Here is a 111,112-nt window from a genome sequence, read left to right on the forward strand (position 1 = left end):
GACCATGGCCATCTGCAGCGGCGTCGCGGCCGTCTCGAACTGGCCGATGGAGGAGAGCGCGGTCTGCGGCTTGTCCATGTCCTCGGGGAAGTTGGACGCGTTGGAGCGGACCGGCACGAACTGCTGCTCGTTGAAGCCGAACTTCTTCGCCGTCTCCAGCATCTTGTCCTTGCCGAGATCGGAGCCGATCTTGCCGAAGACGGTGTTGCAGGACCAGCGCAGCGCCTCACGCAGCGTGGCGTTCTTGCAGGGGATGTTCCCCTCGTTCGGCAGCGGCTGCGTCGTGTTCGGCATCGTCCAGGGGTCCGGCGAGTCCGTCTTGCTGTCGATGCCGTCGTACAGGCCGTGCTCAAGGGCGGCCGCCGCCGTGACCACCTTGAAGGTGGAGCCGGGGGGGTAGGTCTCGCGCAGGGCGCGGTTGACCATCGGCTTGTCCTTGTCCTTGTCCAGTTTGAGGTACTTCTCGGCTTCCTCGTTCGTGTTGCCGGCGAAGTCACCGGGGTCGTACGACGGGGTGGAGGCGAGAGCGAGGATGGCGCCGGTGGACGGATCGATGGCGGCGACGGCACCCTTGCCGCGGCCCTTCAGGCCTTCGTACGCGGCCTTCTGCGCGGCGGAGTTGAGGGTCGTGACGACATTGCCGCCCTCCTTCTTCTCGCCGGTCAGCATGTCCAGGGTGCGGCGGAAGAAGAGCCGGTCGTCGTTGCCGGTGAGGATGCCGTCCTCGATGTTCTCCAGCTGGGTGGCGCCCATGCGCTGCGAGGAGTAACCGGTGACGGGCGCCCACATGGGCCCGTCCTTCCAGGTGCGCTTGTACTTCAGGTCGTTGCCCGGAGTGGCCTTCGAGCCGGTGATGGGCTTGCCGTCGACGATGATGTCGCCGCGTGGCTGGGAGTAGCGCTCGATGGTGACGCGGCGGTTCTTCTCGTGCTTCGCGAGGGTGTCGGCCTGGACGTACTGGAGCCAGTTGTCCCGGGCGAGCAGGGCGAGGATGAGCAGCCCGCAGAAGATCGCGATCCGGCGCAGGGGCTTGTTCACGGTCGGACCACCTGGGTCATCTCGGCGTCGGGGTTCGGGGCGGGGGACGGGGCAGGTCGGCGCGCGGTGTCGCTGATCCGGATCAGGATGCCGATCAGGGCCCAGTTGGCGATGACGGAGGAACCTCCGTACGCCAGGAAGGGCATGGTCATACCGGTCAGCGGGATCAGGCCCATGACACCGCCGGCGACGACGAAGACCTGGATGGCGAAGGCTCCGGAGAGGCCGATCGCGAGGAGCTTGCCGAACGGGTCGCGGGCGGCGAGCGCCGTACGGACGCCGCGCTCGACGATCAGGCCGTAGATGAGCAGGATCGCCATGATGCCGGCGAGCCCGAGCTCCTCGCCGAAGGTGGCGAGGATGAAGTCGGAGTTGGCGGCGAACTTGATCAGGTCCGAGTGGCCCTGGCCGAGCCCGGTGCCGAGGGTGCCGCCCGAGCCGAAGGCCCACAGGGCCTGCATGGCCTGCTCGGAGTGGCCGGCAATGCCCTTCTGGCTGAGCGCGTACTCACGCATGGGGTCGAGCCAGGCCTGGACGCGCTGCTCGACGTGCGGCTCGAAGGAGGCCACACCGACGGCGCCGACGGCGGACATCAGGAGACCGAAGACGATCCAGCTGGTGCGCTCCGTGGCGACGTACAGCATCACGACGAACATGCCGAAGAACAGCAGCGACGTACCGAGGTCGGTCTCGAAGACGAGGATCAGGATCGACATCGCCCACACGACGACGATCGGCCCGAGGTCACGGCCGCGCGGCAGGTAGAGCCCCATGAAGCGGCGGCTGGCCAGGGCCAGGGCGTCGCGCTTCACCATCAGATAGCCGGCGAAGAAGATCGCGATGACGATCTTCGCGAACTCACCGGGCTGGATCGAGAAACCGCCGATGTGGATCCAGATCTTCGCGCCGAACACGTTCATGCCGAGGCCCGGCACGAGCGGCAGGAGCAGCAGGATCAGGGAGCCGACCATGGAGATGTACGTGTAGCGCTGCAGGACGCGGTGGTCCTTGAGCAGCAGCAGTACACCGACGAACAGGGCGATGCCGATCGCGGAGTACATGAGCTGGTTCGGCGCCGCGACGCTGAAGTTCGGCAGCTGCTGGAGCCGCTCGGACTGGTCAAGCCGCCAGATCACCACCAGACCCAGACCGTTCAGCAGGGTGGCCAGCGGCAGCAGCAGGGGGTCCGCGTATGCCGCGAACTTCCGTACGACCAGGTGGCCGACGGCCGCGAGCAGCCCGAGGCCTGCCCCGTAACCGAGCATGCCGGACGGCACCTTGCCGTCGAGCGCCAGGCCCACGTTCATGTAGGCGAAGAGCGGGATGACGACTGCGAACGCGAGCAGCGCGAGCTCGGTGTTGCGCCGGCTCGGCGCTCCGATCGCGCCGATCGTCGACGTGTGTGTAGTACTGCTCATGGCGTGCAAGGGCCCCCAACGGCTGCTTACTGCTTACCGCACAGCGGGACCAGCTTCTGCTCATCCTCGGAGAGGCTGGGGCCTGGTGTGGGAGTCGGTGCGGTCTCGGACTTGTTCTTGTCGTTCTTGTCGCGCTTGTCGTTCGCGTCGTTCTTGTCGTTCGGCGAGGTGGTCGGGTCCGGCGTCACCTTGCGCAGGCCGGTGCTGCCGCCCGCTTCACCCTCGCCGGTCTTCGCGTTGTTCTCGCGCTCGACCTTGCGACGCTCGGCTTCCTTCTTGCACGCGGAGGCCTGCAGCCCCAGCTCCTCGATCTTGCCGGCGGCCTCGTCGCGGTTGCCCTCGGGAATGGTGGCCTCGACCTGCTTGCGCTGGTACGGCGGCAGGTACTTGAGTTCGATCTCGGGGTGGTCCTTCTCGACCTTCGACAGGCTGACCCACGCCAGGTCCTGGTCGATGCCGCGGTACAGAGCGACGTGGCTGTCGTTCGTACCCACGTAGTACTGGGTCTGCGTCCAGCGGTACCCGCCGTAGAGGCCGCCGGCGATGACGGCGAGCGCGAGCGCCCCGTAGAGGGATCTCTTGACCCACTTGCGGCCGCCGCCGGCCTTGACGAAGTCATCGTCGTCATAGGCCCCGAAGCCGCCCTCGGGGACGTACCCCGTGGTGTCACCGCTGCCGGGCGGGCCGAAGCCGCCGGCCTGCCCCTGGGGGGACTGCGGCGGCACCGGACGGCCGAGGCCCGACGCGCGGCCCGCGGGCGTCTGCATGGCGCCGTCGTCCTGCGCCTGGAGCTGGTTCTCGGCGACCGCGCCGACCACCACGGGGGTGTCGGAGAGCTGACCGGCGAGGGTGTCGCCGCCGTCGATGTCCAGGACATCGGCGACGATCACGGTGATGTTGTCGGGGCCGCCGCCGCGCAGCGCGAGCTGGATCAGCTCCTGCACGGTCTCCTGCGGGCCCTGGTAGCTGGCGAGGGTCTCTTCCATCGTCTGGTGCGAGACGACGCCGGAGAGCCCGTCGGAGCAGATCAAGTACCGGTCGCCGGCGCGCACTTCGCGGATCGACAGATCCGGCTCGACGTGGTCGCCGCTGCCCAGCGCGCGCATCAGGAGGGAGCGCTGCGGGTGGGTGGTGGCCTCTTCCTCGGTGATGCGGCCCTCGTCGACGAGGCGCTGCACCCAGGTGTGGTCCTGCGTGATCTGCGTGAGGACGCCGTCCCGCAGGAGGTACGCGCGCGAGTCGCCGACGTGCACGAGACCGAGGCGCTGGCCCGTCCACAGCAGGGCGGTCAGGGTCGTCCCCATGCCCTCGAGCTGGGGGTCCTCCTCGACCATCAGGCGCAGCTGGTCGTTGGCCCGCTGCACTGCGGTGCCCAGTGACGTGAGGATGTCCGAGCCGGGGACGTCGTCGTCGAGCGTGACGAGCGTCGAGATGACCTCGGAGCTCGCCACCTCACCCGCGGCCTGGCCCCCCATGCCGTCGGCGATGGCGAGGAGACGCGGGCCGGCGTAACCGGAGTCCTCGTTCCCCTCCCGGATCATGCCTTTGTGCGATCCGGCGGCGAAGCGCAAAGACAGACTCATGCGCACCTCGCCCGTCGGCTCCGGGTACATCCGCACGGTGCCCACCCTCCGGTCGGGAGCGCGCCGGCGTCCAGTGGCCGGACAGCCGTTTCGGCTCGCTCGCTCCGCTCGCGCTCTGTCATGACGTAGTACTACTTCCGCAGCTCGATGACGGTCTTGCCGATGCGGATCGGCGCGCCCAGCGGAACGGGCGTCGGGGTGGTGAGTCGGGTCCGGTCGAGATACGTGCCGTTGGTGGACCCGAGATCCTCGACGATCCACTGGCCGTCACGGTCCGGGTAGATCCTGGCATGCCTGCTGGAGGCGTAGTCGTCGTCCAGCACGATCGTCGAATCGTGCGCACGGCCCAGCGTGATGGTCTGGCCCTGCAGCGCGACGGTCGTCCCGGCGAGGATGCCCTCGGAGACGACCAGCTTGCTGGGGGCGCCGCGGCGCTGTCGGCCGCCGCCGCTCTGCTGCTGCCGCTGCTGCGGCGGTGCGGCCTGCTGCTGCCGGGCGGCCTGTTGCGGCCGCTCTCGGCGCGAACCGCGCTGTGTGACGCGCGTTCCGAACAGGTCGCTGCGGATGACCTGGACGGCCACGATCACGAACAGCCACAGAACGGCCAGAAAACCTAGCCGCATGACCGTCAGGGTCAGCTCTGACATTGCCCCCGCTTCACCCTTCGGCTTGCCGGTAAACGATGGTGGTTTGACCCACGACGATCCGCGAGCCGTCGCGGAGCGTAGCGCGGGTGGTGTGCTGCCCGTCTACCACGATGCCGTTGGTAGACCCGAGATCCTGGATCGTCGAGGGCGTTCCGGTCCGGATCTCACAGTGCCGGCGGGATACACCGGGGTCGTCGATCCGCACATCGGCGTCGGTGCTGCGACCCAGCACCAGCGTCGGGCGGGAGATCTGATGGCGATTGCCGTTGATCTCGATCCAGCGCCGCACCTGGGCACCCGGAAGTGGTCCGGCCCCCGGGCCCGCCGGCCTGCTCGCTGCCGGGGAGGGCCCGCCGGGACGGCCCGCGCCGGGCGGCGGCGCGGCGGGCATGGGAGGTGCGCCTCCGGGAGACCCGGAGGGGGGCTGCGGGTAGCCGTAGCCGCCGGCGGCGCCGCCCGCGCCGCGGCCGGGAGCGGCCGGAGCGGCGCCCGCGGGGCCCGCCGGGCCGCGCTCGGGTGCCTGGGAGGTGCTGGAGGCGAGCGTGCGGCTGCGCACGCGGTACAGGCCGGTGTCGAGGTCCTCGGCCTTCTCGAGGTGGACCTTGATGGGGCCCATGAAGCTGTAGCGCTGCTGCTTCGCGTAGTCACGGACCATGCCGGAGAGCTCGTCGCCCAGCTGGCCCGAGTACGGACTCAGCCGATCGAAGTCGGGGGCGCTGAGCTCCACGATGAAGTCATTCGGGACGACGGTCCGCTCGCGGTTCCAGATCGTCGCGTTGTTGTCGCACTCGCGCTGGAGGGCGCCTGCGATCTCGACGGGCTGGACCTCGGACTTGAAAACCTTGGCGAAGGTGCCGTTGACCAGACCTTCGAGACGCTGCTCGAACTTCTTCAGGACTCCCATGGGGCACCTCCTCCGTCGTAGTCATCCTGGTACTGCTTACTGATCGTATCCACGCGCCGGGAAATCGGCTGGTTCCCCCTGTTCGCCCAGTCGACGAGTGTCGCCTCTCACAAGACATGCCCGCACCAGGGTCCAGAGGATCCTGCCAGGACCCCTGACCCGGCCCTGATCCATCGCCCCGGAACCCCGTACGGGCAGTTGCTCGGGACGTCTGCTCGGGCCTCCGTTTACAAGGGATCGTAGAGGGGGCCCAAAGCCAGTGTCCCGCACCTGGCTGTGGACCTCGCCGAGCCCGACCGGGTCGGGGCGGATGGAGGCGGGTCCAGGCGGGTCGTGGACGGAACGTGGTCGGTTCGGGGTCGGGCCGGGAGTCGCTCGGGAGTCGGGTGGGTCGGGGTGGCCCGGGGTGACGGGATCGGGTCGGGTCGGGCGGGGTGGTGTGGGGTGGTGCGGGGCCCGGGGCCTGGGCAGGCACCGGGTCCTCTGGCCAGATGCCCGACCAAACGGATGTGAATCCACCCTCTGCAGCGTGCTAATCTTCTGGATGTCGGCAGGCGCTCGCACCACACAGTGAGAGACCCAAAGACACACACCCATGCGCGGGTGGCGGAATAGGCAGACGCGCTGGATTCAGGTTCCAGTGCCCGCAAGGGCGTGGGGGTTCAACTCCCCCCTCGCGCACCATGAAGAACCGATGAACGGGTCTTCACCAGAGACGAAAGTCCTGGTGAGGCCCGTTTTTCGCGTCCCGGGTCCGGAGTCCGCTCCGGGCCGCGGATCCCAGGGTCAGGGCCCCGACGGTGAGCTATCTCACTGTCGGGGCCCTGCTTCTGTGAGGAAGGCGTACGGAGCCCCGTGGCGACGGTCCCGGAGGACTGCTTCGCCGGGGTTATCCACAGGCTCTGACGGGGTTCGGCGTGCGGCGGTACCGTCGAAGTCGGATGCGGGGCCGGGCCGGTGACCGGCTCGGATACGGGTGGGGGGCGATGGGCGTGGCGGAGCTCGGCGGGAAGATTCCCGGGCAGCGAGGGCGACAGACGGAGCGGGCGGCGCAGGACGGGCCGGGGCGGACCGGGGAGCGGGTGCCGCGGGTGGCGGGGTTCGCCGCGCGGACCGCGCAGGGCTCGCCGAAGAAGGAGGGCAAGGCGCTGCGGCAGGAGGTGCCGCGCACCGCGCACGCGGAGTTCGTGGTGGACGCCGGGCGCCCCGACCCCGTGGCCGCCGTCAAGGAGTCCAACCGCAGCCGCCTCCCCGAGCTCGCGCCGATCAGGGTCGGCAGGATGGCCGCCTCCCCCTTCGCCTTCCTGCGGGGCTCCGCGGGACTCATGGCGTACGACTTGGCGCGCACCCCGCTGACCGGCGTGGGCACCCAGATATGCGGAGACGCGCACGCGGCGAACTTCGGGCTGTACGCGGACGCGCGCGGCGGTCTCGTCATCGACCTGAACGACTTCGACGAGACGGTGCACGGCCCCTGGGAGTGGGACCTCAAGCGCCTTGTCACGTCCCTGGTGCTCGCGGGGCGCGAAGCGGGCGTCGGCGAAGGAGACTGCCGGCAGGCCGCGCGGGACACGGTCGGGTCCTACCGCCGCACCATGCGGCTGCTCGCGAAGCTCCCGGCCCTGGAGGCGTGGAACGCCATCGCGGACGAGGAGTTGGTCTCCCACGCGGACGCTCGTGACCTGCTCGGCACCTTGGAGCGGGTCTCCGAAAAGGCGCGGAAGAACACGAGCGCCCGCTTCGCGGCGAAGGCCACCGAGCACGTCGAGCCCGACGAGGTCGACGAGGCCGGAGGGGGCGGCCGGGGCGGCCGGGGTGGCCGGGGTGGCGGCGGGCGGCGGTTCGTCGACGCCCCGCCCGTGCTGCGACGCGTGCCGGACGCGGAGGCGGCCTCGGTGGCAGGCGCGCTGGAGGAGTATCTGGGCACGCTCACCGAGGACTGCCTGCCGCTGCTCGCGCGGTACGCGATCCAGGACGTGGCGTTCCGCGTCGTCGGCACGGGCAGCGTGGGCCTGCGGTCGTACGTGGTGCTGCTGCTGGACCACCGCGGCGAGCCACTCGTGCTCCAGGTCAAGGAGGCCCGGCCCTCCGCCCTGCTGCCGCACCTGCCGGTGGCGGGCTTCAAGGCACCGGAGGTCGCGCACGAAGGGCACAGAGTGGTGCTCGGGCAGAGGCGGATGCAGGTCGTCAGTGACTTCCTGCTCGGGTGGACGACGGTGGACGGACGGCCTTTCCAGGTACGGCAGTTCAGGAACCGCAAGGGCAGCGTGGACCCGGCGGCGCTGGCCGACGATCAGCTGGACGACTACGGCCGCATGACCGGCGCCCTGCTGGCCCGCGCCCACGCCCACAGCGCGGACCCGCGCCTCATAGCGGGGTACTGCGGCAAGAACGAGGAGCTGGACGAGGCGATGGCGCGGTTCGCCACGGCCTACGCGGACCGCACCGAGGCCGACCACGCGCTGCTGGTGCGTGCCGTCAAGGAGGGGCGGGTGGCGGCGGAGGCGGGGGTGTGAGTTGTTGAGGGGGGTGTGAAGCGGGGGCCGTGCGGGGTTCCTGGGGCGGCGGTTGTGCGGGCTTCCTGGGCGGGGGGCCTCGTGGCCTACGCTGGGCGGGTGACGATTCCGGAAGCCGAGCCGACGCGACCCGAGACTCCTGAGACCCCCCATGAAGGGGCGCAGCAGCCGGGTGCCGGAGGGCGGCTCAAGGACCAGCTGAAGGCCCGGCTCAAGGAGCGGGCCGCACAACGGTCCGATGAGCACTCGGAAGGGCGTTCCGAAGACAGCTCCGGGAATCGTTCCGGGGACGGTTCCGGGGAGGGCCCTGGTGAGCCTGTCGAGGGGCGTCCCGAGGAGCGTCCTGAAGAACGCCCCGAGGAGCGGCTTGAGCGGGCGGTACGCGCCGCCGAGCAGGCCCTGATCGAGTACGAGATCGCGCTGGAGACCTTCCGTGTGGAGGTCGAGAACTTCTCCCGCCTGCACCACCAGAAGCTCGGCCCGATGTACGCCCGCCTCGACGAGCTCGACGCCTGCATCGCCGAGGCCACCGCGGCCCGTACCGGCGACGCGGAGGACCGGCGCAAGGCCGAGGAGGCGCGGGCACGGGTGATGCCGATGCCGGGCGTCGAGGAACTGTTCCACGGCTGGATGGACGGCGAAGGCCTCTACCCCGAGGCCGCCGCCATGCTCACCGACCAGTCGGTGCGGCCGCCGCAGCGGGTGCGCCCCGGCGAGGAGGCCCGCAAGCTCTACCGTGAGCTGGCCCGCAAGGCCCATCCGGACCTGGCCCAGGAGGAGGGTGAGCGGCAGCGCCGCGAGGAGTTCATCACCCGCGTCAACGCCGCTTACGCCCGCGGTGACGAGGCACTGCTGCGGGAGCTGTCCGAGGAGTGGGCGGCGGGCCCGGTCCCCGAGGAACTGCGGCTCACCCGCAGCGAGGAGCTGTACGCCAGGCTCGAATGGCTCTCGCAGCGCAAGGAGCTGCTCTCCGTCCTCGCCAAGGAGCTGGAGGAGAGCGCGATCGGCGGGATGCTGCGGCTCGCTCCCGACGACCCGGACGCGCTCCTCGACGAGATCGCCGAGCAGCTGCTGGCCCAGGTCGCCGAGCGTGAGGCGGAGCTGGAGCGACTGACGGCGTAGTCCCGGGCCCCGGTCGGGGCACGGTGGTCCGGGGTAGTCGGGTAGCGTCGGGGCATGGCTTTCGGATCTCAGGTGCCCACGGTCGGCATCGACGACCTCACTGACGGCGACTTTCTGCTGGACGTCCGCGAGGACGACGAATGGCAGGCGGGGCACGCCGCGGGCGCGCTGCACATCCCGATGAGCGAGTTCGTGTCCCGGTACGGCGAGTTGACCGAGGCCGCCCCGCAGGACGGCAGGGTCAACGTGATCTGCCGTTCCGGCGGCCGCTCCGCGCAGGTCACCATGTACCTCACGCAGCAGGGCATCGACGCGGTCAACGTCGCCGGTGGCATGGAGGCCTGGGAGGCCGCCGGACGCCCCGTCGTCGACGGCGCCGGCCGCCCGGGCGCCGTGGTCTAGCCGACGCCACGGCTCGGCGCTGCCGGGCTCTTGGGCTCGGCGGGTCAGCGGTCAGCCGAGTGCGTGGGCGGCCAGGAGGTCGCCGAGTGCTTCCTCGTGGGCCGCCGCGGGGCCGAGGGAGAGCTCCAGCTGCTTGGCCCGGGCGTGGTAGCGGTGCAGGGGGTAGTCGGTGTCGGCGCCGAAGCCTCCGTGCAGGTGCTGGGCCGTCTGTACGACCCTGCGTACGCCGTCCGACGCCCAGATCTTCGCGACGGCCACGTCCCCGGCCGTGGGCAGGGCGCTGTCCGCCCCCGTGCTGATGCGCCATGCGGCCTGCCAGAGCGTGACCTCCATGGCGCGCAGGTCGATGTAGCGGTCGGCGGCCTGCACGGCCACGGCCTGGAACGTGGCGATGGGGTGGCCGAACTGCTCGCGTTTGCCGGTGTATTCGCTCGTCATCCGCAACACGCCCTCGCCGAGACCGAGTGCGAACGCGCAGGTCCCGGTGGTGAGCAGGTCGCGCAGCCGGTCCCAGGCCCCGTCGGCCTCGATGACGTCGGAGGCGGGGATGCGCACGGTGTCCAGGCGGAGTTCGCCCAGGCGCTCGCCACTGGTCGAGAACTGCTCGGCGAGGGTGAGGCCCTCGTGGTCGCGGGGGACGAGTGCGAGAACGGTGCGGCCCTCGGGGGTGTGGGCGGGCACGACGATCAGGTCGGTGTTGTGCGCCCAGGGCACGGCCGTCTGTAGGCCGTCCAGGGTCCAGTGGTCGCCGTCGAGCTGTGCGGTAACGGCCAGTTCGGCCGGGTCGTGACCGGTGCGACCGGCGGAGGCGACCGTCAGGACCAGCTCGCCCCGGGCGGCCGCGGGGAGCACCCTCCGCTTCAACTCGTCCGCGCCGTACGCCTCCACGGCGTGGGCGGCCGCGCTGCTCTCCAGGAGCGGAACCCGCGCCAGCACCTTCGCGGATTCGCGCAGCACCAGGCAGAGCGCGACCGGGTCCAGGCCCACCCCGCCGTGTTCGGCGGTGATGAGCACGCCCAGCAGATCGGCGTCGGCGAGCCGGGACCACAGGGCGCGGTCGAAGTCATCGGCGACGGCACCTGGCGTGAGGGCGGGGCTCGGCACTCCGTCCGGTGTGACGTCGGCGAAGAGTGTCTTGGCCGCCTCGACCACGGCCTGCTGTTCCTCGGTGAAGGTGAAGTCCACTGCCTGTCCCTTCCGCGCACCGGCCGACCGACGCAACCGTCGGCGTCGCTTCCGTCAGTCCCGTTCCGTCCCACCACAGCTGACGGGGCGTCAAGATAGAACAGGTTCTATGCGAAGGGAACAGAGAGGGGTCAGCGGTCGAAGTCCAACTCCACTGTGGCGGTGGCCGGATGGGACTGGCACGCCAGCACGTACCCGGCTTCGGTCTCCTCCGGTTCCAGCGCGAAGTTGCGGTCCATCCGCACCTCGCCCGAGACGCGGAAGGCACGGCAGGTGCCGCACACTCCGCCCTTGCAGGCGTACGGCGCGTCGGCGCGGTTGCGCAGGACCGTCTCCAGGAGCGTCTCGCCCTCCTGGACGGGCCAGGTGCCGGAGCGGCCGTCGAGGGTCACGGTCACCGTGCTGTGTGCGGGCGCGGTGGTCGCGGCCGTCGCCGCGGCCGGGGAGACGTCGGAGACCCCGCCGTCCACGTGGAAGATCTCCTCGTGGATGCGGCGGCGGGGCACGCCGAGGGCGCGCAACGTCCGCTCCGCCCCCTGCACAAGACCGAACGGGCCGCACAGGAACCAGCCCTCGATGTCCGCCACGGGCAGCAGCGCGGGCAGCAGCCGGGTGAGCCGCTCCTCGTCGAGCCGACCGGAGTCGAGACCGGACTGCTGCTCTTCGCGGGAGAGCACGGTCACCAGCTGGAACCGGTCGGGCCAGCGGTCCTTCAGGTCGGCGACCTCCTCCAGGAACATCGTCGAGGCGGCGGTGCGGTCGCTGCGTATCAGACAGAAGTCCGCTTTCGGCTCGCGCTCCAGGAGCGTCGTGACGATGGAGAGCACCGGTGTGATGCCGCTGCCGCCGACGATCGCCGCGTAACGACCGGGGGCCGGATCCAGCGTGAAGCGCCCGGCCGGCGTCATCACTTCCAGCTCGTCGCCGACGGCGATTTCCTTGAAGGCGTACGTGGAGAAGGCGCCGTCCGCCACGAGGCGCACCCCGACGCGCAGGGAACGGGGCTCGTCCGGGGCGTCGAGGGGCGGGGCGGGGGCGCAGATCGAGTACGTGCGCCGGATCTCGGTGCCGTCGGCGAAGCGGCGGAGGGCCAGGTGCTGGCCGGGTGTGAAGCGGAACTCCTCGCGCAGCGCGGGCGGCACGTCGAACGTCAGCGTCACGGAGTCGTCGGTGAGTCGGTCGACCGCCGCGACCCGGAGCGGGTGGAAGCGGGCCATCACAACTCCTTGAAGTGGTCGAAGGGCTCCCGGCAGGAGGCGCAGCGGCGCAACGCCTTGCAGGCGGTGGAGGAGAAACGGCTGAGCAGCTCGGTGTCGGTCGAGCCACAGTGCGGGCAGCGGATCGACAGGCTGAGCGGCACGGGGCCGTCCGACGTGTGGGAGCGCGGGGGCGCTATGCCGAACTCGGCCAGCTTGCGGCGGCCTTCGGCGCTGATGTCATCCGTCGACCAGGCGGGGGAGAGGACGGTGCGCACCGAGACCTCGGCCATGCCGTGGTCGTGGAGCACCTGCTCGATGTCGGCGGTCATGGCCTCTATCGCGGGGCAGCCGGTGTACGTGGGGGTCAGCTCGACGTCGACCTTGCCGGGGGCCAGGACCCGCACTCCGCGCACCACACCCAGCTCGGCCAGGGTGAGCACGGGCAGCTCGGGGTCGGGCACCGAGCCTGCGAGGGCCAGGAGCTCCGTCTCCAGCGCGGTGGGCGCGGTGGTCACCATGACGCCCCCGGGTGGCTGCGGTGCAGGTGCTGCATCTCGGCGAGCATGCGTCCGAACGGTTCCGTGTGCAGGCCCTGACGGCCGGCGCCGGCCGTCCACGCACCGGTCTGCGGGGCTTCGGGCACGGTCAGGGTGGCCCGCTCGACGACCGCCGTCACCGCCGCCGTCCAGCTCTCCCGCAGGCGCTGCCAGTCGACGTCCAGGCCCGCCACGGGCTGGAACATCTCGCCGGTGAACCGCCACAGGGCGTCGAGGGCGCGCTGCATACGGCGGTGGCTCTCGTCCGTGCCGTCACCCAGTCGCAGCGTCCACTGCTCGGCGTGGTCCTGGTGGTAGGCGACCTCCTTGACGGCCTTCGCCGCCAAGGGCGCGAACTCGCCGTCTCCGGCGGCCAACTCGCCGTACAGCAACGTCTGGTAGGTGGAGAAATAGAGCTGGCGGGCGATGGTGTGCGCGAAGTCGCCGTTCGGCTGCTCGACCAGTTGGAGGTTGCGGAAGGCGCGCTCCTCGCGGAGGTAGGCCAGCTCGTCCTCGTCGCCGACCAGGGAGAGCAGGATGCGGGCCTGGCCGAGCAGGTCGAGTGCGATGTTCGCCAGCGCGACCTCCTCTTCGAGGACGGGGGCGTGCCCGGCCCACTCCCCCAGGCGGTGGGAGAGCACCAGTGCGTCGTCGCCGAGCGCCAGGGCGGGGAGGGCCGCGGCGGTGGGTGTGCCGGGGGCGGGGGTCGCGGTGGTCACAGGTGCTTCACCCCTTCCGGGATCTCGTAGAACGTCGGGTGGCGATACGGCTTGTCGCCGGCCGGCTCGAAGAAGGAGTCCTTCTCGTCCGGGGAGGAGGCGGTGATCTCGGCGGACGGGACGACCCAGATGGAGACGCCTTCGCTCCTGCGCGTGTACAGATCGCGGGCGTTGCGCAGGGCCATCTCGGCGTCCGGGGCGTGCAGGCTGCCCGCGTGGGTGTGGGAGAGCCCGCGGCGGGAGCGGACGAAGACCTCCCACAGCGGCCAGTCGGTCGAGCTGCTCATGCTGTCGCCTCTCCGTGCTGTGCGGCGCCGCTGTGCGTGCCGGTCATATCCGTCTGCCTGCCGGCCGTGTGCTTGCTTGCCGCCTGCTTCCCGGCATAGGCGGCCGCGGCCTCCCTGACCCAGGCGCCCTCTTCATGGGCGCGGCGGCGCTGGGTGATGCGCTGGTCGTTGCAGGGGCCGTTGCCCTTGAGGACGTCCCAGAACTCGGTCCAGTCGATCGCGCCGAAGTCGTAATGGCCACGGGACTCGTTCCACACCAGGTCCGGGTCGGGGAGTGTCAGGCCGAGCGACTCGGCCTGGGGGACGCAGATGTCCACGAAGCGCTGTCGCAGCTCGTCGTTCGAATGGCGCTTGATCTTCCACGTCATCGACTGCTCGGAGTGCGAGGACTCGTCGTCCGGCGGGCCGAACATCATCAGGGACGGCCACCACCAGCGGTTCACCGCGTCCTGCGCCATGTCGTGCTGGGCCTGGGTGCCGCGGCTGAGGGCGAGCAGCGACTCGTACCCCTGGCGCTGGTGGAAGGACTCCTCCTTGCAGACGCGGACCATCGCGCGGGCATACGGGCCGTACGAACAGCGGCAGAGGGGGACCTGGTTGGTGATCGCCGCGCCGTCCACGAGCCAGCCGATCGCGCCGACGTCGGCCCAGGTCAGCGTGGGGTAGTTGAAGATCGATGAGTACTTCTGGCGGCCGGAGTGCAGCTTGTCGAGCAGCTCGTCCCGGCTGGTGCCGAGGGTCTCGGCCGCGCTGTACAGATACAGGCCGTGGCCGGCCTCGTCCTGCACCTTGGCCATGAGGATCGCCTTGCGCCGCAGGGAAGGGGCGCGAGTGATCCAGTTTGCCTCGGGCTGCATGCCGATGATCTCGCTGTGCGCGTGCTGCGCGATCTGGCGGACCAGGGACGCGCGATAGGCGTCCGGCATCCAGTCGCGCGGCTCGATGCGCTCGTCGGCGGCGACCGCCGCGTCGAAGGCGGCCTGGTGCTCGGCCGTGCGCGCGGCGGAGGCCGCGGCCTCCGCCGTCTCCGTCCCTGCCGCCTGGTGTGCGGCTGCTGTCGCCATCTCGGTCCCCCTAGACCCTGATGCGAACCGCCCGACCGATCGTTCGGTTCGTTGGATTCAATGGTGCGGTCCTCCGCCATAAGGTGTCAACCCTGTGGATAACTTCACGGACGCTGTGCGTGACGGGCAGGTCTGAGTACCGTTCCGGCGGCAGGGTTCGGCGTGTGATCGGGGAACGGGGCGGAATGGACGGGTACGACACGGGCTCGGGCGGCGGGGCCGCCGCGCCTGAGGGGCCCGGGCCGGCGGCCGGGGAGAGACCGGCGACCGAGCGGACCCCCTCGGCCGAACGGGTGACGTCGGCCGACAGCTCCGAGGCGGCCCCCGATCCCGAAGCCACATCCGGCCCCGATCCCGAAGCCACATCCGGCCCTGAAGCCGCCCCCGACCCTGTAACCGCACCCCACCCCCACCCCGACTCCGAAGTCGCTCCCCCCGACTCCCCGCCCCGCGTGGGCATCGCCGGGCTCCGGCTCGGCTACCAGATCGCCGCCGCCTGCGCCCTCGTGATCGTCGCCGTGGCCGCCTGCGTCCACATAGGCATGCTCTTTCTCCATGTCGCGCCCTCGAACACGCTGACGAAGCAGCACGGTGACGTGGTCGACGACTGGATCTACCCCGAGTTCGAGCAGAACTGGAAGCTCTTCGCGCCCAACCCGCTCCAGCAGAACGTCGCGGTGCAGGCCAGGGCGGAGCTCCGTACGGCCGACGGGCGGATGCGCACCACGGACTGGTACGACCTGTCCGCGCAGGACGGCGCCGGAATCGACGGCAATCTGCTGCCCAGCCACACACAGCAGAACGAGCTGCGCAGGGCCTGGGACTTCTACGTCGGCTCGCACGACGCGAAGAATCGTCCCGTCGGGCTGCGCGGCCAGCTCTCCGAGCGCTACGTCCGCCGCATCGCGTACATGCGGCTCGGCCGGGAGGCGCCGGGCGGCAAGGGCGACGAGATCGCGAGTGTGCAGCTGCGTTCGAAGACCACGAACGTGCGGTCGCCGGAGTGGAGCGAGGAGAAGGTCGCCACCAAGCCGACGTACCGGCTGCTCCCCTGGTGGCCGGTGAAGCCGGAGGACCTGCCGCTCAGCGACCCGCCTTCCGACGATTCGTCGCTTCGCGACCGGGCTCTCGGTGGTGAGCCGGCTGGCCGGGGCCGGGCCGCCGCCCCCGGGACGGTCGCGCACCTGAAGGGGGCTGTCCGGTGAAGCGCCTCGATCGCCTCGAACGCTCGCCCGTGCAGGGCATCAACAAGGTCACCGGCTACGCCCTAGGCCCGTACCAGAGCGCCGTGATCCGCATCGGGTTCGCCGGTACCTGGCTCTTCTTCCTGCTCCGCGAATACCCCCACCGTCTGGAGATGTACGGGCCCGACGGGCCGTGGAACTGGGACATGGCGCAGCAGCTCATCGCGAGCAACGGCGCCTTCACCGCGCTCATGTGGTCGGACGGGCAGGTCTGGTTCGAGATCGTCTACGCGCTGGCCATGCTCAGCAGTGTCCTGTTGCTGCTCGGCTGGCACACGCGCGCGATGTCCGTGCTCTTCATGGTCGGCGTGTTGTCGCTGCAGAACCGCAGCATCTTCATGGGGGACGGCGGCGACAACGTCATCCACTTGATGGCGACCTATCTGGTCTTCACGCGGTGCGGCCAGGTCTGGTCGCTGGACGCCCGGCGAGCGGCACGCGCGCGCGTGGAGGGTGTGGAGCCCGTCGACGGGGCGGGGCCCGCGCTGTGGTGGGTGTGCGGGCTCGGGCTGTCCGTGGTGACGTTCATGGGGGAGATCGGCGGCGGGTGGCCGTGGTTCTTCTGGGGGCTGCTGCTGGCGCACGGTCTGTGGTGGGCGGTGGGGCGGCGCGCGCCAGGGAGCGAGCTGCGCAAACTGCTCGACGTGGTGGCCAACCTCGCCCACAACGCGGGCCTGTTGGTGATCATGGTCGAGGCCTGTCTGATCTATGCGACGGCCGGCTGGTACAAGATCCAGGGAAGTCGCTGGCAGGACGGCACGGCCGTCTACTACCCGCTGAACCTCGACTACTTCTCGCCGTGGCCCGCCCTCTCCGAACTGCTCTCGTCCCACGGCATCATGGTGCTCCTTGTGACATACGGGACGGTCGTCGTGCAGGTGGCCTTCCCTTTCACGCTCTTCAACCGCCGGGTCAAGAACGTGCTGCTCGCGGCCATGATCGTCGAACACGCGGTGATCGCGGTCGTCCTGGGGCTGCCGTTCTTCTCGCTCGCGATGATCGCGGCCGACGCGGTGTTCCTCCCGACGTCGTTCCTGCGCCGCATGGGCGGCTGGGTGACACGCGCGCGTGCAGGCGTGGTGGCCCGGCTACGCGTCTCAGGGGCGCCCTTCGGCCGGCTTCCTCTCGCGCGTCTGCGCCGCGGCGCAGATGAGGGCGGAGTGCCGGAGCAGCGCGCCGTGGACGGGAAGCCGGGCGAGGACCCCAGCGAGGCGGCGCCCGTAGGCTTCACCCCATGAACAGCGCGGACGGGGCCGTGGAGCCCGAGTGGGCCGGGGGCGCCGGTGGGGCGGGTCCCGAGGAGGCCGTACGTGTCTGGCGCGGCCTCGCCGATGTCTCCGTGCTGCTCGACGGTTTCCACGCGATCAAGCACGCGCTGCGCTTCGGTGCGCGGGTCCCGGTCGCGCTGACCAGTGACCGGTCCGGCGTCCTGGGTCTCGCCGACGACCTCGCGCCGGACGTGCGGGAGCGCCTCGGCGGGCTGCTGGTGGAGGTTCCGGACGAGCGGCTGCGTGCGCTGGTGCCGCGGCTGCACCCCACGGCGGTGGCCGCGCTCGCCGTACGTCCCTCCCGCGCGGCCAACCTCGACGCCCTGAGGCGTACGCCCAGGTCGGCCCCTGTGGTCGTGCTCGACGACCCCCGCAATCTGGGCAACGCCGGGGCGGTGATCCGGCTTGCCGCGGGGTTCGGGGCGACCGGGGTCGTCACGACCGGCACGCTCGACCCCTGGCATCCCACCGTCGTGCGCGGGGGTGCCGGGCTGCACTTCGCGACGGCCGTGGAACGCATGGACGTGGCGGAGCTGCCGCCGGGCCCGGTCTTCGCGCTCGACGCGGAGGGCGAGGACATCAGGGGGCTGAAGCTCCCGGACGACGCCGTGCTGGCGTTCGGCTCCGAGCGCAGTGGTCTCTCCGCCGGACTGCGCGGCCGGGCGGACCATTTGGTGTCCCTGCCGATGCGGCCGCAGGTCTCCAGCTACAACCTGGCGACCAGTGTCGGCATGACGCTCTTCCACTGGTCGGCGTCGTCGGGACGGCCGCCGGAGATGCCGCACTGACATCCCCGGCGGGCCGCCGAGCCGGTCGGTGGGACCGCCGCCGTCAGGCGTCCTTGCGGATCTCCACCACGCGGAAGCGGTTGGCCACGAAGGCACCGTCGCACAGGGCGGCGTTCGCCGAGGGGTTGCCGCCCGAGCCGTGGAAGTCCGAGAACGCCGCGGTCTGGTTCACATAGACGCCGCCCGTGAGGTTCAGGGACAGCTGGGCGCACTCTTCGAGGCAGGTCTCCTCGACGGCGGCGGAGATCTCCTCCGAGGTGGTGTACGCCCCGACGGTCATGGCTCCCTTGTCGCGCACCGTACGGCGCAGCAGCTCCACGGCGTCCGTCGCCGAGTCGACCGCGACCGCGAAGGAGACCGGGCCGAAGCACTCGCTGAGGTAGGCCGCCTCGGCGTCCGGCTTGGCGCCGTCCAGCTTGACGATCACCGGGGTGCGGACCACGGCGTCCGGGAACTCGGGGTTGGTGACCTCCCGGGAGGGGAGGGCGACCTCGCCGAGGCCGGCGGCGGCTTCGAGCCTGGCCTTCACGTCGGGGTTGACCAGGGCGCCGAGGATGCCGTTGGCGCGGGCGTCGTCGCCGAGCAGGCCGCTCACCGAGGCCGCGAGGTCGGACACCACGTCGTCGTACGACTTCGTGCCCGCGTCCGTACGGATGCCGTCGCGCGGGATGAGGAGGTTCTGCGGGGTGGTGCACATCTGGCCGCTGTAGAGGGACAGGGAGAAGGCGAGGTTGGCCAGCATGCCCTTGTAGTTGTCTGTCGACTCGACGACGACGGTGTTGACCCCGGCCTTTTCCGTGTAGACCTGCGCCTGGCGGGCGTTGGCCTCCAGCCAGTCGCCGAAGGACGTCGAGCCCGTGTAGTCGATGATCTTGATCTCGGAACGGACGGCGAGGGTCTTGGCGATGCCCTCGTCGGGGCGCTCGGCGGCCAGGCAGACGAGGTTCGGGTCGAAGCCGGCCTCGGCGAGGACCTCGCGGGCGATCCGCACCGTCAGGGCGAGCGGCAGCACCGCGCGTGGGTGGGGCTTGACCAGGACGGGGTTGCCGGTGGCGAGCGAGGCGAACAGGCCGGGGTAGCCGTTCCACGTCGGGAAGGTGTTGCAGCCGATCAGGAGCGAGATGCCGCGTGCCACGGGAGTGAAGCGCTTGTTCAGTGCGAGCGGGTCGCGCTTGCCCTGGGGCTTGGTCCACTCGGCGGCGTCGGGGGTGCGGGCCTGCTCGGCATACGCATACGCGACCGCTTCCAGGCCGCGGTCCTGGGCGTGCGGGCCACCGGCCTGGAAGGCCATCATGAAGGCCTGGCCGCTGGTGTGCATGACCGCGTGCGCGAACTCGTGCGTACGGGCGCTGATCCGCGCCAGGATCTCCAGACAGACCACGGCACGCGTCTCCGCGCCCGCCTCGCGCCAGGCGCGCATTCCGGCGCGCATCGCGGGGAGCAGGGTGTCGATGTCCGGGTGGGGGTAGGTGATCCCCAATTCGGGGCCGTACGGAGAGACTTCGCCGCCGACCCAGTCGTCCGTGCCGGGCTGGTCGAGGTCGAAGCGGGCGCCCTGGAGGGCGTCGAAGGCGGCCTTGCCCTCGGGCAGGCTCAGACTGCCGCCCTCCCCGTACGCCTTGGGGTGCTCGGGGTGGGGGGACCAGTACGCGCGCGAGCGGATGGTCTCCAGCGCCTGGTCGAGCGTGGGCCGGTGCTTGGCGATCAGCTGGTGCGCGGTGAGTTCGGCGGCCATGACGGGACCAACTCCTCCTCGGGCAGCTCTGCGTCGAGCTGGCGAGCTGGGCAGGGACGGTGGGCAGGAACGCTCTGACAGAGCTAGAGTAACCGAACGATCGGTCGGGACAAGGGGCTCCGCGAAACCTGTGGACAACTTCTTCACGGCCACCCCCGAACCCTGTGGCCGGTGAGCCGTGCGGGAGGATCGCGAGCATGACAGCACTCGAGCTCAGCAGCGCCGTTGCCGTGGTCGGTACCGGAACCATGGGGCAGGGCATCGCCCAGGTCGCCCTGGTCGCGGGCCACCCCGTGCGGCTGTACGACGCCGTGCCGGACCGCGCGAAAGCGGCGGCCGAGGCGATCGGGGCCCGCATGGACCGGCTCGTCGAAAAAGGCCGGATCACGGCCGACGACCGTGCCGCCGCAGGCGCCCGGCTCACCCCGGCCGAGAGCCTCGCGGAGCTCGCCGACTGCGGTCTGGTCGTCGAGGCGGTCCTGGAGCAACTGGACGTCAAGCAGCGGCTCTTCCAGGAGCTCGAAGAGGTCGTCGCCGAGGACTGTCTGCTCGCCACCAACACCTCCTCCCTCTCCGTGACCGCCGTCGCGGGCCCGCTGCGCAGGCCCGGCCGCTTCGTCGGCCTGCACTTCTTCAACCCCGCGCCCCTGCTCCCGCTCGTCGAGGTCGTCAGCGGCTTCGCGACCGACGGGACGGCGGCCACGCGCGCGTACGAGACCGCGAAGGCCTGGGGCAAGACCCCGGTGCGCTGCGCGGACACCCCCGGCTTCATCGTCAACCGCGTCGCGCGGCCCTTCTACGCCGAGGCGCTGCGCCTGTACGAGGAGCGCGTCGCCGACCCCGCGACGATCGACGCCGTCCTGCGCGAGTGCGGCGGCTTCAAGATGGGGCCCTTCGAGCTCACGGACCTCATCGGCCAGGACGTCAACGAAGCCGTCACGCGCTCCGTGTGGGAGTCCTTCTTCCAGGACCCCAAGTTCACGCCCTCGCTCGCCCAGCGCCGCCTCGTCGAATCACGCCGCCTCGGGCGCAAGTCCGGCCAGGGCTGGTACGCGTACGGGGACGACGCCCCGCGCGCGGAGCCGCACACCGCGCCGGCCGAGAAGGCCCCGGCCTCCGTCACCGTCCACGGTGACCTCTTCCCGGCGGAGGCGCTGACCGAGCTGATCGACGGCGCCGGCATCCGGGTCGACCGCGGCGAGGGCGCCCCGGGCCACCCCGGCTTCCTGGAGCTTCCCGGTGGGACCCGGCTCGCCCCGGCCGACGGCACGGCCGCGGACGCCGCGGCGGAGCCCGCGATCCACTTCGACCTGGCGCTGGACTACCGCGCCGCGACCCGGATCGCGCTCGCCCCCTCGGGCAGGGTGGACGAACAGGGCCTCAAGGAGGCGATCGGCCTCTTCCAGGCGCTCGGCAAGAAGGTCAGCGTCATCGGGCACGCCCCGGGGATGATCGTGGCCCGCACGGTGTGGATGCTCGTCGACCTCGCCCTCGACGCCGTGGGCCGCGGGGTGGCGGACGCGGAGGACGTCGACACCGCCATGCGGCTGGGCGTCAACTACCCGCTGGGCCCGCTCGAATGGGGCCGCCGCCTCACCGCGTACCGCGTGGCCGAGGCGCTCGACGCCCTGCACGGCGAGTACCCCACCGGGCGTTACGCGCCCTCCCAGGCACTGCGGCGCCAGGCCGTGCGAGAGGAGTACTCATGACCACCGCCCGGCGGGACACGTACACCCCCGAGACGCTGCTGAACGTGGCCGTCCGGGTCTTCAACGAGCGCGGGTACGACGGCACGTCCATGGAGCACCTCTCCAAGGCCGCCGGCATCTCCAAGTCCTCGATCTACCACCACGTGACGGGCAAGGAGGAGCTGCTGCGCCGCGCGGTGAGCCGGGCGCTCGACGGGCTCTTCGGGATCCTCGCCGAGGAGCACGCGCGCGTGGGCAGCGCGGTGCGGCGCCTGGAGTACGTCACGCGGCGCACGGTGGAGGTCCTCGTCGCCGAACTGCCCTATGTGACGCTGCTGCTGAGGGTGCGCGGCAACACCGACACCGAGCGCTGGGCCATGGCGCGGCGCAGGGAGTTCGACCAGCAGGTGGCCGAGTTGTTCAAGGAGGCCGTCGCCGACGGCGATCTGCGCTCCGACGTCGAGCTGCGGCTTGCCACCCGGCTGCTCTTCGGGATGATCAACTCCATCGTGGAGTGGTACCGGCCGGAGAGCCGGGGGGCGGCCAACGGCGAGCAGATCGCCGACGCCGTCGTGCAGCTGGCCTTCGCGGGCCTGCGCGCCGACCGCTGAGAGCCGGGCCCGGGGCCGGGGTCAGCTCTCGGGCTCCATGTCGTCCTCCTCGAAGACCAGCAGCGTCCGTGTGCTGAGCACTTCGGGGATGGACTGGAGCCGCGTGAGCACCAGCTCCCGCAGGGCGCGGTTGTCCGGCGTGTGCACCAGGAGAAGTACGTCGAAGTCGCCGCTGACCAATGCGATGTGGGACGCACCCGGAAGTGCGCGCAGATGCTCGCGCACCGTACGCCAGGTGTTCTGGACGATCTTGAGCGTGATGTACGCGGATGCGCCCTGCCCGGCGCGCTCGTGGTTGATCCGCGCCCCGAAGCCCCGGATGACGCCGTCGTCGATGAGGCGGTTGATGCGCGCGTACGCGTTGGCCCGCGAGACATGCACCCGTTCGGCCACGGAACGTATCGACGCGCGGCCGTCCGTGTGCAGGATCTGCAGGATGTCGCGGTCGATGGCGTCCAGCGGCCGTGGATCCGCGGGCCGGGGGTCAGCGGGACGCGGATCCGGAAGGCGTGGCTCCGGGATCCGGGCCTCCGGCGGCCCGGGCTCGACGGCCCGGTACTCGGTGATCCGGGGCTCCGAGCGGTCGGCGTCCTGCCCGTCGGCCATTCGTTCAGATGCCATGTCCCCCCGCCTCCCTACCATGGACGTACTGCATCCATCCCAGGCTGTGCAGAACCGTTTGTCCACAGCCTGGAGGTGCCTGTAGCCAAAATGTGCCGGCGACCGAACAATCGGTAGGTGAGGCGCATCACGTTCGGCGCGCCTCTTTTCCGCTCCCACGAGGAGTCCGCTTCCCCCAGGAGGTGCCGTCATGACGGTCATGGAGCAGCGGGGCGCCTACCGGCCCAGCCCGCCTCCCGCTTGGCAGCCCAGGACCGACCCCGCGCCGCTGCTGCCGGACGCGGAGCCCTACCGCGTCCTCGGCACCGCGGCCGCCGAGAAGGCCGACCCGGGGCTGCTCCGCCGTCTGTACGCGGAGCTGGTGCGCGGACGCCGTTACAACACCCAGGCGACCGCCCTGACGAAGCAGGGCAGGCTCGCGGTCTACCCCTCGAGCACCGGGCAGGAGGCCTGCGAGATCGCGGCCGCGCTCGCCCTGGAGGAGCGGGACTGGCTCTTTCCCAGTTACCGGGACACCCTCGCCGTGGTCGCCCGCGGCCTCGACCCGGCGAGCGCCCTGACGCTGCTGCGCGGCGACTGGCACACCGGGTACGACCCGCACGAGTACCGCATAGCGCCGCTGAGCACCCCCCTCGCCACCCAGCTGCCGCACGCCGTGGGCCTCGCGCACGCCGCCCGGCTCAAGGGCGACGACGTGGTCGCGCTCGCCATGGTCGGCGACGGCGGCACCAGCGAGGGCGACTTCCACGAGGCACTGAACTTCGCCGCGGTGTGGCAGGCCCCCGTGGTCTTCCTCGTGCAGAACAACGGCTTCGCCATCTCGGTGCCGCTCGCCAAGCAGACCGCGGCGCCCTCCCTGGCCCACAAGGGCGTGGGGTACGGCATGCCGGGCCGCCTGGTGGACGGCAACGACGCGGTGGCCATGCATGAGGTGCTGAGCGAAGCGGTCTCCCGCGCGCGGGCGGGCGGCGGCCCGACCCTCGTCGAGGCCGTCACGTACCGCATGGAGGCCCACACGAACGCCGACGACGCCACGCGGTACCGCAGGGACACCGACGTGGACGCCTGGCGCGACCACGACCCGATCCTGCTCCTGGAGCGGGAGCTGACGGAGCGCGGACTCCTGGACGACGACATGAAGCGGCAGGCGGGCGACGCGGAGGCCATGGCCGCCGACCTCCGCGCCCGCATGAACCAGGACGCCGTCCTCGACCCCATGGACCTCTTCGCGCACGTGTACGCCGAGCAGACCTCCCAACTGCGGGAGCAGGCGGCGCAGTTGCGTGCCGAGCTTGAAGTGGCCGCCGAAGAGGCCGAGGAGGAAGCGCGATGACCACGGTCGCGGCGAAGCCGGCCACCAAACCGGCCACCATGGCGCAGGCGCTCGGACGCGCGCTGCGGGACTCCATGGCCGAGGACCCCTCCGTGCACGTCCTCGGAGAGGACGTCGGGGCGCTCGGCGGTGTCTTCCGGGTCACCGACGGGCTCGCCCAGGAGTTCGGCGAGGACCGCTGCACGGACACGCCGCTGGCCGAGGCGGGCATCCTCGGGACGGCCGTCGGCATGGCGATGTACGGGCTGCGGCCGGTCGTCGAGATGCAGTTCGACGCCTTCGCCTACCCCGCCTTCGAGCAGCTGATCTCCCACGTGGCGCGGATGCGGAACCGCACCCGGGGCGCGATGCCGCTGCCCATCACCGTGCGCGTGCCCTACGGCGGCGGCATCGGCGGCGTCGAGCACCACAGCGACTCCTCCGAGGCGTACTACATGGCGACGCCCGGCCTCCACGTCGTCACGCCGGCCACGGTCGCCGACGCCTACGGCCTGCTGCGCGCCTCCATCGCCTCCGACGACCCCGTCGTCTTCCTCGAGCCCAAGCGCCTGTACTGGTCGAAGGCCGACTGGAATCCGGACGCCCCGCAGGTCGTGGACCCGATAGGCAGCGCCGTGGTGCGGCGCACCGGCCGCAGCGCCACTCTCATCACGTACGGCCCGTCCGTGCCCGTCTGCCTGGAGGCGGCCGAGGCCGCCCGCGCCGAGGGCTGGGACCTGGAGGTCGTCGACCTGCGCTCGCTGGTGCCCTTCGACGACGAGACCGTCGCCGCGTCCGTACGGCGGACGGGACGGGCGGTCGTCGTGCACGAGTCGGGCGGCTTCGGCGGACCCGGCGGAGAGATCGCCGCTCGGGTCACGGAGCGGTGCTTCCACCACCTGGAGGCGCCGGTGCTGCGGGTCGCGGGATTCGACATCCCGTATCCGCCGCCGATGCTGGAGAAGCACCACCTGCCGGGCGTCGACCGGATCCTGGACGCCGTCGCGCGGCTCCAGTGGGAGGCGGAGAACTGATGGCCGAGGTCCTGGAATTCAAACTCCCCGACCTCGGAGAGGGGCTGACGGAGGCCGAGGTCGTCCGCTGGCTCGTCGAGGTCGGTGACGTCGTGGCCGTCGACCAGCCGGTCGTCGAGGTCGAGACGGCCAAGGCGATGGTCGAGGTGCCGTGCCCCTACGGGGGCGTGGTGACGGCCCGGTTCGGCGAGGAGGGCACCGAACTGCCGGTCGGCGCACCGCTGTTGACGGTCGCGGTGGGCTCCCGCGCCGATACCGGTCCCGAGGCTGTCCCCGAGACCGGCTCGGCGCAGGGGCCGATCGGGTCCCGGGCGCCCGAGGAGCCCGCCGAGCGGGCCCTGCAGACCGCCGCCGAGGAGTCCTCGGGGAACGTCCTCGTCGGGTACGGCACCGCGGCCGCCCCCGCGCGCCGCCGCAGGGTCAGGCCCGTGCGCCCCGCGCCGCAGGAGCCGGCCGCGCCGCCCGCGTCCCATGGCGCGCAGCAGGCTGCCGCGGCACCCGCGCGCGGGGACGGTCCCGTCCCGGTGATCTCCCCCCTCGTACGCAAACTGGCCCGGGAGAACGGCGTGGATCTGCGCGCTCTCGCGGGCTCCGGCCCGGAGGGGCTGATCACGCGGGCCGATGTCGAGTCCGCCATCGGGGCGGCCCCGACGGACGCCACCGCCCGGAGCGGGGCACCCGACCGGGCGGATGCCACCGACGCGCGGACGCGTGCGGTCGAGTACGTGGCGCGTGAGGACGACGAGCTGGTCCGGGCCGGACGGACCGACGCGCGCCACCAGGCGGACGCCGGCCGGGAACCGCGGAACGCCGGCCTCGTCACCCGCCACCCGCTGACCGGGATCCGGGGCCTGGTCGCGGACAAGATGTCCCGCAGCCGGCGCGAGATACCGGAGGCCACCTGCTGGGTCGACGCCGACGCGACCGAACTGCTCGCGGCCCGCAAGGCCATGAACGCCGCGACGACGGAGCGGGACGGCGCCCAGAAGGTGTCGCTGCTCGCCCTGCTCGCCCGCATCACCGTCGCGGCCCTGACCCGGTATCCGCTGCTCAACTCCTCCGTGGACATGGCGGCGCGTGAGGTGCGGCAGTACGCCGACATCCACCTCGGATTCGCCGCGCAGACCGACCGCGGCCTGGTCGTCCCCGTGGTGCGGCACACCCAGGCCCGTACGACCGAGTCGATCAACGCCGAGCTGATCCGGCTCACGGAGTCCGCGCGGGCGGGCTCGCTCACGCCGGGGGAGCTCACGGGCGGCACCTTCACCCTCAACAACTACGGGGTGTTCGGGGTCGACGGCTCCACGCCGATCATCAACCACCCCGAGGCGGCCATGCTCGGAGTGGGCCGGATCGTACCCAAGCCATGGGTGCACCAGGGCGAGTTGGCGGTGCGGCACGTGGTGCAGCTGTCGCTCACGTTCGACCACCGGGTGTGCGACGGCGGCACCGCCGGAGGCTTCCTGCGGTATGTGGCGGACTGCGTCGAGCAGCCTTCGGTGCTGCTCCGGACGGTGTGAGGGAACGAGCGGGCGGGGCTGTCCCCCCTCGGGGCTACCGGGTGACGTAAGTCCCTTGTCCATAGGGCCCTTCGCGGGGGTGGCAATGATCCTCCGTACACCCATACTCAGTGGGTGACCACGAACGAGGACGTGCCGCCCGGGCCCGTCGTGCCGTACGACGCCGTCGTGCTCGCCGGAGGCGGCGCCGCGCGGCTCGGCGGCGCGGACAAGCCGGGGGTGCGGGTCGGCGGCCGGGCCCTGATCGACCGGGTCCTCGCGGGCTGTTCCGGCGCGGGGACCACCGTCGTGGTGGCCGCGCCGAGGCCGACCGCGCGGCCCGTCGTGTGGGCGCGCGAGGAGCCCGCGGGCGGCGGGCCGTTGGCCGCGCTCGACGCCGGGCTGCGCCACACCGCGGCGGAACACGTCGTGGTGCTCTCGGCCGACCTGCCATTCCTGGGCGAGCGGACCGTACGCCGGCTCCTCGCCGCCCTGCGGGAGAGCGGCGGCGACGGGGCGGTGCTCACCGACCCCGACGGCCGTGACCAGCCACTTGTCGCCGCCTATCGACGGGCCTCGCTGCGCCGGGAGATCGACGCGCTCGGCACGACCGGCGGCCCCGGCGGGCCCGGGACGCTCACCGGGCTGCCGCTGCGGCGGCTCACCGCCCGTCTCGACCTCACCAGGATCGCCGACCCGGTCGCGGCTTTCGACTGCGACACCTGGGACGACATCGCCACTGCCAGGGCGCGGATCAGGGAGCATGGGAACGTGTTGGACGAATGGATTTCCGCAGTCAAGGACGAGCTGGGCATCGAACTCGATGTCGACACCGCCGGCCTCCTCGACCTCGCCCGCGATGCCGCGCACGGTGTGGCCAGGCCGGCGGCACCGCTGACCACGTTCCTCGTCGGGTACGCGGCGGCGCAGGCCGCCGCGCGGGGCGGAACGGCCGACGGCGCGGAGGCGGTGGCCGAGGCCACCCGCAAGGCCGCGGCGCTCGCCGCCCGCTGGGCGGACGAGGACCAGCCGGACGCGAAACCGGCCACCAGCCCCGGCGCCCGACCGGACGCCCCGTGACCGGGCAACCCGTGCCGGACGCCGAACTCGACGAGGCACTCGCTCTGGTGAACGGTGACCGGGACGGGCGGGGCAGCCGGGACAGCCGGGGCAGCCGGGACGGGCGAGACGGGCAGGTCAGCCGGGACAGCCCAGGTGGGCGGGACGGATGTGACGCCCGAGAAGGCCGCCCCGGAGGCGACCACTACGCCGCCGCCCCAAGCTCAGGCCCCAGCCCCAACCCCAGCCCCAACCCCAGCCCCGGCCCCAGCCCCGGTCCCGGCACCCCCTCCGCCCCCGTACCACCGCCCACGCCGCCTACTCCGCCCGCCCGGCCAGGCACGGCGGCCGGCACCGGGAACGCGGCGGCTCCCGAGGACGACACCCACCCCGACATCACCCCCTGGCCCACCGCCCGCGCCCGCGCCGAGCGGGCCGCCCCCGGTCCTGCGGCCGAGCCCGTCCCGACCCCCCTGGGCCAGACCCTCGGCATGATCCTGGCCGCGCCCCTGGCGGCCCTCACGGATCTGCCGTCCTTCGACACCTCCGCGATGGACGGCTGGGCCGTGGCGGGCCCCGGCCCCTGGGACGTACGGGCCGACGGGATCCTCGCCGGGGACGGCTCCCCGGAGGCGCTCAGTGACGGGGAGGCGGTGCGCATCGCGACGGGCGCCCGTATCCCGCCGGACGCCACCGCCGTGCTGCGCAGCGAGCACGGCACCCTCGACGACAAGGGCAGGCTGCACGCTCGGCGCGAAGTGATCACCGGACAGGACATCCGGCCGCGCGGCCAGGAGTGCCGCTCCGGCGACCACCTCCTGCCCGCCGGGTCCCTGGTGACCCCCGCCGTGCTGGGGCTGGCCGCGGCCGCCGGGTACGACACGCTGGCCGTGATCCGCAGGCCCCGCGCCGAAGTCCTCGTCCTCGGCGACGAGTTGCTGACGGAGGGGCTGCCCCGCGAGGGCCTCATCCGGGACGCGCTCGGCCCGATGCTGCCGCCCTGGCTGCACGCGCTGGGCGCCGACGTGACGGCGGTCCGGCGCCTCGGTGACGACGCCGAAGCACTCCACCGGGCGATCAGCGGTTCGGACGCCGACCTGATCGTCACGACGGGCGGCACCGCGTCCGGCCCCGTCGACCACGTCCATCCGACCCTGGCCAGGGTGGGTGCCGAACTGCTCGTGGACGGTGTCGCCGTACGGCCCGGGCACCCCATGCTGCTGGCCCGCATCCGGCCCGGACAGCACCTCGTCGGACTGCCGGGCAACCCGCTCGCCGCCGTCTCCGGGCTGCTGACACTGGCCGAGCCGCTGCTGCGCAGGGTCTCCGGGCGCCCGTCCGGATGCGGCGGCCCTTCGACGTACACCGCTCCGCTGCGTGACGCGGTCCACGGGCACCCGCACGACACCCGGCTCGTTCCGGTGACCCTGCGCGCCGACCGGGCCGTGCCGTTGCGCTTCAATGGCCCGGCGATGCTGCGCGGTGTCGCGGCGGCCGACGGGCTCGCGGTCGTGCCGCCCGGTGGGGCGAGGGAGGGGCAGGAAGTGGAGGTCCTCGACCTGCCGTGGGCGGTCCCGGACGTGGGCACCGGCACGGGGCTGGGGTCGTACGGCGAGGAGTGTTTCACGTGAAACTTCCCGGGCACGACGCGATGGCGCGCCACCCCGAAGAACAGCACGCGACCCACCGGATCGAACTGCCCCGACGCAAGGTCGAACGGCCGCTGCGGCAGGTCACCCGCCGTCTCGCGATGGCCCTGCTGGTCCTCGCCCTGACGACGTTCATAGTCTGGCTCGACCGCGACGGGTACCACGACAACTCGGACACCCGCGTCGACTTCCTCGACGCCGCGTACTACGCGACGGTCACGCTCTCCACCACGGGTTACGGCGACATCGTCCCGTACAGCGACAGCGCCAGGCTCACCAACATCCTCCTGATCACGCCGCTGCGCGTGCTCTTCCTGATCATCCTGGTCGGCACGACCCTCGAAGTGCTCACGGAACGGACGCGCGAGGAATGGCGTCTGTCCCGCTGGAGGTCCAACTTGCGTGAACACACTGTTGTCGTCGGATTCGGCACCAAGGGCCGTTCGGCGATCCAGACCGTCTGCGCGACCGGCCTGAAGCCGGAGCAGATCGTCGTGGTCGATCCCAGCGCCAAGGTCATCGACGCGGCGACCGCGGAGGGGTTCGCGGGCGTCATCGGCGACGCGACGCGCAGCGATGTGCTGCTCCGGGCCGAGGTGCAGCGGGCCCGGCAGATCATCATCGCGACGCAGCGCGACGACACGGCGGTCCTGGTGACCCTGACCGCACGGCAGTTGAACCGCGGGGCGAAGATCGTCGCCGCGGTGCGCGAGGAGGAGAACGCGCCGCTGCTCCGGCAGTCCGGCGCCGACGCCGTCATCACCAGCGCCAGCGCGGCGGGCCGGCTGCTCGGTCTCTCCGTGCTCAGCCCGAGCGCGGGCATGGTCATGGAGGACCTGATCCAGCAGGGCAGCGGCCTCGACATCGTCGAACGGCCGGTGATAAAGGCCGAGGTGGGGCTGGGTGCGCGCGAGACGGAGGACCTGGTCGTGAGTGTCGTACGCGGGCATCGGGTGCTCGGCTACGACGACCCGGCCGTGGGGAAGCTCCAGCTGACGGACCGGCTGATCACGATCATCCGGGCGTCACCGGGGACGTCCGTGGCACCGGACCTGAGGCCGTTGCCGCCCAACTGAGACAGGGTCCGCAGGGGGCTGTCGGGGGCCGGCCCAGGCGGGGCGACGCCCACGGGCTGCCCGCCCCAAGACCCCGTACCGGGCAGCCGTACCGCGCGGCCGTGCCCGGCCCGGTGCCAAGCCCGGTGCCCGGCCGTGTCCCGTGGGGACAGGTGCGGGCCGGATGACGCGAGTAGCCTCGCGAGCATGTATGCGATCACGATCCCCGAACCCGGCGGCCCCGAAGCGCTCGTATGGGCCGAGGTCCCCGATCCCGTGCCCGGCGAGGGCGAGGTGCTCGTCGAGGTGGTGGCAAGCGCCGTGAACCGCGCCGATCTGCTGCAGCGCCAGGGCTTCTACAACCCGCCGCCCGGCGCATCCCCCTACCCCGGCCTCGAGTGCTCGGGCAGGATCACCGCGCTCGGCCCCGGCGTCTCCGGCTGGGCGGTCGGGGACGAGGTCTGCGCGCTGCTCTCCGGCGGCGGCTACGCGGAGCAGGTCGTCGTGCCGGCGGGCCAGCTGCTGCCCGTGCCCGAGGGCGTCGACCTCGTCACGGCGGCCGCGCTGCCCGAGGTGACCTCGACCGTGTGGTCGAACGTGTTCATGATTTCTCACCTCCGTCCCGGCGAGACACTGCTCGCGCACGGCGGTTCGAGCGGCATCGGCACCATGGCGATCCAGCTCGCCAAGGCGGTCGGCGCGAAGGTCGCCGTCACGGCGGGCAGCAAGGAGAAGCTGGCGTTCTGCGGGGAGCTGGGGGCGGACGTCCTCATCAACTACCGCGAGCAGGACTTCGTCGAGGAGATCGGGCGCGCCACGGACGGGGCGGGCGCGGACGTCATCCTCGACAACATGGGCGCGAAGTACCTGGACCGGAACATCAAGGCCCTCGCGGTCAACGGCCGCCTCGCCATCATCGGCATGCAGGGCGGCGCCAAGGGCGAGCTGAACATCGGCGCGCTGCTCACCAAGCGGGCGGCCGTCACCGCCACCTCGCTGCGCGGCCGCCCCGCCGCCGAGAAGGCCTCGATCGTCGCGGCCGTACGGGAGCACGTATGGCCGCTGATCGGCGGGGGACACGTACGGCCCATCGTGGACCGGACGGTGCCGATGCGCGACGCCGCGACGGCCCACCGCGTCCTGGAGGAGAGCAGCCACATCGGGAAGGTGCTCCTGACGCGGGACGACGCCCCGGCGTAACCCGCACGCCCCCGCGCCCCGGGCCCCGCACCCCGTTCCCGACCCTCGCCCGACCCCCCTCCCCCCACCGCCACCAAGATGCCGGATACCTCCCGTCATGTGAGGCTGGTCACCGGCGTGGCGAGCCTTCTTGGTCTTGGTGTCCGGTAGCGGGAGGGGGTCGGCGCGGTGGACGTTTCCCGGGTGGCGGGACGGCGCCTGCTCCTCGTGGCGGGTGTGCTGCTCGCGGTCCTCGCGGCGGTGGCGCCCGGCCTCGTCTCGTACGCGGCGGCCGGTCCCCCGCCGGGCCGCGCGGTCACCACCGTCGACGAGACCTCCCGCGCGGGCAGCCGTGCGGGTGAAGGCCGAGAGCGGCCCGGCCGGGCCCAGCCGCCCCTCCCCGAGCCGCCCGAGCTGCCCGTACTCCCGGCGCTGCCCGCCCGGCCCGCCCTGCCCGAGGCCCCGGAGCCGACGACGCCCCACCGGCCCCCGGACCCGCCCGAGCGGGCCCCCGCCGCGCACCGGGACACCGCGCACCGGGACACCGCGTTCCGGCCCACGGACGGGACCCCGGCCGGGCGTGTCCTGCCCACCCCGCGCGTCCTGCCCCTCGGTGCCGGCCTGGTCCTCATCGGCCTCGGTCTGGGTTTTCTCGGGCTGCGGTTGCGCCGCGCCTGAGGGTGGATCAGTCGCGTACGGGGGCACCACCGATGTGTGATGGACGCGTGCGAGAGAATGGCGGCATGGAGATGCCGAGGAACGAACGGTCGCCGGAGAGCCCCCATGTCCTGGTCGTGGGCCAGGACGGAATGGCTCTCGGTGGCGGCGGAGACGACGAATCCCGCGAGGTTCCGGTGACGGAGATGGTCGAACAGCCGGCCAAGGTCATGCGCATCGGCAGCATGATCAAGCAGCTCCTGGAGGAGGTGCGGGCGGCTCCTCTCGACGAGGCGAGCCGGGTGCGCCTGAAGGAGATCCACGCGAGCTCCGTCAAGGAGCTCGAGGACGGGCTCGCTCCCGAGCTCGTCGAGGAGCTGGAGCGGCTCTCCCTCCCCTTCACGGAGGAGGCGACGCCCAGCGACGCGGAACTGCGCATCGCGCAGGCCCAGTTGGTCGGCTGGCTCGAAGGTCTCTTCCACGGGATCCAGACGACTCTGTTCGCGCAGCAGATGGCGGCGCGGGCCCAGCTGGAGCAGATGCGGCGGGCGCTGCCGCCCGGCGCGGCGGGCGGCGAGGAGGAAGACGGCGGCGGCCTGGCCGGCCGCACGGGAGGCCCTTACCTCTAGTCCTCACCCCTGGACGCCGAGAGGCGCGGTACGCACACCGCGTACCGCGCCTCTCGCGTAAGCCCGCGGCCCCGCGCCGCCGGGGCCAGCGCCGTCAGGCCGGGTTGCCCGTGGAGATGTCGAACTGGATCTCCAGGTGCTTCGGGTCGACCTCCGTGCCCTCCTTGGGGGACTGCCGCATGACGGTGTCCTCCCCGTAGGCGTTCTCGTCGACCTTGCGCTTGTCGTAGCCCCAGCCGGCTGCCTGGAGGCAGGACAGGACCGACTTCCAGTCGCGGAAGGTGAAGTCCGGGACCTTGATCTTGTTCTCGTCGTTGTAACCCTCTTCGGGTTCCGTGCACTTCTCGGTCTCGATCGTCATGTTGTGATTCGGACCCTTGTGCCCGGCGACCGGCTGCTTCGACTTGTCGCCGCCCGCCTCCTTGCCGTCGTCGCCGCTGAGGGAGACCGCGGCGACCAGGCCGCCGATGGCGAGCAGCGCGACGACGATCGAGCCGACGATCATCGGCATGTTCCGCCGCTTGCCCCCGCCCGGGCCGCCCGGGGAGGCCGTCGTGGCGGGCTGCGGCGAGAGGTTGTACGGCGGCGGGGTGTGCGCCCCTTGCTGCGGCGCGTACGCGTTGGTGGGCGCCGGGGTCTGGTATCCGGCCTGCGGGTAGCCGTAGCCCGGGGTGGGCGCGGGCGTGGGGGCCGGGGTGCCGGGGCCGTACGGACCCGGCTGGTACGGGGTCTGGACGTGCCCGCTCTGCGGCATCGACGTGTCGACCGGCGGGAAGACCGCGGAGCCGACGCCGGCGCCGCTGGGGGCCTGCGTGCCCGGCACGATGCTGGGGGCCGCCGCCTGGAGGGACTGGGCGACGCGCAGGCACTCGTCGCGCATGGCCTCGGCGGTCGGGAAACGCTCGTTCGGGTTCTTCTTGAGCGCGCGGGCGACGATCGCGTCGACGGCCGGCGGCAGCGAACGGTTGATCGAGGAGGGGGCGACCGGCTCCTCCTGGACGTGCGCGTACGCGATGGCGAGCGGCGAGTCCGCCTCGAACGGCAGCCGGCCGGTGACCAGCTGGAAGAGCATGATGCCGACGGAGTAGAGGTCCGAGCGCGCGTCGACGCCGCGGCCGAGGGCCTGCTCCGGGGAGAGGTACTGCGGGGTGCCGACCACCATGCCGGTCTGGGTCATGGAGGTGACGCCGGACTGCATGGCGCGGGCGATGCCGAAGTCCATGACCTTGACGACGTTGCGCTTGGTCATCATGACGTTGCCGGGCTTGATGTCGCGGTGGACAAGGCCCATCTCGTGGCTGATCTCCAGGGCCGCGAGGACATCGGCGGTGATCTTCAGCGCCTGGTCGGTCGGCATCGCGCCGAACTGCGTGACGGAGACGTCGAGCACGGAGCCGAGCGGCTTGCCCTCGACGTACTCCATGACGATGTACGGCATCGTCGTGCCGTCCAGCTCGTCCTCGCCGGTGTCGAAGACCGACACGATGTTCGTGTGCGTGAGCTTCGCCACCGACTGGGCCTCGCGGCGGAAGCGCTCGCGGAAGGACTGTTCGCGGCCGAGTTCGGTGTGGAGCGTCTTGATGGCGACCTGGCGGTCGAGCACGGTGTCGTAGGCGAGGTGCACCGACGCCATGCCGCCCTCGCCGAGCAGATCACGCAGTTGGTAGCGGCCACCGGCCAGCGAACGCCCCGCGTACCGCCCCTGTGCGCCGTCCTGGCTGCTCATCTCGTGCGTCCCCCATCGGCGCGGCTGCCGGACGGCTCCGCGGCTGGTGATCGATGTACCGCTTATTCCAGGCCAAGTCTGCCCGAGGACGATGACGCGTCAAGCTCGGTGCCCGTTCCGTGACCGTACGCGCAAGAAGCGTCTCGGAAGCGTTACAAGTTTGCGCACGGGACCCCGTGGCGGCTTTGATGACCGGTCCACCTCGAACCGGCGGGTGGCGTGAAGGCTGTAGCGTGGCCCGACGGAGTACCCCGTACCGCGACGTACTCAGTACCAAGTACCACGACCAGAAACGACGGCGAGGACTGATGGCACAGACGCAGCGCGCTCAGGGCCCGTCCGACCCCGAGGCGTCTGGCGGCGGAATGTCGGACGCGCCTGAATTGTGGGGGAACGGCGGGCTCGTCGGCGACGGCCGGTACCGGCTGACCCACAGACTCGGCAGGGGCGGCATGGCCGAGGTGTTCGCCGCCGAGGACGTACGTCTCGGCCGCACCGTCGCGGTCAAGCTGCTCCGCTCCGACCTCGCCGAGGACCCGGTCTCCAAGGCCCGTTTCACGCGCGAGGCACAGTCCGTGGCGGGGCTGAACCACCACGCCGTGGTCGCGGTGTACGACTCCGGTGAAGACGTCGTCGGGCCGAACGTCGTCCCCTACATCGTCATGGAGATCGTCGAGGGCCGGACCATCCGCGATCTGCTGCTCAACGCGGAGGCGCCCGGTCCCGAGCAGGCCCTGATCATCGTCTCCGGTGTGCTGGAGGCCCTGGCCTATTCGCACCAGCACGGCATCGTGCACCGGGACATCAAGCCCGCGAACGTGATCATCACCAACACCGGCGCGGTGAAGGTGATGGACTTCGGCATCGCGCGCGCCCTGCACGGCGCGCAGTCGACGATGACCCAGACCGGCATGGTCATGGGCACGCCCCAGTACCTCTCGCCGGAGCAGGCGCTCGGCAAGGCCGTCGACCACCGCTCCGACCTGTACGCGACCGGCTGTCTCCTCTACGAACTGCTCGCGCTGCGGCCCCCGTTCACCGGTGAGACGCCGCTCTCGGTGGTCTACCAGCACGTCCAGGACCAGGCCGTGCCGCCCTCCGAGGTCTCGGACGCGGCCCCGCCGGAGCTGGACGGCCTCGTCATGCGCTCCCTCGCCAAGGACCCGGACGACCGGTTCCAGACGGCCGAGGAGATGCGCGGCCTCGTCCAGTACGGGCTGCAGATGCTGCACGAGCAGGGCAGCCACACGGGGACCTGGAACACCGGACCCGTGGAGGCGCACGAGGGCGGCAGCACCCCGGCCATGGGCGTCGCCGGCACCGCCGCGATGGCGCACCCGGACTCCGGGACCGCGCAGATCCCGAGCCCCATGCTGCGTCCGCCGGGCGACGACGGCGGCTTCGAGGGCGGTCACCAGGGCGGCAAGTCCGGCCGTGGCCGGATGTGGATCTTCGCCGTGCTCGCGATCATCGCGATCGCGGTGGGCGTCGCCTTCGCGCTGACCGCGAGCGACAAGAAGGACCACAAGGACCCGCCGAAGACTCCCGCGACGAAGCACTCGCAGCCCAAGGAGCCGAGCAAGAGCGCGGACGACGAGACGACGGACGAGGAGACGGACCCCGGCACGGACCCCGGCGGCCAGACGGACTACGACCCGCCGACCAACCAGCCGACGGGACCGACCGGGCCGACGAACAACCCGACCCAGCCGACGAAGGACCCGACGCAGCCCACCCAGGACCCGACGACTCCCACCGGGGACCCGACGGAGCCGACCAACGAGCCGACGGCGCCCACGGGCGACCCGACGGATCCGGGCGAGGACGACGGCGGCGGCGGCAACGGCGGCGGCGAGGGCGGCGAGGGGCTCTGACCCCGCCGTCCCGGGGGCACGGCACCCCGCCGTCCGGGGCACCTGGCGGAGCTACCGCACCTGCTGGAGCAGGCGGTCGTGGCCCCCTCGCAGGGTGTGGACCGTGCTGAACTGCGGCTCTATGCGCAGGTAGACCGGGTCGAAGAGGTCGCCGTCCGCGAAGTGCGGGCCGGGACCGAAGAGTTCGAGCTGCGCGTTGGTCGGTTCGATCCGGTCGCAGAGACCGACGAACTGGACGGTCCACTGGACGTCGCGCGCGCCGGTGACGTCGAGGTTGTCGGCGCCGTACGCGACGACGCCGCCGACACAGGCCCGGTGGTAGCCGTAGCCCTTGTGCATGCGCAGCAGGATCTTTCCGTCCACCACGATGTGACGGGCGGCCGCGAGGAAGGGCAGCGCGCGCATGCTGGTCGCCACCCGGCCGTAGTCGGTGCGGCTGAGCAGTTCGAAGGCGAGCTGTTCGTCGGTGGGCATGGGACCACCATGGTTCACGGACAGGGTGTCGGAAAAGGGGATCACGCCCCCACCAAGTGAGGACGTAAGTCCCTGAACCGCGTGCTGCCCCGCCTCGTCAGCGACCCGCCGGGCCCGTGAGGCCCGTCAGTGCCCGGTCGGCCTCGTCAGTGCTTCTCGGCCTGCATGCGCGCCACGTACGCGGCCGCCTGCGAGCGCCGCTCCATGCCGAGCTTGGAGAGCAGGCTGGAGACGTAGTTCTTGATCGTCTTCTCGGCCAGGTGCAGCCGCTCGCCGATCACGCGGTTGGTGAGACCCTCGCCGATCAGGTCGAGGATCTTCCGCTCCTGCTCGGTGAGGTTGGCGAGACGGTCGTCGCCCTTGGCGTTGTTGCCGTCCCGCAGCCGCTCCAGGACCCGGGCCGTGGCCACGGGGTCGAGCAGGGACTTGCCGGCCGCCACGTCCCGTACGGCGGTCAGGAGCTCATTGCCCCGGATGGCCTTCAGGACGTAACCGGAGGCGCCGGCCATGATCGCGTCGAAGAGGGCCTCGTCGTCGGCGAACGAGGTGAGCATCAGGCACTTGATGTCCTCGTTCTGCGAACGGATCTCGCGGCACACCTCGACCCCGCTGCCGTCCGGCAGGCGCACGTCGAGCACGGCCACGTCCGGCCGGGTCGCGGGGATCCTGACCAGGGCGTCCGCCGCGGTTCCCGCCTCGCCGACGACCTCGATGTCGGCTTCCACGGACAGCAGCTCATGGACTCCCCGCCGGACCACTTCATGATCGTCCAGGAGAAATACCGTAATTTTTCCGTCTTCGCGCACGGAGCCAGTCTCACACATGATCTCTTTCCGTGCCCGGGCGGAACCCTTCCCGTCGCCGGGGTGGCCGGGATAACGTGCCGGTGTTCCGGCCCCCTGCCAGGCTGTGATCAGTGCTGTGACCAGCAAGTGTTCCCGACTTTCTCGATTTACTCGGATTTCCGAGCAGTCCCGCGAGGGGCCGTTTACTTGGAAATCCAAGCAAATTCGCAGGTCAGATGGGGTTTCACAGAATTGGGAAGCACTGGGTAACGTGCTTTGTGCAGGGCGCTCGCCGGGGCACCTGTCACGCCTGTTCCCGGCCGAGCCGCACCCACCCCGTGCGCGGGCACGGACCAGGCGAGCCGCTCCCCCGAGCTCTCAAAGAGCAGGGGGGAACCCCAGCCATCCCGGTAACCCCGGGGGGCCGGACCGACGGAGGAGCACACGTGACCGTGGAGAGCACCGCCGCGCGCAAACCGCGCCGCAGCAGTACGGGCGGCGGCAAGCGCACGAGCGCCAAAAAGGCCGCCCCGCAGAAAAGCACGGAGCCCGAACTCGTACAGCTCCTGACCCCCGAGGGCAAGCGGGTCAGGAACGCGGAGAACGCGGTGTACGAGGGGTACGTCGCCGACATCACCGCCGAGGAGCTGCGCGGGCTCTACCGCGACATGGTCCTCACCCGCCGCTTCGACGCCGAAGCCACCTCCCTGCAGCGCCAGGGCGAACTGGGCCTGTGGGCGTCGCTGCTCGGCCAGGAGGCGGCCCAGATCGGCTCCGGGCGGGCCACCCGCGACGACGACTACGTGTTCCCCACGTACCGCGAGCACGGCGTCGCCTGGTGCCGCGGCGTCGACCCGACGAACCTGCTCGGCATGTTCCGCGGCGTGAACAACGGCGGCTGGGACCCGAACAGCAACAACTTCCACCTGTACACGATCGTCATCGGCTCGCAGACGCTGCACGCCACCGGTTACGCCATGGGCGTCGCCAAGGACGGTGCCGACTCGGCCGTGATCGCGTACTTCGGGGACGGCGCGTCCAGCCAGGGCGACGTGGCCGAGGCGTTCACGTTCTCCGCGGTCTACAACTCCCCGGTCGTGTTCTTCTGCCAGAACAACCAGTGGGCGATCTCCGAGCCCACCGAGAAGCAGACCCGCGTGCCGCTCTACCAGCGCGCGCAGGGCTTCGGCTTCCCCGGTGTCCGCGTCGACGGCAACGACGTGCTCGCCGTCCTCGCCGTCACCAAGTGGGCGCTCGAGCGGGCCCGCGCGGGTGAAGGCCCGGCGCTGATCGAGGCGTTCACGTACCGCATGGGCGCGCACACCACCTCCGACGACCCCACCAAGTACCGCAGGGACGAGGAGCGGGAGGCCTGGGAGGCCAAGGACCCGATCCTGCGCCTGCGGGCGTACCTGGAGTCCGAGGGTCACGCGGATGAGGGATTTTTCGCGGAACTCGACGACGAGAGCGAAGCGTTGGGCAAGCGAGTGCGAGAGGTGGTGCGGGCGATGCCGGATCCGGACCTGATGGCGATCTTCGAGAATGTCTACGCGGACGGGCACGCGCTCGTCGACGAGGAGCGCGCCCAGTTCGCCGCCTACCAGGCGTCGTTCGCGGACGCCCCCGCGAGCGGGGAGGGCAAGTGACCATGGCCGTCCAGAAGCTTCCCATCGCCAAGGCGATCAACGAATCGCTGCGCACCGCGCTGGAGAACGACCCCAAGGTCCTCGTCATGGGTGAGGACGTCGGCAAGCTCGGCGGCGTCTTCCGCGTGACGGACGGACTGCAGAAGGACTTCGGCGAAGAGCGGATCATCGACACCCCGCTCGCCGAGTCCGGCATCGTCGGCACCGCCATCGGCCTCGCCCTGCGGGGGTACCGCCCGGTGGTGGAGATCCAGTTCGACGGTTTCGTCTTCCCCGCGTACGACCAGATCGTCACGCAGCTCGCCAAGATGCACGCCCGCGCGCTCGGCAAGGTCAAGATGCCGGTCGTCATCCGCATTCCGTACGGCGGCGGCATCGGCGCCGTCGAGCACCACAGCGAGTCGCCCGAGACGCTCTTCGCGCACGTGGCGGGCCTGAAGGTGGTCTCCCCCTCGAACTCGTCCGACGCCTACTGGATGATGCAGCAGGCCATCCAGAGCGACGACCCGGTGATCTTCTTCGAGCCGAAGCGGCGCTACTGGGACAAGGGCGAGGTCGACAAGGACGCCATCCCCGGCCCCCTGCACAAGGCCGTCGTGGCCCGCGAGGGCGACGACCTCACCCTCGTCGCGTACGGCCCGATGGTGAAGGTCTGCCTGGAGGCGGCCGCGGCCGCCGAGGAGGAGCGCAAGTCCCTGGAGGTCCTGGACCTGCGCTCGATGTCGCCGATCGACTTCGACTCGGTGCAGTCCTCGGTCGAGAAGACGGGCCGGCTCGTCGTGGTCCACGAGGCCCCGGTCTTCCTGGGCACGGGCGCGGAGATCGCGGCGCGCATCACCGAGCGCTGCTTCTACCACCTGGAGGCGCCCGTGCTGCGGGTCGGCGGCTATCACGCGCCGTACCCGCCGGCGCGCCTGGAGGAGGAGTACCTGCCGGGCCTTGACCGGGTGCTCGACACCGTCGACCGCTCGCTTGCGTACTGAGGAGAAGGGCGTGACGACGATGACTGACACTGCTCTCGCCGAGTTCAAGATGCCCGACGTGGGCGAGGGACTCACCGAGGCGGAGATCCTCAAGTGGTACGTACAGCCCGGTGACGAGGTCACCGACGGCCAGGTGGTGTGCGAGGTCGAGACGGCCAAGGCCGCCGTCGAGCTGCCCATCCCGTTCAACGGCGTGGTGCGCGAGCTGCGCTTCCCCGAGGGCACCACGGTCGACGTCGGCCAGGTGATCATCGCGGTCGACGTGTCGGGCGGGGCGGGTGTCCCGACGGCGCCCGAGCAGGTGACCGCGCCCGAGCCGCCGCCGGCCCAGGAGACGGTGCCGGGCCCCGAGGCCGAGGCCGCTCCGGAGGGCCGCACGCCCGTGCTCGTCGGGTACGGGGTCGCCGAGGCCTCCACCAAGCGACGGGCCCGCAAGACCGCCGCGCCCCAGGCCCCCGCCGCCGAACCGGCACCGGCCGTCCCGGCACCGCAGCCCCCGTCCCTGAACGGGCACAACGGCGCCCGGCCGCTCGCCAAGCCGCCGGTCCGCAAGCTCGCCAAGGACCTCGGCGTGGACCTCGCGACCATCACGCCGTCCGGCCCCGACGGGATCATCACCCGCGAGGACGTGCACGCGGCGGTGGCCCCGCCCGCCGTGCCCGCGACCGCCCCGCAGCCGGTGGAGGAGCCCGTCCGGGCCCCCGCCGCCCCCGTGGCCGGCACGGACGCCCGCGAGACCCGCATCCCGGTCAAGGGCGTCCGCAAGGCCACCGCGCAGGCGATGGTCGACTCGGCGTTCACGGCGCCGCACGTCACGGAGTTCGTGACGATCGACGTCACGCGGACGATGAAGCTGGTCGAGGAGCTCAAGCAGGACAAGGCGTTCGAGGGGCTGCGGGTCAACCCGCTGCTGCTCATCTCCAAGGCCCTGCTCGTGGCGATCAAGCGGAATCCGGCCGTCAACGCCACCTGGGACGAGGCGAACCAGGAGATCGTCCAGAAGCACTACGTGAACCTGGGCATCGCCGCGGCCACCCCGCGCGGCCTGATCGTGCCGAACATCAAGGACGCCCACGCCAAGACCCTGCCCGAACTGGCCGAGTCGCTCGGCGAGTTGGTCTCCACGGCCCGCTCGGGCAAGACCTCGCCCGGCGCCATGCAGGGCGGCACGGTCACGATCACGAACGTCGGCGTCTTCGGCGTCGACACGGGCACGCCGATCATCAATCCCGGCGAGTCCGCGATCCTCGCGGTCGGCGCGATCAAGCTCCAGCCGTGGGTCCACAAGGGCAAGGTGAAGCCCCGTCAGGTGACGACCCTCGCGCTCTCCTTCGACCACCGTCTGGTGGACGGGGAGCTCGGCTCGAAGGTGCTCGCCGACGTGGCGGCCATCCTGGAGCAGCCGAAGCGGCTCATGACCTGGGCGTAGGCACCAGGACGAAAAGAGGGGCCCCGCCGGCGACATCGCGGCGGGGCCCTTCTCGTACTGCTCGTACCGACCGGGTCGTCACGCCACCTTGAAGCCGTAGTCAAGGACCTTCTTGGCGTCCTTGGTGCGGTTGTTCAGGGAGGACGAGGTCAGGACCGTCCCGATGACCGTCTTGCCGTTGCGCGTGGCAGCGAAGACGAGGCAGTACTTCGCCTCGGGGCCGGAGCCCGTCTTCACGCCGATGGCGCCGCGGTAGGAGCCGAGGAGGCCGTTCGTGTTCGTCCACGCCATGGTGCGGTAGCCACCGGACCTGGTGGTGACCTTCTGCTTCGTCGACTTCGTCTTCACGACCGTGCGGAACGTGGAGTACTTCATCGCGCTGCTTGCGAGCTTGGTCAGGTCGCGCGGCGTCGAGTAGTTGGCGCCGTGGCCGATGCCGTCGAACGAGTCGAAGTGCGTGTTCCGCAGACCGAGGGTCCTGGCGGTCGAGTTCATCTGGCCGATGAAGTTCTTCACGCGCTTGGCGCGGGTCGAGCCCTTGCCGAACTTGTCCGCGAGCGCGTACGCCGCGTCGCAGCCGGACGGCAGCATCAGCCCGTACAGGAGCTGGCGGACGGTGACCTTGTCGCTGACGATGAGCCGGGCCGACGAGGCGTAGTTGTTCCTGACGATGTAGTCGCTGTAGGCCTTGTCGATCTTGACCTTGGAATTGAGGTTGAGGTTCCGCTGGCCGAGCACCACGCGTGCGGTCATGATCTTCGTGGTGGAGCCGGTGGAACGGCGGGTGTCGGCGGACTTGGTGTAAAGGGTCTTCCCCGTCGCGTTGTTCATCGCAAAGCCGCCCTTGGCGACGATGGACGGCTTGGGGGGTGCGGCCGCGTGGGCCGGGGTGGTGAGGGCGCCGCCGGCCAGCATCGCGCTCGCGGTGACGAGAACGGCCGATACGCGACGTACGCCCTGAATGCCGGTATTCAAGTTCAATGCTCCAAATGCCCCTGGGCTGCGGCTGCATGAGGGTGCCGCTCACTCAGTAGACGAGTGAGAGGGGCCGATGGATGTGCCGCAACCGGCATGAGATTTCACCGATCTGCCCACCGATTCACCCACCGGCCCGTCCGCGGCCCGTCCGCGGATCCGGCCCGGGTGCCCGCGATGTGGACGGCAATTCCGTCGTATACGTGTTGTATCTATGCTGTGCGCATGCCAGCCACCACCCTTCCGGCCACCGCCCTCACCACCGACCGGCCCCCCACCACGAAGCGGCTCCCCGCCGCCGAGCGCGTCTACGCCCACGTCAAGCAGGCCGTCCTGGAGCGCCGCTACGAGGGCGGCACCCTCCTCACCGAGGGCGAGCTCGCCGAGGCCGTGGGGGTCTCCCGCACCCCGGTGCGCGAGGCGCTGCTCAAGCTGGAGGTGGAAGGGCTGCTGCGGCTCTACCCGAAGAAGGGCGCGCTCGTCCTGCCCGTCTCGGCGCAGGAGATCGCGGACGTCGTCGAGACGCGGCTGCTCGTCGAGACGCACTCGGTGCGCAAGGCGGTGCCCGCGCCGGCCGGGCTGATCGGCCGCCTGGAGGAGCTCCTGGCGCGCCAGCGGGAGCAGGCGGCGGCCGCGGACTTCACGGCGGCCGCGGTCACCGACCGCTGCTTCCACGCGGAGATCGTGCGCAGCGGCGGCAACGAGATCCTCTCCCGCCTCTACGACCAGCTGAGGGACCGCCAGCTGCGGATGGGCGTCGCCGTCATGCACTCCCACCCCGACCGCATCGCCAAGACGCTCGCCGAGCACGAGGAGATCCTCGACGCGCTGCGCCGCGGCGACGCCGAGGCGGCCACCGCCGTCGTCACCCGGCACGTCGGCTGGTTCCAGAACCTGGCGCGGGGTGACGTCCGATGAGTTCCGCGGGCTCCGCCCCCGCCGCGCTGCCCGGCGATCCCCCCGGCGGCCGGAAGGCCGTTCTCGTCTGGTCCATCGGCGTCGCCGTCTACTTCGTCGCCGTCATCTTCCGGACCTCCCTCGGCGTCGCCGGGCTCGACGCGGCGGACCGCTTCCACGTCAACGCCTCGGCGCTGTCGACCTTCTCCATACTCCAGCTGCTCGTCTACGCGGGCATGCAGATACCCGTCGGCCTGATGGTCGACCGGCTCGGCACCAAGAAGGTCCTCACGATCGGGGTCCTCCTCTTCACCGCCGGCCAGCTCGGCTTCGCCTTCTCGCCCACGTACGCGATGGCGCTCGTCTCCCGCGCCCTGCTCGGCTGTGGCGACGCGCTGACCTTCATCAGCGTGCTGCGGCTCGGCACCCGCTGGTTCCCGGCCCGGCGCGGCCCGATGGTCGCCCAGCTCGCGGGGCTCGTCGGGATGGCGGGCAACCTCGTCTCGACCCTCGTCCTGGCCCGGCTGCTGCACTCCGTCGGCTGGACGGCGGCGTTCGCGGGCAGCGCCCTGTGCGGTGTCGTCGTCCTCGTCCTGCTGACGCTCTTCCTGAAGGACCACCCCGAGGGGTACGAACCGGAGCCGGTGACGCACAGCGGCGCGGCCTACGTGCGCCGGCAGATCGCGCTGTCCTGGCGGGAGCCCGGCACCCGGCTCGGCCTGTGGGTGCACTTCACGACGCAGTTCCCCGCGATGGTCTTCCTGCTCCTGTGGGGGCTGCCGTTCCTCGTCGAGGCGCAGGGCCTGTCCCGGGCGACCGCCGGTGAACTGCTCACCCTCGTCGTCCTGTCCAACATGGTCATCGGCCTCGTCTACGGCCAGATCGTGGCCCGGCACCACGCCGCGCGCCTCCCCCTGGCGCTCGGCACCATCGGCGCCACGGCGACCGCGTGGGCGGCCACCCTCGCCCACCCCGGCGGCCACGCCCCGATGTGGCTGCTGATCGTCCTCTGCACGGTGCTCGGCGCCTGCGGGCCCGCCTCCATGATCGGCTTCGACTTCGCGCGGCCCGCCAACCCTCCGGAGCGGCAGGGCACGGCGTCGGGCATCACCAACATGGGCGGCTTCGTCGCCTCCATGACGACGCTGCTCGCGATCGGCGTGCTGCTCGACGCGACCGGCGACAACTACCGCGTGGCGTTCTCCGCGGTGTTCGTCCTGGAGGCGCTCGGGGTCTGCCAGATCCTGCGGCTGCGGTCGCGGGTGGTGCGCAGGGAGCGGGAGCAACTGGTGGCCAGCCGGGTGGAGGCCGTGCACGTCCCGGCCTGAGCCGGCCCGCGCCGCGGACCCCGGCTCACGGGGTGACCGCGAACTCCCGCAGGATCGCCTCGGCCAGGTCGTGGTCGCCCTCGATCTTGATCCGGTCGGCGACGGCCGCGTGCGTCACGCGGCCGCTCGCCAGCCTGGCGTACGTCTCCCAGTCGAGGCCGATGGTGGCGAGCGGGCCGAGCGAGGGCGCGCTGTCGACGGTGCCCTTGCCCTCGGCGTCGACGCGGACCGTGCGCAGGAACTCCACGGGGCCGCTCACGTCGAGGACGATCGCCGAATTGGCGGGCGCGCCCGCCTTCTTGGCGACGACCTTGGGGAGTCCGAGCAGGAACATGTCCCGGGCGACGTGGGCCCCGGGGGAGTCGAGGTTGCCGGGCTTGCGCAGCGCCGTGCGGAGGTCCTGCTCGTGCACCCAGACGTCGAACGCCCGCAGCCGGGTGGCCATTTCGAGGGTCAGCTCGGAGCCCAGCGGGCCGCGGATCTTCGTCTGGGGGTCCCGCGACTCGTTCCGCAGCTGCCGGCTCCTGCGGATGATCGTGTACTCGAGCTCGGAGGTCATCTCCGGCGCGGTGTGGTGGCGCCGCACGTCGACCTGGACCTCCATGTACCGCTGGCCGTCGGTCTGTACGTGGTACAGGTCGCGGGGGAGCGTGTGGATCGGTCGGGGGTCGCCCAGCATCTCGCATTCGAGGCCTATGACATGGGAGACGATGTCCCGCACCGACCAGCCCGGGCAGGGGGTGGCCCGGTTCCACTCTCCCTCGGCGAGCGGCGACACCAGCTCGGATATCGCTTCCACGGAATGCGTCCAGGCATCGGCGTAGGTGTGCAGGCTGGGATGGAGACTCACGGGACCCCTTGCGGTTGTACGCGGGCGGTGGGTGTCTGAGACGCTAAGTTACGCTGCCCGCAGGCACCCCGGCAGTGCTTTCGTGTGACGATCGTAGGCCGTGTCGACGGCTCGAATGCCAGGACGGTGGTAGTGTGCGCGCCTCCCTCATCCAGATCGCCGTAGACGAGGACGAACCGGTCAATTCCCGTCGGTCGCGGGTCGCTTCGCTGGTACGCGAGGTGAGCGCGCGGGAGGGGTCGGATCTGGTCGTTCTCCCCGAACTGTGGACCACGGGCGCCTTCGCATACGAGTCGTTCGCGGCGGAGGCGGAGCCGCTGGAGGGCCCCACGCACGACGCGATGGCCAAGGCCGCGAGCGACGCGGGCGTGTGGCTGCACGCCGGCTCGGTCCCCGAGCGGGACGCGGACGGCGCGCTCTACAACACCTCTCTCGTCTTCTCGCCCGCGGGCGAACTCGCCGTCGCCTACCGGAAGATCCACCGGTTCGGTTTCGACAAGGGCGAGGCGGTCCTGATGGCGGCCGGGTCGAAGCTGGCGACGGTGCGGACGCCACAGGCCACGCTCGGCCTCGCGACCTGTTACGACCTGCGCTTCCCCGAGCTCTTCAGGGGGCTCGTCGACGCGGGCGCCGAGATGTTCGTGGTGCCCGCGGGGTGGCCGGCGCGGCGCCGCGAGCACTGGCTGCTGTTCGCGCGGGCGCGGGCGGTCGAGGACCAGGTGTACGTCCTCGCCTGCGGCACCGGCGGTACGCACGCGGGCGTCCCCCAGGCCGGGCACAGCGTCGTCGTGGACCCGTGGGGCGAGGTGCTCGCGGAGGCGGGCGACGGCGAGGAGGTCCTCACCGTCGACCTGGACCCGGGGCGGGTCGCCGAGACCCGTGAGCAGTTTCCGGCGCTCAAGGACCGCCTGCTGGGGCAGCCGGTGCCACCCCGCCCGTCTCGCCCCTGAGCCCCGGTCGCGCCGGGCGCGCCGGGCGCCCGACGGGGTGCCTCTCCTGGCGGGCTCGCGGGTGCGGCCACGTCGTGGCTGTTCGCGCAGTTCCCCGCGCCCCTTGAGCGCGCTGCGCCACGGCTCTCAGTCGTCCCCGTCGCCCTCGTGCTCCTTCTCCGCGAGGCGGATCACGCAGACCGCGACGGCGAGCAGCAGCGCGGGGTCGGCGTCCTCGCGGACGATCTGCAGGCCGTACGTCTCGCGCACGCGGAACCAGCGGCGCGAGATGTCGGCGAGGAGTTCGCCGTCGTACTCGATGGCGAACTCGCGGTCGAGGATCTTGCCGCTGACGTCCAGTTCGGTGCCGTCGACCATTTCCACGCGGTAGTGGTTGCGCAGCAGCGACAGGCGCTTGCGCTTCACGTGGGCGAGCGCCTCGCCGGCCCGCTCGATGACCATCGTGTCGCGCAGGGCGAACATCTTGGCGTGGATCTCGACCAGCACCCGGCCCTGCATGTCCTTCAGTTCGAAGGTGTCGCGCAGGCGCATGGCCTTGCCGTCGACGAGGAAGACCTTGCGGCCCTGGTCGTCCTCGATCCAGTAGTCGTCGCCGATGCCGAGCACGCGGTCGCGTACGAGAAGTCTCATGGCGCCATGACTACCCCGCCGCGCCGCCGAAGTGCCGTACATCGGACATGACACAGCCGGCCCGTGCCGTACAGGGGACGGCGGCACGGACCGGCCGTGAGTGTGTCAGTAGCCGCGGGGCTGCTGTTCGGGGTCGACCACGGTGGTCTGCGCGACCGGCGGGACCACCGCCCGCCGGCGCTTCGCGATGCTGGTGAAGACGGCGACGCCGATCAGGCCCACGGCCATCATGATGACTCCGGCGACGGTGAGGTTGACCCCCTCCATCTCCCAGTCGGTCGCGAACGTGAGGATGGCACCCGCGGCGATCAGGATGATGCATCCGCCCAGGCCCATGTGGACCGCCTCCCTGCTGTAGTGGCTACGAACTCTCCGGGTACCCACGAGCGTTGAGGCCACACAGTCATTCGGACGTCAGCCCTCCAGGAACGCCACCAGCGCGTTGGCCAGCATGTGCGGGTCGTCCGCGCCGCACAGCTCGCGCGCGCTGTGCATGGAGAGGATCGCGACGCCGATGTCGACGGTCTTGATGCCGTGCCGTGCCGCGGTGATCGGGCCGATCGTCGTGCCGCACGGCATCGCGTTGTTGGAGACGAACGACTGGAAGGGCACGCCCGCCCGCTCGCAGGCGGCGGCGAACACCGCGCGCCCCGAACCGTCCGTGGCATAGCGGTTGTTGACGTTGACCTTGAGGATGGGTCCGCCGTTGGCGCGCGGGTGGTGCGTCGGGTCGTGCCGCTCGGCGTAGTTGGGGTGCACGGCGTGGCCGGTGTCGGAGGAGAGGCAGACGGTGCCGGCGAAGGCGCGCGCCCGGTCCTCGTACGTGCCGCCGCGGGCGAACACCGAGCGCTCCAGGACCGATCCGAGCAGCGGGCCGTCGGCACCGGTGTCGGACTGCGAGCCGTTCTCCTCGTGGTCGAAGGCGGCGAGCACCGGGATGTACGGGAGGTCGTCGCGGGCGGCGACGGAGGCGAGGGCGGCCGTGGCGGAGTGCACGGACAGGAGGTTGTCCATGCGGGGGCCCGCGACCAGTTCGCGGTCGCGGCCGAGGAAGGCGGGCGGCTCCACGGAGTACGTCATGAGGTCCCAGCCGGTGACGTCGCCCTCGCCGATGCCGCTCTCCTCCTCCAGGAAGCGGATCAGGTCGCCCTCGTGGACGTCGTCGCCGAGCCCCCAGATGGGCTGCATGTGCTTCTGCTTGTCGAGCTTGAGCCCGTCGGTGTGCACCGAACGGTCCATGTGGATGGCGAGTTGGGGCACGCGAAGCAGCGGCCGGTCGATGTTCACGAGCCGCGTGGTGCCGTCGCGCAGCGAGAGCCGTCCGGCGAGGCCGAGGTCCCGGTCGAGCCAGGAGTTGAGCAGCGGGCCGCCGTAGATCTCCACGGCCACCTGGCGCCAGCCGTGGGCGCCGGCGTCGGGCTGCGGCTTCACGCGCAGGTTGGGGGAGTCGGTGTGGGCGCCGACGATGCGGAAGGGGGTGTGCGCGGTGGCGTTCTCCGGCACGTACCAGGCGACGATGGCGCCGCCCCGCAGCACGTACTTCCCGCCGGACGTACCGTCCCAGGCCTCGGTCTCCTCGACCTGCCGGAAACCGGCCTTCTCGAGACGCTCGGCGGCGCTCGCCACGGCGTGGTACGGCGTGGGACTGGCCGCGAGGAAGGTCATGAGGTCTTCGGTGTGGCCACGATCGAAGGGCCCGGAGGGTGTGCGCATGCCGGCCAGCCTAATGGGGGCGCCGGGCGGCCGGCCCGGCGATCAGAGGCGGTCGATCTCGGTGAGGTCGATGTCGACGGTGAACGGCACGGCGAGCTTCAGCCGGTCGTGGTGGATGCCGGTGGGCGCGTACGCCCCGGTGTGCGGGTCGAGTTCGTAGGTGTGGACGGCGGGGCGGTTGTTCTCGTCCATGGTGACCAGCCAGTAGTGCCGGATGCCGGCGGCCGCGTACTTGCGGGGCTTGGTGTCCTGGTCGCGCTCCTCGGAGTCGGGGGAGACGACCTCGACGGCGAGCAGGACGTCGCGGACGGCGTAGGACATCTGGCCGGGGCCGCCGTCGGCCGCTGTGCTCACGACCACGAGGTCCGGCTCGGGGACGTCCAGGGCCCCGATGACGACGCACATCTGGCGCCGTACGCGCAGCCACCCCGGCGCGGTGCGGCGAAGGCCCTCTTCGAGCACGTACAGCGACACCGAGTGGAAGCTGCTCTGCGGTGCGGGCACGACCAGTGCCCCGTCGATCAGCTGTGCGTGCCGTGGCAGGTCGAGGGCGAAGAAGTCGTCCGCTGTGAGGCCGTCCATGCCAGGGATCGTCGTCCGCCGATGTGGCGTACCCAGCCCCTACGACAATGCCGCCGCCCGAAAGGATCAGGTGGCGGCATCGCGCTGACGTGCGAATGGAACCCCTACGGGCAGCGGACTAGAACGCCGCCTCGTCCAGCTCCATCAGGTCCAGCTCCACGCCCTCGGCGAGCTTGCGCTCGGTGGCGACGCCCGGCAGGACGTTCGTGGCGAAGAACTTGGCCGCGGCGATCTTGCCCTCGTAGAAGGCCTTGTCCTTCGCGGAGGCCGTCGCCAGCTTCTCGGCGGCGACCGCGGCACCGCGGAGCAGCAGGTAGCCGACGACGACGTCGCCCGAGACCATCAGGAGGCGGGTCGTGTTCAGGCCCACCTTGTAGATGGACTTCACGTCCTTCTCCGTGGCCGCGAGGTCGGTCAGCATGACGCCGACGATGGCCTCGAGCTCGACCGCGGCCTTGGCCAGCTCCTCGCGGGCGGCGGCCAGCGTCTCGCCGCCCGTGCCGACGGCGAGGAACTTCTTGATCTCCTCGGCGAGGGAGTTCAGCGCGGCGCCCTGGTTGCGGACGATCTTCCGGAAGAAGTAGTCCTGGCCCTGGATCGCCGTGGTGCCCTCGTAGAGGGTGTCGATCTTGGCGTCGCGGATGTACTGCTCGATCGGGTACTCCTGGAGGTACCCCGAGCCGCCGAACGTCTGGAGCGACTGCGCCAGCTGCTCGTACGACTTCTCCGAGCCGTAGCCCTTGACGATGGGCAGGAGCAGGTCGTTCAGGGCGTTGAGCGCCGACGCGTCCTCGCCCGCGGCCTCCTTGACCTGGATCTCGTCCTGGACGGCCGCGGTGTGCAGCACGAGCGCGCGCATGCCCTCCGCGTACGCCTTCTGCGTCATCAGGGAGCGGCGCACGTCCGGGTGGTGGGTGATCGTCACCTTGGGCGCGGTCTTGTCCATGAACTGCGCGAGGTCGGGGCCCTGCACGCGCTCCTTGGCGTACTCCAGGGCGTTCAGGTACCCCGTGGAGAGCGTCGCGATGGCCTTCGTGCCGACCATCATGCGGGCGAACTCGATGATGCGGAACATCTGGCGGATGCCGTCGTGCTTGTCGCCGATCAGCCAGCCCTTGGCGGGGTGCTGGTCGCCGAAGGTCATCTCGCACGTGTTGGAGGCCTTCAGGCCCATCTTGTGCTCGACGTTCGTCGCGTACACGCCGTTGCGCTCGCCCAGCTCGCCGGTCTCCCAGTCGAACTCGTACTTCGGCACGAGGAAGAGGGAGAGGCCCTTGGTGCCGGGGCCGTGGCCCTCGGGGCGGGCGAGGACGTAGTGGAGGATGTTCTCCGACATGTCGTGCTCGCCGGACGTGATGAAGCGCTTCACGCCCTCGATGTGCCAGGAGCCGTCCTCCTGCTGCACGGCCTTGGTGCGGCCGGCGCCCACGTCCGAGCCGGCGTCCGGCTCGGTCAGGACCATCGTCGAGCCCCACTGCTTCTCGACGGCGATCTGGGCGACCTTCTTCTGCGCCTCGTTGCCCTCCTCGAAGAGGATGCCGGCGAAGGCGGGGCCCGAGGAGTACATCCACACGGCCGGGTTCGAGCCGAGCAGCAGCTCCGCGTAGCCCCAGATGAGGGAGCGCGGCGCGGTGGTGCCGCCGATCTCCTCGGGCAGGCCGAGGCGCCAGTACTCGGAGTCCATGAAGGCCTGGTAGCTCTTCTTGAAGGACGCCGGGACGGGCGCGGTGTTGGTCGCCGGGTCGAAGACCGGGGGGTTGCGGTCGGCGTCCGTGAAGGACTCGGCCAGCTCGTTCTCGGCGAGGCGGCGGAGTTCGTCGAGGATGCTCTTGGCGGTGTCGACGTCCATCTCCGCGAACGGGCCGGTGCCGTACAGCTTGTCGCGGCCGAGCACCTCGAAGAGGTTGAACTCGATGTCGCGGAGATTCGACTTGTAGTGGCCCATGGCGAAGGCTCCGTAAGCAGGAAAAGGGGTGGATACCAGCAAGTAGCTACGATGATGCTACCCGTCGGTAATAAGAAGCAACCCCTAACCGCCCATCTGTGACTCAGTACGCTTACGCGCATGTACGGCTACGACCAGAATCCCGGCGCCCAGCAGCAGTACGCCCCGCCGGGCGCGCAGCCGCCGCCGCAGCAGATGCAGGGCATGCCCGGCGGTGGCTACGGCCAGCAGCCTCCGCTCTACCCCGAGCCCTCGCCGCCCTCCCTCGCGGACGCGGTGCGCGCCTTCACCACGGGGTCGATGTCCGCCGAGGACTTCCAGCAGATCTTCGCCACGTCGAAGGTCTACTGCCCGCGCGGCGACAACCCCGGCTTCCTCGCCCTGCACAACACCCAGCAGCCCGTGATCCCGATGTTCACCTCCCTCAAGGAGCTGCGCCGGTACGCGGGCAAGGACTCCAAGTACTTCGTGATCACCGGCGCGGAGGTCATCGACCTGCTCCCGACCGGATACGGCTTCGTCCTGGACATGGAGGGCGAGCACCGCATGGTCTTCGACGCGAAGGCCGTGGAGCAGATGGTCGACTTCGCCATGCGCCGCATGTACGGGTGACGGGGTACGGGCGGTGTCCGGCGGCCGCACGGGGCCGCAGGTGTCGTCGCGTCAGGTGAACGGGTGACAGGGCGCGTTGGGGTCGTGGACGGACGGGGGGCCGCCACCGATGCTCTGACCTATGCCCCCGTCCAAGATCCCGTGCCGTGCCGCCGCCGTCCAGCGATCATCCACCGCCCCCGGCCGGCGTCACCGGCTCGCCGTACTCGTGGCCGTCGCCGTGTGCGCGACGGCGCCGGGCGCCCTCGCTCCGGGGGCTTCCGCGGCTCCCGGGGCTCCCGCGCCGCCCGCCGAGAGCGCCGCCGAGCGCGTACGCCGCGACTTCCTCGACCACGGCCCCAAGGCCGGCGTCATGATCGCAGCGCACCGGGGACAGTGGCGCAAGGCCCCCGAGAACAGCCTCGCCGCGCTCCGGGCCGGCTTCGCGGACGGTGCCGGGATCGTCGAGGTCGACGTGCGGCTGACCAAGGACAAGATCCCCGTCCTGATGCACGACGACACCGTGGACCGCACCACCGACGGCAAGGGCCGGGTCGCCGACCTCACCCTCGCCCAGCTGGGCCGGCTCAGGCTCCGCGCGGGTCTGGGCGGGCGCCAGGCCCCGCTGACCGGCGAGCGGGTGCCGACGCTCGCCGACGCGATGCGGGCGGCCCGACCGCTCGGCCTGGTCAACCTCGACCAGGCCTGGAAGGACCGCGAGGCCGTCTGGCGCGTGCTGGAGCAGACCGGCACGGTCCGCTACGGCCTCTTCAAGTCAAAGGCCCCGGTGCCCGAGGTGCGGGCTTTCCTCGACCGCCACCGGGGCGCCCTCTACATGCATCTGGTGGACGACACCAACGCCGGATCGGCCGCCGAGTTCGGGAAGGGCCGGCCGCCCGCCTTCGAGGTCGTCTTCGACGACGTGCGCGACAAGGTGGCCGCCCCCGCCTACGTCAAAGGGCTGCGGTCGACCGGTCGCGTCTGGTTCAACACCATGCGGGACGGGTTTTCGGCCCGCTTCACCGACGAGGCCTCGCTGATCGACCCCCGGCGCGGCTGGGGCCGGCTCATCGCCGATTACGGGGCGACCATCCTGCAGACCGACGACGTCGAGGCGCTCCGGTCCTACCTGAGGACGGGCGCGGCGGGCACGATGCCGCGCGGCGCGGTCCGCGTCCAGGCGGAGAACTACGCCCCCGGCGGCGAGGGCAAGGCCTACCACGACACCGACGCGGGGAACCGGGGCGACGGGCCGGGGCGGCGCGGCGACGGCGTCGACGTGTGCGACCACGACGGGGCGGTGGTGGTGTGCTGGATGCGCGGCGGGGAGTGGCTGACCTACGGCGTGGACGTGCCGAAGGCCGGGCGCTACACCCTCAAGGCGCGCGTCTCCTCGCCGTACTCGCCGGCGGGGACGTACCGGATCGCCTACGACGGCGGCAGGCCCGGCAAGGCCGTGCGGGTCGCCGACACGACGGCCCACCACGCCTTCGCGCTGCAGGACAGCCGTGACCCGCGCCCGCTGGCCCGCGGCCGCCACACCGTACGGCTCTCCCTGGACGCGGGAGCCTTCCAGAACTGGAACCTCGACTACATCCAGCTGGAGCCGGTGGCCCCGTAGCGGAGACCGATTCAGCCACCCCTGGAGCCCGGAGGGAATGCCCTCCGGGCTCCGTTCGTTCAAGTGGCAGGAAGTTCTACGTTCAACTAAAGTGATCGCACAAGGAGGTACCGACCATGCCTGCAGTGACTGTCGAGAACCCGCTGACCCTGCCCCGAGTGGCGGCGCCGGCCGACGCGACGGCGCGCCCCGTCCTCGCCGTGACCACCGCGCCGAGCGGCTTCGAGGGCGAGGGGTTCCCGGTGCGCCGGGCCTTCGCGGGGATCAATTACAAGTACCTCGACCCGTTCATCATGATGGACCAGATGGGTGAGGTGGAGTACGAGGCGGGCGAGCCCAAGGGCACCCCCTGGCACCCGCACCGCGGCTTCGAGACGGTCACGTACCTGATCGACGGCACCTTCGTCCACCAGGACTCCAACGGTGGCGGCGGCACCATCCGCAACGGCGACACCCAGTGGATGACGGCCGGCAGCGGCCTGCTCCACATCGAGGCGCCGCCGGAGTCCCTCGTCATGTCCGGCGGCCTCTTCCACGGCCTCCAGCTGTGGGTGAACCTGCCCGCCAAGGACAAGATGATGGACCCCCGCTACCAGGACATCCGCGGCGGCCAGGTCCAGCTGCTCTCCACCCCCGACGGCGGCGCGCTGCTCCGCGTCATCGCCGGTGAGCTCGACGGGCACGAGGGCCCCGGCATCACGCACACGCCGATCACGATGATCCACGCGACCGTGCGGCCCGGCGCCGAGGTGACGCTGCCCTGGCGCGAGGAGTTCAACGGCCTCGCGTACGTCCTCGCGGGACGCGGCACGGTGGGCGCCGAGCGCCGCCCGGTCCACATGGGCCAGACCGCGGTCTTCGGCACCGGCTCCTCGCTGACCGTCCGTGCCGACGAACGGCAGGACGCCCACGCCCCCGACCTGGAGGTCGTGCTCCTCGGCGGCCGGCCCATCCGGGAGCCGATGGCCCACTACGGCCCGTTCGTCATGAACAGCCGCGCCGAACTGCAGCAGGCCTTCGAGGACTTCCAGAAGGGGCTGCTCGGCACCGTGCCCGCCGTGCACGGCATGTAGCGGTACCTGACGTGCGCCGCGGGTGAGCCCGTGTTCGGGTAGGAGGGTGAGCACCCTCCTGCCCGAGCCGGCCCGCCGCCTCGCCGCCTGGTGCGTCGTCGTCCTCCTCGTCACCGGGGTGGCCGCCGTCGGCATCTGGCTCTGCGTCACCTTCAAGACCGCGGTGACCCCGGTCCTGCTCGCGCTCCTCGGGACCGCGCTGCTCGGACCGCTCTACCGGCGGCTGCTCAGGATGAGGGTGCAGCGCTCGCTGGCCGCCGGGCTGACCTGCGCGGCCGTCGTCGCCGTCGTCGGCGGGGCCACGTACATCGTGGTCAAGGCGCTGATCGACAGCGGCGACCAGATCATCTCCTCCCTCAAGCAGGCCGCCACGGACCTGTCGAAGTACTTCGGCGCCGCGGGCTCCTCGCTCGACGACATGGCGTCCAACGCCAAGGAACTCTTCGGGAAGTTCGGCGGGACCGCGGCGTCCGGGGTGATCAGCGGGCTCAGCACCGTCGGCGAGATGATGGCGATGGCCGTCCTCGCCCTGCTGCTCGTCTTCTTCTTCCTGCGCGACTCCGGGCGCGCGACGGCCGCCCTGCGCTCGCTCTCCCCCGGCGACAGCGCCGACACCATCGAGGCCATGGCGCGCCGCGCCTTCGAGGCCATCGAGGGCTTCATGCGCGGGACCACGATCATCGCGTTCATCGACGCCCTGTGCATCACCGTCGGGCTGCTCATCCTCGGCGTGCCCGGGGCGTGGGGGCTGGGCGCGCTGGTCTTCGTCGGCGCGTACATCCCCTACCTGGGCGCGTTCCTGTCCGGCGCCGTCGCCGTCCTGGTCTCCCTCGCCGACCGCGGTTTCGCCATCGCGCTGTGGACGCTGGGGGTGGTGCTGGCCGTGCAGGTCCTGGAGGGCCACATCCTCCAGCCGGTGATCCAGAGCCGGACGGTGCAGATGCATCCGGCGGTGGTGATGCTGGCGATCACGGCGGGGGCGTCGGTGGCGGGGATCCTCGGCATGCTTCTCGCGGTGCCGCTGACGGCGGCGGCGTTCGGCATCGCCTCAGAACTCCGCACCCACTACGGCGGACCTCCACTTGCCGGGTGACGCCGGGATGTCGCCTGCGGGTGGTTCTTGGCTGGTCGCGCAGTTCCCCGCGCCCCTGGGACGACCTTCGGGCCGGCCCGCACCCGACAGCGCTGATCAGCCCCCTCAGGGGCGCGGGGAACTGCGCGAGCGGTCATTCGGACCACGTCGGCCGGATCGTGCGGGCGAGGTCTAGTCCGTACCCCCGCCGGAGGCGCCCTCGTACAGTTCGAACCAGATGCTCTTCCCGTCCCCCCGAGGATCCACCCCCCACGCGTGGGCCAGCAGCTCCATCAGGACGAGGCCGCGTCCGGACGACGCCAGCTCGCCGGGATGGCGCTTGTGGGGAAGGTCGTCGCTGCCGTCCGCGACCTCCGCCCGCAGCCGCCGCAGCCCCGGCTCACCCGTGACCTCGGCGACCAGCATCGCGTCGCCGTCCGTGTGGACGAGGACGTTGGTGAGCATCTCGGAGACCATCAGGACCGCCGAGTCGACCTGGTCGTCGTCGGCCCAGTCGTGCAGCAGGTCCCGCAGATGGCGGCGGGCCCCCGCGACGCGCTCCGGTTCGGCCTGGGCGACGGTCAGGACGGTGCGGCGGGCGTCCGCGCGCTGTTCGGGCCGGCTCGTGCGGCTGAGCAGCAGGACGGCTATGTCGTCCTCGCGGCGGTCGGCGAGCGGGCCCGTCATGTGGTGCGAGGAGGGCCCGTGCACGGCCTGTACGAGGGAGTCGGCCAGGAGTTCGAGCGCGTCGGGCTCGTCCTGGCCGGGGAACTCCTCCAGGACCGTCCTGATCCGCGACCAGCCGCTGTCCAGGTCGTGGCCGCCCGTCTCGATGAGCCCGTCGGTGCAGACCAGCATGGTCTCGCCGGCCTCCAGGACGAGGCGGGTGGTGGGGTAGTCCGCGTCCGGGTCGATGCCAAGGGGCAGGCCACCCGCGGTGGGGCGCAGCAGAACCGTTCCGTCACTCATGCGTATCGCGGGCTCCGGGTGTCCGGCGCGGGCGATCTCCAGGACGCCGGTCGCCGGGTCGGCCTCCACGTACAGGCAGGTCGCGAAGCGCGGGTCGTACTCGGTGGCCTCCTGGGCGCCCGAGCCGCTCGACCCGCTCGACCCGTAGGTGATGGACTCGGTGATCCCGGAGAGGAAGCGGGTGGCGCGGGAGAGGACCGCGTCGGGCCTGTGCCCCTCGGAGGCGTACGCGCGCAGGGCGATCCGCAGCTGCCCCATCAGCCCCGCCGCCCGCACGTCGTGCCCCTGCACGTCGCCGATGACGAAGGCGATGCGGCCGCTGGGCAGCGGGATCATGTCGTACCAGTCGCCGCCGACCTGGAGCCCGCCGCCGGTCGGCACATAGCGGGCGGCGACGCACATCCCCGGGATCTGCGGGCCGAGCATCGGCAGCATCGAGCGCTGCAGCCCCTCCGTCAGCTCCCGCTCGGACTCCGCGACCCCGGCCCGCGAGAGGGCCTGCGCCAGCATCCGCGCGACGGTCGTCAGGACGGAGCGCTCGTCGGGCGTGAACGAGACGGGATACGTGAAGGCCGCCATCCACGCGCCCATCGTGCGGCCCGCGACGGTCAGCGGCAGGAACGCCCACGACTGCCGTTCGAAGCGGCTGGCCAGCGGCCAGGCGGCCGGGTAGCGCCTGCGGTAGTCCTCCGGGGTGGAGAGGTAGACCGCACGCCCGGTGCGCACCACCTCGGCGGCCGGATAGTCGGTGTCCACCGGCATCGCGGAGAAGGGCCCGTCGTCGCCGGGCTGGTGGCCGTGGTGCCCGATGATCGTCAGCCGTTCGCCCTCGACCCCGAAGACGGCGAGCCCGTCCGGCGAGAAACCCGGCATGGAGAGCCCGGAGGCGACCCTGAGGACCTCCTCCGTGGAGCGCGCCTCGGCGAGCGCCCGCCCGGCGTCGAGCAGGAACGCCTCGCGGGAGCGGCGCCAGTCGCCGGTGACGGGGGTGCGGGCGGCGGTGCCCGGCGCGGGCTCGGTGACCTCCTGGAGGGTGCCGATCAGCTCGTACGCCTCGGTGGCGCCGTGCAGCACGGGCTTGGACCGGCTCCGCACGGTGCGCAGGACGTGCCGGCCCGTCTCGTCCATGATCCGCAGCCGGGCCTCGGCGAGGGTGCCCTCGGCGACGGCGAGCTGGACGGTCCCGTAGATCTCGTTCCAGTCGACGGGGTGGAAGCGGGAGCGCACGGCCGCCTCGGTGAGGGTCTGGGCGCGCGGGGGCAGCCCGAGCAGGCGGGCCGCCTCGGCGTCGAGCGTGACGGTCCCCGTGGCGTTGTCCCAGCGCCACAGCCCCGTCGCGATGGCCGTCAGGACGTCCCGTACGGGTGGCAGGGAGTCGTCCCCCACCCGCGGCAGGGGATCGTCGGTGCGCATTGACCCACTTTAGGAAGATGTGCGGGGCACCGCCACCGAGCGCCGTCCCGCCGGGGCCGCCGCGGGGGTCGCCGCGGATATCCGGAAACCGATCTTCGCCCGGACGGTAGCCTTGGGGGGTCTGCTCTCTCCCCTATTCGCGAAGACTGGATGAACGACGATGCATCGGTACAGGTCCCACACCTGCGGCGAGCTCCGCGCCTCTGACGTCGGCACCGACGTCCGGCTGAGCGGCTGGCTGCACAATCGCCGAGACCTGGGCGGCATTCTCTTCATCGATCTCCGTGATCACTACGGCATCACGCAGCTGGTGGCCCGCCCGGGCACCAAGGCCGCCGAGGTCCTGGACAAGCTGTCCAAGGAGACCGTCGTCCGCGTCGACGGCAAGGTCGTCTCGCGCGGCGCGGAGAACGTGAACGCGGAGCTGCCCACCGGCGAGGTCGAGATCGAGGCCTCGGACGTCGAGGTGCTCGGCGCGGCCGGCCCGCTGCCCTTCACGATCAACGCCGAGGACGGCGTGAACGAGGAGCGCCGCCTGGAGTACCGCTTCCTCGACCTGCGCCGCGAGCGCATGCACCGCAACATCATGCTGCGCAGCGCCGTGATCGCCTCGATCCGCTCGAAGATGGTGGCCCTCGGCTTCAACGAGATGGCGACGCCGATCCTCACCGCGACCTCCCCCGAGGGCGCCCGCGACTTCGTCGTCCCGTCCCGCCTGAACCCCGGCAAGTTCTACGCGCTGCCGCAGGCCCCCCAGCAGTTCAAGCAGCTGCTGATGATCTCGGGCTTCGACCGGTACTTCCAGATCGCGCCGTGCTTCCGCGACGAGGACGCCCGCGCGGACCGCTCGCCGGGCGAGTTCTACCAGCTCGACGTCGAGATGAGCTTCGTGGAGCAGGAGGACGTCTTCCAGCCCATCGAGAAGCTGATGACGGAGCTCTTCACGGAGTTCGGCGGCGGCCGCGAGGTCACCTCGCCCTTCCCGCGCATCCCGTTCCGCGAGTCGATGCTGAAGTACGGCAACGACAAGCCGGACCTGCGCGCCAAGCTCGAACTGCACGACATCACGGACATCTTCGCGGGCTCCGACTTCAAGGCCTTCGCCGGCAAGCACGTGCGCGCGCTGCCGGTGCCGGACACCGCCTCGCAGTCCCGCAAGTTCTTCGACGGCCTCGGGGATTACGCGGTCGAGCAGGGCGCGAAGGGCCTGGCCTGGGTGCGCGTCGCCGAGGACGGTTCGCTGACGGGCCCGATCGCGAAGTTCCTCACCGAGGAGAACGTGGCGGAGCTGACCAAGCGCCTCGGCCTGGAGGCCGGTCACGCCGTCTTCTTCGGCGCGGGTGAGTTCGACGAGGTCTCGAAGATCATGTCGGCCGTCCGCGTCGAGGCCGCCAAGCGCGCCGGCCACTTCGAGGAGGGCGTCTTCCGCTTCTGCTGGATCGTCGACTTCCCGATGTACGAGAAGGACGAGGAGACCGGCAAGATCGACTTCTCCCACAACCCGTTCTCGATGCCGCAGGGCGGCATGAAGGACCTGGAGGAGAAGGACCCGCTCGACATCCTGGCGTGGCAGTACGACATCGTCTGCAACGGCATCGAGCTCTCCTCCGGCGCCATCCGGAACCACGAGCCCGAGGTCATGCTCAAGGCCTTCGAGATCGCGGGGTACGACGCGGAGACCGTCGAGCACGAGTTCGCGGGCATGCTGCGCGCGTTCCGCCTCGGCGCCCCGCCGCACGGTGGCATCGCCCCGGGCGTCGACCGCATCGTGATGCTCCTCGCCGACGAGCCGAACATCCGCGAGACGATCGCGTTCCCGCTCAACGGCAACGCGCAGGACCTGATGATGGGCGCCCCGACGGAGCTGGACGAGAGCCGGCTGCGCGAGCTGAACATCTCGCTGCGGAAGCCCGCGGCGCAGTAGCGGTATCCCCCGCGGCGGGGTGACGTCGCGCGAATGGCCCCGGAACCCAAGGGTTCCGGGGCCATTCGCTTGCTTCGTCGTCGTATACCCGTGCGTCCGGGCCGGGCGCGCTACACCGCCTGCGTGCGGGTGGAGTTGGCCTCTGCCTCGGCCCACTCCGTGACCAACTCCTCGTAGACGAGGCGCTCGTCGGGACGGAGGCGTCCGCCCGCGCGCAGCCATAGCGCACGGATGTCCTCATTGACCTCGTCGGCAGTGCGTCGCCGGTCGGGGGAGGGAGTCGTGGCCATGTCGTGAAGCTTACGTAGGCAGGTGTGAAGGCGGCGTCAATTCAAGCCGTCTCACCGCATGACATAGCTCACCGTGACGTGTGACACCCGCCTCAGTGGGCAGTCGAACCGAGCCGGGACCTCAGCCCGTCGAGCATCCGCTGGAGCCCGTAGTCGAAGGCCGCCTCGCGCTCCTGCGCCGGGTCACCGCCCCCCGCGCCCCGCTCGTCCGCCGCCCCCGCGCCCCGCAGGCTCTCCGCGAACTCCCGCTCGGACCTGCCGCTTCGGGCGATCAGCGAGAGGTACGCGGCCTCGCTGATCGCCATGCCGATGACGTACGAGATGACGGTGTTCAGGGCCAACTCGGTCTCGTCCGCGGGGAATCCGGCCGTACGGTACACCGCCGCCATGCGCTCCGACATCTTCGTCACGTTCGGTCCGAGGTGGATGAGGCCGACCTGGCCCAGCACGGAGGCGACCCAGGGGTGGCGGAGAATCATCGCTCGCAGGCTGTACGCGCTGTCGGCGGCGGCCTCGCGCCACTGCCCCGGGGTGTCGGCGGCGGGCACCACGAGCTCCCCGTAGACCTCGTCGACGACCAGCTCGATCAGCTCGTCCTTGTTGGCGACGTGCCGGTAGAGGGAGGTGGCGCCGGCGTCGAGGCGGTTGCCGAGCTTGCGCATGCTGAGGGCCTCGAGACCGTCCGCGTCGAGCAGCCGCACGGCCTCGGCCACGATCTGCTCCCGGCTGAGCTGCTCCCGCTGCCGGCGCGGACGGGTCCACACCGAGGCGATCTCGGACTTCGGGTCGGCGGGCATGGAAACCTCCAGAGGCATACGGCGTACCGGCTCCCCCCACGGTAGCGCACGCTGTACGCACCCAGCGCACAGCGCTCCCGCGACCACCTGAGCCTCCCGCTCCCGGGGCCTCACTCCCCCTTGAGGAGATCCACGGCCCGGGAGAAGCTGTCCGCCCCGTGCCCCGCCGCGACGAGCCGCCGGAAGATGTCGTGCACGGCCGCCGGGAAGGCCGTGTCCACGCCCGCGTCGGCGACGGTGTGGACGACGTGCTCCATGCTGGCCAGGCCCATCGCGGTGCGGTCGACGTCGCCGGCGTGGTCGCCGGCGTCGACGCGGGGCGAGTAGAAGTCGATGAAGTGCCCCATGCCCGCGAAGTTCTCGGCGGCGTACGGGGCGAGCTCCGTGGCCTTGATGCCGTGGGCGGCGGCCACGGCGACGGCCTGCCAGTAGGCCATCATCGACGGCCAGAAGATGGCCATGTTCAGCTGGTACATGAGCGCGGCGAGCCCCGGGTCCTCGCCCCGGTGGTCGGTCCTGCCGGTGATGACCTCGAGGTCGGTGCGGTACCGCTCGTACGTGGCGAGGGGCCCGCTGTAGAACGTCGAGGCGTCCGGGGTGCCGATGAGCGGCGGCGGACACAGCACGCCGCCGGTCAGCTGCGTCCCGCCGAGCCCGGCCACCCAGCGGGCGCCATCCCGCGCCTTCTGCGGGGTGTCGGAGCTGAGGTTCACGAGCGTGCGGCCGGCGAGGGCGTGCCGGGCCGGTTCGAGGATCGCGTACATGGCGTCGAAGTCGGTCAGGCTGAGGATCACCAACTCGTTGGCCGCGAGGGCCTGTTCGACGGTGGGGGCGAGTATCGCGCCGCGCTCCACGAGGGCGTCGGCGCGGGACGGGGTGCGGTTCCAGAGGGTGACGCGGTAGCCGCGGTCGAGGTAGGCGGCGGCCATGGCCTGCCCCATGGGGCCGAGTCCGATGACGGTGACGGAAGGCGACGCGGAAGACATGCGCAACTCCATAAGGTGACTAGAACGATCGCTCTATCCAGCGCTCGGAGAAAACGTAGCACGCCTCTAGAACGAACGCTCTACTCACTGGGTCGATAAGATGGGGGGATGGTCCAGAAGAGCGCCCCGCCCGACGCGAGTCCCGAGCCACCCGAGCCACCCGAGTCGATCGCCGAGACACCCGGAGCGGCCGTGAAGCCCGAAAGCGCCGCGCCGCCCGAAGCGGCCCTGGGCACCCGCGACCGGATCGTCGTCGTCGCCGCGCGCCTCATCCAGCGCCAGGGGTACGTGGGCACCGGCATCAAGCAGATCGCCAAGGAGGCGGGGGCCACGCTCGGCTCCGTCTACCACTTCTTCCCCGGCGGGAAGGAGGCCGTCGCGGTCGCGGCGATCACGTACAGCGCCGAGGAGTTCGCGCGGATGCTGCGGGAGGGGCTGGCCGGTGACGGGCCGCCCGGCGCGGCCGTCGAGCGCGTCGCGGGCGAACTCGCCGTCGCCCTGCGGGAGTCCGGCTGGACGGATGGCTGCCCGGTCACGGCGGCGGCGCTGGAGACCCTCGGCACGGACTCCGGGATCCAGGAGGTGTGCGGGCGCGCGCTGCGCGGCTGGGAGCGGATCGTCGAGGAGAGGCTGCTCGCGTCGGGCTTCGGGCCGGACGACGCGCGCGAGGTGGCCACGACCGTGATCAGCACCCTGGAGGGCGCCGAGGTGACGGCACAGGTCTTGCGCAGCGAGGCCCCGTTGCGGACGGCGGGCCGCCAACTGGCCCGCCTGCTGGGCACGTACGCGAAGGGCTGAGCGCTCCCGCGTGAGGATGCAGAAAAGTCCCGCCGCCACCCCCTGATTCAGGGGCCCGCGCCGGGACTTTCCCGCACTCCTCGGGTCGTTACGCCGTCGGCTTCTCCTCCAGGCGCGGGAACAGGACCGCGCCCTTCGTCACCGTCGCGCCGGGCGCGAGGCGCCCCCACGTGGCCGCGTCCTGGACCTTCTGGTCCGCGAGCGCGCCCAGCGAAGGCTCGGCGCCGAGGGACTCCCAGAGCTTCTGCGAGGTGTCCGGCATGACGGGGTTGAGCAGGACCGCGGCGGCGCGCAGCGACTCCGCCGCCGTGTAGAGGATCGTCGCCAGGCGGGCCTTGCCCTCCGGGCTGTCGTCCTTGGCCACCTTCCACGGCTCCTGCTCCGTGATGTAGCCGTTGACCTGCTTCACGAAGTCGAAGATCGCCAGGATGCCGCCCTGGAAGTCCAGCTCGTCGCCGATCTTCCGGTCCGCCTCGGCGACCGCCTTCGCCAGTCCGTCCTGGACCGCCTTCTCGGCGCCGCCGGACGCGGTGGCCTCGGGCAGCTCGCCGCCGAAGTACTTGCCGACCATGGCGGCGACGCGCGAGGCGAGGTTGCCGTAGTCGTTGGCGAGCTCGGAGGTGTAGCGGGCCGTGAAGTCCTCCCACGAGAACGAGCCGTCGCTGCCGAAGGCGATCGCCCGCAGGAAGTACCAGCGGTAGGCGTCCACGCCGAAGTGCGAGGTCAGGTCCTGGGGCTTGATGCCCGTCAGGTTCGACTTCGACATCTTCTCGCCGCCGACCATCAGCCAGCCGTTGGCCGCGACCTTGCCGGGGACCGGCAGGCCCTGCGCGAGCAGCATCGCCGGCCAGATCACGGCGTGGAAGCGGAGGATGTCCTTGCCGACGAGGTGCACGTCGGCGGGGAAGGTCGACCTGAACTTCTCCTCGTCCGCGCCGTAGCCGACGGCGGTGGCGTAGTTCAGGAGGGCGTCGATCCAGACGTAGATGACGTGCTTGTCGTCCCAGGGGACCTTGACGCCCCAGTCGAACGTCGACCGGGAGATCGAGAGGTCCTGGAGGCCCTGCCGGACGAAGTTCACGACCTCGTTGCGGGCCGACTCGGGCTGGATGAAGTCGGGGTTCGCCTCGTACAGGGCGAGGAGCTTGTCGCCGTACTCGCTGAGCTTGAAGAAGTAGTTCTCCTCCTTGAGGAGCTCCACCGGCTTCTTGTGGATGGGGCAGAGCTTCTGCCCGGAGAACTCGCCCTCGCCGTCGATCAGGTCGCCGGGGAGCTTGTACTCCTCACAGCCCACGCAGTACGGGCCCTCGTAACCGCCCTTGTAGATCTCGCCCTTCTCGTAGAGATCCTGGACGAACTCCTGGACGCGGTCGGTGTGACGCTTCTCCGTCGTACGGATGAAATCGTCGTTCGCGATGTTCAGGTGCTCCCAGAGGGGCTTCCAGGCTTCGGTGACGAGCTTGTCGCACCACTCCTGGGGGGTGACGTCGTTCGCCTCGGCCGTGCGCATGATCTTCTGACCGTGCTCGTCCGTGCCGGTGAGGTACCACACCTTCTCGCCGCGCTGACGGTGCCAGCGCGTGAGCACGTCCCCTGCAACGGTCGTGTAGGCGTGGCCCAGGTGAGGAGCGTCGTTTACGTAGTAGATGGGGGTCGAGACGTAGAACGCCTTCGCGTTCTCGTCCGCTCCCTGCTTCTCGGATCCAGTGGCCGCCATGGTCGAAATCCTAACGGCCGGATGGAGATCGACTCACCTCGATATCAGGGTGTGGACCCGGCGACTCCGGTTGCCGGGTCCACGTCCGGGTCAGGGGCGCCAGGAGGCCAGCAGGCCCTCGTACAGCTCCTTGTCGGTGAGCTCGCGCGGGGCCGGGCCCGCGTGGAAGAAGGCCGCGTTCTCCGCCTTCAGCCTGCGGAGGTAGTCGAAGGCCTTCGCGTCGTGCTCGCCGAACGCGACGAACTGGAAGAAGAGGGGGTGCCGGGCCGCGTCCGCCAGGGCCTGGGTCGCCGGGCCCTTCGTGTCCGGGGCGCCGTCCGTCTGGAAGACCACCAGCGCGGGCCGGCCCGCGTGGTCGGACTTCTCGTAGTGCGAGACGACCTCTTCGATCGCGCGGTGGTAGCTGGTGCGGCCGAGGTGTCCGGCGGCCGCGTGCAGCTCGTCGACGCGGTTCTCGTACTCGGGGAGGGTGAGGGTGCCGGTGCCGTCGATGTCGGTGGAGAAGAAGACGACGTGCACGGTGGCCTCGGGGTCCGTGTGCGCGGCGAGCGCGAGGACCTGCTCGCCCAGGCTCTGGGCGGAGCCGTCCTTGTAGTACGGGCGCATGGAGCCGGAGCGGTCGAGGACGAGGTAGACGGGGGCGCGGGTTCCGGTGAGCCCGTTCTTCTTGAGGGCGGCACCGGCCGCCTTGTAGGCGTTGAGCAGGCCCGGGGCCTTGGAGCGGAGGCGGGGGGCGGGGGTGGCGGGCCCGGCCTTGGCCTCCGGCCGGGGGCTGGGCTCGGGGGTGGCCTGAGCCTCCGGCTCGGGGTCGGGCTCGGGGGTGACCTCAGCCTTCGGCTCGGACTCAGGGGCGCCCCCTTCATCGCTGCCCGGCACCGGGGGCTGTGCCCACCCGTCCCGCCCTGCGGGACGCTTGCCCACAGCGGTACCGGGCTCCGGCTCGGGGGTGTCCTCTGCATCCTGGCCCGATGCCGTGGGCGCGGCGGTGCCGGACTCCGGGGTGTCCGCTGCATCGCTGCCCGGCGCCGTGGATGTGGCGGTGCCGGTCTCCGCCTCGGGCTCGGGGGTGTCCTCTGCATCCTGGCCCGATGCCGTGGGCGCGGCGGTACCGGTCTCCGGCTCGGGCTTCGGGGCGCCTGCTGCATCGCTGGCCGGTGCCGTGGGTGCGGCGGTACCGGTCTCCGGCTCGGGCTTCGGGGTGGCCTCCGCCTTCGGTTCCGGGGCCGGCTCCGCCTTCGGTTCCGCCTTCGGTTCAGCCACCGGGGTCGGCTCCGCCTTCCGTTCCGGCTCCGCCTCCGCCTCCGGGGTCGTCTTCGGTTCACGTTCCGGAGAAGGGGTGGGGACCGTGATGTTGTCGAAGGCTGCTGCTACCAGGTCGTCCACCGTTGACGGTGACGGTTCCTGACTGGGGGACGGGACCGATGCCTTGGGGGGCGGGGTCGGCTCGGGGGACGGGGACGGGAGCGTCACCGTCACCGGGGGTGTCTCCTGCTCCGGCGCACTCGCACGCTCGGGCTCCCGAGCCTCCGGAACGCTCTCCTTGCGTGATCGTCCGAACGCGTTCCGCAGGCGGTTCAGAATGCCCATGTGCGCAACCCTTCGCGTGAGTTGATTCCGAAAATCCCTGGCCAGGGCGGACACGTAAGGTTAGCCGCCGCCGTACGTGATCTTGGGCAGGGTCGCCCTCCGTCACCCGCCCGAACCACCCCGGGACACACCCCCGGTCTCGTCCCCGGTCCCGTCCCCGGACACCTTCGCGGCAACTCCCCGCCGGGCGCCACGGATTCACGTTCCGTTCACCCGCAGGCCGCCGCCCTGCCGGACCCCGCGCCTAGCCTCACGGCGGAATCAAGCCACGCACCGAGGCATGTCACAACGACGGAGGAACCGTGCGCACACAGCTGCCGATCATCACCTCGCATCAGGGGAGCGGCGGCCGGTCCGCCCTGACCTGCCGGTTCCGCTGCGGGGACGCGTGCTTCGGCGAGGTGCCCAACACCAGTGAGAACGCCTACGTCGGTGACGTCATCGCCGGTGCCCTCAGCCGCCGTTCGATGATGCGCGCCGCCGCCGTCGTGACGGTCGCCGCCGCCGCGGGGGGCGCGCTCGTGGCGGGTCCGGGCGCCCCGGAAGCCGCCGCCGCCACCGGTACCGGCGGTACCGCCGACGCCGCCCGCCGCGCCGGTGGGCACAAGAGCAAGGGAGCGCGCGGACTGAGGTTCGCGCCCGTCGCGCCCAACACCGCCGACACCGTCACGATCCCCGCCGGATACGACCAGAACGTCGTCATCCGCTGGGGCGAGCCCATCCTGCGCGGCGCGCCCGCCTTCGACCCGGAGAAGCAGACCGCCGCGGCGCAGGCCGGTCAGTTCGGGTACAACAACGACTTCCTCAGCCTGCTGCCGCTCCACCGCGAGCACGGGCGTCAGCTCCTCGTCGCCAACCACGAGTACACGGACGAAGTCCTGATGTTCAAGGGGTACGACCCCGAGAACCCGACCCGCGAGCAGGTCGAGATCGCCTGGGCGGCCCACGGCCTCTCCGTCGTCGTGGTCGAGGGGGAGCGGCGCAACGGCAGGCTGCGTGCCGTCCCCCGCCACCACCTCAACCGGCGCCTCACCGCCACCAGCCGGTTCCGCCTGACCGGGCCGGCCGCCGGCAGCCCGCTCGTGCGCACGCAGGCCGACCCGCGCGGCACCACCGTCCTCGGCACGCTCAACAACTGCTCGGGCGGCACCACCCCGTGGGGCACCACCCTGCACGGCGAGGAGAACTTCAACCAGTACTTCGCCAACGCGGTGAAGGTCACCGACCCGACGGCCGCCGCCCGCCTGAAGCGGTACGGCGTCACCGGCGCGGCCTCCGAGCGCAAGTGGGAGCGGTTCGACCGGCGGTTCGACCTCGCCCAGGAGCCGAACGAGGCCAACCGGTTCGGCTGGGTCGTCGAACTCGACCCGTACGACCCGGACTCGACCCCGCGCAAGCGCACCGCGCTCGGCCGCTTCAAGCACGAGGCGGCGCAGCCGCGCCTGACGGACGACGGCCGTCCGGTCGTCTACATGGGCGACGACGAGAAGTTCGACTACTTCTACAAGTTCGTCGGCAGCAAGCGCATGGCCAAGGGCTCCTCGCGCGCCGCCCGCGAGCACAACCTGACCCTGCTCGACGAGGGCACCCTGTACGTCGCGAAGCTGACCGGCGACTCGCCCGCGGACGAGATCGACGGGAACGGCACGCTGCCGCAGGACGGTGAGTTCGACGGGAGCGGGACGTGGATCCCGCTCGCCACCGCAGGGCCCGGCGGCAAGGCCGTCAGCCACGTCGACGGCATGACCGCCGAGGAGGTGTACGTCTTCACGCGGCTCGCCGGTGACAAGGTGGGCGCCACGAAGATGGACCGGCCCGAGGACATCGAGCCGTCCCCGCACACCGGCAAGGTGTATGTCGCGCTGACGAACAACTCCGACCGCGGCAAGCCGGGCAAGGCGGGAGCGGACGAGGCCAACCCGCGCAACCTCAACAAGCACGGGCAGATCCTGGAGCTGACGGAGCGCAGGGGCCGCGCGGAGGCCACCACCTTCGGCTGGTCGCTCTTCCTCGTCGCCGGTGACCCGGAGGACCCCGCCACGTACTTCGCGGGCTTCCCCAAGGACCGGGTCTCCCCCATCTCCTGCCCGGACAACGTCGCCTTCGACCCGCACGGCAACCTGTGGATCTCCACGGACGGCAACCGACTGGGCTCCCACGACGGCCTGTTCGGCGTCGCCACGCGCGGGGAGCGGCGCGGCGAGCTCAAGCAGTTCCTGACCATGCCGGCCGGCGCCGAGACCTGCGGTCCGCTCGTTCAGGACCGGCGGGTGCTGGTCTCCGTGCAGCACCCGGGCGAGGTCGACGGGGCGTCGGTGGAGAAGCCGGCGAGCTCCTGGCCCGACGGTCCGGGACGCCTCGTGCGCCCGGCGGTCGTCGCGGTCTGGCGCGAGGACGGCTGCGACATCGGCGTCTGACCGGCCCCCGGTCCGGCCGCGGAAAGCACGCACGCCGTGAAGGCACGCTGTGAAGGGCACCCCGCACGCGCGGGGTGCCCTTCTGTGCTGTCCGTGGCCGGTCGCGTCCTGCCGTCGGCCGGAGGTCAGCCGTTCTGCTTGCGGCGGTACAGCGCGAAGCCGAGGCCGGCCGCGCCGAGCGCCGCCATGCCGCCGCCCGCGGCGATCAGCGGGGTGTCGTCGGAGACCGGGGTGACGCCGTCGGCGCCCGCCTTGACGCCACCGCGCGGGATGACCTGGTGGGCGTCGTTGCGCGGCTGCGGCTTGGTGCCGTTGTGGTGCGTGCCGCCGTTGTGGGTCCTGCCCTCGACCCAGCCCTTCATGGTGCCGTCCGGGTTGAGGACGAAGTGCGCCCCGTTGTGCTGGCCGTATGCCGGCTTGGTGCCGGACTGCTTCAGGGTGTCCCAGACGGTCTTCTTGCCGGTGTCGGGGGCCTTGGCGATCATGTCGGCCTCGTAGCCGTTCCTGACCTTGTAGACCTTCGCGTCGAAGCCGCTGCCGCCGAGGTTCTTGTACTCGCGGACGAAGACGCGCTTGCCGGCCGGGTTCGGCTTCGGCGGGGTGGGCTTGGCCTGCATGGTGATGGCGCCGCTGGGCGTGAGGGTGAAGGTGTTGCCGTCGATCTTCGTGGTGGCGGCCTTCTCGTACGCGGTGAGCGAGCCCTGGGCCTTGCCGTTCAGGGAGATCGCCGCCTTGGCGGTGCGGGCGGAGGCGTTGACGTCGACCTTGGCGGACCAGCCCTTGCCGAGGTCCGTGGTGCCCTTGGAGACCCAGCCGCCGGGGACGGGCTTGTCCTTGTCGTTCTCCTTGCCCTTGTCCTTCTCCACGATCTTGGCGGTGACGGTGCCGTCGGGGGAGAGGGTGAAGGTGCTGCCGTCGATGGTGGTGGAGGCGGCCTTCTCGTAGGCGGTGAGGGAGCCCTTGGCCGCGCCGTCCTTGGTGATCGCCGCCTTGGCGGTGCGGGCGGAGGCGTTGACGTCGACCCTGGCGGACCAGCCCTTGCCGAGCTCCGTGGTGCCCTTCGACTCCCAGCCGCCGGGGACGGGCTTGTCCTTGTCCTTGTCGGTCTTGTCCTGGTCGGTCTGGTCCTTGTCGGTGCCGTCCGTGGACTTGTCCTGGCCCTGGTCCTGGCCCTTGTCCTGATCCTGGTCCTTGGTGCCCGCCTGGTCGTCCTGCGCGACCTGGCCCTGCGGCGTGGAGGGCGCGTCCGCCGCGAACGCGGCCGTGGTCGGGACGGCGAGCGCGGCGATGGCTCCGGTGGCGATGGCGGCGGTACGGAAGGTACGGCGGGTGGCGCGCATGTGGTGACTTCCCTCGTGGCTACAGATCGAGCTGTCCGTTTTTGTGCCCCTTTGCGGTGGCGACAGACATGAAGTTACGGGCGCCGTATGTGCGTCATCCGTCGGAAATGTAACAAGTGGCCGCACGGTGGGGCTCGGAACCGTAACCCGGAGAAAAGTGCAGGTCAGAGGGGGTGTGGCCGGAGTCCGCCGAAGGTCACCGGGTGGCCGGGACCAAGGTCCCGCCCGCGCTTCCCCGGGTGTCGCCGGCCCGCAGCAGCCACTCCGTATAGGCGGTCGCCTGCCGTGCCGCCTCCCAGTACGCGGCCTCCAGCTCGCCGTAGACCGCGTCGAGCTCCTCTTCCGTGCGCGCCGCCAGCATGAGGCGTACGCCGAGGGGGTCGCCGTACAGGGGGCGTACGGCCATGTCGGGCCTGCCGCGCGAGGTCGGCTGGCAGAGGGTGACGACCTCGCCCGTGGCGACGAGGGAGGCGGCGGTGAGGTAATCGCCGTGCAGGACACGGGGGTTGAGCCCGGCCGCGGTCAGGACGCGGCGCAGGCCGTCCCATTCCCCGTCGACCGTGGGGTCCACCATCCAGCGGTCGTCCGCGAGGTCGGAGAGGCGGACGACGGGTTGGTCAGCCGCCGGGTGGTCGGCGGCGAGGGAGACGAACTGCGGCTCCCGGTCGAGGAGCACGCGTCTTCGCAGGGCTTCGGGCATGCGCAGCGGGCAGCCCTCCACCTCGTGCACGAAGGCGATGTCGAGCTGGCCCGCGGCCACCATGCGCAGCAGCGCGTTGGCGGAGACGTCCATCTGGAGCGACATCTCGGTGCCGGGCAGGCGGGCCCGCAGCCTGCGCAGCCAGCCCGGTATGGCGCGGCTGGCGGTGGAGCCGATGCGCAGCTGCGGTCCCTCGGCGGTGCGGGCCGCGGCGGCCTTCGTCTCGGCGACCAGGGCCCGCATCTCCGTGACGAGGGGGCGGGCGCGGCTGAGGACGACCCGGCCGAGCTGGGTGGGGCGGCAGCCGGTGCGTTCGCGGGAGAAGAGCTGGCCGCCGAGGGCGTGCTCGATGCGCCGCAGCTGCGTCGTCAGCGACGGCTGGCTCATGCCGAGCTGCCGTGCCGCCTTGTGCAGGCTGCCGGTGTCGGCGATGGCGCACAGCGCGCGGAGGTGCCTGACCTCGAGCTCCATGGGCGTGAGCGTAGAGGCGGTACGGCCGGTGCACCAGACGCTCAAACCCCATGAGAACCGGCCGTTCTGGGCGGGCCGGGTCCGGGTGATAGCCCGGGGCTATCGCGAGTTGCCATCATTCCCACGCGCCCCACGCTCCCCGACACTCACCGGTACCGAAACGTTCACCTTTCATCGACCGCCCCCACGCGGTGGTGGAACGAGTAGGGAGCCCCCCACACATGAACAAGCGTCACCTGTCTGTCGCGGCCGTCCTCGGCCTGGCCTTCGCCGGTCTCGGCGCGACCTCCGCCACGGCCACGACCGCGGCGCACGACGCCGGATCGGCCGCTCCGTCGTACACCCGGTACCAGGGGTCGGCCGCGGAGGCCAAGGCCAACAAGGCGTTCTTCGAGGCCGTCGTGAAGGCGGTCGCCGAGAAGCGCGCGGCGCACCCCGGCGCGAAGTCCGTGACCGTCGTCTACGACACGTCCGGCGCGCCCACCTTCGCCCGGCAGATAGCGTCCTCCGCGTCCATCTGGAACAGCGCCGTCTCCAACGTCAAGCTCCAGGCGGGCACTTCGGGCGCGAGCTTCAAGTACCGCGAGGGCAATGACCCGCGCGGCTCGTACGCGAGCACCGACGGCCACGGCGGCGGCTACATCTTCCTGGACTATGCGCAGAACAAAGAGTACGACTCGACGCGCGTCACCGCCCACGAGACCGGTCACGTCCTCGGTCTGCCGGACCACTACGAGGGCCCGTGCAGCGAGCTGATGTCGGGCGGCGGCCCCGGCCCGTCCTGCACCAACGCGCAGCCGGACGCGAACGAGCGGGCCCAGGTCGACCAGCTCTGGGCCAACGGGCTCGCCAAGGCGCTGCACAAGGTCCGCTGAGCGCGGGTCCCGAAGCGGTTTTTCTTCTGAGGTCGGCGGGGAGCCGTGGACCGGTCGTGGCCGGTCGCGCGGTTCCCCGCCCCCTTTTCCACCCGCTCTACCCACCCTGCGGTGACGCCACCGCCCGTGCCGCCGCCACCTCGTGGCGCAGGGGTTCCAGGACGCTCTCCTGGGGGCCGGTGAAGTCCACGTCGCCCTTCTCCAGGATCACCGATGCCCGGAGGCGGCCCGCGAGCCCCCGTAGTTCCCGGGCGACTTCGGCCACCTCGTCCGCCGTGGGCGCCTTCGCCCCGTGCCGGATGCGGACCCTCGCCGCGGTCGTGGCGTCCAGGATGCGTTCGACGGCGACGACCAGCGGCCACCACGCGGCGGCCCGGGTGCCGGTCGGCGGCGGCTCGGTCAGCGCGCGCTGGAACTCGGAGCGGATGACGGACAGGTCGCGGTAGAGGCCGCGGCGCATGCGGGCGCGCTCGGCGGGCTCCCCGTCGCTGCCGAACGCGCACTCCACGTACCGGGCGGTGTCCGCGACCGCGTCGGCGAGCCGGTCGCCGATCCGCGTGCCCCAGCTCTCCGGCCAGAGCAGATAGCCGGCGACGAGCGCGATGCCGCAGCCGATCAGGCTGTCGAGGAGGCGCGGCAGGACGAGGCCGAGGCCCTGGTGGTTGAGGATGTCGGAGAGCAGCAGGATGACGGGGGTGATCGCCGCCGTCTGGTAGCCGTAGCCGCGCGTGGTGAGGGCCGGGATGAGCGGGGCGAGCAGCATCATCACCGGCACGTCCCACCAGCCGTGCGGCACCTCGGCGAGGACGGCGGCCGCGAGGACGAGCCCGGCCGCGGTGCCGAGCGCGCGCAGCACGGCGCGCGAGAAGACCGAGCCGAAGTCGGGCTTGAGGACGAAGGTGACGGTGAGCGCCACCCAGTACGACCTCGGTACATCGATGAGGGAGACCAGGGCCTGGGCGATGCCGATGCACAGGGCCAGGCGCAGGCCGTAGCGCCATGAGGTGCCGGAGAGGATGACGTTGCGGGCGGCGCGGCGGGCCCGGACGCGGAGTGCGGCGGGCCGGCCGAGGCGGTCCTCGGTCTCGATGACGCCGAGCGGGTCGGGGTCGTCCAGCGTCTCGGCGGCGTGCAGCACGGCGTGGTCGAGGGCGCGGGCGGCGTGGTCCTGGGGTTCGGGGAGCCGGGCCGCGGTCCGGGTGCCGGGGCGCTCCCCCGTGGCGTGCGCGGGTGTGCCCCGCTCGACCGCGTCGGCCAGCGCGCGGACGGCGCCGGGTACTTCGGCGGGGAGGCGGACGCAGGCGTGCCGGGCGGCCTGGTCGGCGGCGGGTGCGGCCTCGACGACGGGGGTGAGGGCGTTCAACTGGGCGACGAGGCGGACCAGTTCCGGGTTGCGGCCGTGGTCGCGGGTGCGGCGGGCCAGGACGAGGTCGTAGGCCTGGTTGAGGGAGGCGGTGACCGCGGTGCGCGCCTCGTCGTACGCGTCCGTGCCCGCCGCCTCGAGCAGCGCGGCCACGGCGCGGTAGGAGGCGGCGACCGCGGCGCGTTCGGGGACGCCGGACCGCAGCGGCCAGGCGAGCAGGCCGAGGGCGAGGACGAGGAGTCCGCCGCCGGTCATCAGGAGCGGGGCGAGCCACCACTGGCCCGGCATGGGGAGTCCCGCGCCGACCACGGAGTTGAGGAGCAGGAGCAGCCCCGATACGGAGGCGACGGCGCCGATCGTCGACATCATGCCGGAGACCAGCGCGACGAGGGTGACCGCGCCGACCGCCACCCAGCCGTGGCCGAAGACGAGCGAGCCGAGGGTGACGCCGAGGGCGCCGAAGAGCTGCGGCACGGCGATGTTGAAGATCCGCATGCGGTAGGCGTCGGCGGTGTCGCCGATGACGCCGGAGAGGGCGCCCATGGAGGCGAGCGCGCCGTAGGAGGGCCGGTCCGCGAGGATGCCGAGGGCGAGGGGGAGGGCCATCGCGATGCCGGCGCGGGCCACGGCCGCCCAGGGGATGGGCGCGGACTGCGGTTTGAGGGACCTGACCAGCCAGTCGGGTGGGGCGAGCGGGCTCAGTGAGACCGGACGGGCGGAACGGGACTCTCGGGGCATGTGCCCATTATCGGCGGTTCATGTGTCCTGTTCCGGTCGGTGGATCAACGCCCTGTTTCCGGTTCGTGCAGGGTCAGGGTGAGGACGAGGGCCCGGTGGTCGGTGTGGCCGATCTCCAGGAGGCGGGCGTCGCGGGCGGCGAAGTCCGGGGTGGCGAGGACGTGGTCGATCTGCGCGCCGAGCGGCGCGGGCGCGGCGGCGGGCCAGCTCGGGGAGCGGGAAATACCGGCGAGCCGGGCGCCGTCGCGCATGCCCGTGTCGAGGATGGCGCGGAAGGCGGCGTGGTCCTGGGTGGCGTTGAAGTCCCCGGCGATGATGGTGGGTTCGCCGTCCCCGTCGGCGGCGTACTCCTCGATCTCCCCCAGTTCGGAGCGCCACAGGCCGACCCCGCGGGGCAGGGGCGGCATGGGGTGGGCGAGCTGGACGCGCACCGGATGGCCGCGCACGTCGGCGACGGCGCCGGGCATGCCGAGGGTGCCGTCGATGCCGGGCGCGCTCTTCAGCGGGACCTTGGCGAGGATGACGGAGCCCTCGGCGCCGTACGCGTCGACCGCCGCGCGGTAGGGGTAGTCGGCGTGCGGCAGTTCCTCGCGGAGCAGGGCGGCACAGCTGGGGTCGCACTCCTGGACGAAGAGCAGGTCGGGCCGTTCGTCGCGGACGGCGTCGATCAGTCCCCGGGTGCCGCCGCCGAATTCGACGTTCGACGTGAGGACGCGCAGGTCGGCGACGGCGGGCCCGTGCGGCGCGTCGGTGTTGCCGTAGGGCTCGATGTACCAGGCGAGGAGCCCGAGCACGGCGACTCCCCACACCATGCCGGTCCGCCACCGTCCGAGGAAGGCCATGAGGAGTCCCGCGGCGGCGGGCACGAGTAGCCAGGGCAGGAAGGCGAGGATCTGCGGCACGGGCGTGAACCCGTCGGAGCCGACGATCCGGAATCCGAGGACGGCGCTCACCCCGGCGAGGAGCAGCGCGGCGCCCCACGCCGCGGCCCGGCCCGTGCGCCGCGGGGCGGGCCCGGCCGTCTCCTCCCCGGCTGCGGGGTCAAGGACGGTGTCACCCGCGCCGCCGGTCCTGCTCGCGCTCTCCACGCCGTCCAAGGGAAGGGGCCTCTCGTCGTCGGTGCGCGGCATTCTCCCTCAGAGACGGGCCGGTGCCTCAGACGGTTGCCCCGGCCCCTACCTCCGCCGTCGCGGCAGGCGCAGGTGCGGCCGGCCGGCGAGCCAGGTGCCGAGGGCGACGGCGAGGGCCGCGCCGATGATGATCCAGGCCGTGGTGCGCAGCGTCTGCGTCAGCGCGTCGTAGACCGCGCCGGGCGCCTCCCGTGAGAGGTCGGCGGGCAGGTCGTCCAGGGTGAGGGCGCGGCCGGTGGCGATGGCGGCCAGGAGGGCGGCGGCGCCGAGGGCCATGCCGAGCGTGGTGGCGACGACGGCCCTGCGGCGGCGGGCGGCGAGCAGCACTCCGGCGACGGCGAGGACGGCCGCCGCGACCGCGGGCCAGATGTCGGCCACCTGGAGCGCGTGGAAGCTCCGCCAGAGCCAGCCGAGGTCCTTGGAGCGCAGGACGGTGACCTCGGTGTGTTTCACCGGGATCTTCGACGCGAAGGGCACGCCGTCGTCCTGGAGTTGCTGTTTGATCTGCCGGGTGATGGGGGCCAGGTCGATGGTGACCTCGCCGTTCGTGTCGTCGTTCATGGCGGACTCGACCGCTTCGTGTGCCGCGCGGTTCGCCGCGTTCCAGGCCGTCTTGAAGGCCGCGGTCTCCGTGAACGACCGCACCGCGTCCCGTACGAACGACTTGACCGTGCCCTGCAGCGGGCCGACGTCGATCTCCTTCATCACCGAGTCGGTGACCTCGTCGGCGATGGCCGTGCGCACCGCGGGGTCGGAGGCGAGCGGCGCCATCGTGGCGACGTAGCTGTCCCGGTCCCCGATCTCGTGCTTCGCCCAGGCCGAGAGCGCGCCGACCGGCACCAGGAGGCAGGCGAGGACGAGGAGGACGGCGGAGAGTGCGGCGCGGGCGCGGGCGGTGTGAGGCGGCTGGCGGACGGTTTTCGGCACGGTTCCAAGGCAAGGCCCCGGCGGGGCGCCACGCGAGCGGGACGAGTGCATATGGGGCAACGCCGCCACCGGGGGCCTCGTCACCGCCTCCGGGCGGCCGGAGCCGGTTCCGGTGGAGCGCTCGGCCGAACGGGTGTTTCCTGGATGAGGGGGCGAGGAGGTCGGTCATGCGAATCGCTCTGAGCCTGGGGGCGGTGGCCGCCGCGGCGCTGCTTGCCGCGGGCAGCGCCACCACGGCCACCGCGGTGGCCACACGAGTCCCCGCACACCACCACGACGACGATCCGATCTGGGGCACCGTCGTATCCGGCCCCGATCTGAAGGTCAGGGACGAGCCGAGCACCCACGGCACGATCCTCGCGAAGCTGCCGTACGGCAGTGAGGACCGGGTCAAGTGCGCCGTCCGGGGCACCACCGTGCACGGGGACCCGCACTGGTACTGGCTGGAGGGCGTCCGCGGCTGGGTGAGCGCCGCCTACGTCGACACGGGCGGGCGCCACGTACCGGCCTGTCCGTCCGCCGACCCGTGCCCGCAGTGGCGCGACCGGGACTGCCACCAGGACCCGTGCGACCACCGCGACCGCTGAGCAAACAGTGCTGAGACAACAGTGCTGAAAGAACAGTCTTGAAGTCCCCCTGCGTCCCCTAGGGAAGGACCCGTCATGGCACACGCCGCACCCGTCTACCCCGCCGCACCCGGCTCCCCCTCCCGGCACTCCCGCTCCCGCACCGGCACCGGTGCCCTGTGGGCCGGGCTCCCGCTGCTCCTCGGCGTCGTCTACGGCATCTGGGCCTCCGGCATCCGGCGCGACGGCGGCCCGATCACCACCGGCAACGTCGTGTTCGGCGTCGTCACCGGACTCGTCTTCGCCGCGGTCTTCTTCGCGGTGCACCGGGTGGCGCCCGCGCTCCCCCGCGAACTGCGCGCCCTGTCCTGGATGGCGTTCACGGGGATCGCGTTCGGCTTCCTCTACAGCCTCACCGACGCAAGCGTGTTGCGGTCGGTGGTGATGGCGCTGGTGGTGTCGGCCGCGGTATTCGCGGTGGTGTTCTACCGGTACTACACGACCGAGTGAAAAACCCCGGCGGCCGGAACCGGCCCCCGACTGGAGTTCGACCGCAGTTCGACGACACCGGTCCGGCCCCGACGCACAGCCGCGGGGCCGGACTTTTTCCGTGCGCGGATCGATGCCCTTTTCTTCCGAAACCCCGGCCCGGGGCCAATTCCGGACGTAACGGCGGTTCGCACAAACGTTACGTCCGGCTCACGACCCGTCGACGGACAGAGGACCGCAAAAGGCGGTCCGGATAACCGCATGGCCGACGGGTAATCACCGTTCATGTCATTCAAGAACATCTTCGACGGCGGCGGAAGTGAAGCCAGGTCCGCCGAAGAGTCGGCACGGCAGGTGCACGAGACGATTCCGGGCGCACGGCCCGAACGGGAAGGGGTCGATCCGGAGCTCTACGAGGGAATCGAGGAGCCGGCGCGCGATCCGAAGACCATCCGCGAGACGTCACCCGAGGCGCTCCGCGTCATGGGCAGTTTCCTCGCGCCCATGTTCCGGCGCACCCAGGCGGCCGCGGCCGACCAGCGGGACACCTCGGAGGACCCCGCCTCCACCTCCGGCATGGCGTCCGGGGCCAAGGACGAGGCGTTCAAGAAGGTGAAGGTGGAGATCAGGGAAGAGGACCGGCCGAAGATCAGGGACGAGGACCGCCCGAGGATCAGCGACGAAGAGCTGGTGGAAATGAGAAAGGGCAACTCCGCGGCGACCGCCGAAGCGTCGAAGATCATCAAAAAGCCGGCCGAAGGTGAGAACCCGCAGTGACGTCGAGTGGCCCCACCAAGAACAATGTGAGTACGACGCATCTCGGTGAACGATTCATCCGCCACCCGCTGACCGGCCGGAATCTGCGGGAGCTGCAGATCGCCGAAAAAGCCGCCGCCCTCCTGGAGCGGCACAAGGAGAAATTGAAGAGGAAAGCGGAGAAGAAGACACCGGACGGAAAGGACCGGGAAGTCAGTCCCACCGGATTCTCGCTGAACAAGGTCCGCTTCCGCGATTTCCCCGACGGGGAGGAATCGGCGCACGAGCGCGGCTGGCAGGCCTATATGACCGTGGGCGTGCCGCTCATCGAAGAGCGGGGCGACATCGCGCAGCCCCCGCCGGACGTGATCTCCAAGCAGACGTACGTCAACCGGACCGACCCCACGCCCACCAAGTGGTCGCACAGCGTCGAGTTCTCCATCTCGAACACGATCAGCTGGTCGCTCCAGGGGCAGGTGCAGCTCACCTTCGGCGCGAAGGCGACCGCGTCGCTCCAGCAGCAGCTGCAGCAGAGCATGGCGGCGAACCAGTCCCAGAAGACCACTCTGAAGAACAGCAAGGACAATCAGGGCGTCGACAACGAATCGCAGTCGCAGTCGACGAGTACGGCCACCGCCACGGGGACGGCCACCGGCACCGGGGAGCTGTCGGCGCAGCTGATGCTGGGGATCACCGCTTCCGTCAGCGGCTCGCTGACCACCGCGTTCAAGACGACGTCCACGCTCAGCGGGGAAGTGGGCAGCCGGTTGGACGTGCTGGCCACCCAGCGGCGCCAGGTGCGGAGGTTCGACTACGAATTCCCCGTCTCCTTCGGCGGGTGGGTCGCTCTGTATTACCCCGAGCCGGTGGAGGTCAAGGAGGTCCGGCCGGCCGGCCCCCAGCCCAAGGAACCGAAGTACGCCAAGGTGCTCGCCTGGAAGCTCGGCGAGACCGGTGCGGCCGGGGAGACCTTCGAACTGACCGGTGAGGGCGAGCCGTTCCTGCAGAAGGGCGAGGCCGAGGTCATCTCCACGCTCGCCGGGGTCCACGAGGTCTTCGAGCTGGAGTCCCTCCGGTTCGACCTGGAGAAGCACCCGCTGCACAAGCGGTCCGGCGCGGCCGCGGAGAGCCCGAGGACGGAGCCCGTCGTGCTCGCCGCGGACCTGGGGACGGCCGACGGTCTCGCACTGGATGTGGCCGGGCAGAAGGCGTACGTCACCGAGCGGTACAACGGCGGCAGGCTCTACAAGGTGAACCTCGCCGACGGCCACAGGGACTGGGTCGTGCAGAACCTGGGCCAGCCCAACGACGTGGCGCTGGACCTGCCGGGCAACAAGGCCTATGTCACCGACTACGGCGGCATGCGCCTGATCACGGTGGATCTGACCGACCCCACGGCCGACCCCGTCAAGATCGCCGGGGACATCTACGCCTACGGCGTCGCGCTCGACCTGCCGAACGGGAAGGCCTACGTCACCGATGTCGAGCGGAACCTCCTGGTCGAGTACGGCCTGACCGACGGGTCCGCGCACCGGCAGCGCACCTGGGACGTGCCGAGGGCCGCCGGAGTGGCGCTGTCCGGCGGCCGGGCGTACGTCGGTCAGTACGAGCTGGACGGCCTCTTCGAGATCGACCTGACGGCGGACGGCGGCGGCTCCCGGCAGACCGTCGCCACCCACCTCGGACACACCGTCCGCATGGCGCTGTGCGGCACCGACCCGGCCGTCGCCGACCACGCGTACGTCGCCGACCCGGCCGGCGGCACGCTGCACGAGGTCGTCCTGGCCGCCGGCGAGGCCAAGGGCCGCCAGCGCGTCGTCGCCGACGGCCTCGGCAACGTCTGCGGGATCGGCCTCGACCGCGACCACGGCGTGGCCTACGTCAGCAACCGGCAGGGCAAGCTGCTGCGGATCCCCGCCCCGCGCCCCGCGGCTCCCCCGGCGGCGTGAGCGCCCCGGCGCTCACAGCGCGTCCGCCGCCGCGGCGCGGGCCATGGCGCGGTAGCCGGCGTCGTTCGGGTGCAGGTGGTCGCCGCTGTCGTACGCGGGCGCGATCCGCTCCGGGTCCTTCGGGTCGGCGAGCGCCTTGTCGAGGTCGACGAACGCGTCGTACTCGCCGGAGGTGCGCACCCAGTGGTTGAAGGCGTCGCTGACGGCGGCCGCGTGCTTGCCGTAGTGGTCGGAGCCGCCGAAGGGGAGCAGGGTCGCGCCGACGATCCGTACGCCCTTGGCGTGGGCGGCGCGGATCAACTGCCGGTGGCCGTTGATGAGTTCGCGGGCGGAGACGGTCGGTGCGGGCTTGTAGGTGGGCTTGTCGGTCTCGCTGAAGCCGATGTCGTTGACGCCTTCGAGGACGACGGCCGTGCCGACGCCGGGCTGGCCGAGCGCGTCCCGCGTGAACCGGCCGGTGCCCTTGTCGCCGTACCAGGCCGAGTCGTTGAGGACCATGTTGCCGCCGATGCCGGCGTTGAGGACGGGCCGGGGGCGGCCCGTCTCGGCGAGGCGTTCGGCGAGGGCGTCGGACCAGCGGCGGTCGCGGTCGGCGGTGGAGCCGAAGCCGTCGGTGATGGAGTCGCCGAAGAGGACGACGCCGTCGCGCCGGGGCCGTTCGCTGCCGCCCACGTCCACGCCCGCGAGGTAGTACCAGGACGCCGTCGACTCGTCGAAGGCGCGGCCCGCGGTGTCGGCGGTGTGGTCGCCGTCCGCGCGGTAGCTGGTCGCGAAGGACTGCGCGTGGAAGGTGGCGGGGCCGGTGGTCCCCGCGAGGTGCAGGGTGACGGTCACGGACTCGCCGGCGTCGAGCTTCAGTCCGGCCGCGTCGCTCGCCAGCCGGCCGTGGGCCGGGACGGTGGCGGACGCCTTCCCGCCGAAGGTGAGCCGCCGCACCGACCCCTCCTGGACCGAAGCGCCCTTGCCCGTACGGGCGATGGTGGCGCCCGCGATCCTCAGCGGTGAACTCCCGTACGCGTTGGAGAGCCGGATGCGCGCTCTGTCGCCGCCCTCGCTGACGCGGACGACCTGGCGCAGCGTCTGCCCGTCGAAGCCGGCCTCCGACCAGTTCGGCCCGAAGCCGGCGCTCGGGCGTTGCGGTGCGGCGGCCCAGGAAGCGGTCCACGCTGCCTCCTTCCGGTCTTCGTGGCCGTCGGACGAGGTGGCGGCGCGGGCGGCGGCGAGACCGGCGGTGAGGGCGAGCGCGGTGGCGGTGGCGGTGACGGTGAGGCGGGCACGCGAGAACATCGGTGACTCCTGGGATCGTTGGGGCGTAAGAGCCGGGTGGGCGGCTGCCCTCCCGGTTCCCCAAAGATCCGCCGGTCCACCCCGCCGATCAACGGCGATCCGTGAAACGATCGATGCGCTCACGCTTATCGATGCAGGTCACAGGGGGTATGTGGTGGAACGGCAGGAGCTGGAGACCTTCCTGACCCTGGCGGAGGAACTCCATTTCGGCCGCACCGCCGAGCGGCTCCTCCTCTCCCAGGCGCGGGTCAGCCAGACGCTGAAGAAGCTGGAGCGCAAGATCGGCGCCCCGCTCTTCGAGCGCACCAGCAGAGTGGTCCGCATGTCCCCGCTCGGCCATCAGCTGTACGAGGATCTCGCCCCGCTCCACCAGCGCATGGAGGCCGCCGTCGCGCGCGCCAAGGACACCGCGCGCGGGGTCGGCGGCGAGCTGAACGTCGGCTTCCTCGGCTCCGGCGCGGGCACCCTCACGGCACCGGTCCTGGCGGAGTTCCGCGCGCGCCGGCCGGGCGTCGAGGTGCGGATGCGGGAGACGCAGTTCGGGGACCCGCTGGGCGCGCTGCGCCGCGGCGACATCGACGCGCTCTTCACCTGCCTGCCCGTCGATGAGCCGGATCTCGCCGTCGGCCCGGTCGTCATCAGGGAACCCCGCCTGCTCGCCGTGCCGCTCGGCCACCCGCTCGCCGGCCGGACCTCGGTCTCCCTGGAGGAACTGGCGGGCGAGACGTTCTTCGGCGTCGCCAACGACGCGCCCGCCTACTGGTGGGACTTCCACGTCCCGACCCGCACCCCCGCCGGGCGGGAGATACGGCGGGGCCCGTCCGTCGCGTCCTTCCAGGAGCTGATGACCCTCGTCGCGACGGGCCGGGGCATCTCACCGGTCATCGCGTCCGTCGAGAAGTACTCCGCACGTCCCGACGTCGTCTTCGTCCCCCTGGACGACGTGCCGAGCGCGGAGGTCGCCCTGATCCACCGCGCCTCCAACACCGACGCCCGCACGGCGGCCTTCACCGAAGCGGTACGGGCCGCCGTCGCGGCGAACGGCGGCCCGGCGGCGTACTGACGGGATCTCCGTTCCTCAGGGCCCCGCCATGTCCGAACGGTCGTTGCACAGCGCCCAGATGACGAAGACGCCGATCGCGATCGAGACGACGGCCCACACGGGCGTGTACGGCAGCCACAGGAACTGCGCCACGATCGCGAGCGCCGCCAGGGCGACGCCGCTTCCCTTCGCCCAGGCCGCCCCCTTGAGGATGCCCCAGCCGACGACGGCCACGAGGATGCCCAGCACCAGGTGGATCCAGCCCCACGTGGTGAGGCTGAACTTGTAGACGTAGTCGCCGATCCGCTCGTAGACATCGTCCTTCGCGATGCCCGCGATGCCCTCGAAGATGCCGAGGATGCCGTTCACCAGCATCAGGACACCGGCGAACATGGTGCCGCCGGCCGCCCACGGGCTCTCCGCCTTCGTCCCGTGGTGGTCCGGTTTCGCGTGGCCCGGCGTACCGGGCCCGGTCGTGCTGCTCATGGCCACCCCATTCGTCAGCGGTCAGGGACACCCAGCGTGTGGCGGTGCCCTGCGGGCCGCGAGCGGGCGCGGGCCGAACGGGTTATGTGATTCTGCCCACCTGTGTGGAGTCGGGTCGTTACGCTGAGCTACATGGTCAAAGCGCGGGATCTCGACCCCAGTGCGTCGCCCCTCGACTACTACGGCTCCGAACTGCGCCGCCTGCGCGAGGGGGCGGGCCTCAGCCAGGGGCAGTTGGGGTCGTGCGTTTTCGTCACGGCGTCGCTCATCGGCCAGATCGAGACGACGAAGAGGGTACCGACGAGAGACTTCTCGGAACGGGTGGACGCGGCGCTGGGGACGGACGGGGCGTTCTCGCGGCTGGTCGGTCTGGTGCTGAGGAGCCAGTTGCCGACGTGGTTCCAGGCGTACGCGGAGATGGAGGCGCAGGCGACCTTCATTTCCACGTATCAGTGCCAGTTGGTTTACGGGCTGCTACAGACGGAGGCCTACGCGCGGGCTCTGCTGAGTGTGGATCACCCAGGCGGTGCGGATGAGTTGGTGGCCGCGAGGATGGAGCGCCAACGAATCCTTGATCGCGAACTCCCGCCTGCCCTCTGGGTTGTTCTCAGCGAGGCTGTGCTGCACCAGGAGGTCGGAGGGCGAGAGGTCATGCGCGGCCAATTGGCCCGCTTGCTGGAGTTCCGGGACCACCCCTGGATCCAAATCCAGGTTCTGCCTTACAAGGTCGGCCAGCACACCGGCATGATGGGCTCGTTCAACCTCCTGCGCTTCGACAATGACCCGGACCTCTTCTACGCGGAGAGCTACGACATTGGCCACATGACTGCCAACCCGCAAGTGATCAGGGAACGTTCGGTCGGCTACGCTCGCTTGCAGAGCTGTGCTCTCTCGACGGACGGCTCGGCAGAACTGATCGCTCGTGTGATGGAGGAACGCTATGGGCAGTGCGCAGCACCTGAAGGCCGCACAGTGGCGTAAGTCGTCGCACAGCGGAACGAGTGGCGGCGACTGCATCGAATGCGCACCCCTCAACGGCACGACGTGGCGAAAGTCGACGTACAGCGGCAACACCGGCGGCGAATGCATCGAGTACGCCCAAACCAGCTGCCACCTCACCGGCGCCGGAACCATCGCGGTCCGCGACAGCAAGAACCCCGAAGGCCCCGCCTTCACCGTCACGGCGGCGGCCTTCACCCGGTTCGTGACCGCCACCGCTAACGGAGATCTGCGCTGATCCTCTCGGTGATCGCCGCGGCCATCCGCCTGATGCCCGGTGAACGGACCGGGCACGGCCGGGACTTGGGCGTGGTCGGCGCCAGGCAGAAGTGCAGGTAGTCGTCCCCGCTCCGGTGCAGGGCCGCGCGGCCCGAGCCCCCGCAGTACTCGGGGTGGGCGCGCTCGTACGACGTGCAGGGCAGTGACTCGACCCACGTGTAGCGGGCGGACGCGGGAGCGACCGCCCGCCCCGCGTCGGCGAGGATGCCGCCGGACGCCTTCGCCTGGGCCCGGTAGAGGTCGTTGACGCCGCGTACGCGGTCCGGGGTGATGGGGTCGGGGCCCTGGAGGACCCAGACGACGCGGGGGCGGTCGGCGCCGCCCGCGGCACGGATCTGGGCGGCGAGCCTGCGCGCGTCGGCGGCGTACCGGTCGAAGTACTGGGCGCGCTGCTTGTCGTAGGTGATGCCGTCCATGCACGGGGTGTAGCCCCAGGCGTTGCCCCAGAACTGGAGCACCACGTAGTCGGGGTGTTCGGCGCGGACGAGCGCGGCGGCCTTGTCCTTGTCGGGGACGAGGGAGTCCTCGCCGGTGCCTTCGAGGTAGTCGCAGAGGGTGGTGCCGGAGTAGGGGGCGCTGCGGTAGCGGGCGCCGAGGCGGTCGCGGAGGTGCGCGCCGAGGACCTTCTGGTTCTCCATGGCGAGGGAGTCCCCGAGGTAGAGGACGGTCGGGGCCTTGGCGGGGCGGTGGTCGGCGGCGCGCTGCCGGGTGGTGGCGGACGGGGCGGGAGCGGAGGGGCCGGGGCGCTGCGCGCCGGGGGTGGCGTTGGGGAGGTCGGCCGGTGTCGCGTCCCCCGAGCCGGGGTCCCCGCAGGCGCCCAGCATCAGCAGTCCGGCCAGTACCCCCGCGCTCCACAGATTCCGCTTCCGCATGCGGCAACTCCCGCCCCAGTCAGCCGAAATGGCCCTCAGGCAAGCACACCCGCGCGGCGGGCGGAAGGCATCGGCCCGCCAAGTCCGGTCAGTGCCGGGCGGCCCGCCGGAAGTGGCGGGCCAGCGCGCGGTAGGACTCCTTGGGCTCCCAGTGCCAGCCGGCCGCCGGGTCGTCGGGCCGTTTCCTGATCGTCTTGGTGATGCTGTAGCTCGCCAGGTCCAGGTCGTGGCGGGGGTCGTGGGGGAGGTGCGGGGCGTCGGGGGTGACGAAGGCGTAGACCAGCGCGGCGTACAGGTTCATGGACTCGAAGGCGTCGAAGACGTCGAGGAGGTACGCGGCCTGGGCGCGCTCGCTGCGCTTGAGGCCGCCGGTGATCTCCGGGGGCTCCTTGGTGTAGTCGACGGCGTCGTGCCACCCCATGCCGCCGTCCTTCGGCGCTCCCTCGTACGTGCAGGAGCCGCACTCGGTGACGGCGACCGGCTTGCCCCACCGGCGGTAGGGCGTGAGCTCGCTGACGTAACCGGCCCGATCGCGGTGGTAGCCGTAGTAGTTGACGCTGACGACGTCGAAGAGGGACCAGTCGACGTCGTCGTCCTGGGCGGCGCCGTAGGTGAGGGGGCCGCGGAAGACGGAGCGGCCCGTCCGGGCGGCGCGCGCGATGAAGTCGCGCAGCCGCCGGGCCATCTTCTCCGGGTCGAAGTTGCCCTTGAGGAGGTTCTCGACGCGCTCCAGGGCGTTCTCGCCGGGCACGATCCCGGGCACGAACAGCACGAACTCGGCGCCCACGCTGAGGTGGACGTCCGCGCCCTGGCGCCGCATCCGCTCCGCGTGGCGGCCGGTCTCCGCCAGGTGGTCGAGGATCTCGTGGTGCGGCGCGTCGCCGAGGCGGGGCTGGAGCCAGACGCGCAGGCCGCGTTCGGCGGCCTCGGATGCGGTGGCGGCGAGCCGGTCGGTGCCGGTGCCGAAGACGGAGACGGTGTCCGCGTGCAGGTCGTGGCGGATCGCCCGCAGGTCGCCGCGCATACGGGCGGCACTCCAGGCGGTCGCGGGCGACTCGCCGTCGCCGACCTCGTAACAGACCCCTCGATGGGCGAGCCCCCGCCGGTCCCCTGTTCCGGCGGGGGCTCGCCCGGCCCCGGGCAGCCTGTTGGTGGCGGCCGCGGGGGCGGTAGGGGCCGTGGCGGCCGTGGCGGTCAGGCCGACGGCTCCGGTCGCCGCGGTGAAGCCGACGGCTCCGGCGGCCGCGCCCGCCGCGCCCGCCAGAAACCGTCCCCTGCTGATGCCGTCCTGTCGCATACCGCCGCCTCCCGTCACCGCCGCCGGCCCGTGCGCCGCGCCGCGTGACCGCCAGCATCGCGGGGGGCGGGGCGCGGGCTCATCGGTCTTTGGTCGACGCGGCGGTGCCGGAAGACGGAAACCCCGTACGCGGAAAGCGACTTAGGTAGGCCGTCCGGGCGGGGTGGGGGGCCGGGTCACTCGGGCGGGGGCGGGGGCGGGGCCTCCGTCGCGAGGGCGTGGAAGGCCGTGCAGAGGAGGCGGACGCTGCGGCGGAACTTCTCGTCCTGGTCCAGCCGGGGCATCTTCTCCATGACGAGGGGGAAGCGCGCGCACAGGTCGGCGTAGATCTCGGGGGTGATGTCCGGCGTGCGGGTGTCGGCCTGCTCCTGGAGCACGAACCCCGTGACATGGCTGAGGAGGGTGTCGGCCGCGACGCCGCACTCCCCGGCGGGCACGCCCGCGTCCAGGAGCGTCCCGAGGAGGCGCTCCATCAGGGACAGGGCGCCGGTGCTCAGGGTGCCGGGGCTGTCGGCGAGCAGGAGGGCGCCGCCCGGATGCCGCAGGAGGCTGCGGCGCAGCTCGGCGGTCTGCACCTCGATCCGCTCCTGCCAGGTCGCGCTGGGCGGGAGCGCGTCCAGGGCGGTGCCGGCGGCGTCGTACGCGTGGCGGCAGACGCGGTCGGCCATCAGTGCGAGCAGTTCGTCCTTGCCGCGCACGTGGTAGTAGAGGCTGCCCGCGTGGGTGTCGAGCCGCTCGGCGACCCGGCGCATGGACAGGCCGTGGTACCCGGCCTCGGCGAACGTGGCCATCCCGGCATCGACGATGCGCTCCTTGGTGAGCTTCATGGGCTCACCGTAACAGCTTTTCCAACGGTGTTAGAAAATCCGTGTTAGGCTCGCCCCGAGCGGTTTCGAACACCGTTTGAAAAGTCCGGTAAAGACTGCGGAAGACTCGGGGGACAGGGACATGGGCGGACTGCTCTTCAGCGCGACCACGGCGGCGCTGATGGTGATGATGGTCAACTGCGGGCTCGGCACGGTGGGCCGCGACACCCTGCGGGAGCGCCCCGTCCCGTGGGCCGCCGTCGGCCTGACCGCGCTGGCCGTGGGCGGCGTCGTCCTCCAGCTGTGCTGGTCCGGCGCGATGGAGGCGCTGGACGCCGACCCCGCGGAGAGCGGCTGGTGGCGCGTGTTCACCTCGGTCTTCATGCAGAACGGCGGAGTCTCCGGCGGCCTCTGGAACCTCGCCACGCTCGCCGTCGTGGCGGCCCTCGCCCAGTGGCACTGGGGCGGCAGGCTCACCGTGCTGTTCTTCGTGGCGGGCATCCTCCTGCCGGAACGGATCGACGCCCTGCTCGGCCTCGGCGGCGGCCCCAGCACCGACCCCCGCAACTTCGCCGGAAGCTCCGGCGCGACGTACTTCCTGGGCGCGACCCTGGCCGCGGCCTTCCTCACCCGCACCCGGGTCAGGAAGGAGCAGGCCCTGGCACTCGGGGTCCCGGTCCTCGGCCTCCTGATGTGGCTCACGCAGGAAAACGGCCACGGCTTGGTCGCTGTGTATGGCTTCGCCCTGGGCCTGGCCGCGTGGGCGGTACTGCGCCGCCTGCCGGAACGGGCCGCGGGTCACACGGCGCGGGACGGGGTGGGTGAGGGTAGCGGGGCGGGGCGGTAGCGGGGTGGCGGGCACGGCTGACGGCGGCCCGCTGTGTCGAGCGCCTGCCGTTTCGAGCGGCCCGCTGTGTCGCGCGGGACGGGACCCCGGGCGCCCGGGGTCTAACGCGTGCTGCGCCGGCTGCCGGGGCGGGATGCGGGGCGCACGGCGCCGGACGCGGTGGGTGAGGGCACGGGCGTGGGTCGGTGGCGGAGTGGCGGGCACGGCTGACCGCCGCCCGCTGTGTCGAGCGGGCCGCTGTTTCGAGCGGGGCGAGACCGAGGGTGCCCGGCGGAGGCCGGGGGCTAACGCAGTGCGGCGGTGATCAGGCCTTCGATGGCCTCACGCCGTACTTCGCCGCCGTTCACCAGGCGGTCGAAGACCAGGCCGTCGATGCAGGTCAGCAGGGTGTGCGTGCGGTTCTCGACGTCGGTGACGCCGTGCTCCGCGAGGAACAGCCGGACCGCCTCGCGGCCGGCGTTCTCCCGGGGCACGAGAATCTCGCGAAGCTCTTCGTCGCGCACGCTCTCGACGGCGCAGGCGTGGCGGGCGAGCGAGCGCCGCCGGCCCTCGCCGGTGAGCCGCCGCCGGGTGAGCGCCACCAGACCGTCCACCAGTTCCTCGACGGTACGCAGGGGCGGCAACTCATCGGCCGTCGCGTGCAGTTCGGCCTGGTCGAGCCGGACCAGGTGGGTGACGAGCCCGGTCAGCAGGGCGGCGCGCGTGCGGAAGTAGGCCGAGGTGGTGCCGGGCGGCATCGCTGCCCGGCGGTCGACCGCGCGGTGGGTCAGGCCGCGCATCCCTTCGTCGGCGAGGACATCGAGAGCCGCGTCTGCGAGAAGGGTGCGCCGATCGGAAGCCATGCCCCTTTCTACACCCGTAGAGGATGAGGGCCGAGGCTCGGGATAGAGTCAGTCTTCTACAGGTGTAGAAAAGAAGGGGGCTGTGCCATGGGCAACACGGCAGTGGTGGTCGGAGGCGGAATCGGCGGGCTCGCCGCCGCCATAGGCCTGCACCGCATCGGCTGGGACGTGACGGTCCTCGAGCGTTCGTCCCTGCCCGAGGACGCGGGGGCGGGCATTTCCCTGGCCGCCAACGGCCTGCGCGCCCTGGACGAACTCGGGGTCGGCGGGGCGGTGCGGGCCGCGTCGCGAGGCCAGTACAGCGGCGGCACCCGGACACCCCGGGGCGGCTGGCTGGCCCGGATGGACGGCTCGGCACTGGAGAAGGCGGTGGGCACCCCGATCATGGGCATCCCCCGTTCCACCCTGCACCGACTCCTGCGCGAGGCATTGCCCGCCGGCGCACTGGCGATCGGCTCCGAGGCGACAACGGTCGAGCAGATCGACCCGGAGACGGTGCACGTCGGCTCCGGCGCCACGGCCCTGAAGGCGGACCTGGTCGTCGCGGCCGACGGCATCGGCAGCAGAATCCGCGCCCAACTCTTCCCGGACCACCCCGGCCCGGTCCACAGCGGCTCCACGGTGTTGCGGGCGATCACCGACCACGCGGTCGATCCACGTACCGACTTCGAGCTGACCTGGGGCCGGGGCGCGGAGTTCGGACACATCGCGCTCCTGGACGGCAGGGCCGAGTGGCACGCCGTCCTCAGCCTCCCCGCCGGTACGCGGTTCGCCGACCCGCTGACCGAACTGCGCCGACGGTTCCACACCTGGCACGCCCCGATCCCCGCTCTGCTCGACGCGACCCGGCCCGAGGCCGTCCTGCATCACGACGTGAACGAACTCCGCACGCCCCTCCCCTCATACGTGGCCGGACGGATCGCGCTGCTCGGCGACGCGGCCCACGCGATGACCCCCAACCTGGGGCAGGGCGCCTGCCAGGCCCTGGAGGACGCGGTGACTCTGGCCGCCGCCGTCGAGGCCGGGCCCACCGTCGACGCCGCGCTCACCCGCTACGACGCCGAGCGCCGGCCGCGGAGCCAGGCCGTCGCGGCAGCCGCCCGGCAGGCCGGGAAAATGGGCCAGCAACTGTCCCACCCGCTGGCCGTCACCCTGCGGAACACGGCGATGCGACTGACGCCGTCCCGGGTCACCGTACGGATGCTCCTGCGCCACCACGCGTGGGTCCCGCCGTCACTGACCTGACGCGGCTCCTGCCCGCCGCCTCCTCCGAACGCCACAACGTCACAACGTCACAACGTCACGCTGAAACGATTGGTCAATCGCGTCGCGAATGATCGGTTAATCGTGTTGACCGTCCCCGGCGGGCGGTGCTGGAGTCGGCACGTGGACAGCATCCCCGCCAACCGGCGGCTCTGGAACCGGATCAGCGGCACCTACCAGCACGAGCACGACCCGCGGATCGGCGCCGCGCCCCGGCTGTGGGGCATGTACTCCCTGCCCGACGCCCACCTGTGCGCCCTCGGCGACGTCACCGGCAAGCGCGTCCTCGAACTCGGCTGCGGTGCCGGCCAGTGGTCCAGGGCGCTCGCCGCCGAGGGCGCCGACGTGGTCGGCATCGACCTGTCCGACGCCCAACTCGCCGCGGCGGCACGGGCGATGGGGGAGGCGCGCTACCCGCTGGTGCAGGGCGCCGCCGAACGGCTCCCCTTCGCCGACGGCAGCTTCGACCTGGTCTTCTGCGACTTCGGCGGACTCAGCTGGGCGCCCCCGCACCTGGCCGTACCGCAGGCCGAGCGGGTCCTGGCGCCGGGCGGTCGGCTGGTGTTCAACGTCGCGAGCCCGTGGTTCGAGGCCTGCTACGACGAAGCGGCGGACCGCGTCACGACGACGCTGCAGAAGGACTACTTCGGGCTCGACACCATCGCCGAGGGCGACGGCGCGACCAGCTATCAACTCACGTACGGCGACTGGGTCAGGGTCCTGCGCGGCGCGGGTCTCGTCATCGACGACCTCATCGAGCCGCGGCCCGCCCCCGGAACACCCAACGGCTACAACGAGACCGACCCGCCCGACTGGGCACACCACTGGCCGGCGGAACTCCTATGGGTGACCCACAAACCGTGAGTCCCCCGAGTTCCGCCGGGCCTTGGTGGGCGCGGGTCGTCAGCGGGCGACGAACTGCGTCAGGATCGCCTGCACCTCGTAGATGTCGACGCCCTTGGTGAACGTCTTCTGCATCGGCGCAGGGTTGCCGGAGACCCAGATCTTCAGCTCGGCGTCGAGATCGAAGTGCCCGGCCGTCTCCACGGCGAAGTGCGTGATGCTGCGGTAGGGCACCGAGTGGTACTCGACCTTCTTGCCGGTGATGCCCTGCTTGTCGACCATGATCAGCCGACGGTCGGTGAAGAGCATGGTGTCGCGTATCAGCGTGTACGCGGCGTGCACCTGCTCCCCGTGCCCGAGCAGCCGCGCGTACTCGTTCTGCGCCTTGCCCGGATCGACGGTGTGCGCATTGCCGAACAGTGCCATGTCGGACCCCCCGTTGTGGTGTTACCAGGAGCTTGCCACTGTATCCGGACAGAACGACAAGATCGAAGGCTTGTGCGAAGCGGTTACGAAGTACGGGGTGTGCGCTCGGCCCAGGTCGGGCGCTGGTCAGGTGGGACCTCCGCGCCCCGTGCGAATGCCTCGGCGAAGGCGGCCTCGCCCAGGGACGCCTTCGCCGCTTCCGTGATCCGGTCGACGTCGGCACGTTCCGCCGGGGGCAGCGGCGCTCCCACCTCGCGGCGGGCCGCGTCCGCGGCGCCGAGCAGCAGCGCGGCACGCTCCGCTCCGGCGCCCTCGCGGAGGCCCGGCGGGGACAGGGTCGCCGCGCCGGCCAGGCCCTCCAGGGAGAGGGCGATGGCCCGGGGCTCGTCCAGTCCGCGGGCGGCCTCAAGCCCGAGGAGGTGGTGGGCCTCGGCGCCGGGGCCATCACCGCGCAGCTCGGCGATGAACCCCATCTCCGCATGGTGCAGGTGGTCGCCCGCGGGCGAGGACACGTCGGCGTGGCGGTCACGGATGCGCAGGAGGCGGGCCTCGGCCCCGGCGAGGTCCCCGGAACGGCGGGTCCCGAGAGCGAGCCCCATCTCGGCGTGCACCTCGCCGTAGCGGTACCCCTGCTCGACAGCCAACTCGCGCGCCTGCTCGTGGAGTTCACGCGCCCGCTCCCAGTCGTGGGTCAGCAGGGCGAGCCGGCCGAGTCCGGAGAGCCGCGCGGCGACCTCCGCGTGGAGCCCGAGCTCGCGCGCGATGGCCAGCCCCTCCGTCTGCCGGCGCGCGGCCTCGTCGTAATCGCCCTTGATCTCCGCGAGCGCGGCGAGCGGCGCCACCGTCTGCAACTCGCCCCACCGGTCGCCCAGTTCGCGGAAAAGGCCGGAGGCGCGCCGCCCGTCGTCGCCGATCGTGCGGAGGTCGCCGCGGAGCAGCGCGTGCATCGCGCGCAAGGCGAGCGCGGCGGCGGTGCTCCACCGGTCCCCTTCCGCGGCGGCGAGGTCGAGGACGCGGGCGTTCACCTCCTCGCTGGCCCGGGGGTCACCGCCGCTGAAGAGCCCGTACGCGCGGAGCCACAGGTGGCGGGGGGAGGCGGGCGTGGGTACGGGGGCCGGCGCGGGTGGGGCCGGTTCGCCGGTGAGGAGGGCGAACGCGTCGCGCAGGAACGGGAGTTCATGCGCACCCGGCGCCACGCCGGCCGCCGCGGTCAGGGCGCGCCGCGCCTCCGTCAGATGGCCGCGCAGGAGCCACCACCAGGTCAGCGCCTCGGCGAGCCGGGCCGCCTCCTCCGGGGCGGGGTGGCGTACCGCCTCGTCCAGCGCCGCGCGGAGATTGGCGGCCTCGGCGTCCAGGCGGCCGAGCCACCGCGCCTGCCCGCCGTCGCGCAACCGGGGCTCGGCCCGTTCGGCGAGCTCCAGGTAGTGGCGCAGATGGCGTTCGCGTACGCCGGTGAGGTCCTCCATCTCGTACAGCCGCTCCATGGCGTACGCGGCCACGGACTCCAGGAGGCGGTAGCGCGGCGCCGTCCCCGCGGGGCCCGGCACCACGACGACCAGGGAACGGTCGACGAGCCGCGTGACCAGGTCCACGACCTCGCCCCGGGTCACGCCGTCACCCGCGCACACGGCCTCCGCCGCGTCCAGCGTGCAGCCGTCGCGGTGCACGGCGAGGCGGCGCAGCACGATGCGCTCGGGTGCGGTCAGCAGCTCCCAGCTCCAGTCGATCATCGCCCGCAGCGTCTGCTGGCGGGCCGGGGCGCCGCGTCGGCCGGAGGTGAGCAGCCGGAAGCGGTCGCCGAGCCGGTCCGCCAACTCCCGTACGCCGAGGGCGCGGACGCGGGTCGCGGCGAGTTCCAGGGCGAGCGGGATGCCGTCGAGACGCCGGCAGATCTCGGCGACGGCCGCCTCGTCGGCGGGGTCGCCGAGCACGAAGCCGGGGGCGGAGGCGGCGGCGCGGGCCACGAACAGGCTGACCGCGTCCGAGCCCGCGAGCGGCTCCACGACGAATACGGCCTCGCCCGTGAGGCCCAACGGCTCCTGACTGGTGGCGAGAACGCGCAGGCCAGGGGCGGCGCGCAGGAGGGCGTCGGCGAGTGCGGCGGCCTGGTCGACGACCTGCTCGCAGTTGTCGAGGACGAGGAGGACGCGGCGGTCGCGCAGGGACGCGGCGAGGCGGTCGACGGGGGCGAGGGGTCTCGCGGGGGCGGCGGGGCCGATGGGACCGGTGGGGCCGGCGGGGGACGGGTGGCCCGGTGGCCCGGGAGGAGTGTCGTCGCGCAGACCTAGGGCCGAGGCGACCGTCTGAGCGAGCTCGTCGACCCCACTCCCACCGCGCCGCCCAGCGAACTCGACGAGCCAGACGCCGTCGGGGAAGGGGGTGCCGGAAGAGGAGGCACCGGGGGAGGAGGTGCCAGGGAGTGGCGTGCCGGTGTCCGTGCCCGTCTGCCGCGCGGCGGCCTCCACCGCAAGCCGCGTCTTGCCGACGCCCCCGGGCCCGGTGAGCGTCACGAGCCGGGCGGAGCCGAGCAGCTCCCCGACCTCCGCCGCGGCGGACTCGCGCCCGACGAGGCCGGTGAGCTGCGCGGGCAGATTGGTGCGGGGCCGGGCGGGCGCGGCGGCGGGGGGTGTCCCGGGCGCGAGAGGCGGGCCGGGGGCCAGGGCGGGGTCCTGGCGGAGGATCGCCTCGTGCAGGGCGGTGAGTTCCGGGCCGGGGTCGACGCCCAGCTCGTCGGCGAGCCGCTCGCGCAGCTCCCCGTACGAGGCGAGCGCCTCGCTCTGCCGTCCCGCGAGGTACAGCGCACGCACCTGCACGGCCCGCAACCGTTCCCGCAACGGATACCGCGCGACCAGATCCGCCAACTCCCCCGTGAGCAGCGTGTGGTCGCCCGCGGCGAGCCGTGCCTCCGCCTGCTCCTCCAGTACGGCGAGCCGCTGCTCCGCGAGCCGGTCCGCCGCCGCCCGTACGAACTCCTCGTCGGCGAGGTCGGCGTAGGCAGGGCCCCGCCACACCCCGAGGGCCCGCGTGAGGAGTTCGGCGCGGGCACGCGGGTTCGTCGTCTCGGTCCGCGCCCGCTCCACCAGCTGGTGGAAGCGGTCGGAGTCCACTTCGTCACCGGCCGCCGGGTCGATCCGCAGCCGGTAGCCGGGTGTCTGGCGCACCACGCGGTCCCGGCCGAGGGCGCGCCGCAGCTGGGAGACCTTGGCCTGAAGGGCGTTGGCCGGGTTGCCCGGGGGCGCGTCGCCCCACAGGTCGTCGATGAGCCGGTCGGCCGAGACCGGCCGCCCCTCGTGGACGAGGAGATCGGCGAGCAGCGCCCTGACCTTCGCCTCGGGAACCCTGACCGGCTCCCCCTCGCCGTCCCACACCGCCAGTGGACCCAGCACCCCGAACCGCATGTGGATCACCGTACACACGTACGCGCGACGCCCGCGTGCCGTCAGTGGACCATCAGCGGACCGTCAGCGGTCCTGAAGCGCCCACGAGCAGAGTCACCCCCGTCGACAGGAAGCGCGGTACGGAGACGGATGGGGAGACGGATGCCCAAGTACGCGGGCAGCAGGGCGGTCGTCATCGGGGGCGTCACCGGCCTCGGCCTGGCCATCGCGAAACGCCTCGTAGAGGGCGGCGCAAAGGTACTGGTGACGGGCACCCCCGGCCCACCCCTGACGGAAGCCACAACAGAACTGGGCCCACACGCCCACGTCGTGCCGTACAACTCCCCAGGACGCTGGGACACGGGCCCCGGCTCGGGCACGGGCTCCCGCTCCGGTGGGGAGCGGCTCTCGGGTGGGGAGTGGCCTGCACCTCCGGATGGTGTGGCGGGACTCGTCTCCGTGGTCCGGGAGCTGCTCGGGCGCGTCGATCTTCTCTTCGTCCACGCGGACGACGGCCTGTCCGCACCACCCCCGCCCGCGCTGCTCCGGCTCCTGGAGGACGGCGGCGCCGCCCTCCTCACCGGGCCGGTGACGGGCGAGCCCGGCGTCAACTCGCTAGCGCCATTGGTCCGTTGCCGCGCCCCCGCAGACGCGGCGGCCCGCACGGCCCTCCTCCTCGCGGCGCGAACCCCACGGACACACGTCCCCCCACAAGACCTCTGACACCCCCACCCCGACACCACACCCACGCCCCCCGCACCCACACACCGATCCGCACTCACATCCGCGCCGCTACCCCCGACCCGCATCCACACACGTCCCCCCACCGACACCCGCACCCCACCCACACACCGAACGGACCAGTCACATGCGCGCCACGGAAACCACCCCAACGTCCGCCCCCACCACATCCACACCCCCGACCCCGCCCCCACCCCCCGGGCCCCAAGCCCAAAAACTTCCCCTCCCCGCCCTGCTCGCGCTCGCCACCGCCGTCTTCGTCACCAGCCTCACCGAGACGCTCCCGGCCGGTCTGCTGCCCGCGATGAGTGAGGATCTCCACGTCAGCGAGTCGGCGACCGGGCAGACCGTCACCATCTACGCGATCGGCACCGCCCTCACCGCGATACCGCTGACCGCGGCCACCGCGGGCTGGCGCCGCAAGCGGCTGCTCCTCGCGGCGATGGCCGGCTTCGCCGCCGCCAACACCGTCACCGCGGTCTCCGGGAACTACGCGCTCACGATGGCCGCCCGTTTCGTCGCCGGTGTCGCCGCAGGGCTCGCCTGGGCGCTGCTCGCCGGTTACGCCCGCCGCCTGGCGCCCGCCCACCTCCAGGGCAAGGCGATCGCCGTCGCGATGGCGGGCATCCCGGTCGCGCTGTCGCTCGGCGTCCCGGCCGGCACGTACCTCGGCAAGGTGCTCAGCTGGCAGGTCGCGTTCCTGGCCATGACCGGCCTCACCGTGGGCCTGCTCGCCTGGATCGCCGCGCTCGTCCCCGACCCCGACCACCCCGGGCAGCGACCCGGCGGCGCGCGGGCCCCGATGCTGCGCGCCCTGCGCGTGCCCGGCGTGGCACCGGTCCTCTTCGTCACCCTCGTCTTCGTCCTGGCGCACACCGTCCTCTACACGTACATCGCCACCTTCCTCGGCGAACACGGCATGGGCGGCTCCACCGACCTCGTCCTCCTCGTCTTCGGCGCCGCCTCCCTCGCCGGGATCTGGGGCGTGGGCGCCCTCATCCACCGCAGGCCGCGCGCGCTGATGCTCGCGAGCGTGCTCCTGGTCGGCGCGGCCGCGGCCGTCCTCGCGGGGTTCTCCGACACTCCGGCCCCGGTGTACGCCGCCGTGACCCTGTGGGGACTCGGCTGGGGCGGCGTCCCCACCCTCCTGCAGACCGCGGCGGGCGAGGCGGGCCAGCGCGGTGGCGGTGGCGGGACCGACGGCGCGGGCGGCGGAGGGGGCGAGGGCGTGGCGGACGCCGCCCAGGCCATGCTCGTCACCCTGTGGAACGTCGCCATGGCGGGCGGCGGCGTCTTCGGCGGCATCCTGCTCGGCCTGGCCGGCACCGGCTCCTTCCCCTGGACGATCCTGCTGCTCCTGATCCCCGTCCTGCTGGTCGTGGCCGCCTCCCGCAGGCACGGTTTCCCCGCACGGAACCCATCCTGAGGAAAACGCCTCTCTCCACCAAGAAGAGAACGCGGAGGGGGCCGAAGAGGGAGTCCGATGACGGTCGTGCTGCTCAGCCTCGTAGTGCTGGTCGCCGTGGGGGGCCTGGTCGCGGTCGTCTGGGCGGCGCGGGGCGGCCCGCGTTGGGTACGAGGCGTCGCGAAGGTGACGACCACCTCGGCGGAGGCGGTCGCCGCCATGACCAAGGCGAACCGCCGCGCCACCAACGGCAACGACACGGGGGCGGCAAGCAGTTCGGACAGCTGGTGCCGTGACTGACCTACGGGAGGTGACGTGGCCCGGTAGGACCACCGGCCCCCGACCGGGCCACCTCACCCCCGCGGACGCGCATGCAGCGCAAGGCCCCCCGTGCCCGGCGCCTCCACCCCCGGCCGCAGCCGCATGTCATGGTCGTAATCGCCGCCCACCAGCGTGCGGTACGGCACCGGTTCGTCGGTGAACAGCCCGTCCAGCCGGGCCCCGTACGCCTCCCGCACCGTCGCGAACCGCTCCTCCGGCAGCTCATTCGTCTCGTAGACCACGAACGGACCGAGCGGCGCGACACCGGTGAACCAGAGCAGCCCGTGCTGGAGCGGATGAAGCACGTCCGCCACGGGACCGTGGATGCCCCGGTCGGAGAACGACGTCTCCCGGGCGCCCGCCGTCACCGCCACCAGCGCCCGCTTCCCCCCGAGGACACTCTCGCTGTACGGCGGGGGGAGGGTGGGCCCGTAGGCGAAACCGGCGGTGAACACCCGGTCGATCCAGCCCTTGAGGATCGCGGGCACCGAGAACCACCACAGCGGGAACTGGAACACCAGCGCATCCGCCCAGCGCACCTTCTCCTGCTCGGCCACGACGTCCGCGGTCAGCCGCCCCGCCAGGGTGGCCTCCTCCGAAGCGCCCATCACGTGCAGCCGCCGGCCGTCGTCGAGGCCGGGGAAGTCGTCGGCGTCCACCACCGCCTTCCACTTCATCGCGTACAGATCGGAGACGCGCACCTCGTGGCCCGCGGCACGCAGCCGGTCGACGGCGAAGCGGGCGAGGGAGGCGGTGAGCGACAGGGGTTCGGGGTGGGCGGTCACGACGAGAATCTTCATGCGGACACGCTCTCCCGGCCGGGACAGGGCAGCCAGCACTCCCTTCGACGCAGGAACGGCGTTCCTGGTACCGGGAGGGCCACCCAAACCCCGCACCTACTCCGATACTTGGTGCCAAGGACGGGATGACTGGGGTGGACGAAGTGGAACACGGCAAGCACGCGGAGCAAGGCGAGCACATGGAACAAGGGAAGCCCGCGAACCTCGTGCAGCCCACGAACCCCGCGAACCCCACGCACGACCAGAAAAACGGCGACGCTCCGGGCGGCCGCGCCCCCGGCGGCGACGACCGTCACCCGCTCGGCGAGTTCCTGCGCGCCCGCCGCGCCCGCGTCGCACCCGAGACCGTGGGAATCACCGGCGGCCCGCGCCGCCGCGTGACCGGCCTGCGCCGCGAGGAACTGGCCCAGCTCGCCGGGATCAGCGTCGACTACTACGTACGGCTCGAACAGGGCCGCGCCACCCAGCCGTCCCCCGAGGTCCTGCGCGCCCTCGGGGACGCACTGGCCCTGGACACGGCCGAACGCGCCCACCTCGCGACCCTCGCCACACTCGCGACCCTCACCACGGCCGAGCGCGGCCGCCCCGTGCCGCCCGCCCGCGTCAGCCCGCTGCTGCGCCAGATCCTGGACGCGGTCCCCGGCTTCCCCGCCTTCGCGACGGACCACCGCCTCGACGTGGTGGCCTGGAACGCCCTGGGGGCCGAACTCCTCGGCGGTCTCGACGATCCGGCCCGCCGCGACCGCAACAACGCCCGCTACCTCTTCCTCGACCCCGCCTCCCGCGACGTACATCCCGAGTGGCCGGACCGGGCGGCAGAAGCCGTGGGCCAGCTGCGCGTCGCCGCGGGCCGCCACCCGGACGACCCGCGACTGGCCGCGCTCATCGCCGAACTGACCGAGCGGAGCACCGAGTTCGGCAGGATCTGGGACAGCGGTGAAGTGGTGATGTGCGCGGCGGGGCACAAACGGCTGCGCCACCCGCGCGCCGGGATCCTCACGCTCGACTACGAGACGCTCCACGTGCCGGCCGCACCCGGCGAGACCGGCCTGGTCGTCCACGTCTTCGGCGCGGGCCCGGACACGCCGGAGGCCGCCGCGCTCGACCTGCTGGCCGAGCGCGGCGGTGGGGGAGGGGTCCCCGGGAGGGTGGCCTAGAAGTCGTCGGCGCCGTTGCGCAGCTGGTACGTCCAGTAGCCGGTCAGCGCCTTCGCCGGGTCGACGGCGATGCCGCCGCTGCCGGGCGCCCGCACGGCCGCCATGCCGCCGCCGCCCTGCAGCGTCACCGAGAACGCCGAGACGGGCTCGTTGTTCTCGTGGGCTCCGCCGTCGGAGACCTTGACCAGCGCGTACGCGGGGGCGCCGGCCTTCAGGACCACCGGGACGGTGGGCTTGCTCTTGGCGACGGCAGGCACGTTCTGCTTGTGGCTCTCCAGGAACTGGATCTCCGGGAAGCCGGTCATCGTGCAGCTGTGGCCCGACGTGTTCTTGGCGGTCAGGACGATGTGGGTGTAGGGCGGCCCGTCCTGGCGGGCGGCGCTGATGGCGACGTCCTTGGTGGTGCAGACGGGCGCGGCCGTGACGGTCTTCTTCCCCTGGGCGGCGACCTTGGCGGCACCAGAACCGGAGCCCGACCCCGAACCCGAACCGGCGTCAGCCACAGTCGTGGCGTCGGCGTGCACGCCCCCCTTACCGGCCGAACCCTGCGCCGAGGCCGAGCCGATCGTCTTGGAGGACCCGGCGGACTTCGCGTCGGTGTCGCCGCCACCGCAGGCGGTGAGGGAGAGGGCGAACACGGCGGCGCCGGCGACGGCGAGGACGGTGGAGCGGCTGCGGGACGTACGCATGGGTTTTCCCCCGGGAGTGATGACGCGAGTACGAGAACGGAAGCGGGTGGGACCGGTGGCCGTGACCGGCGACCAGGACCAACCACGAGTGCTGGTGCCAGCGGGCCCGAGGCGGTTGCCCGGTCTGTGACAACCAGCGCCTGACCTGCTGACATCCAGAACTCTGCCCGCCCCCGCTCACGCCCCACTGCCGCCCCGCTCACGTCCCACTGCCGCTCCCCGTACCGGTGGGAATTCCCGGTGGACGCGGCCGGTCTGCTTCACGCGGCCGGTCTGCTCCGCGCGGCGGGCCGGGCGCGGGGGCGCTCGACCGCCCCCGCCCGATCAGCGCCGAGGAAGGCCGAGTGCCTCGCGCACCGTGGTGAACAGATCCGTTTGGTTGGTGACGCCCAGGACGCGGTAGGCCTGCGGGCCCTGTGCGGCGATCCGGACCTGCGTACCGGTGTGCTCCTGGGAGGCGCCCGGCGTGTTCGTCGAGTAGTTGACCTTCAGCCGGCCGCCCTCGTCCGTGACCAGCGTGGCGGAGAGGCCGGGCGGCTGCGCGTCCAGGGGGACGATCTGGCTGGTGTGCGCGTGGTCGGCGGTGGTGACCACCAGCGTGTCGGGGTGCTTCGCGGCGTAGTCCCGCGCGACCTTGACGGCGCGGTCGAACGCGGCGGTCTCACCGATCTGGCCGCAGGGGTCGGCCGCGTGGTCCTGCTTGTCGATCGAGGCGCCCTCGATCTGTAGGAAGAAACCCTTCCGGTTCTTGTCGCCGTGTCCGTGCCCGTGCCGACCGCTCTTCTGCTTGGCCTCCAGGAGCTCGATGGCCTTGCTCGCCTGCTCGGCGAGAGCGGGGGTGCCGGCCGGGCGGCCCGGGTTGGCGGTGGTGCAGCGCTGCGGCTGCGTACCGCCCTTGGCCGCGGGGCTGCCGGTCCACTCGACCGGCACGTTGCCGGGCGCGAAGAGGCCGAGGACGGGCTTGCCGCCCTTGACGGAGGTGACCCCCTTCAACCCCTTCCGGTCCGTGACGACTTGGTACCCCAGCTTCCTCGCCTGCTCCGTCACCGTGAGGCCCTTGTACTTGCCGTCGGTGACCTTCTGATCGAAGCGCTGCCTGCCGCCGCCGAGGAGGACGTCGACCTTGTGGTCGACGCTCTGCTCCGCGATCGACCCCGGTCCGCCCGCCGCGATCGTGTCCGTCGGGCACTTGGCCATGTCGGCCGGGCCCTGGCAGCTGCGGTCGGTGGCGTGCGAGGCGAGGACGGCGGGGGTGGCGTCGGTGAGCTCGGCGGTGGTGACCGACCCGGTGGCGTACCCCTTCTTCTGGGCGAGTTCGAGGATTGTGGGTACGGCCTTGTCGTCGCCCGGCGTCTTCGAGATGCGCCCGTTGACGGTCTTCACGCCGGTGGCCCAGCCGGAGCCGCTGGCGGCGGAGTCGGTGACGTAGTCCGGGGAGCCGTCCTTGTGCACCGAGTACGTCGTGTAGGAGCCGGTCAGCGGGAACTTGTCCATGTTCAGACGCCCGTTGGCGCCCACCGTGTAGTCGCGGGCGAGGGTGATCTCGGAGTCGCCCATGCCGTCGCCGATGAGCAGGATGACGTTCTTCGCCTTGCCGCCCTGGACCGCCCGCCGGGCCTGGCTCTCGGTGTCGGACGCCCCGGCCGTGGCGGTGACGGCGACAGCGGTGGCGGCGGCCACGGATACGGCGGCGGCAACGGTCAGGCGACGACGGGACAGACGCGGTCTGGCCATGCGGAACTCCTCAGAACGTCCTTGTACGGTGCAGCCACCTCATCAGCGCCACATGAACCGCACGGGACGTCCCGATGCCTTGCCGGTGCCCTATCGGTGCCGTACCGGTGCTCCGGAGTCGTACTGGTGCTCTCCCGGCATGGGAAGGGAACGGGGTAAGCCCCCCGGGCGGCGTGCCGGGCCGGGCATAACCCGGCACACCACCCATCTGGTGTGCGCGCCCCCTGCGCCCTCCCCCGTTGACACGGGGCGCGGTGGCGGACACCGGCGGCGGTCCCCCGAAATCCTTCGATCTCGCCGCCGGAAAAGAGTCTTCCGGATCTCTCACCCGCTGTCCTTGACCGGGAGCGCACGGCTGTTGACCCTCAGCGCACTCCCGTTGCCCACCAGCGTCTGGGCGCGCACTTCGCTCGGCGTGAGCCCGTACGCGGCACGGAACGCGCGGGTGAACACGGCGGGCTGGGCGAACCCCCAGCGCGCCGCGATCGCGCCGACGGGCACACCGGCGAGCGCCGGGTTGGCCAGCGCCCGCCGGCAGCGTTCCAGGCGCAGCCGCCTGATCCAGGAGGAGACCGTCAGGCCCTCCTCCTGGAAGAGGCGGTGCAGGTAGCGCGTGGATATGTGATGCGCGGCGGCGATGCTGTCAGGGGTGAGCCCGGGATCGGGAAGATGCCGCCGGATGTGGCTCTGCACCCGCAGCAGGAGCGTCCGCTGCCGGGTCTCCGGCGGCAACTCCCGCTCCCGGTCGAGGTGTTGGGCAGCGAGGTGTCCGACGAGGTCGACGAGGGTGTGGGAGAGCCGGTCGGTGGCCGCGCTCGTCTCCCCGAACTGTCCGGCGTCGTCGGCGACCTGCTGCAAGAAATGGGCGAGCAGCGACCCGAACCCCTCGCTCCCGGACAGCGGCTTCGCGACGAGCGAGGCGAGCCGGTCGGGCGGGAACGGCAGCAGCTCCCGGGGGAGGGTGGCGACGATGCTGCGGGTGGGGGCGCCGCTGCCGTCCGGCCGCCGCATCCACCCCTCGAACGGCGACGACGAGTCGTAGAGGATCAGGCTCCCGGCGCCGAACTGCACGTTGCGCCCGGCCTGTTCGAGCCCGCTGATCCCTTGCAGGGTCAGGGAGACCTGGAGGCTGTTGGGGTCCCCTCTGCGGATGTGGCGTGCGGTGCGGCGCACTTCCGCGGACGGATACGCCATGGTGGTCACCGTCGTCGCGCCCAGATCCACGTGGTCGACCGCGACGGGAAAGTCGTCCGTGAAGTCGCTGCGCAATGTCGTCGCGATCGGCGACGCGGACTTCAGCCCGTACCACCAGTCGAACCGGTCCTTCGGGGGCACGGCCTCGCTGGACAGGCACGCTCGAATCATGCTCTCCCCTCTCCCTGCTCGTACGCCCCCCGAACCCCCTTGTTCGCGCCTCACCACCGGACCCGTACCCACTGATCTCCGCCGTCCATCAACTCCCCTGCGGCGGCGACCGTTTGGAGCACCTGACCCAAGGAACGCTAGTCGAGCCGGGGAACCACACCGACGGCGCGGCGATCACTCTCGGATGCCCTCGGACGCGTGCCGGCCCCGGCGAACACATTGCGTCACGGGAAAATCCCGGCCCCGGCCCGCCCGGGGAACGCCCCGCGTGCGCGAACCGCCACACACCTCTCGCGGAGGACACGCAACGTATTGGCTCGAAGTGTGCGTTGGTCCGGGGTGTGCGCTGGTCCGGGGTGTGCGCTGGTCCGGGGTGTGCGTTGGTCCGGGGTGTGCGCTGGTCCGGGCGGGCACTCACGCGGGCGGGCGCTCGTGGCTCAGGGGCGGGGTTCGGCTCCGGGTCAGGCGGAGGCGTCCGGCTCGGAGGGGCCGGCCGTGCGGCGGTACTCGGCGTTGAGGCGCTGGGCCTCCTCCAGCTGGTCCTCGAGGATGACGATCCGGCAGGCGGCCTCGACGGGGGTGCCCTGGTCGACGAGCTCGCGGGCGCGGGCCGCGATCCGCAGCTGGTAGCGGGAGTACCGGCGGTGTCCGCCGCTGGAACGCAGGGGCGTGATCAGCCGCGCCTCGCCGATGGCGCGCAGGAATCCGGGGGTGGCGCCGATCATCTCGGCGGCCCGGCCCATCGTGTAGGCGGGGTAGTCGTCGTCATCGAGACGGCCCGGCAGGTCGTCAGCTGTCATCTCACCTCTCTGGGGAACGCGTGGGAGCACATGGAGGGGCCCTGGTGCCGTACCGCACCAGGGCCCCGAAGGAAATGCAACACCATCTGCCGACCTTAATACCGCGTCGGCCTTCTGTGTCCGCACGACCGCCCTGCGTACCGGCGGGGGTGCGGGGATCGCGGATGCGTGACCGGAGACCACCTCACTATCGATGTCCTGCGGTACCCGGGATCCGTTTGTCCGTGTATCCGTCCCGGGCGATCCTGATGGCGCTCGATTCCTCCGTTCTTCCCTCTGAGCCGTGGCTCACTTACAGAACTGCTGGGTACTGCGAACTGCTGGGTACTGCTTGTACTGCTGGGGTACTGCCTGTACTGCGTACTACTCGGGTACTGCATCTTGCTCGTGGCGGCCCCTGATGACTGCGGGCCACCCGGTCCGGCGGTCAGTCCCGTCGCCGTCCTGCGAAAACCCTGGCTTCGAAACTCCACCACCGCACCGTCCTGCGGGTCCTGCTGCCCGGCAGTTCGTGTCTGCCGGGCCCTGCTCGATCTCGGTACAACAGAAACCATAGCCACGTGACGCCCGTATGTCTACTCCAGCGAGTACAGATTTTCAGAGGTCAGTCGATGAGGCATTCGACTGTGTGGACCTAGGTATGTGTGTCACCCGCCCGACAGCCCGGCACGCAGAGAGGGCCCGACCGGTACGCACCGGTCGGGCCCTCAGACTTCTCTGCGCAGGTTACGCGGGTACGGGCAGGGGGCTGCCCAGCAGCGCCGAGGCCCGCTGCACCGGGCTGAGCGGGCTGAGGACGCCCGGCAGCGCGGCGCTGGGCGCGGCGGGGGTGGCGGGGGCCGCACGGCAGGTGAAGCCGAGCTGGTCCATGGCCCGCAGGACCTCGCCCGCGCTGAAGTCGCGGCGGTCCTGGCGGGTGATGACCTGGCCTACCTGCTTGACGGGGTAGTGGCGCCGCCCGATGATCACGGACTGCCCGACGACGGGTTCAGGCTTGACGCCCTTCATCGTTTCGAGCACGCCGCTCTTGGTCAGATCGAACGGGAAGCGGGCGATGACACAGCGCATGGGACCTCACAGGGAGAGAAGGGGGTCACAAGGAGCAGGAGGGAGAAGAAGAAGGAGAAGGCGCGGGAGAAGCCGAGGGAGAAGGAAGCGAGAGGGTGTCGCGCAGACGGATCCGGTCCGTGTACCCGGCGCTGTCGCGGATGGCGGCGAGCCGGTCCCAGGTGACCAGGTCGGTGCGCTTGCCGTCCTCGTTGCAGACGAGCAGATGCCCGACGCGGGCGCCGGCCATGACGCTCAGCGCGACCTCGACCGTCATGTCCTCCCAGACCTGCGGCCCGGCGTCCGACTGAACGGGCGTCAAAAGGTTCCTCCTACGAAGATGAATCGCTGACCGGAGGCCCGGGGCATGTCCCGGGACACGCCCCGGGCCCTGGCGGGCCGTACCAGGGGGAGAGCTGGCTCTAGGCCGCCCTGTTGGGGGCGGCGGCGGGGGCCTGCCGCGACACGGCCGCGCGGCGCGCGCCGGAAGCGGGGCGGCGACGGCCGCGCGACGTACCGACGCGCTTGGGCCGCTCGACGACCGGCGCCGTGATGACGACCGGGATCCCCGAGGGGGCCTGGGCGCCGGTGATGCGGCGCAGCTCCTCCTCGCCGGAGCGGACCTGCGTGATCTGCGGGCGGATCCCGGCGTCCGACATGAGGCGGACCATGCCGCGGCGCTGGCTCGGCGTGACGAGCGTGACGACGCTCCCGGACTCCCCGGCGCGGGCGGTGCGGCCGCCGCGGTGGAGGTAGTCCTTGTGGTCGGTCGGCGGGTCGACGTTGACGACGAGGTCGAGGTTGTCGACGTGGATGCCGCGGGCCGCGACGTTCGTGGCGACGAGCACGGTGACGTGTCCGGACTTGAACTGCGTCAGGGTGCGGTTGCGCTGGGGCTGCGACTTCCCGCCGTGCAGCGCGGCGGCCCGTACACCGCTGTCGAGCAGGTCCTGGGTGAGCCGGTCGACGGCGTGCTTGGTGTCCAGGAACATGATCACGCGGCCGTCGCGGGCGGCGATCTCCGTGGTGGTCGTGTGCTTGTCGGCGCCGTGGACGTGCAGCACGTGGTGCTCCATCGTCGTGACCGCACCGGCCGAGGGGTCGACCGAGTGGACGACGGGGTCCGTCAGGTAACGGCGCACCAGCAGGTCGACGTTGCGGTCCAGGGTGGCGGAGAAGAGCATCCGCTGCCCCTCGGGCCGCACCTGGTCCAGGAGAGCGGTGACCTGCGGCATGAACCCCATGTCCGCCATCTGGTCGGCCTCGTCGAGGACGGTGATGCCGACCTGGTTCAGGCGGCAGTCACCGCGGTCGATGAGGTCCTTGAGGCGGCCCGGGGTGGCGACGACGACCTCGGCCCCGCCGCGCAGCGCGTGCGCCTGCCGGCCGATCGACATCCCGCCGACGACGGTGGCCATGCGCAGCTTGAGCGACCTGGCGTACGGGGTGAGCGCGTCGGTCACCTGCTGGGCGAGCTCGCGCGTCGGGACGAGGATCAGCCCCAGCGGCTGGTGGGGCTCGGCGCGCTGCCCGGCCGTCCGGGAGAGCAGGGCGAGGCCGAAGGCGAGGGTCTTGCCGGACCCGGTCCGCCCGCGGCCGAGGACGTCGCGGCCCGCGAGGGAGTTCGGCAGCGTGGCCCCCTGGATCGGGAAGGGCACGGCCACACCCTGCCTGCCGAGCTCGGCAAGGAGGGGCGCCGCCATGTCGAGATCGGCGAAGGCCTCGACGGCGGGCAGGGCCGGCGTCTCGGTCCTGGGCAGGGCGAACTCGCCCTGAACGGCGGCGGGCCGCCTGCTGTAACCACCGGCCCGGCGCGGAGCCGACGCCCCGAAACGCCCACCGCTGCGGGCGCGGGCGGAACGGTCACGGTCGGAACGGTCACGGTCGTTGGTACGTGTGCGGTTCATGCGGGAACCTTCCTCGATACGGCACATATCAAGGAATTCCCGCAGCGGCGATGAGCGGCGCAGAGAACCACAAGAATGGACCGAAGATGAAAAAACGAAAGCGCGGAGTGCGTCTGGCGCAAAAAGGCGCCGAGGCGGACCCTGGCAAAAAGATGATGACGCACGAGAATGACGTGCGAGAAGCAGGCGCAAGAGGCGAGCTCAAGAGATGAGCCGAGAAATCAAGCGCGAGAAATCAGGCTCGCGGACGCGGTGCGGAAAACGACGAACCCGCGAAGATGCGCATACGAGCATGCAATGCAATGCAATGCAAGCAGCTGGGGCCCGCACCCCGAAGGATGCGGGCCCCAGCTACAAGTGCGCGTACGCGTCAGGCGGGAACGATGTTCTCGGCCGTCGGGCCCTTCTGGCCCTGCGCGATGTCGAAGTTCACCTTCTGGCCTTCGAGCAGCTCGCGGAAGCCCTGGGCGGCGATGTTCGAGTAGTGGGCGAACACGTCAGGACCGCCGCCCTCCTGCTCGATGAAGCCGAAGCCCTTTTCCGCGTTGAACCACTTCACGGTACCAGTAGTCATGTCAATCTCCTTTGGGGCAGTACATCGGGATCCGCCGTGTGCGGAAACCGTGTCGCCGCGATGAGTACCCCGCCCGGAAATGACCGGTAATACAAAAGCGCTCCTGTCCCAGATTCAGATCAGGTGCGCTTGAAGTTTCGGGAACCACAACTGCAACTACAACGACAGTAACACGTCATGGCACCCCCCGAAAGCCCAATAATTCCAAGCACCCCGCTACGACAAAAACCCTCCCCGCCCCAAGCGCCAAACTCTCCCCCGGCGAAGACAGACATTGCCCCACGGCCCCCGAAGCTGCCCGGATAGAACTGAGGTGATCGCCATCATGGGGACATGACCAACCCGAACCTGACCACCGGCAGTATCTGGCGGCTCCACCACGGCGACGAGGAGATCGCCCGGCTGACGGTGACCGGAACCGACATGCCCTGGACCCACGCCGAAGTCGAAACACTCCCCGGCTTCGCAGAGTTCAGCCCCGTCTTCATCGAGCAGGAGCGAGCTGTCGACGAGGAGGACTGGGAGCGGGCCGACGCCTGCTGCACCCGGATCCGCGATGCGCTCACGATGACGTTCCCCGACGGCAGCCCGGTCGCGGAGTTCATGCTGCACGTCCATGACGACGGCACCGCCGCCTGGCGCTGGCACGACGAGCCCTTCGACGCGGTGAACCCGTGACGCGCCGGCTTCGCTGCTTCTGGGCCGATGACTCCGTCTGGTTCTACTTCGAGCTGGACACCGACGGGTACGTGATCCGACAAGTCGAGTTGCAGGAGCCCGGAGGCAAGGCATTGGCTGCCGCGTCGCTGGCCGAGTGGCAAGAAGCCCAAAGCGACGGTCGGCTGGCCGAATACGAGAACGTCTACGGTCTGACCGCCGAGCTGCCCATCTCCGAGTGGGAGGGACATGACCCGCAGTGGTTGTCGGCCGACGAGTTCGAGGCCGTCTGGTCGACCGCCCGTCGGCAGCTTCAGGATCGTCAGCGGTGACTCAAGCCGGGCCTGGTGCCGGGAACTCGTCGGCGAAGGGGATGGTCGGGCTCGGCCAGGTGAAGGCGAAGCGGCGAGAGGACGCGTCGAAGGTCACCGAGGCGCCGCAGGGGGCGAGTCCGAAGCGACGGTGGATCCAGCCGTCGAGGGCGAGGGCAGCGACCTCCGCGCGGAAGTCGGCGCCCGGGTACGTAAATGCATCCACGTCGAGGACCAGGTCCCGGCCGTCAAACAGCTGCTCGGCGTGCAGGGAAGCCCCGAACGCAAGCCATGCCGTCTCCAGCCAGTACGGGGTTCGGTCCGTGGGCAGGCGCAGGTACAGCGAGCGGTAGATGAGGAGGGTGGGCGGGGGCGGGGGCCCGTCCGTCTCATACGCGTCGGCCCGCAGGTCGGCGGCCAGGCCCATACCTGCGCGGAGGTAGCGGAAGCGGAAGGTCTCGTACATGGTGCACATCCTTCGCCACGGCCACCCTTGAAACCGCACAGCAAAAAGGCCCAGGTCTCTGACTTGGGCCCAATCGTGGAGCGGGTGACGAGAATCGAACTCGCACTCTCAGCTTGGGAAGCTGATGTTCTACCACTAAACTACACCCGCGAAAGACGCCGCATGAGGCGGTGTCGTAACGTCGCACACTCTACCTCATCACGGGCCCCCGGCGCTCTCGCCGTGGGGCCCGAGTGCTGTCCGGGGCGGGGGATGCGCCGTGCGGCGGGAGGGAGTTGGGGCGTACCGTGGAACGCGGTCGTGCCGCCTGGAGTGCCGTCCCTTTCATACCGTAATGTGGCCTTTCGTCGTCGGCTCGGAAGCGAGCTCACCTACGACTGGGGAAGGGACTCGAGGACTTGATGGAGCGCACCGTCGTCCGATGTGCCGAAGGGCACGTCTTCAGCACCGCTTCGTTCCCGATGCAGCAGGCGGACCGGCTCGGTCCCGGCCGGCTGATCCGGTGTCCGCGCTGTGCCCGGCTCCGGCACGCGGTGCCGGTGACCTTGCAGCGGCGGTAGCCGGACAGCGGGATAGCTAGATAGCAGGAGAGCTAGATAGCAGGAGAGCGGGACAGCTAGAGCGGTAGCGGGAGAGCTGGAGCGGGCGCGCAGGTCCTGTCCGATTGGGGTGGGCCCGCGCGCTCTGCGTATCCTCGGGACGTGCTTCTCTCAGACAAGGACATCCGGGCCGAGATCGACTCCGGACGGGTGCGGATCGACCCGTACGACGAATCCATGGTGCAGCCCTCGAGCATCGACGTGCGGCTGGACCGCTACTTCCGGGTGTTCGAGAATCACCGCTACCCCCACATCGACCCCTCCGTGGAGCAGGCCGACCTGACGCGGCTCGTGGAGCCCGAGGGCGACGAGCCGTTCATCCTGCACCCGGGTGAGTTCGTGCTCGCGTCGACGTACGAGGTCGTCAGCCTGCCCGACGACCTCGCGAGCCGGCTGGAGGGCAAGTCCAGCCTCGGGCGGCTCGGTCTCGTCACGCACTCCACCGCCGGGTTCATCGACCCGGGGTTCAGCGGGCACGTGACCCTGGAGCTGTCGAATCTGGCGACCTTGCCGATCAAGCTCTGGCCGGGCATGAAGATCGGGCAGCTCTGTCTGTTCCGGCTCACCTCGCCCGCCGAGGAGCCCTACGGATCGGAGCGGTACGGCTCCCGTTACCAGGGGCAGCGCGGGCCCACCGCCTCCCGTTCCTTCCTCAATTTCCATCGGACCCAGGTGTGACATCCAGCATGAGTGACGTGCGCGAGAACCTTACGTACGAGAAGTTCGGCGGCGCGGTGCGCGAGCTCGCGCAGACCATCGCCGACGACGGGTACCGGCCCGACGTCATCATCTCCATCGCCCGTGGTGGCGTCTTCGTCGCGGGCGGGCTCGCGTACGCGCTCGACTGCAAGAACATCCACCTGGTGAACGTGGAGTTCTACACCGGGGTCGGCACGACCCTTGAGATGCCCGTCATGCTCGCGCCGGTGCCGAACGCCATCGACTTCACCGACAAGAAGGTGCTCATCGCCGATGACGTCGCCGACACCGGCAAGACGCTGAAGCTCGTGCACGACTTCTGCCTCGACCACGTCGCCGAGGTGCGCTCCGCCGTCATCTACGAGAAGTCGCACTCCCTGGTGAAGTGCGAGTACGTGTGGAAGCGCACCGACGAGTGGATCAACTTCCCGTGGAGTGTCTTGCCTCCAGTACATAAGTCTGGCGAGGCTGCCAAAGTGAACAAGGAGGCCCTCTAAGGGGCTTGATGGTTGGCGTGGTACCCGACGAGAGTCCGGGTTGTCAGTGCCTACCGATATGCTTCTGCCGTCCACTTCCGGTCCATCCCGAGCTTCGGACCATAGAGCCGAAGACCCCGCACGCCAGGGGGTTAGCACGACCGGACTGGAAGTGTGACATGGCAGATCTGCGAAAGCCGGATGATCAAGACGAGCAGGATCGCGACCCAAGGCGACGGCCTTCCAAGGCTGAGATCGTGATCGCACTGCTCACCGCGATCGCGGCAGTCGCAGGCTGTGTGGAGCAGCTGACGCGTTAGAGCGTCGACGTAGGGCGGTGAGCCGGACGATGGCAGGGGCAAGCAAAGCGGGCCCGGCCGTTAGGTAGTCGGCCGGACCCGCTTAACGACTCCACGCGGGGGCCCGATCCTGGGTGCAACCAGGACCGGGCTCCCTTGCGTAGAGCCACACTCTGGCACTCACATCGTCCGAGGTCCGGGACGTGGTGTGCTCTTTTGCTTGTTGGACGCTTCCTGACTATAGCTCCATGGCCTAGGCCGTTCCTATCCGAGGGTTCCGGATTCACCTAGACGCTTGTCAAGCGATGACGGCGCACTTCTAGAGGACGGCCTCCTCAGTCCACCACTCACCCCAGCTCCCATCCCGTCTGCCGTCGACCCACACGCATGTGGAGCGGGCGTGGT

Annotated in this window: 103 protein-coding genes and 2 tRNA genes (1 of these 105 cut by a window edge); 52 read left to right on the forward strand and 53 right to left on the reverse strand. The window is 71.4% G+C overall.

Annotated features, from left to right (window positions below; all coding sequences use genetic code 11):
• The 5 genes from ACZ7DY_RS23515 to ACZ7DY_RS23535 all read right to left on the reverse strand — a co-directional run.
• Positions 1-1,038 carry the 5' portion of a peptidoglycan D,D-transpeptidase FtsI family protein gene (locus tag ACZ7DY_RS23515; RefSeq protein ID WP_471138097.1) on the reverse strand. Its footprint begins 426 nt before the window's first position, so only the first 1,038 of its 1,464 coding nucleotides appear in the window; its start codon is at positions 1,036-1,038; the stop codon falls past the left edge of the window.
• Entirely contained in the window at positions 1,035-2,456 is a 1,422-nt protein-coding gene (locus ACZ7DY_RS23520) for an FtsW/RodA/SpoVE family cell cycle protein (RefSeq protein WP_471138099.1), read from the reverse strand. The genes ACZ7DY_RS23515 and ACZ7DY_RS23520 overlap by 4 nt, the downstream gene beginning before the upstream one ends.
• 26 nt (positions 2,457-2,482) lie before the next feature.
• Positions 2,483-4,039, reverse strand: coding sequence for a Stp1/IreP family PP2C-type Ser/Thr phosphatase (locus tag ACZ7DY_RS23525; RefSeq protein ID WP_471138101.1), 1,557 nt, complete (start codon positions 4,037-4,039; stop codon positions 2,483-2,485).
• Between the two features lie 131 nt (positions 4,040-4,170).
• A complete protein-coding gene (locus ACZ7DY_RS23530; protein WP_362988186.1) occupies positions 4,171-4,686 on the reverse strand; it encodes an FHA domain-containing protein FhaB/FipA in 516 nt (171 codons plus the stop codon).
• 10 nt (positions 4,687-4,696) lie between these two features.
• Positions 4,697-5,590, reverse strand: coding sequence for an FhaA domain-containing protein (locus ACZ7DY_RS23535; RefSeq protein WP_471138102.1), 894 nt, complete (start codon positions 5,588-5,590; stop codon positions 4,697-4,699).
• Positions 5,591-6,187: 597 nt separating this feature from the next.
• Between ACZ7DY_RS23535 and ACZ7DY_RS23540 the strand changes: the two genes are divergently transcribed.
• From ACZ7DY_RS23540 to ACZ7DY_RS23555, 4 genes are all read left to right on the forward strand, one after another.
• A tRNA-Leu gene (locus ACZ7DY_RS23540) sits at positions 6,188-6,274 on the forward strand.
• A 302-nt stretch (positions 6,275-6,576) separates the two neighbouring features.
• The gene (locus tag ACZ7DY_RS23545) at positions 6,577-8,106 is read left to right on the forward strand and encodes a DUF2252 domain-containing protein (protein WP_471138104.1); all 1,530 of its coding nucleotides are present in this window, start codon (positions 6,577-6,579) and stop codon (positions 8,104-8,106) included.
• Positions 8,107-8,205: 99 nt separating this feature from the next.
• Positions 8,206-9,228: a hypothetical protein gene (locus tag ACZ7DY_RS23550; RefSeq protein ID WP_471138105.1), complete on the forward strand. Its 1,023-nt coding sequence runs from the start codon at positions 8,206-8,208 to the stop codon at positions 9,226-9,228.
• 54 nt (positions 9,229-9,282) lie between these two features.
• Complete coding sequence (locus ACZ7DY_RS23555; RefSeq protein WP_471138106.1) at positions 9,283-9,630, forward strand: rhodanese-like domain-containing protein; 348 nt, start codon at positions 9,283-9,285, stop codon at positions 9,628-9,630.
• A gap of 51 nt (positions 9,631-9,681) precedes the next feature.
• Here ACZ7DY_RS23555 and ACZ7DY_RS23560 read toward each other — a convergent pair whose 3' ends face one another.
• From ACZ7DY_RS23560 to paaA, 6 genes are all read right to left on the reverse strand, one after another.
• Positions 9,682-10,815, reverse strand: coding sequence for an acyl-CoA dehydrogenase family protein (locus ACZ7DY_RS23560; RefSeq protein ID WP_471138108.1), 1,134 nt, complete (start codon positions 10,813-10,815; stop codon positions 9,682-9,684).
• Between the two features lie 131 nt (positions 10,816-10,946).
• A complete protein-coding gene (locus tag ACZ7DY_RS23565) occupies positions 10,947-12,032 on the reverse strand; it encodes a 2Fe-2S iron-sulfur cluster-binding protein (RefSeq protein WP_471138109.1) in 1,086 nt (361 codons plus the stop codon).
• Positions 12,032-12,532 carry a 1,2-phenylacetyl-CoA epoxidase subunit PaaD gene (paaD, locus tag ACZ7DY_RS23570; protein ID WP_471138111.1) on the reverse strand — a complete coding sequence of 167 codons (501 nt, stop codon included), beginning with the start codon at positions 12,530-12,532 and terminating at the stop codon, positions 12,032-12,034. The genes ACZ7DY_RS23565 and paaD overlap by 1 nt, the downstream gene beginning before the upstream one ends.
• A complete protein-coding gene (paaC, locus tag ACZ7DY_RS23575; protein WP_471138113.1) occupies positions 12,526-13,269 on the reverse strand; it encodes a 1,2-phenylacetyl-CoA epoxidase subunit PaaC in 744 nt (247 codons plus the stop codon). Before paaC ends, paaD begins: the two co-directional genes overlap by 7 nt.
• Positions 13,266-13,556, reverse strand: a complete 291-nt coding sequence (paaB, locus tag ACZ7DY_RS23580; protein ID WP_055569192.1) for a 1,2-phenylacetyl-CoA epoxidase subunit PaaB — start codon at positions 13,554-13,556, stop codon at positions 13,266-13,268. Before paaB ends, paaC begins: the two co-directional genes overlap by 4 nt.
• The gene (gene paaA, locus ACZ7DY_RS23585) at positions 13,553-14,620 is read right to left on the reverse strand and encodes a 1,2-phenylacetyl-CoA epoxidase subunit PaaA (protein WP_471138116.1); all 1,068 of its coding nucleotides are present in this window, start codon (positions 14,618-14,620) and stop codon (positions 13,553-13,555) included. Before paaA ends, paaB begins: the two co-directional genes overlap by 4 nt.
• Positions 14,621-14,805: 185 nt before the next feature.
• Here paaA and ACZ7DY_RS23590 point away from each other — a divergent pair, with 185 nt between their 5' ends.
• The 3 genes from ACZ7DY_RS23590 to ACZ7DY_RS23600 are packed head-to-tail and all read left to right on the forward strand — an operon-like array spanning position 14,806 to position 17,920.
• The gene (locus tag ACZ7DY_RS23590) at positions 14,806-15,825 is read left to right on the forward strand and encodes a DUF5819 family protein (RefSeq protein ID WP_471138118.1); all 1,020 of its coding nucleotides are present in this window, start codon (positions 14,806-14,808) and stop codon (positions 15,823-15,825) included.
• On the forward strand, positions 15,822-17,102 hold the full coding sequence (locus tag ACZ7DY_RS23595) for an HTTM domain-containing protein (protein ID WP_471138120.1): 1,281 nt from the start codon (positions 15,822-15,824) through the stop codon (positions 17,100-17,102). The genes ACZ7DY_RS23590 and ACZ7DY_RS23595 overlap by 4 nt, the downstream gene beginning before the upstream one ends.
• Positions 17,099-17,920 (forward strand): TrmH family RNA methyltransferase, encoded by an 822-nt coding sequence (locus ACZ7DY_RS23600; RefSeq protein ID WP_471138122.1) that lies wholly within the window; start codon positions 17,099-17,101, stop codon positions 17,918-17,920. Before ACZ7DY_RS23595 ends, ACZ7DY_RS23600 begins: the two co-directional genes overlap by 4 nt.
• 43 nt (positions 17,921-17,963) lie before the next feature.
• Here the strand turns inward: ACZ7DY_RS23600 and paaN are convergent, their stop codons facing one another.
• A complete protein-coding gene (gene paaN / locus ACZ7DY_RS23605; RefSeq protein ID WP_471138125.1) occupies positions 17,964-19,655 on the reverse strand; it encodes a phenylacetic acid degradation protein PaaN in 1,692 nt (563 codons plus the stop codon).
• A 197-nt stretch (positions 19,656-19,852) separates the two neighbouring features.
• On the opposite strand from paaN, the gene ACZ7DY_RS23610 reads away from it, so the two are divergent.
• Both ACZ7DY_RS23610 and ACZ7DY_RS23615 read left to right on the forward strand, forming a co-directional pair.
• Positions 19,853-21,364, forward strand: a complete 1,512-nt coding sequence (locus ACZ7DY_RS23610; protein ID WP_471138127.1) for a 3-hydroxyacyl-CoA dehydrogenase — start codon at positions 19,853-19,855, stop codon at positions 21,362-21,364.
• A complete protein-coding gene (locus ACZ7DY_RS23615) occupies positions 21,361-21,954 on the forward strand; it encodes a TetR/AcrR family transcriptional regulator (RefSeq protein ID WP_471138129.1) in 594 nt (197 codons plus the stop codon). The genes ACZ7DY_RS23610 and ACZ7DY_RS23615 overlap by 4 nt, the downstream gene beginning before the upstream one ends.
• A 21-nt stretch (positions 21,955-21,975) precedes the next feature.
• Here the strand turns inward: ACZ7DY_RS23615 and ACZ7DY_RS23620 are convergent, their stop codons facing one another.
• Positions 21,976-22,575, reverse strand: a complete 600-nt coding sequence (locus ACZ7DY_RS23620) for an Lrp/AsnC family transcriptional regulator (RefSeq protein ID WP_471138131.1) — start codon at positions 22,573-22,575, stop codon at positions 21,976-21,978.
• A gap of 190 nt (positions 22,576-22,765) precedes the next feature.
• Between ACZ7DY_RS23620 and pdhA (ACZ7DY_RS23625) the strand changes: the two genes are divergently transcribed.
• The 9 genes from pdhA (ACZ7DY_RS23625) to ACZ7DY_RS23665 all read left to right on the forward strand — a co-directional run bounded on the left by pdhA (ACZ7DY_RS23625) (position 22,766) and on the right by ACZ7DY_RS23665 (position 32,648).
• Positions 22,766-23,908, forward strand: a complete 1,143-nt coding sequence (gene pdhA / locus ACZ7DY_RS23625; protein ID WP_471138133.1) for a pyruvate dehydrogenase (acetyl-transferring) E1 component subunit alpha — start codon at positions 22,766-22,768, stop codon at positions 23,906-23,908.
• Complete coding sequence (locus ACZ7DY_RS23630) at positions 23,905-24,921, forward strand: alpha-ketoacid dehydrogenase subunit beta (protein WP_471138135.1); 1,017 nt, start codon at positions 23,905-23,907, stop codon at positions 24,919-24,921. Before pdhA (ACZ7DY_RS23625) ends, ACZ7DY_RS23630 begins: the two co-directional genes overlap by 4 nt.
• Entirely contained in the window at positions 24,921-26,441 is a 1,521-nt protein-coding gene (locus ACZ7DY_RS23635; RefSeq protein WP_471138137.1) for a dihydrolipoamide acetyltransferase family protein, read from the forward strand. Before ACZ7DY_RS23630 ends, ACZ7DY_RS23635 begins: the two co-directional genes overlap by 1 nt.
• Positions 26,442-26,555: 114 nt before the next feature.
• On the forward strand, positions 26,556-27,500 hold the full coding sequence (locus tag ACZ7DY_RS23640; protein ID WP_471138139.1) for an NTP transferase domain-containing protein: 945 nt from the start codon (positions 26,556-26,558) through the stop codon (positions 27,498-27,500).
• The gene (locus ACZ7DY_RS23645; RefSeq protein ID WP_471138141.1) at positions 27,497-29,110 is read left to right on the forward strand and encodes a molybdopterin molybdotransferase MoeA; all 1,614 of its coding nucleotides are present in this window, start codon (positions 27,497-27,499) and stop codon (positions 29,108-29,110) included. Before ACZ7DY_RS23640 ends, ACZ7DY_RS23645 begins: the two co-directional genes overlap by 4 nt.
• The gene (locus tag ACZ7DY_RS23650) at positions 29,098-30,204 is read left to right on the forward strand and encodes a potassium channel family protein (RefSeq protein ID WP_471138143.1); all 1,107 of its coding nucleotides are present in this window, start codon (positions 29,098-29,100) and stop codon (positions 30,202-30,204) included. The genes ACZ7DY_RS23645 and ACZ7DY_RS23650 overlap by 13 nt, the downstream gene beginning before the upstream one ends.
• 186 nt (positions 30,205-30,390) lie before the next feature.
• A complete protein-coding gene (locus tag ACZ7DY_RS23655; RefSeq protein ID WP_471138145.1) occupies positions 30,391-31,383 on the forward strand; it encodes an NAD(P)H-quinone oxidoreductase in 993 nt (330 codons plus the stop codon).
• A gap of 168 nt (positions 31,384-31,551) precedes the next feature.
• Positions 31,552-32,040: a hypothetical protein gene (locus tag ACZ7DY_RS23660; RefSeq protein WP_471138147.1), complete on the forward strand. Its 489-nt coding sequence runs from the start codon at positions 31,552-31,554 to the stop codon at positions 32,038-32,040.
• Positions 32,041-32,105: 65 nt separating this feature from the next.
• Positions 32,106-32,648 (forward strand): bacterial proteasome activator family protein, encoded by a 543-nt coding sequence (locus ACZ7DY_RS23665; RefSeq protein ID WP_471138149.1) that lies wholly within the window; start codon positions 32,106-32,108, stop codon positions 32,646-32,648.
• A 94-nt stretch (positions 32,649-32,742) separates the two neighbouring features.
• On the opposite strand, the gene ACZ7DY_RS23670 is transcribed toward ACZ7DY_RS23665, so the two are convergent.
• Complete coding sequence (locus ACZ7DY_RS23670) at positions 32,743-34,374, reverse strand: protein kinase domain-containing protein (protein WP_471138151.1); 1,632 nt, start codon at positions 34,372-34,374, stop codon at positions 32,743-32,745.
• Positions 34,375-34,682: 308 nt separating this feature from the next.
• On the opposite strand from ACZ7DY_RS23670, the gene ACZ7DY_RS23675 reads away from it, so the two are divergent.
• Positions 34,683-36,248, forward strand: a complete 1,566-nt coding sequence (locus ACZ7DY_RS23675; RefSeq protein WP_471138152.1) for a protein kinase domain-containing protein — start codon at positions 34,683-34,685, stop codon at positions 36,246-36,248.
• Positions 36,249-36,299: 51 nt separating this feature from the next.
• On the opposite strand, the gene ACZ7DY_RS23680 is transcribed toward ACZ7DY_RS23675, so the two are convergent.
• A complete protein-coding gene (locus ACZ7DY_RS23680; protein ID WP_471138153.1) occupies positions 36,300-36,722 on the reverse strand; it encodes a pyridoxamine 5'-phosphate oxidase family protein in 423 nt (140 codons plus the stop codon).
• A gap of 146 nt (positions 36,723-36,868) precedes the next feature.
• Positions 36,869-37,528 carry a response regulator gene (locus ACZ7DY_RS23685; protein ID WP_384829323.1) on the reverse strand — a complete coding sequence of 220 codons (660 nt, stop codon included), beginning with the start codon at positions 37,526-37,528 and terminating at the stop codon, positions 36,869-36,871.
• 425 nt (positions 37,529-37,953) lie between these two features.
• On the opposite strand from ACZ7DY_RS23685, the gene pdhA (ACZ7DY_RS23690) reads away from it, so the two are divergent.
• The 3 genes from pdhA (ACZ7DY_RS23690) to ACZ7DY_RS23700 are packed head-to-tail and all read left to right on the forward strand — an operon-like array spanning position 37,954 to position 41,565.
• Positions 37,954-39,153 (forward strand): pyruvate dehydrogenase (acetyl-transferring) E1 component subunit alpha, encoded by a 1,200-nt coding sequence (gene pdhA / locus ACZ7DY_RS23690; RefSeq protein WP_471138155.1) that lies wholly within the window; start codon positions 37,954-37,956, stop codon positions 39,151-39,153.
• A 2-nt stretch (positions 39,154-39,155) separates the two neighbouring features.
• Entirely contained in the window at positions 39,156-40,136 is a 981-nt protein-coding gene (locus ACZ7DY_RS23695; protein ID WP_471138157.1) for an alpha-ketoacid dehydrogenase subunit beta, read from the forward strand.
• Positions 40,137-40,146: 10 nt separating this feature from the next.
• On the forward strand, positions 40,147-41,565 hold the full coding sequence (locus ACZ7DY_RS23700; RefSeq protein ID WP_471138158.1) for a dihydrolipoamide acetyltransferase family protein: 1,419 nt from the start codon (positions 40,147-40,149) through the stop codon (positions 41,563-41,565).
• A 78-nt stretch (positions 41,566-41,643) separates the two neighbouring features.
• Here ACZ7DY_RS23700 and ACZ7DY_RS23705 read toward each other — a convergent pair whose 3' ends face one another.
• Positions 41,644-42,540 carry a D-alanyl-D-alanine carboxypeptidase family protein gene (locus ACZ7DY_RS23705; protein ID WP_471138159.1) on the reverse strand — a complete coding sequence of 299 codons (897 nt, stop codon included), beginning with the start codon at positions 42,538-42,540 and terminating at the stop codon, positions 41,644-41,646.
• A gap of 225 nt (positions 42,541-42,765) precedes the next feature.
• Between ACZ7DY_RS23705 and ACZ7DY_RS23710 the strand changes: the two genes are divergently transcribed.
• The gene (locus ACZ7DY_RS23710) at positions 42,766-43,458 is read left to right on the forward strand and encodes a GntR family transcriptional regulator (protein WP_471138161.1); all 693 of its coding nucleotides are present in this window, start codon (positions 42,766-42,768) and stop codon (positions 43,456-43,458) included.
• Entirely contained in the window at positions 43,455-44,765 is a 1,311-nt protein-coding gene (locus ACZ7DY_RS23715) for an MFS transporter (RefSeq protein ID WP_471138162.1), read from the forward strand. Before ACZ7DY_RS23710 ends, ACZ7DY_RS23715 begins: the two co-directional genes overlap by 4 nt.
• A gap of 25 nt (positions 44,766-44,790) precedes the next feature.
• On the opposite strand, the gene ACZ7DY_RS23720 is transcribed toward ACZ7DY_RS23715, so the two are convergent.
• On the reverse strand, positions 44,791-45,615 hold the full coding sequence (locus ACZ7DY_RS23720) for a maleylpyruvate isomerase family mycothiol-dependent enzyme (protein ID WP_471138163.1): 825 nt from the start codon (positions 45,613-45,615) through the stop codon (positions 44,791-44,793).
• A gap of 134 nt (positions 45,616-45,749) precedes the next feature.
• Between ACZ7DY_RS23720 and ACZ7DY_RS23725 the strand changes: the two genes are divergently transcribed.
• The gene (locus tag ACZ7DY_RS23725; RefSeq protein WP_471138164.1) at positions 45,750-46,565 is read left to right on the forward strand and encodes a carbon-nitrogen family hydrolase; all 816 of its coding nucleotides are present in this window, start codon (positions 45,750-45,752) and stop codon (positions 46,563-46,565) included.
• Between the two features lie 126 nt (positions 46,566-46,691).
• Here ACZ7DY_RS23725 and ACZ7DY_RS23730 read toward each other — a convergent pair whose 3' ends face one another.
• The 5 genes from ACZ7DY_RS23730 to ACZ7DY_RS23750 form a co-directional block, all read right to left on the reverse strand.
• Positions 46,692-47,195, reverse strand: a complete 504-nt coding sequence (locus ACZ7DY_RS23730; RefSeq protein ID WP_471138165.1) for an LURP-one-related/scramblase family protein — start codon at positions 47,193-47,195, stop codon at positions 46,692-46,694.
• A gap of 105 nt (positions 47,196-47,300) precedes the next feature.
• On the reverse strand, positions 47,301-47,531 hold the full coding sequence (locus ACZ7DY_RS23735) for a DUF6458 family protein (RefSeq protein ID WP_471138167.1): 231 nt from the start codon (positions 47,529-47,531) through the stop codon (positions 47,301-47,303).
• A 78-nt stretch (positions 47,532-47,609) separates the two neighbouring features.
• Complete coding sequence (locus ACZ7DY_RS23740) at positions 47,610-48,908, reverse strand: M18 family aminopeptidase (protein WP_471138168.1); 1,299 nt, start codon at positions 48,906-48,908, stop codon at positions 47,610-47,612.
• A 42-nt stretch (positions 48,909-48,950) separates the two neighbouring features.
• Complete coding sequence (locus tag ACZ7DY_RS23745; protein ID WP_471138169.1) at positions 48,951-49,490, reverse strand: Uma2 family endonuclease; 540 nt, start codon at positions 49,488-49,490, stop codon at positions 48,951-48,953.
• 118 nt (positions 49,491-49,608) lie between these two features.
• Positions 49,609-51,435, reverse strand: coding sequence for an acyl-CoA dehydrogenase (locus ACZ7DY_RS23750; RefSeq protein ID WP_471138171.1), 1,827 nt, complete (start codon positions 51,433-51,435; stop codon positions 49,609-49,611).
• 120 nt (positions 51,436-51,555) lie between these two features.
• On the opposite strand from ACZ7DY_RS23750, the gene ACZ7DY_RS23755 reads away from it, so the two are divergent.
• The 4 genes from ACZ7DY_RS23755 to ACZ7DY_RS23770 all read left to right on the forward strand — a co-directional run bounded on the left by ACZ7DY_RS23755 (position 51,556) and on the right by ACZ7DY_RS23770 (position 55,813).
• Complete coding sequence (locus ACZ7DY_RS23755; protein ID WP_127913024.1) at positions 51,556-52,047, forward strand: SseB family protein; 492 nt, start codon at positions 51,556-51,558, stop codon at positions 52,045-52,047.
• Between the two features lie 121 nt (positions 52,048-52,168).
• Entirely contained in the window at positions 52,169-53,647 is a 1,479-nt protein-coding gene (locus tag ACZ7DY_RS23760) for a glycerophosphodiester phosphodiesterase family protein (protein ID WP_471138173.1), read from the forward strand.
• 116 nt (positions 53,648-53,763) lie between these two features.
• Positions 53,764-54,720, forward strand: coding sequence for a pirin family protein (locus tag ACZ7DY_RS23765; RefSeq protein WP_471138175.1), 957 nt, complete (start codon positions 53,764-53,766; stop codon positions 54,718-54,720).
• A gap of 46 nt (positions 54,721-54,766) precedes the next feature.
• A complete protein-coding gene (locus ACZ7DY_RS23770; protein WP_471138177.1) occupies positions 54,767-55,813 on the forward strand; it encodes an AI-2E family transporter in 1,047 nt (348 codons plus the stop codon).
• Between the two features lie 171 nt (positions 55,814-55,984).
• Here the strand turns inward: ACZ7DY_RS23770 and ACZ7DY_RS23775 are convergent, their stop codons facing one another.
• On the reverse strand, positions 55,985-58,174 hold the full coding sequence (locus ACZ7DY_RS23775; protein WP_471138179.1) for an ATP-binding SpoIIE family protein phosphatase: 2,190 nt from the start codon (positions 58,172-58,174) through the stop codon (positions 55,985-55,987).
• A gap of 160 nt (positions 58,175-58,334) precedes the next feature.
• Here ACZ7DY_RS23775 and aspS point away from each other — a divergent pair, with 160 nt between their 5' ends.
• Complete coding sequence (gene aspS, locus ACZ7DY_RS23780; RefSeq protein WP_471138181.1) at positions 58,335-60,098, forward strand: aspartate--tRNA ligase; 1,764 nt, start codon at positions 58,335-58,337, stop codon at positions 60,096-60,098.
• Positions 60,099-60,208: 110 nt separating this feature from the next.
• On the opposite strand, the gene ACZ7DY_RS23785 is transcribed toward aspS, so the two are convergent.
• The 3 genes from ACZ7DY_RS23785 to ACZ7DY_RS23795 form a co-directional block, all read right to left on the reverse strand.
• On the reverse strand, positions 60,209-60,388 hold the full coding sequence (locus ACZ7DY_RS23785) for a hypothetical protein (RefSeq protein ID WP_471138183.1): 180 nt from the start codon (positions 60,386-60,388) through the stop codon (positions 60,209-60,211).
• Positions 60,389-60,480: 92 nt separating this feature from the next.
• Positions 60,481-61,185: a TetR/AcrR family transcriptional regulator gene (locus tag ACZ7DY_RS23790; protein WP_471138185.1), complete on the reverse strand. Its 705-nt coding sequence runs from the start codon at positions 61,183-61,185 to the stop codon at positions 60,481-60,483.
• Between the two features lie 110 nt (positions 61,186-61,295).
• On the reverse strand, positions 61,296-62,171 hold the full coding sequence (locus ACZ7DY_RS23795; protein WP_471138186.1) for an NAD(P)-dependent oxidoreductase: 876 nt from the start codon (positions 62,169-62,171) through the stop codon (positions 61,296-61,298).
• A 108-nt stretch (positions 62,172-62,279) separates the two neighbouring features.
• Between ACZ7DY_RS23795 and ACZ7DY_RS23800 the strand changes: the two genes are divergently transcribed.
• Entirely contained in the window at positions 62,280-62,969 is a 690-nt protein-coding gene (locus ACZ7DY_RS23800; protein ID WP_471138187.1) for a TetR/AcrR family transcriptional regulator, read from the forward strand.
• Positions 62,970-63,057: 88 nt separating this feature from the next.
• Here the strand turns inward: ACZ7DY_RS23800 and metG are convergent, their stop codons facing one another.
• Positions 63,058-64,686, reverse strand: coding sequence for a methionine--tRNA ligase (gene metG / locus ACZ7DY_RS23805; protein ID WP_471138189.1), 1,629 nt, complete (start codon positions 64,684-64,686; stop codon positions 63,058-63,060).
• A gap of 90 nt (positions 64,687-64,776) precedes the next feature.
• Positions 64,777-65,946: a VWA domain-containing protein gene (locus ACZ7DY_RS23810; RefSeq protein WP_471138191.1), complete on the reverse strand. Its 1,170-nt coding sequence runs from the start codon at positions 65,944-65,946 to the stop codon at positions 64,777-64,779.
• 629 nt (positions 65,947-66,575) lie between these two features.
• Between ACZ7DY_RS23810 and ACZ7DY_RS23815 the strand changes: the two genes are divergently transcribed.
• Positions 66,576-68,690, forward strand: a complete 2,115-nt coding sequence (locus ACZ7DY_RS23815) for a PhoX family protein (protein ID WP_471138192.1) — start codon at positions 66,576-66,578, stop codon at positions 68,688-68,690.
• A 125-nt stretch (positions 68,691-68,815) separates the two neighbouring features.
• Here the strand turns inward: ACZ7DY_RS23815 and ACZ7DY_RS23820 are convergent, their stop codons facing one another.
• Together ACZ7DY_RS23820 and ACZ7DY_RS23825 are read right to left on the reverse strand one after the other, a co-directional pair.
• On the reverse strand, positions 68,816-70,030 hold the full coding sequence (locus ACZ7DY_RS23820; protein ID WP_471138193.1) for a hypothetical protein: 1,215 nt from the start codon (positions 70,028-70,030) through the stop codon (positions 68,816-68,818).
• 196 nt (positions 70,031-70,226) lie between these two features.
• Positions 70,227-71,201 (reverse strand): LysR family transcriptional regulator, encoded by a 975-nt coding sequence (locus ACZ7DY_RS23825; protein ID WP_471138195.1) that lies wholly within the window; start codon positions 71,199-71,201, stop codon positions 70,227-70,229.
• Positions 71,202-71,422: 221 nt separating this feature from the next.
• On the opposite strand from ACZ7DY_RS23825, the gene snpA reads away from it, so the two are divergent.
• Complete coding sequence (gene snpA / locus ACZ7DY_RS23830) at positions 71,423-72,076, forward strand: snapalysin (protein ID WP_471138197.1); 654 nt, start codon at positions 71,423-71,425, stop codon at positions 72,074-72,076.
• Between the two features lie 97 nt (positions 72,077-72,173).
• On the opposite strand, the gene ACZ7DY_RS23835 is transcribed toward snpA, so the two are convergent.
• The 3 genes from ACZ7DY_RS23835 to ACZ7DY_RS23845 are packed head-to-tail and all read right to left on the reverse strand — an operon-like array spanning position 72,174 to position 76,234.
• Positions 72,174-74,177: an FUSC family protein gene (locus tag ACZ7DY_RS23835; protein ID WP_471138200.1), complete on the reverse strand. Its 2,004-nt coding sequence runs from the start codon at positions 74,175-74,177 to the stop codon at positions 72,174-72,176.
• Between the two features lie 44 nt (positions 74,178-74,221).
• Positions 74,222-75,307: an endonuclease/exonuclease/phosphatase family protein gene (locus tag ACZ7DY_RS23840; protein ID WP_471138202.1), complete on the reverse strand. Its 1,086-nt coding sequence runs from the start codon at positions 75,305-75,307 to the stop codon at positions 74,222-74,224.
• 45 nt (positions 75,308-75,352) lie between these two features.
• Positions 75,353-76,234 (reverse strand): hypothetical protein, encoded by an 882-nt coding sequence (locus tag ACZ7DY_RS23845; protein ID WP_471138203.1) that lies wholly within the window; start codon positions 76,232-76,234, stop codon positions 75,353-75,355.
• A 167-nt stretch (positions 76,235-76,401) separates the two neighbouring features.
• Here ACZ7DY_RS23845 and ACZ7DY_RS23850 point away from each other — a divergent pair, with 167 nt between their 5' ends.
• From ACZ7DY_RS23850 to ACZ7DY_RS23865, 4 genes are all read left to right on the forward strand, one after another.
• Complete coding sequence (locus ACZ7DY_RS23850) at positions 76,402-76,821, forward strand: SH3 domain-containing protein (protein ID WP_471138205.1); 420 nt, start codon at positions 76,402-76,404, stop codon at positions 76,819-76,821.
• Between the two features lie 75 nt (positions 76,822-76,896).
• Positions 76,897-77,310, forward strand: coding sequence for a hypothetical protein (locus ACZ7DY_RS23855; RefSeq protein WP_471138206.1), 414 nt, complete (start codon positions 76,897-76,899; stop codon positions 77,308-77,310).
• Between the two features lie 264 nt (positions 77,311-77,574).
• The gene (locus ACZ7DY_RS23860; RefSeq protein ID WP_471138208.1) at positions 77,575-78,066 is read left to right on the forward strand and encodes a hypothetical protein; all 492 of its coding nucleotides are present in this window, start codon (positions 77,575-77,577) and stop codon (positions 78,064-78,066) included.
• A 26-nt stretch (positions 78,067-78,092) separates the two neighbouring features.
• On the forward strand, positions 78,093-79,994 hold the full coding sequence (locus ACZ7DY_RS23865; RefSeq protein WP_471138209.1) for a hypothetical protein: 1,902 nt from the start codon (positions 78,093-78,095) through the stop codon (positions 79,992-79,994).
• A gap of 12 nt (positions 79,995-80,006) precedes the next feature.
• On the opposite strand, the gene ACZ7DY_RS23870 is transcribed toward ACZ7DY_RS23865, so the two are convergent.
• Positions 80,007-81,281 carry an SGNH/GDSL hydrolase family protein gene (locus ACZ7DY_RS23870; RefSeq protein WP_471138210.1) on the reverse strand — a complete coding sequence of 425 codons (1,275 nt, stop codon included), beginning with the start codon at positions 81,279-81,281 and terminating at the stop codon, positions 80,007-80,009.
• A 154-nt stretch (positions 81,282-81,435) separates the two neighbouring features.
• Here ACZ7DY_RS23870 and ACZ7DY_RS23875 point away from each other — a divergent pair, with 154 nt between their 5' ends.
• The gene (locus tag ACZ7DY_RS23875) at positions 81,436-82,344 is read left to right on the forward strand and encodes a LysR family transcriptional regulator (protein ID WP_471138211.1); all 909 of its coding nucleotides are present in this window, start codon (positions 81,436-81,438) and stop codon (positions 82,342-82,344) included.
• Positions 82,345-82,359: 15 nt separating this feature from the next.
• Here ACZ7DY_RS23875 and ACZ7DY_RS23880 read toward each other — a convergent pair whose 3' ends face one another.
• A complete protein-coding gene (locus ACZ7DY_RS23880; protein WP_471138213.1) occupies positions 82,360-82,809 on the reverse strand; it encodes a DUF7144 family membrane protein in 450 nt (149 codons plus the stop codon).
• Between the two features lie 132 nt (positions 82,810-82,941).
• Between ACZ7DY_RS23880 and ACZ7DY_RS23885 the strand changes: the two genes are divergently transcribed.
• Together ACZ7DY_RS23885 and ACZ7DY_RS23890 are read left to right on the forward strand one after the other, a co-directional pair.
• Entirely contained in the window at positions 82,942-83,790 is an 849-nt protein-coding gene (locus tag ACZ7DY_RS23885; protein WP_471138214.1) for a helix-turn-helix domain-containing protein, read from the forward strand.
• On the forward strand, positions 83,750-84,046 hold the full coding sequence (locus ACZ7DY_RS23890; protein WP_471138216.1) for a DUF397 domain-containing protein: 297 nt from the start codon (positions 83,750-83,752) through the stop codon (positions 84,044-84,046). Before ACZ7DY_RS23885 ends, ACZ7DY_RS23890 begins: the two co-directional genes overlap by 41 nt.
• Here the strand turns inward: ACZ7DY_RS23890 and ACZ7DY_RS23895 are convergent.
• The 3 genes from ACZ7DY_RS23895 to ACZ7DY_RS23905 form a co-directional block, all read right to left on the reverse strand.
• Positions 84,027-84,959 carry an SGNH/GDSL hydrolase family protein gene (locus ACZ7DY_RS23895; protein ID WP_471138218.1) on the reverse strand — a complete coding sequence of 311 codons (933 nt, stop codon included), beginning with the start codon at positions 84,957-84,959 and terminating at the stop codon, positions 84,027-84,029. The genes ACZ7DY_RS23890 and ACZ7DY_RS23895 overlap by 20 nt on opposite strands.
• Before the next feature lie 88 nt (positions 84,960-85,047).
• Positions 85,048-86,256 (reverse strand): abortive phage infection protein, encoded by a 1,209-nt coding sequence (locus tag ACZ7DY_RS23900; protein WP_471138219.1) that lies wholly within the window; start codon positions 86,254-86,256, stop codon positions 85,048-85,050.
• 176 nt (positions 86,257-86,432) lie between these two features.
• Entirely contained in the window at positions 86,433-87,083 is a 651-nt protein-coding gene (locus ACZ7DY_RS23905) for a TetR/AcrR family transcriptional regulator (RefSeq protein ID WP_471138221.1), read from the reverse strand.
• Positions 87,084-87,204: 121 nt separating this feature from the next.
• On the opposite strand from ACZ7DY_RS23905, the gene ACZ7DY_RS23910 reads away from it, so the two are divergent.
• Positions 87,205-87,909 carry a hypothetical protein gene (locus ACZ7DY_RS23910; RefSeq protein ID WP_471138223.1) on the forward strand — a complete coding sequence of 235 codons (705 nt, stop codon included), beginning with the start codon at positions 87,205-87,207 and terminating at the stop codon, positions 87,907-87,909.
• Positions 87,910-88,193: 284 nt separating this feature from the next.
• Here ACZ7DY_RS23910 and ACZ7DY_RS23915 read toward each other — a convergent pair whose 3' ends face one another.
• Positions 88,194-88,751: a TetR/AcrR family transcriptional regulator gene (locus ACZ7DY_RS23915; protein ID WP_471138225.1), complete on the reverse strand. Its 558-nt coding sequence runs from the start codon at positions 88,749-88,751 to the stop codon at positions 88,194-88,196.
• Between the two features lie 87 nt (positions 88,752-88,838).
• On the opposite strand from ACZ7DY_RS23915, the gene ACZ7DY_RS23920 reads away from it, so the two are divergent.
• Positions 88,839-89,996, forward strand: coding sequence for an FAD-dependent monooxygenase (locus ACZ7DY_RS23920; protein ID WP_471138226.1), 1,158 nt, complete (start codon positions 88,839-88,841; stop codon positions 89,994-89,996).
• 141 nt (positions 89,997-90,137) lie between these two features.
• Complete coding sequence (locus ACZ7DY_RS23925; protein ID WP_471138228.1) at positions 90,138-90,878, forward strand: class I SAM-dependent methyltransferase; 741 nt, start codon at positions 90,138-90,140, stop codon at positions 90,876-90,878.
• Positions 90,879-90,917: 39 nt separating this feature from the next.
• On the opposite strand, the gene ACZ7DY_RS23930 is transcribed toward ACZ7DY_RS23925, so the two are convergent.
• Together ACZ7DY_RS23930 and ACZ7DY_RS23935 are read right to left on the reverse strand one after the other, a co-directional pair.
• Positions 90,918-91,283, reverse strand: coding sequence for a PH domain-containing protein (locus ACZ7DY_RS23930; protein ID WP_471138230.1), 366 nt, complete (start codon positions 91,281-91,283; stop codon positions 90,918-90,920).
• An 83-nt stretch (positions 91,284-91,366) separates the two neighbouring features.
• Positions 91,367-94,681 carry an AfsR/SARP family transcriptional regulator gene (locus tag ACZ7DY_RS23935; protein ID WP_471138232.1) on the reverse strand — a complete coding sequence of 1,105 codons (3,315 nt, stop codon included), beginning with the start codon at positions 94,679-94,681 and terminating at the stop codon, positions 91,367-91,369.
• A 141-nt stretch (positions 94,682-94,822) separates the two neighbouring features.
• Here ACZ7DY_RS23935 and ACZ7DY_RS23940 point away from each other — a divergent pair, with 141 nt between their 5' ends.
• The 3 genes from ACZ7DY_RS23940 (at position 94,823) to ACZ7DY_RS23950 (ending at position 97,106) form a co-directional block, all read left to right on the forward strand.
• Complete coding sequence (locus ACZ7DY_RS23940; RefSeq protein ID WP_471138233.1) at positions 94,823-95,383, forward strand: SDR family NAD(P)-dependent oxidoreductase; 561 nt, start codon at positions 94,823-94,825, stop codon at positions 95,381-95,383.
• 145 nt (positions 95,384-95,528) lie between these two features.
• Positions 95,529-96,827 (forward strand): MFS transporter, encoded by a 1,299-nt coding sequence (locus ACZ7DY_RS23945; RefSeq protein WP_471138234.1) that lies wholly within the window; start codon positions 95,529-95,531, stop codon positions 96,825-96,827.
• 57 nt (positions 96,828-96,884) lie between these two features.
• Entirely contained in the window at positions 96,885-97,106 is a 222-nt protein-coding gene (locus tag ACZ7DY_RS23950; RefSeq protein ID WP_471138236.1) for a hypothetical protein, read from the forward strand.
• 53 nt (positions 97,107-97,159) lie between these two features.
• Here the strand turns inward: ACZ7DY_RS23950 and ACZ7DY_RS23955 are convergent, their stop codons facing one another.
• The gene (locus ACZ7DY_RS23955; protein WP_471138237.1) at positions 97,160-97,927 is read right to left on the reverse strand and encodes an NAD(P)H-dependent oxidoreductase; all 768 of its coding nucleotides are present in this window, start codon (positions 97,925-97,927) and stop codon (positions 97,160-97,162) included.
• Between the two features lie 134 nt (positions 97,928-98,061).
• Between ACZ7DY_RS23955 and ACZ7DY_RS23960 the strand changes: the two genes are divergently transcribed.
• Positions 98,062-99,084, forward strand: coding sequence for a helix-turn-helix transcriptional regulator (locus ACZ7DY_RS23960; protein WP_471138239.1), 1,023 nt, complete (start codon positions 98,062-98,064; stop codon positions 99,082-99,084).
• On the opposite strand, the gene ACZ7DY_RS23965 is transcribed toward ACZ7DY_RS23960, so the two are convergent.
• The 7 genes from ACZ7DY_RS23965 to ACZ7DY_RS23995 form a co-directional block, all read right to left on the reverse strand.
• Complete coding sequence (locus tag ACZ7DY_RS23965) at positions 99,081-99,773, reverse strand: DUF4232 domain-containing protein (protein ID WP_471138240.1); 693 nt, start codon at positions 99,771-99,773, stop codon at positions 99,081-99,083. The genes ACZ7DY_RS23960 and ACZ7DY_RS23965 overlap by 4 nt on opposite strands.
• A 324-nt stretch (positions 99,774-100,097) precedes the next feature.
• Entirely contained in the window at positions 100,098-101,507 is a 1,410-nt protein-coding gene (gene phoA, locus ACZ7DY_RS23970; protein ID WP_471138241.1) for an alkaline phosphatase, read from the reverse strand.
• Between the two features lie 324 nt (positions 101,508-101,831).
• Positions 101,832-102,872 (reverse strand): helix-turn-helix domain-containing protein, encoded by a 1,041-nt coding sequence (locus ACZ7DY_RS23975; protein ID WP_471138242.1) that lies wholly within the window; start codon positions 102,870-102,872, stop codon positions 101,832-101,834.
• A 461-nt stretch (positions 102,873-103,333) separates the two neighbouring features.
• The gene (locus ACZ7DY_RS23980; RefSeq protein WP_471138244.1) at positions 103,334-103,672 is read right to left on the reverse strand and encodes a MerR family transcriptional regulator; all 339 of its coding nucleotides are present in this window, start codon (positions 103,670-103,672) and stop codon (positions 103,334-103,336) included.
• A gap of 726 nt (positions 103,673-104,398) precedes the next feature.
• Entirely contained in the window at positions 104,399-104,740 is a 342-nt protein-coding gene (locus ACZ7DY_RS23985) for an SCO5918 family protein (protein ID WP_471138246.1), read from the reverse strand.
• 25 nt (positions 104,741-104,765) lie between these two features.
• Positions 104,766-105,041, reverse strand: a complete 276-nt coding sequence (locus ACZ7DY_RS23990) for a CBS domain-containing protein (RefSeq protein ID WP_471138247.1) — start codon at positions 105,039-105,041, stop codon at positions 104,766-104,768.
• 100 nt (positions 105,042-105,141) lie between these two features.
• The gene (locus ACZ7DY_RS23995) at positions 105,142-106,626 is read right to left on the reverse strand and encodes a DEAD/DEAH box helicase (RefSeq protein WP_471138248.1); all 1,485 of its coding nucleotides are present in this window, start codon (positions 106,624-106,626) and stop codon (positions 105,142-105,144) included.
• Positions 106,627-106,676: 50 nt separating this feature from the next.
• Here ACZ7DY_RS23995 and ACZ7DY_RS24000 point away from each other — a divergent pair, with 50 nt between their 5' ends.
• Positions 106,677-106,838: a hypothetical protein gene (locus tag ACZ7DY_RS24000; protein ID WP_471138249.1), complete on the forward strand. Its 162-nt coding sequence runs from the start codon at positions 106,677-106,679 to the stop codon at positions 106,836-106,838.
• A 158-nt stretch (positions 106,839-106,996) separates the two neighbouring features.
• On the opposite strand, the gene ACZ7DY_RS24005 is transcribed toward ACZ7DY_RS24000, so the two are convergent.
• Positions 106,997-107,200, reverse strand: coding sequence for a cold-shock protein (locus tag ACZ7DY_RS24005; RefSeq protein WP_471138250.1), 204 nt, complete (start codon positions 107,198-107,200; stop codon positions 106,997-106,999).
• Positions 107,201-107,533: 333 nt separating this feature from the next.
• Here ACZ7DY_RS24005 and ACZ7DY_RS24010 point away from each other — a divergent pair, with 333 nt between their 5' ends.
• On the forward strand, positions 107,534-107,878 hold the full coding sequence (locus tag ACZ7DY_RS24010) for a hypothetical protein (protein WP_471138252.1): 345 nt from the start codon (positions 107,534-107,536) through the stop codon (positions 107,876-107,878).
• Positions 107,875-108,189: a hypothetical protein gene (locus ACZ7DY_RS24015; protein WP_471138253.1), complete on the forward strand. Its 315-nt coding sequence runs from the start codon at positions 107,875-107,877 to the stop codon at positions 108,187-108,189. Before ACZ7DY_RS24010 ends, ACZ7DY_RS24015 begins: the two co-directional genes overlap by 4 nt.
• Before the next feature lies 1 nt (position 108,190).
• Here ACZ7DY_RS24015 and ACZ7DY_RS24020 read toward each other — a convergent pair whose 3' ends face one another.
• Both ACZ7DY_RS24020 and ACZ7DY_RS24025 read right to left on the reverse strand, forming a co-directional pair.
• Complete coding sequence (locus ACZ7DY_RS24020) at positions 108,191-108,634, reverse strand: hypothetical protein (protein WP_471138254.1); 444 nt, start codon at positions 108,632-108,634, stop codon at positions 108,191-108,193.
• Between the two features lie 76 nt (positions 108,635-108,710).
• A tRNA-Gly gene (locus tag ACZ7DY_RS24025) sits at positions 108,711-108,784 on the reverse strand.
• A gap of 551 nt (positions 108,785-109,335) precedes the next feature.
• On the opposite strand from ACZ7DY_RS24025, the gene dcd reads away from it, so the two are divergent.
• Together dcd and ACZ7DY_RS24035 are read left to right on the forward strand one after the other, a co-directional pair.
• Positions 109,336-109,911 (forward strand): dCTP deaminase, encoded by a 576-nt coding sequence (gene dcd, locus ACZ7DY_RS24030; protein ID WP_125514051.1) that lies wholly within the window; start codon positions 109,336-109,338, stop codon positions 109,909-109,911.
• Between the two features lie 8 nt (positions 109,912-109,919).
• Positions 109,920-110,429 (forward strand): phosphoribosyltransferase, encoded by a 510-nt coding sequence (locus ACZ7DY_RS24035; RefSeq protein WP_471138256.1) that lies wholly within the window; start codon positions 109,920-109,922, stop codon positions 110,427-110,429.
• The last annotated feature ends 683 nt before the right edge of the window (positions 110,430-111,112 follow it).

It is taken from the genome of Streptomyces sp. NPDC037013 (assembly GCF_055607265.1).

Coding starts and splice junctions, on each gene's coding strand:
- ACZ7DY_RS23610 (WP_471138127.1), top strand. CDS start 19,853: ATGACAGCACTCGAGCTCAGCAGCGCCGTTGCCGTGGTCGGTACCGGA.
- ACZ7DY_RS23680 (WP_471138153.1), bottom strand. CDS start 36,722: ATGCCCACCGACGAACAGCTCGCCTTCGAACTGCTCAGCCGCACCGAC.
- ACZ7DY_RS23735 (WP_471138167.1), bottom strand. CDS start 47,531: ATGGGCCTGGGCGGATGCATCATCCTGATCGCCGCGGGTGCCATCCTC.
- ACZ7DY_RS23850 (WP_471138205.1), top strand. CDS start 76,402: ATGCGAATCGCTCTGAGCCTGGGGGCGGTGGCCGCCGCGGCGCTGCTT.
- ACZ7DY_RS23675 (WP_471138152.1), top strand. CDS start 34,683: ATGGCACAGACGCAGCGCGCTCAGGGCCCGTCCGACCCCGAGGCGTCT.
- paaN (WP_471138125.1), bottom strand. CDS start 19,655: ATGGCCGCCGAACTCACCGCGCACCAGCTGATCGCCAAGCACCGGCCC.
- ACZ7DY_RS23740 (WP_471138168.1), bottom strand. CDS start 48,908: ATGCGCACACCCTCCGGGCCCTTCGATCGTGGCCACACCGAAGACCTC.
- ACZ7DY_RS23915 (WP_471138225.1), bottom strand. CDS start 88,751: ATGGCTTCCGATCGGCGCACCCTTCTCGCAGACGCGGCTCTCGATGTC.
- ACZ7DY_RS23745 (WP_471138169.1), bottom strand. CDS start 49,490: ATGGACGGCCTCACAGCGGACGACTTCTTCGCCCTCGACCTGCCACGG.
- ACZ7DY_RS23535 (WP_471138102.1), bottom strand. CDS start 5,590: ATGGGAGTCCTGAAGAAGTTCGAGCAGCGTCTCGAAGGTCTGGTCAAC.
- ACZ7DY_RS23755 (WP_127913024.1), top strand. CDS start 51,556: ATGTACGGCTACGACCAGAATCCCGGCGCCCAGCAGCAGTACGCCCCG.
- ACZ7DY_RS23615 (WP_471138129.1), top strand. CDS start 21,361: ATGACCACCGCCCGGCGGGACACGTACACCCCCGAGACGCTGCTGAAC.
- ACZ7DY_RS24035 (WP_471138256.1), top strand. CDS start 109,920: ATGAGTGACGTGCGCGAGAACCTTACGTACGAGAAGTTCGGCGGCGCG.
- ACZ7DY_RS23955 (WP_471138237.1), bottom strand. CDS start 97,927: ATGAAGATTCTCGTCGTGACCGCCCACCCCGAACCCCTGTCGCTCACC.
- ACZ7DY_RS23890 (WP_471138216.1), top strand. CDS start 83,750: ATGGGCAGTGCGCAGCACCTGAAGGCCGCACAGTGGCGTAAGTCGTCG.
- ACZ7DY_RS23545 (WP_471138104.1), top strand. CDS start 6,577: ATGGGCGTGGCGGAGCTCGGCGGGAAGATTCCCGGGCAGCGAGGGCGA.
- paaB (WP_055569192.1), bottom strand. CDS start 13,556: ATGAGCAGCTCGACCGACTGGCCGCTGTGGGAGGTCTTCGTCCGCTCC.
- ACZ7DY_RS24005 (WP_471138250.1), bottom strand. CDS start 107,200: ATGACTACTGGTACCGTGAAGTGGTTCAACGCGGAAAAGGGCTTCGGC.
- ACZ7DY_RS23985 (WP_471138246.1), bottom strand. CDS start 104,740: ATGCGCTGTGTCATCGCCCGCTTCCCGTTCGATCTGACCAAGAGCGGC.
- ACZ7DY_RS23600 (WP_471138122.1), top strand. CDS start 17,099: ATGAACAGCGCGGACGGGGCCGTGGAGCCCGAGTGGGCCGGGGGCGCC.
- ACZ7DY_RS23880 (WP_471138213.1), bottom strand. CDS start 82,809: ATGAGCAGCACGACCGGGCCCGGTACGCCGGGCCACGCGAAACCGGAC.
- ACZ7DY_RS23855 (WP_471138206.1), top strand. CDS start 76,897: ATGGCACACGCCGCACCCGTCTACCCCGCCGCACCCGGCTCCCCCTCC.
- ACZ7DY_RS23950 (WP_471138236.1), top strand. CDS start 96,885: ATGACGGTCGTGCTGCTCAGCCTCGTAGTGCTGGTCGCCGTGGGGGGC.
- ACZ7DY_RS23900 (WP_471138219.1), bottom strand. CDS start 86,256: ATGCGACAGGACGGCATCAGCAGGGGACGGTTTCTGGCGGGCGCGGCG.
- ACZ7DY_RS23760 (WP_471138173.1), top strand. CDS start 52,169: ATGCCCCCGTCCAAGATCCCGTGCCGTGCCGCCGCCGTCCAGCGATCA.
- ACZ7DY_RS23670 (WP_471138151.1), bottom strand. CDS start 34,374: ATGAGCAGCCAGGACGGCGCACAGGGGCGGTACGCGGGGCGTTCGCTG.
- ACZ7DY_RS23750 (WP_471138171.1), bottom strand. CDS start 51,435: ATGGGCCACTACAAGTCGAATCTCCGCGACATCGAGTTCAACCTCTTC.
- ACZ7DY_RS23910 (WP_471138223.1), top strand. CDS start 87,205: ATGGGCGGACTGCTCTTCAGCGCGACCACGGCGGCGCTGATGGTGATG.
- ACZ7DY_RS23840 (WP_471138202.1), bottom strand. CDS start 75,307: ATGCCGCGCACCGACGACGAGAGGCCCCTTCCCTTGGACGGCGTGGAG.
- ACZ7DY_RS24010 (WP_471138252.1), top strand. CDS start 107,534: ATGACCAACCCGAACCTGACCACCGGCAGTATCTGGCGGCTCCACCAC.
- ACZ7DY_RS23980 (WP_471138244.1), bottom strand. CDS start 103,672: ATGACAGCTGACGACCTGCCGGGCCGTCTCGATGACGACGACTACCCC.
- ACZ7DY_RS23630 (WP_471138135.1), top strand. CDS start 23,905: ATGACCACGGTCGCGGCGAAGCCGGCCACCAAACCGGCCACCATGGCG.
- ACZ7DY_RS23520 (WP_471138099.1), bottom strand. CDS start 2,456: ATGAGCAGTACTACACACACGTCGACGATCGGCGCGATCGGAGCGCCG.
- aspS (WP_471138181.1), top strand. CDS start 58,335: ATGCATCGGTACAGGTCCCACACCTGCGGCGAGCTCCGCGCCTCTGAC.
- ACZ7DY_RS23940 (WP_471138233.1), top strand. CDS start 94,823: ATGCCCAAGTACGCGGGCAGCAGGGCGGTCGTCATCGGGGGCGTCACC.
- ACZ7DY_RS23945 (WP_471138234.1), top strand. CDS start 95,529: ATGCGCGCCACGGAAACCACCCCAACGTCCGCCCCCACCACATCCACA.
- ACZ7DY_RS23555 (WP_471138106.1), top strand. CDS start 9,283: ATGGCTTTCGGATCTCAGGTGCCCACGGTCGGCATCGACGACCTCACT.
- ACZ7DY_RS23965 (WP_471138240.1), bottom strand. CDS start 99,773: ATGCGTACGTCCCGCAGCCGCTCCACCGTCCTCGCCGTCGCCGGCGCC.
- ACZ7DY_RS23870 (WP_471138210.1), bottom strand. CDS start 81,281: ATGTTCTCGCGTGCCCGCCTCACCGTCACCGCCACCGCCACCGCGCTC.
- ACZ7DY_RS23635 (WP_471138137.1), top strand. CDS start 24,921: ATGGCCGAGGTCCTGGAATTCAAACTCCCCGACCTCGGAGAGGGGCTG.
- ACZ7DY_RS23765 (WP_471138175.1), top strand. CDS start 53,764: ATGCCTGCAGTGACTGTCGAGAACCCGCTGACCCTGCCCCGAGTGGCG.
- ACZ7DY_RS23730 (WP_471138165.1), bottom strand. CDS start 47,195: ATGAGACTTCTCGTACGCGACCGCGTGCTCGGCATCGGCGACGACTAC.
- ACZ7DY_RS23975 (WP_471138242.1), bottom strand. CDS start 102,872: ATGATTCGAGCGTGCCTGTCCAGCGAGGCCGTGCCCCCGAAGGACCGG.
- ACZ7DY_RS23525 (WP_471138101.1), bottom strand. CDS start 4,039: ATGAGTCTGTCTTTGCGCTTCGCCGCCGGATCGCACAAAGGCATGATC.
- ACZ7DY_RS23800 (WP_471138187.1), top strand. CDS start 62,280: ATGGTCCAGAAGAGCGCCCCGCCCGACGCGAGTCCCGAGCCACCCGAG.
- ACZ7DY_RS23775 (WP_471138179.1), bottom strand. CDS start 58,174: ATGCGCACCGACGATCCCCTGCCGCGGGTGGGGGACGACTCCCTGCCA.
- ACZ7DY_RS24020 (WP_471138254.1), bottom strand. CDS start 108,634: ATGTACGAGACCTTCCGCTTCCGCTACCTCCGCGCAGGTATGGGCCTG.
- ACZ7DY_RS23715 (WP_471138162.1), top strand. CDS start 43,455: ATGAGTTCCGCGGGCTCCGCCCCCGCCGCGCTGCCCGGCGATCCCCCC.
- ACZ7DY_RS23790 (WP_471138185.1), bottom strand. CDS start 61,185: ATGCCCGCCGACCCGAAGTCCGAGATCGCCTCGGTGTGGACCCGTCCG.
- ACZ7DY_RS23665 (WP_471138149.1), top strand. CDS start 32,106: ATGGAGATGCCGAGGAACGAACGGTCGCCGGAGAGCCCCCATGTCCTG.
- ACZ7DY_RS23995 (WP_471138248.1), bottom strand. CDS start 106,626: ATGAACCGCACACGTACCAACGACCGTGACCGTTCCGACCGTGACCGT.
- ACZ7DY_RS23935 (WP_471138232.1), bottom strand. CDS start 94,681: ATGCGGTTCGGGGTGCTGGGTCCACTGGCGGTGTGGGACGGCGAGGGG.
- ACZ7DY_RS23835 (WP_471138200.1), bottom strand. CDS start 74,177: ATGCCCCGAGAGTCCCGTTCCGCCCGTCCGGTCTCACTGAGCCCGCTC.
- ACZ7DY_RS24000 (WP_471138249.1), top strand. CDS start 106,677: ATGAGCGGCGCAGAGAACCACAAGAATGGACCGAAGATGAAAAAACGA.
- paaA (WP_471138116.1), bottom strand. CDS start 14,620: ATGGCGACAGCAGCCGCACACCAGGCGGCAGGGACGGAGACGGCGGAG.
- ACZ7DY_RS23860 (WP_471138208.1), top strand. CDS start 77,575: ATGTCATTCAAGAACATCTTCGACGGCGGCGGAAGTGAAGCCAGGTCC.
- pdhA (WP_471138133.1), top strand. CDS start 22,766: ATGACGGTCATGGAGCAGCGGGGCGCCTACCGGCCCAGCCCGCCTCCC.
- ACZ7DY_RS23795 (WP_471138186.1), bottom strand. CDS start 62,171: ATGTCTTCCGCGTCGCCTTCCGTCACCGTCATCGGACTCGGCCCCATG.
- ACZ7DY_RS23785 (WP_471138183.1), bottom strand. CDS start 60,388: ATGGCCACGACTCCCTCCCCCGACCGGCGACGCACTGCCGACGAGGTC.
- ACZ7DY_RS23710 (WP_471138161.1), top strand. CDS start 42,766: ATGCCAGCCACCACCCTTCCGGCCACCGCCCTCACCACCGACCGGCCC.
- ACZ7DY_RS23920 (WP_471138226.1), top strand. CDS start 88,839: ATGGGCAACACGGCAGTGGTGGTCGGAGGCGGAATCGGCGGGCTCGCC.
- metG (WP_471138189.1), bottom strand. CDS start 64,686: ATGGCGGCCACTGGATCCGAGAAGCAGGGAGCGGACGAGAACGCGAAG.
- ACZ7DY_RS23565 (WP_471138109.1), bottom strand. CDS start 12,032: ATGGCCCGCTTCCACCCGCTCCGGGTCGCGGCGGTCGACCGACTCACC.
- ACZ7DY_RS23655 (WP_471138145.1), top strand. CDS start 30,391: ATGTATGCGATCACGATCCCCGAACCCGGCGGCCCCGAAGCGCTCGTA.
- snpA (WP_471138197.1), top strand. CDS start 71,423: ATGAACAAGCGTCACCTGTCTGTCGCGGCCGTCCTCGGCCTGGCCTTC.
- ACZ7DY_RS23930 (WP_471138230.1), bottom strand. CDS start 91,283: ATGGCACTGTTCGGCAATGCGCACACCGTCGATCCGGGCAAGGCGCAG.
- ACZ7DY_RS23620 (WP_471138131.1), bottom strand. CDS start 22,575: ATGGCATCTGAACGAATGGCCGACGGGCAGGACGCCGACCGCTCGGAG.
- paaD (WP_471138111.1), bottom strand. CDS start 12,532: ATGGTGACCACCGCGCCCACCGCGCTGGAGACGGAGCTCCTGGCCCTC.
- ACZ7DY_RS23825 (WP_471138195.1), bottom strand. CDS start 71,201: ATGGAGCTCGAGGTCAGGCACCTCCGCGCGCTGTGCGCCATCGCCGAC.
- ACZ7DY_RS23695 (WP_471138157.1), top strand. CDS start 39,156: ATGGCCGTCCAGAAGCTTCCCATCGCCAAGGCGATCAACGAATCGCTG.
- ACZ7DY_RS23905 (WP_471138221.1), bottom strand. CDS start 87,083: ATGAAGCTCACCAAGGAGCGCATCGTCGATGCCGGGATGGCCACGTTC.
- ACZ7DY_RS23530 (WP_362988186.1), bottom strand. CDS start 4,686: ATGTCAGAGCTGACCCTGACGGTCATGCGGCTAGGTTTTCTGGCCGTT.
- ACZ7DY_RS23820 (WP_471138193.1), bottom strand. CDS start 70,030: ATGCGCGCCACCCGCCGTACCTTCCGTACCGCCGCCATCGCCACCGGA.
- ACZ7DY_RS23895 (WP_471138218.1), bottom strand. CDS start 84,959: ATGCGGAAGCGGAATCTGTGGAGCGCGGGGGTACTGGCCGGACTGCTG.
- ACZ7DY_RS23590 (WP_471138118.1), top strand. CDS start 14,806: ATGGACGGGTACGACACGGGCTCGGGCGGCGGGGCCGCCGCGCCTGAG.
- phoA (WP_471138241.1), bottom strand. CDS start 101,507: ATGGCCAGACCGCGTCTGTCCCGTCGTCGCCTGACCGTTGCCGCCGCC.
- ACZ7DY_RS23885 (WP_471138214.1), top strand. CDS start 82,942: ATGGTCAAAGCGCGGGATCTCGACCCCAGTGCGTCGCCCCTCGACTAC.